At 62.0% G+C, this 93,847-nt stretch carries 102 protein-coding genes, 3 tRNA genes and 1 pseudogene (1 of these 106 running past the window's edge); 65 read left to right on the forward strand and 41 right to left on the reverse strand.

Features of this window, described 5'->3' with window-relative positions; all coding sequences use genetic code 11:
- Together DXK50_RS14180 and DXK50_RS14185 are read right to left on the reverse strand one after the other, a co-directional pair.
- Positions 1-272: the start of a GGDEF domain-containing protein gene (locus DXK50_RS14180; protein WP_178101759.1), read on the reverse strand. Its footprint begins 796 nt before the window's first position; the window shows 272 of its 1,068 coding nt (coding positions 1-272); it begins with the start codon at positions 270-272; the stop codon falls past the left edge of the window.
- A 96-nt stretch (positions 273-368) separates the two neighbouring features.
- On the reverse strand, positions 369-839 hold the full coding sequence (locus DXK50_RS14185; protein ID WP_024307258.1) for a Dps family protein: 471 nt from the start codon (positions 837-839) through the stop codon (positions 369-371).
- Positions 840-1,278: 439 nt separating this feature from the next.
- Here DXK50_RS14185 and aspS point away from each other — a divergent pair, with 439 nt between their 5' ends.
- From aspS to nadA, 16 genes are all read left to right on the forward strand, one after another.
- The gene (gene aspS, locus DXK50_RS14190; protein WP_161864539.1) at positions 1,279-3,054 is read left to right on the forward strand and encodes an aspartate--tRNA ligase; all 1,776 of its coding nucleotides are present in this window, start codon (positions 1,279-1,281) and stop codon (positions 3,052-3,054) included.
- Between the two features lie 94 nt (positions 3,055-3,148).
- Positions 3,149-3,898: a YebC/PmpR family DNA-binding transcriptional regulator gene (locus DXK50_RS14195; RefSeq protein ID WP_161864538.1), complete on the forward strand. Its 750-nt coding sequence runs from the start codon at positions 3,149-3,151 to the stop codon at positions 3,896-3,898.
- A gap of 153 nt (positions 3,899-4,051) precedes the next feature.
- Positions 4,052-4,576 carry a crossover junction endodeoxyribonuclease RuvC gene (gene ruvC, locus DXK50_RS14200; protein WP_161897715.1) on the forward strand — a complete coding sequence of 175 codons (525 nt, stop codon included), beginning with the start codon at positions 4,052-4,054 and terminating at the stop codon, positions 4,574-4,576.
- Between the two features lie 21 nt (positions 4,577-4,597).
- Positions 4,598-5,203 carry a Holliday junction branch migration protein RuvA gene (gene ruvA, locus DXK50_RS14205; protein WP_161864536.1) on the forward strand — a complete coding sequence of 202 codons (606 nt, stop codon included), beginning with the start codon at positions 4,598-4,600 and terminating at the stop codon, positions 5,201-5,203.
- Between the two features lie 13 nt (positions 5,204-5,216).
- A complete protein-coding gene (gene ruvB / locus DXK50_RS14210) occupies positions 5,217-6,269 on the forward strand; it encodes a Holliday junction branch migration DNA helicase RuvB (RefSeq protein ID WP_212630754.1) in 1,053 nt (350 codons plus the stop codon).
- A 53-nt stretch (positions 6,270-6,322) separates the two neighbouring features.
- The gene (gene ybgC, locus DXK50_RS14215; protein WP_161864534.1) at positions 6,323-6,775 is read left to right on the forward strand and encodes a tol-pal system-associated acyl-CoA thioesterase; all 453 of its coding nucleotides are present in this window, start codon (positions 6,323-6,325) and stop codon (positions 6,773-6,775) included.
- A gap of 2 nt (positions 6,776-6,777) precedes the next feature.
- Positions 6,778-7,473: a protein TolQ gene (tolQ, locus tag DXK50_RS14220; RefSeq protein ID WP_012017899.1), complete on the forward strand. Its 696-nt coding sequence runs from the start codon at positions 6,778-6,780 to the stop codon at positions 7,471-7,473.
- Positions 7,474-7,500: 27 nt separating this feature from the next.
- The gene (gene tolR, locus DXK50_RS14225; RefSeq protein WP_003241681.1) at positions 7,501-7,953 is read left to right on the forward strand and encodes a protein TolR; all 453 of its coding nucleotides are present in this window, start codon (positions 7,501-7,503) and stop codon (positions 7,951-7,953) included.
- Positions 7,950-8,933 carry a cell envelope integrity protein TolA gene (gene tolA, locus DXK50_RS14230; RefSeq protein WP_161864621.1) on the forward strand — a complete coding sequence of 328 codons (984 nt, stop codon included), beginning with the start codon at positions 7,950-7,952 and terminating at the stop codon, positions 8,931-8,933. The genes tolR and tolA overlap by 4 nt, the downstream gene beginning before the upstream one ends.
- A gap of 5 nt (positions 8,934-8,938) precedes the next feature.
- Entirely contained in the window at positions 8,939-10,237 is a 1,299-nt protein-coding gene (gene tolB / locus DXK50_RS14235) for a Tol-Pal system beta propeller repeat protein TolB (RefSeq protein WP_212630755.1), read from the forward strand.
- 55 nt (positions 10,238-10,292) lie between these two features.
- Positions 10,293-10,790, forward strand: a complete 498-nt coding sequence (gene pal, locus DXK50_RS14240) for a peptidoglycan-associated lipoprotein Pal (RefSeq protein ID WP_003241687.1) — start codon at positions 10,293-10,295, stop codon at positions 10,788-10,790.
- Between the two features lie 6 nt (positions 10,791-10,796).
- A complete protein-coding gene (gene ybgF, locus DXK50_RS14245; protein ID WP_161897719.1) occupies positions 10,797-11,609 on the forward strand; it encodes a tol-pal system protein YbgF in 813 nt (270 codons plus the stop codon).
- Between the two features lie 290 nt (positions 11,610-11,899).
- Positions 11,900-12,547, forward strand: coding sequence for a 7-carboxy-7-deazaguanine synthase QueE (gene queE, locus DXK50_RS14250; RefSeq protein WP_212630821.1), 648 nt, complete (start codon positions 11,900-11,902; stop codon positions 12,545-12,547).
- A gap of 2 nt (positions 12,548-12,549) precedes the next feature.
- Positions 12,550-13,224, forward strand: a complete 675-nt coding sequence (gene queC, locus DXK50_RS14255; protein WP_161897720.1) for a 7-cyano-7-deazaguanine synthase QueC — start codon at positions 12,550-12,552, stop codon at positions 13,222-13,224.
- 58 nt (positions 13,225-13,282) lie between these two features.
- Positions 13,283-13,358: transfer RNA gene (locus tag DXK50_RS14260), tRNA-Lys, on the forward strand.
- 130 nt (positions 13,359-13,488) lie between these two features.
- Positions 13,489-14,547 carry a quinolinate synthase NadA gene (gene nadA, locus DXK50_RS14265; protein ID WP_003241694.1) on the forward strand — a complete coding sequence of 353 codons (1,059 nt, stop codon included), beginning with the start codon at positions 13,489-13,491 and terminating at the stop codon, positions 14,545-14,547.
- A 124-nt stretch (positions 14,548-14,671) separates the two neighbouring features.
- Here nadA and DXK50_RS14270 read toward each other — a convergent pair whose 3' ends face one another.
- Together DXK50_RS14270 and DXK50_RS14275 are read right to left on the reverse strand one after the other, a co-directional pair.
- Positions 14,672-15,745 (reverse strand): LOG family protein, encoded by a 1,074-nt coding sequence (locus DXK50_RS14270; protein WP_212630756.1) that lies wholly within the window; start codon positions 15,743-15,745, stop codon positions 14,672-14,674.
- A gap of 131 nt (positions 15,746-15,876) precedes the next feature.
- On the reverse strand, positions 15,877-17,280 hold the full coding sequence (locus DXK50_RS14275; protein WP_212630757.1) for an MBL fold metallo-hydrolase RNA specificity domain-containing protein: 1,404 nt from the start codon (positions 17,278-17,280) through the stop codon (positions 15,877-15,879).
- 358 nt (positions 17,281-17,638) lie between these two features.
- Between DXK50_RS14275 and DXK50_RS14280 the strand changes: the two genes are divergently transcribed.
- Positions 17,639-17,833: a hypothetical protein gene (locus DXK50_RS14280; protein WP_161864527.1), complete on the forward strand. Its 195-nt coding sequence runs from the start codon at positions 17,639-17,641 to the stop codon at positions 17,831-17,833.
- Positions 17,834-17,846: 13 nt separating this feature from the next.
- Here DXK50_RS14280 and DXK50_RS14285 read toward each other — a convergent pair whose 3' ends face one another.
- Positions 17,847-18,248, reverse strand: a complete 402-nt coding sequence (locus tag DXK50_RS14285; RefSeq protein ID WP_212630758.1) for a quorum-sensing-regulated virulence factor family protein — start codon at positions 18,246-18,248, stop codon at positions 17,847-17,849.
- Positions 18,249-18,529: 281 nt separating this feature from the next.
- Between DXK50_RS14285 and DXK50_RS14290 the strand changes: the two genes are divergently transcribed.
- Together DXK50_RS14290 and DXK50_RS14295 are read left to right on the forward strand one after the other, a co-directional pair.
- Positions 18,530-20,227 (forward strand): OmpP1/FadL family transporter, encoded by a 1,698-nt coding sequence (locus tag DXK50_RS14290; protein WP_212630759.1) that lies wholly within the window; start codon positions 18,530-18,532, stop codon positions 20,225-20,227.
- A gap of 60 nt (positions 20,228-20,287) precedes the next feature.
- Positions 20,288-21,010: a tRNA-uridine aminocarboxypropyltransferase gene (locus tag DXK50_RS14295; RefSeq protein ID WP_212630760.1), complete on the forward strand. Its 723-nt coding sequence runs from the start codon at positions 20,288-20,290 to the stop codon at positions 21,008-21,010.
- On the opposite strand, the gene DXK50_RS14300 is transcribed toward DXK50_RS14295, so the two are convergent.
- Positions 20,970-21,896: a DMT family transporter gene (locus DXK50_RS14300; protein ID WP_212630761.1), complete on the reverse strand. Its 927-nt coding sequence runs from the start codon at positions 21,894-21,896 to the stop codon at positions 20,970-20,972. The two genes, DXK50_RS14295 and DXK50_RS14300, sit on opposite strands and share 41 nt — an antisense overlap.
- A 198-nt stretch (positions 21,897-22,094) precedes the next feature.
- Here DXK50_RS14300 and erdR point away from each other — a divergent pair, with 198 nt between their 5' ends.
- On the forward strand, positions 22,095-22,742 hold the full coding sequence (gene erdR / locus DXK50_RS14305; protein ID WP_212630762.1) for a response regulator transcription factor ErdR: 648 nt from the start codon (positions 22,095-22,097) through the stop codon (positions 22,740-22,742).
- Between the two features lie 37 nt (positions 22,743-22,779).
- Here erdR and DXK50_RS14310 read toward each other — a convergent pair whose 3' ends face one another.
- The gene (locus DXK50_RS14310) at positions 22,780-23,706 is read right to left on the reverse strand and encodes a LysR family transcriptional regulator (RefSeq protein ID WP_161864521.1); all 927 of its coding nucleotides are present in this window, start codon (positions 23,704-23,706) and stop codon (positions 22,780-22,782) included.
- Positions 23,707-23,820: 114 nt separating this feature from the next.
- On the opposite strand from DXK50_RS14310, the gene fpr reads away from it, so the two are divergent.
- Positions 23,821-24,600, forward strand: a complete 780-nt coding sequence (gene fpr / locus DXK50_RS14315) for a ferredoxin-NADP reductase (protein ID WP_024307277.1) — start codon at positions 23,821-23,823, stop codon at positions 24,598-24,600.
- Positions 24,601-24,733: 133 nt separating this feature from the next.
- On the opposite strand, the gene DXK50_RS14320 is transcribed toward fpr, so the two are convergent.
- Genes DXK50_RS14320 through DXK50_RS14330 form a run of 3 tightly spaced genes read right to left on the reverse strand, consistent with a single transcriptional unit; the run spans position 24,734 to position 27,028 of the window.
- Positions 24,734-25,288, reverse strand: coding sequence for a peptidylprolyl isomerase (locus DXK50_RS14320; RefSeq protein WP_183895966.1), 555 nt, complete (start codon positions 25,286-25,288; stop codon positions 24,734-24,736).
- 5 nt (positions 25,289-25,293) lie between these two features.
- The gene (locus tag DXK50_RS14325) at positions 25,294-26,091 is read right to left on the reverse strand and encodes an alpha/beta fold hydrolase (protein WP_212630763.1); all 798 of its coding nucleotides are present in this window, start codon (positions 26,089-26,091) and stop codon (positions 25,294-25,296) included.
- 10 nt (positions 26,092-26,101) lie between these two features.
- Positions 26,102-27,028, reverse strand: coding sequence for a LysR family transcriptional regulator (locus DXK50_RS14330; RefSeq protein WP_161864518.1), 927 nt, complete (start codon positions 27,026-27,028; stop codon positions 26,102-26,104).
- A gap of 58 nt (positions 27,029-27,086) precedes the next feature.
- On the opposite strand from DXK50_RS14330, the gene DXK50_RS14335 reads away from it, so the two are divergent.
- From DXK50_RS14335 to rarD, 4 genes are all read left to right on the forward strand, one after another.
- Complete coding sequence (locus DXK50_RS14335; RefSeq protein ID WP_161864517.1) at positions 27,087-27,401, forward strand: 3-phosphoglycerate kinase; 315 nt, start codon at positions 27,087-27,089, stop codon at positions 27,399-27,401.
- Between the two features lie 136 nt (positions 27,402-27,537).
- Entirely contained in the window at positions 27,538-28,137 is a 600-nt protein-coding gene (locus tag DXK50_RS14340; protein WP_212630764.1) for an FMN-dependent NADH-azoreductase, read from the forward strand.
- A 163-nt stretch (positions 28,138-28,300) separates the two neighbouring features.
- Complete coding sequence (locus DXK50_RS14345) at positions 28,301-29,173, forward strand: carboxylate/amino acid/amine transporter (protein WP_212630765.1); 873 nt, start codon at positions 28,301-28,303, stop codon at positions 29,171-29,173.
- A complete protein-coding gene (rarD, locus tag DXK50_RS14350) occupies positions 29,173-30,066 on the forward strand; it encodes an EamA family transporter RarD (RefSeq protein WP_161864514.1) in 894 nt (297 codons plus the stop codon). Before DXK50_RS14345 ends, rarD begins: the two co-directional genes overlap by 1 nt.
- On the opposite strand, the gene DXK50_RS14355 is transcribed toward rarD, so the two are convergent.
- Positions 30,067-30,645, reverse strand: coding sequence for a dihydrofolate reductase family protein (locus DXK50_RS14355; protein ID WP_212630766.1), 579 nt, complete (start codon positions 30,643-30,645; stop codon positions 30,067-30,069).
- 85 nt (positions 30,646-30,730) lie between these two features.
- Entirely contained in the window at positions 30,731-31,141 is a 411-nt protein-coding gene (locus DXK50_RS14360) for an anti-virulence regulator CigR family protein (protein WP_161864512.1), read from the reverse strand.
- A gap of 199 nt (positions 31,142-31,340) precedes the next feature.
- On the opposite strand from DXK50_RS14360, the gene DXK50_RS14365 reads away from it, so the two are divergent.
- Complete coding sequence (locus tag DXK50_RS14365; protein ID WP_212630767.1) at positions 31,341-32,666, forward strand: DEAD/DEAH box helicase; 1,326 nt, start codon at positions 31,341-31,343, stop codon at positions 32,664-32,666.
- Between the two features lie 58 nt (positions 32,667-32,724).
- Here DXK50_RS14365 and DXK50_RS14370 read toward each other — a convergent pair whose 3' ends face one another.
- Together DXK50_RS14370 and DXK50_RS14375 are read right to left on the reverse strand one after the other, a co-directional pair.
- Positions 32,725-34,560: an ABC transporter ATP-binding protein gene (locus tag DXK50_RS14370; protein WP_212630768.1), complete on the reverse strand. Its 1,836-nt coding sequence runs from the start codon at positions 34,558-34,560 to the stop codon at positions 32,725-32,727.
- Positions 34,561-34,603: 43 nt separating this feature from the next.
- Positions 34,604-35,668, reverse strand: coding sequence for a metal-dependent hydrolase (locus DXK50_RS14375; protein ID WP_212630769.1), 1,065 nt, complete (start codon positions 35,666-35,668; stop codon positions 34,604-34,606).
- Between the two features lie 130 nt (positions 35,669-35,798).
- On the opposite strand from DXK50_RS14375, the gene arfB reads away from it, so the two are divergent.
- Entirely contained in the window at positions 35,799-36,212 is a 414-nt protein-coding gene (gene arfB, locus DXK50_RS14380; RefSeq protein ID WP_212630770.1) for an alternative ribosome rescue aminoacyl-tRNA hydrolase ArfB, read from the forward strand.
- Between the two features lie 352 nt (positions 36,213-36,564).
- Here the strand turns inward: arfB and DXK50_RS14385 are convergent, their stop codons facing one another.
- Both DXK50_RS14385 and gap read right to left on the reverse strand, forming a co-directional pair.
- Entirely contained in the window at positions 36,565-37,029 is a 465-nt protein-coding gene (locus DXK50_RS14385) for a methylglyoxal synthase (protein WP_161864507.1), read from the reverse strand.
- Positions 37,030-37,041: 12 nt separating this feature from the next.
- Positions 37,042-38,043 carry a type I glyceraldehyde-3-phosphate dehydrogenase gene (gene gap, locus DXK50_RS14390; protein ID WP_024307293.1) on the reverse strand — a complete coding sequence of 334 codons (1,002 nt, stop codon included), beginning with the start codon at positions 38,041-38,043 and terminating at the stop codon, positions 37,042-37,044.
- A gap of 130 nt (positions 38,044-38,173) precedes the next feature.
- Between gap and edd the strand changes: the two genes are divergently transcribed.
- Positions 38,174-39,997: a phosphogluconate dehydratase gene (gene edd, locus DXK50_RS14395; RefSeq protein ID WP_212630771.1), complete on the forward strand. Its 1,824-nt coding sequence runs from the start codon at positions 38,174-38,176 to the stop codon at positions 39,995-39,997.
- Between the two features lie 207 nt (positions 39,998-40,204).
- On the opposite strand, the gene rdgC is transcribed toward edd, so the two are convergent.
- Entirely contained in the window at positions 40,205-41,125 is a 921-nt protein-coding gene (rdgC, locus tag DXK50_RS14400; RefSeq protein ID WP_013714480.1) for a recombination-associated protein RdgC, read from the reverse strand.
- A gap of 305 nt (positions 41,126-41,430) precedes the next feature.
- Between rdgC and DXK50_RS14405 the strand changes: the two genes are divergently transcribed.
- The 7 genes from DXK50_RS14405 (at position 41,431) to DXK50_RS14435 (ending at position 44,652) form a co-directional block, all read left to right on the forward strand.
- A tRNA-Val gene (locus DXK50_RS14405) sits at positions 41,431-41,506 on the forward strand.
- 15 nt (positions 41,507-41,521) lie between these two features.
- Positions 41,522-41,598, forward strand: a tRNA-Asp gene (locus tag DXK50_RS14410).
- Between the two features lie 187 nt (positions 41,599-41,785).
- Positions 41,786-42,502: an FKBP-type peptidyl-prolyl cis-trans isomerase gene (locus DXK50_RS14415; RefSeq protein WP_013714481.1), complete on the forward strand. Its 717-nt coding sequence runs from the start codon at positions 41,786-41,788 to the stop codon at positions 42,500-42,502.
- A 323-nt stretch (positions 42,503-42,825) separates the two neighbouring features.
- On the forward strand, positions 42,826-43,269 hold the full coding sequence (locus DXK50_RS14420) for a YkvA family protein (protein ID WP_161864504.1): 444 nt from the start codon (positions 42,826-42,828) through the stop codon (positions 43,267-43,269).
- Positions 43,270-43,488: 219 nt separating this feature from the next.
- Entirely contained in the window at positions 43,489-43,812 is a 324-nt protein-coding gene (locus DXK50_RS14425; protein WP_212630772.1) for a helix-turn-helix domain-containing protein, read from the forward strand.
- Positions 43,809-44,174, forward strand: a complete 366-nt coding sequence (locus DXK50_RS14430) for a hypothetical protein (RefSeq protein ID WP_013714484.1) — start codon at positions 43,809-43,811, stop codon at positions 44,172-44,174. Before DXK50_RS14425 ends, DXK50_RS14430 begins: the two co-directional genes overlap by 4 nt.
- Positions 44,167-44,652 (forward strand): sel1 repeat family protein, encoded by a 486-nt coding sequence (locus DXK50_RS14435; protein WP_212630773.1) that lies wholly within the window; start codon positions 44,167-44,169, stop codon positions 44,650-44,652. The genes DXK50_RS14430 and DXK50_RS14435 overlap by 8 nt, the downstream gene beginning before the upstream one ends.
- On the opposite strand, the gene DXK50_RS14440 is transcribed toward DXK50_RS14435, so the two are convergent.
- Entirely contained in the window at positions 44,641-46,395 is a 1,755-nt protein-coding gene (locus DXK50_RS14440; RefSeq protein ID WP_212630774.1) for a bifunctional diguanylate cyclase/phosphodiesterase, read from the reverse strand. The genes DXK50_RS14435 and DXK50_RS14440 overlap by 12 nt on opposite strands.
- Before the next feature lie 100 nt (positions 46,396-46,495).
- Complete coding sequence (locus tag DXK50_RS14445; protein ID WP_212630775.1) at positions 46,496-48,577, reverse strand: carboxy terminal-processing peptidase; 2,082 nt, start codon at positions 48,575-48,577, stop codon at positions 46,496-46,498.
- Between the two features lie 128 nt (positions 48,578-48,705).
- Here DXK50_RS14445 and DXK50_RS14450 point away from each other — a divergent pair, with 128 nt between their 5' ends.
- The 3 genes from DXK50_RS14450 to ahpF all read left to right on the forward strand — a co-directional run bounded on the left by DXK50_RS14450 (position 48,706) and on the right by ahpF (position 52,094).
- Positions 48,706-49,668, forward strand: coding sequence for a zinc-binding dehydrogenase (locus DXK50_RS14450; RefSeq protein WP_212630776.1), 963 nt, complete (start codon positions 48,706-48,708; stop codon positions 49,666-49,668).
- Positions 49,669-49,822: 154 nt separating this feature from the next.
- On the forward strand, positions 49,823-50,386 hold the full coding sequence (gene ahpC / locus DXK50_RS14455) for an alkyl hydroperoxide reductase subunit C (RefSeq protein WP_013714489.1): 564 nt from the start codon (positions 49,823-49,825) through the stop codon (positions 50,384-50,386).
- Between the two features lie 151 nt (positions 50,387-50,537).
- Positions 50,538-52,094, forward strand: coding sequence for an alkyl hydroperoxide reductase subunit F (gene ahpF / locus DXK50_RS14460; RefSeq protein WP_212630777.1), 1,557 nt, complete (start codon positions 50,538-50,540; stop codon positions 52,092-52,094).
- Positions 52,095-52,229: 135 nt separating this feature from the next.
- On the opposite strand, the gene DXK50_RS14465 is transcribed toward ahpF, so the two are convergent.
- From DXK50_RS14465 to DXK50_RS14475, 3 genes are read right to left on the reverse strand one after another with little or no spacing between them, the layout of a single operon-like run.
- Positions 52,230-53,456: an MFS transporter gene (locus tag DXK50_RS14465; RefSeq protein WP_212630778.1), complete on the reverse strand. Its 1,227-nt coding sequence runs from the start codon at positions 53,454-53,456 to the stop codon at positions 52,230-52,232.
- Positions 53,453-54,505 (reverse strand): methyltransferase, encoded by a 1,053-nt coding sequence (locus tag DXK50_RS14470; protein WP_212630779.1) that lies wholly within the window; start codon positions 54,503-54,505, stop codon positions 53,453-53,455. Before DXK50_RS14470 ends, DXK50_RS14465 begins: the two co-directional genes overlap by 4 nt.
- A complete protein-coding gene (locus DXK50_RS14475) occupies positions 54,502-56,394 on the reverse strand; it encodes a TonB-dependent receptor (RefSeq protein ID WP_249186836.1) in 1,893 nt (630 codons plus the stop codon). Before DXK50_RS14475 ends, DXK50_RS14470 begins: the two co-directional genes overlap by 4 nt.
- Before the next feature lie 265 nt (positions 56,395-56,659).
- On the opposite strand from DXK50_RS14475, the gene DXK50_RS14480 reads away from it, so the two are divergent.
- Positions 56,660-57,655 carry a helix-turn-helix transcriptional regulator gene (locus DXK50_RS14480; protein ID WP_212630781.1) on the forward strand — a complete coding sequence of 332 codons (996 nt, stop codon included), beginning with the start codon at positions 56,660-56,662 and terminating at the stop codon, positions 57,653-57,655.
- 82 nt (positions 57,656-57,737) lie between these two features.
- On the opposite strand, the gene DXK50_RS14485 is transcribed toward DXK50_RS14480, so the two are convergent.
- Positions 57,738-58,580: a bifunctional allantoicase/(S)-ureidoglycine aminohydrolase gene (locus DXK50_RS14485; protein ID WP_212630782.1), complete on the reverse strand. Its 843-nt coding sequence runs from the start codon at positions 58,578-58,580 to the stop codon at positions 57,738-57,740.
- A 142-nt stretch (positions 58,581-58,722) separates the two neighbouring features.
- Between DXK50_RS14485 and DXK50_RS14490 the strand changes: the two genes are divergently transcribed.
- Positions 58,723-59,592, forward strand: a complete 870-nt coding sequence (locus DXK50_RS14490) for a LysR substrate-binding domain-containing protein (protein WP_212630822.1) — start codon at positions 58,723-58,725, stop codon at positions 59,590-59,592.
- On the opposite strand, the gene DXK50_RS14495 is transcribed toward DXK50_RS14490, so the two are convergent.
- From DXK50_RS14495 to DXK50_RS14520, 6 genes are all read right to left on the reverse strand, one after another.
- A complete protein-coding gene (locus DXK50_RS14495; protein ID WP_161864491.1) occupies positions 59,579-60,232 on the reverse strand; it encodes an HAD family hydrolase in 654 nt (217 codons plus the stop codon). The genes DXK50_RS14490 and DXK50_RS14495 overlap by 14 nt on opposite strands.
- Complete coding sequence (locus tag DXK50_RS14500) at positions 60,232-61,218, reverse strand: ABC transporter ATP-binding protein (RefSeq protein WP_212630783.1); 987 nt, start codon at positions 61,216-61,218, stop codon at positions 60,232-60,234. The genes DXK50_RS14495 and DXK50_RS14500 overlap by 1 nt, the downstream gene beginning before the upstream one ends.
- Entirely contained in the window at positions 61,215-62,009 is a 795-nt protein-coding gene (locus tag DXK50_RS14505) for an ABC transporter permease (RefSeq protein ID WP_161864489.1), read from the reverse strand. The genes DXK50_RS14500 and DXK50_RS14505 overlap by 4 nt, the downstream gene beginning before the upstream one ends.
- Positions 61,996-62,838 carry an ABC transporter permease gene (locus DXK50_RS14510; RefSeq protein ID WP_212630784.1) on the reverse strand — a complete coding sequence of 281 codons (843 nt, stop codon included), beginning with the start codon at positions 62,836-62,838 and terminating at the stop codon, positions 61,996-61,998. Before DXK50_RS14510 ends, DXK50_RS14505 begins: the two co-directional genes overlap by 14 nt.
- Positions 62,835-63,641, reverse strand: a complete 807-nt coding sequence (locus tag DXK50_RS14515; protein ID WP_212630785.1) for an alkaline phosphatase family protein — start codon at positions 63,639-63,641, stop codon at positions 62,835-62,837. Before DXK50_RS14515 ends, DXK50_RS14510 begins: the two co-directional genes overlap by 4 nt.
- A gap of 304 nt (positions 63,642-63,945) precedes the next feature.
- On the reverse strand, positions 63,946-65,004 hold the full coding sequence (locus DXK50_RS14520; protein ID WP_024307313.1) for an ABC transporter substrate-binding protein: 1,059 nt from the start codon (positions 65,002-65,004) through the stop codon (positions 63,946-63,948).
- A gap of 316 nt (positions 65,005-65,320) precedes the next feature.
- Between DXK50_RS14520 and DXK50_RS14525 the strand changes: the two genes are divergently transcribed.
- The 4 genes from DXK50_RS14525 to DXK50_RS14540 all read left to right on the forward strand — a co-directional run bounded on the left by DXK50_RS14525 (position 65,321) and on the right by DXK50_RS14540 (position 67,819).
- Complete coding sequence (locus DXK50_RS14525; RefSeq protein WP_212630786.1) at positions 65,321-66,037, forward strand: UTRA domain-containing protein; 717 nt, start codon at positions 65,321-65,323, stop codon at positions 66,035-66,037.
- 161 nt (positions 66,038-66,198) lie between these two features.
- Positions 66,199-66,561 (forward strand): YciI family protein, encoded by a 363-nt coding sequence (locus DXK50_RS14530; RefSeq protein ID WP_212630787.1) that lies wholly within the window; start codon positions 66,199-66,201, stop codon positions 66,559-66,561.
- Between the two features lie 31 nt (positions 66,562-66,592).
- A complete protein-coding gene (locus tag DXK50_RS14535; protein ID WP_161864484.1) occupies positions 66,593-67,375 on the forward strand; it encodes a DUF899 domain-containing protein in 783 nt (260 codons plus the stop codon).
- A gap of 21 nt (positions 67,376-67,396) precedes the next feature.
- On the forward strand, positions 67,397-67,819 hold the full coding sequence (locus DXK50_RS14540; protein WP_161864483.1) for a YybH family protein: 423 nt from the start codon (positions 67,397-67,399) through the stop codon (positions 67,817-67,819).
- Between the two features lie 9 nt (positions 67,820-67,828).
- Here DXK50_RS14540 and DXK50_RS14545 read toward each other — a convergent pair whose 3' ends face one another.
- Positions 67,829-68,365, reverse strand: a complete 537-nt coding sequence (locus DXK50_RS14545; protein ID WP_161864482.1) for a tetratricopeptide repeat protein — start codon at positions 68,363-68,365, stop codon at positions 67,829-67,831.
- 151 nt (positions 68,366-68,516) lie between these two features.
- On the opposite strand from DXK50_RS14545, the gene DXK50_RS14550 reads away from it, so the two are divergent.
- A complete protein-coding gene (locus DXK50_RS14550; RefSeq protein WP_212630788.1) occupies positions 68,517-69,644 on the forward strand; it encodes a M14 family metallopeptidase in 1,128 nt (375 codons plus the stop codon).
- A gap of 141 nt (positions 69,645-69,785) precedes the next feature.
- On the opposite strand, the gene DXK50_RS14555 is transcribed toward DXK50_RS14550, so the two are convergent.
- Positions 69,786-71,045 carry an OprD family porin gene (locus DXK50_RS14555; protein WP_161864480.1) on the reverse strand — a complete coding sequence of 420 codons (1,260 nt, stop codon included), beginning with the start codon at positions 71,043-71,045 and terminating at the stop codon, positions 69,786-69,788.
- A gap of 527 nt (positions 71,046-71,572) precedes the next feature.
- On the opposite strand from DXK50_RS14555, the gene DXK50_RS14560 reads away from it, so the two are divergent.
- Complete coding sequence (locus DXK50_RS14560) at positions 71,573-71,725, forward strand: hypothetical protein (RefSeq protein WP_212630789.1); 153 nt, start codon at positions 71,573-71,575, stop codon at positions 71,723-71,725.
- Here the strand turns inward: DXK50_RS14560 and soxR are convergent.
- The gene (gene soxR / locus DXK50_RS14565; protein WP_212630790.1) at positions 71,722-72,180 is read right to left on the reverse strand and encodes a redox-sensitive transcriptional activator SoxR; all 459 of its coding nucleotides are present in this window, start codon (positions 72,178-72,180) and stop codon (positions 71,722-71,724) included. The two genes, DXK50_RS14560 and soxR, sit on opposite strands and share 4 nt — an antisense overlap.
- A gap of 77 nt (positions 72,181-72,257) precedes the next feature.
- Here soxR and DXK50_RS14570 point away from each other — a divergent pair, with 77 nt between their 5' ends.
- Entirely contained in the window at positions 72,258-72,836 is a 579-nt protein-coding gene (locus DXK50_RS14570) for an NADPH-dependent FMN reductase (RefSeq protein ID WP_161864478.1), read from the forward strand.
- A gap of 177 nt (positions 72,837-73,013) precedes the next feature.
- Here DXK50_RS14570 and gcvT read toward each other — a convergent pair whose 3' ends face one another.
- From gcvT to gcvH, 3 genes are all read right to left on the reverse strand, one after another.
- A complete protein-coding gene (gene gcvT, locus DXK50_RS14575; protein ID WP_212630791.1) occupies positions 73,014-74,138 on the reverse strand; it encodes a glycine cleavage system aminomethyltransferase GcvT in 1,125 nt (374 codons plus the stop codon).
- Between the two features lie 175 nt (positions 74,139-74,313).
- Positions 74,314-77,166, reverse strand: a complete 2,853-nt coding sequence (gcvP, locus tag DXK50_RS14580) for an aminomethyl-transferring glycine dehydrogenase (protein WP_212630792.1) — start codon at positions 77,164-77,166, stop codon at positions 74,314-74,316.
- Positions 77,167-77,175: 9 nt separating this feature from the next.
- The gene (gene gcvH, locus DXK50_RS14585; protein ID WP_003245719.1) at positions 77,176-77,559 is read right to left on the reverse strand and encodes a glycine cleavage system protein GcvH; all 384 of its coding nucleotides are present in this window, start codon (positions 77,557-77,559) and stop codon (positions 77,176-77,178) included.
- A gap of 331 nt (positions 77,560-77,890) precedes the next feature.
- Here gcvH and sodC point away from each other — a divergent pair, with 331 nt between their 5' ends.
- A complete protein-coding gene (gene sodC, locus DXK50_RS14590; RefSeq protein ID WP_212630793.1) occupies positions 77,891-78,442 on the forward strand; it encodes a superoxide dismutase family protein in 552 nt (183 codons plus the stop codon).
- A gap of 212 nt (positions 78,443-78,654) precedes the next feature.
- Here sodC and DXK50_RS14595 read toward each other — a convergent pair whose 3' ends face one another.
- Complete coding sequence (locus DXK50_RS14595; protein WP_212630794.1) at positions 78,655-80,175, reverse strand: sigma-54-dependent transcriptional regulator; 1,521 nt, start codon at positions 80,173-80,175, stop codon at positions 78,655-78,657.
- A 73-nt stretch (positions 80,176-80,248) separates the two neighbouring features.
- Here DXK50_RS14595 and DXK50_RS14600 point away from each other — a divergent pair, with 73 nt between their 5' ends.
- Positions 80,249-80,446: a hypothetical protein gene (locus DXK50_RS14600; protein WP_024307325.1), complete on the forward strand. Its 198-nt coding sequence runs from the start codon at positions 80,249-80,251 to the stop codon at positions 80,444-80,446.
- A gap of 204 nt (positions 80,447-80,650) precedes the next feature.
- Here DXK50_RS14600 and DXK50_RS14605 read toward each other — a convergent pair whose 3' ends face one another.
- The 4 genes from DXK50_RS14605 to DXK50_RS14620 all read right to left on the reverse strand — a co-directional run bounded on the left by DXK50_RS14605 (position 80,651) and on the right by DXK50_RS14620 (position 85,355).
- Positions 80,651-81,349, reverse strand: a complete 699-nt coding sequence (locus DXK50_RS14605) for an endonuclease (RefSeq protein ID WP_212630795.1) — start codon at positions 81,347-81,349, stop codon at positions 80,651-80,653.
- Positions 81,350-81,460: 111 nt separating this feature from the next.
- On the reverse strand, positions 81,461-82,912 hold the full coding sequence (locus DXK50_RS14610) for a high affinity choline transporter 1 (protein ID WP_212630796.1): 1,452 nt from the start codon (positions 82,910-82,912) through the stop codon (positions 81,461-81,463).
- Between the two features lie 368 nt (positions 82,913-83,280).
- The gene (locus tag DXK50_RS14615; protein ID WP_212630797.1) at positions 83,281-83,982 is read right to left on the reverse strand and encodes a DsbA family protein; all 702 of its coding nucleotides are present in this window, start codon (positions 83,980-83,982) and stop codon (positions 83,281-83,283) included.
- 242 nt (positions 83,983-84,224) lie between these two features.
- Positions 84,225-85,355, reverse strand: a complete 1,131-nt coding sequence (locus tag DXK50_RS14620) for a mechanosensitive ion channel family protein (RefSeq protein ID WP_161864468.1) — start codon at positions 85,353-85,355, stop codon at positions 84,225-84,227.
- Positions 85,356-85,925: 570 nt separating this feature from the next.
- Between DXK50_RS14620 and DXK50_RS14625 the strand changes: the two genes are divergently transcribed.
- The 8 genes from DXK50_RS14625 (at position 85,926) to DXK50_RS14660 (ending at position 90,191) form a co-directional block, all read left to right on the forward strand.
- A complete protein-coding gene (locus DXK50_RS14625) occupies positions 85,926-86,474 on the forward strand; it encodes an Imm42 family immunity protein (protein WP_212630798.1) in 549 nt (182 codons plus the stop codon).
- 3 nt (positions 86,475-86,477) lie between these two features.
- Positions 86,478-86,891, forward strand: coding sequence for a hypothetical protein (locus DXK50_RS14630; RefSeq protein ID WP_212630799.1), 414 nt, complete (start codon positions 86,478-86,480; stop codon positions 86,889-86,891).
- Between the two features lie 112 nt (positions 86,892-87,003).
- A complete protein-coding gene (locus tag DXK50_RS14635) occupies positions 87,004-87,345 on the forward strand; it encodes a hypothetical protein (RefSeq protein ID WP_212630800.1) in 342 nt (113 codons plus the stop codon).
- Between the two features lie 75 nt (positions 87,346-87,420).
- Positions 87,421-87,762, forward strand: coding sequence for a hypothetical protein (locus DXK50_RS14640; protein ID WP_212630801.1), 342 nt, complete (start codon positions 87,421-87,423; stop codon positions 87,760-87,762).
- A gap of 469 nt (positions 87,763-88,231) precedes the next feature.
- Entirely contained in the window at positions 88,232-88,552 is a 321-nt protein-coding gene (locus DXK50_RS14645; RefSeq protein ID WP_212630802.1) for a hypothetical protein, read from the forward strand.
- 474 nt (positions 88,553-89,026) lie between these two features.
- Complete coding sequence (locus DXK50_RS14650; RefSeq protein ID WP_148260825.1) at positions 89,027-89,323, forward strand: hypothetical protein; 297 nt, start codon at positions 89,027-89,029, stop codon at positions 89,321-89,323.
- Positions 89,324-89,418: 95 nt separating this feature from the next.
- The gene (locus DXK50_RS14655; RefSeq protein WP_041769519.1) at positions 89,419-89,757 is read left to right on the forward strand and encodes a DUF1493 family protein; all 339 of its coding nucleotides are present in this window, start codon (positions 89,419-89,421) and stop codon (positions 89,755-89,757) included.
- Between the two features lie 74 nt (positions 89,758-89,831).
- On the forward strand, positions 89,832-90,191 hold the full coding sequence (locus DXK50_RS14660; RefSeq protein ID WP_080558766.1) for a hypothetical protein: 360 nt from the start codon (positions 89,832-89,834) through the stop codon (positions 90,189-90,191).
- Between the two features lie 72 nt (positions 90,192-90,263).
- On the opposite strand, the gene DXK50_RS14665 is transcribed toward DXK50_RS14660, so the two are convergent.
- Positions 90,264-90,815 (reverse strand): hypothetical protein, encoded by a 552-nt coding sequence (locus tag DXK50_RS14665; protein WP_212630803.1) that lies wholly within the window; start codon positions 90,813-90,815, stop codon positions 90,264-90,266.
- Between the two features lie 456 nt (positions 90,816-91,271).
- On the opposite strand from DXK50_RS14665, the gene DXK50_RS14670 reads away from it, so the two are divergent.
- From DXK50_RS14670 to DXK50_RS14700, 8 genes and pseudogenes are all read left to right on the forward strand, one after another.
- Positions 91,272-91,490: a MerR family transcriptional regulator gene (locus DXK50_RS14670; RefSeq protein ID WP_003245701.1), complete on the forward strand. Its 219-nt coding sequence runs from the start codon at positions 91,272-91,274 to the stop codon at positions 91,488-91,490.
- Positions 91,487-91,705 carry a hypothetical protein gene (locus DXK50_RS14675; RefSeq protein ID WP_212630804.1) on the forward strand — a complete coding sequence of 73 codons (219 nt, stop codon included), beginning with the start codon at positions 91,487-91,489 and terminating at the stop codon, positions 91,703-91,705. Before DXK50_RS14670 ends, DXK50_RS14675 begins: the two co-directional genes overlap by 4 nt.
- Positions 91,702-91,824: pseudogene (locus tag DXK50_RS25195) on the forward strand (Arc family DNA-binding protein); the annotation flags it as partial. The gene DXK50_RS14675 and the pseudogene DXK50_RS25195, both read left to right, overlap by 4 nt.
- A gap of 34 nt (positions 91,825-91,858) precedes the next feature.
- Positions 91,859-92,170, forward strand: a complete 312-nt coding sequence (gene pflM / locus DXK50_RS14680; protein ID WP_249186878.1) for a lysogeny maintenance protein PflM — start codon at positions 91,859-91,861, stop codon at positions 92,168-92,170.
- A 4-nt stretch (positions 92,171-92,174) separates the two neighbouring features.
- Positions 92,175-92,486, forward strand: a complete 312-nt coding sequence (locus tag DXK50_RS14685) for a hypothetical protein (RefSeq protein ID WP_212630806.1) — start codon at positions 92,175-92,177, stop codon at positions 92,484-92,486.
- Positions 92,487-92,853: 367 nt separating this feature from the next.
- Entirely contained in the window at positions 92,854-93,222 is a 369-nt protein-coding gene (locus DXK50_RS14690; protein WP_212630807.1) for a hypothetical protein, read from the forward strand.
- Positions 93,223-93,426: 204 nt separating this feature from the next.
- Positions 93,427-93,630: a hypothetical protein gene (locus DXK50_RS14695; protein ID WP_012018527.1), complete on the forward strand. Its 204-nt coding sequence runs from the start codon at positions 93,427-93,429 to the stop codon at positions 93,628-93,630.
- Between the two features lie 11 nt (positions 93,631-93,641).
- On the forward strand, positions 93,642-93,847 hold a 206-nt coding region (locus DXK50_RS14700; protein WP_212630808.1), incomplete at its 3' end, for a major capsid protein.

A 93,847-nucleotide genomic window follows, 5' to 3' on the forward strand; every position in this document is an offset into this window, starting at 1 on the left:
TCCAGTTCGCCGCGGATGATGTAGTCGCGAAACAGCCGGCTGGCGGTCTCAGGAGGAAACAGGTCGAAATCTTCGACCACCTTGTCCATGCGGCGGTTGAGCTCTGGCTCGCTGCCTCGGCTGTAGGTGTACCACAGTGCGTAATGCACGGGATTGGGCGGGATGTCGTGGCGCATCATCAAGGGTACGGCCTGTTTCAGAAGTTCAGCCGCCTTGCGGGTTTCCTCCGGATACAGTTCGATGATGCTGGGCGGTTTGCTAGCTTGGCTCATGGATTTGGGCGACTCGATGGCGAATGGCCAGAGCATAGATCAGAGCACGGTGCCATGCCTAATGAAAAGGCCCGGATAACCGGGCCTCTGAGCGTCTCAAGCAGCAAGCAGGCTGCGCAGCATCCAGGCGGTTTTTTCGTGCACCTGCATGCGTTGGGTCAATAGGTCGGCAGTGGGTTCGTCGCTGACCTTGTCCAGCAGCGGGAAAATGCCCCGAGCGGTACGTACGACGGCCTCCTGGCCCTGCACCAGTTGTTTGATCATCTCATCGGCGCTGGGTACGCCTTCCTCTTCCTTGATCGAGGACAGGCGGGCGTAGGCGGCGTAAGTCCCGGGAGCCGGGAAGCCCAGAGCGCGGATGCGTTCGGCGATTGCGTCAACCGCCAGGGCCAGTTCGGTGTACTGACCTTCGAACATCAGGTGCAGGGTATTGAACATCGGACCGGTAACGTTCCAGTGGAAGTTGTGGGTCTTCAGGTACAGGGTGTAGGTGTCCGCCAGTAGGCGCGACAGGCCTTCGGCGATGGCGGCGCGATCCTGTTCGGCGATTCCGATATTGATTTCCATGGCTTGTCTCCTTTCAGATGGACCCAGGGTTTCTATCCCGCATTGTTGGGCAAAGCCTAACACGCAGGGTGACAGGATGATCTTGGCTTATATCAATCAAAGCGATGTTTAGAGGCTATCGATAACGCGCGGTTCATCCAGTGCGATAAGTAATTGTTTGCGGTGGACAAGCTGCTCGGCTGTGGCGAGGCGAAAGTCTGCGGGCAGATCGTTGGTCGGGTGCTGCGATTGGGTTAGGCGATGGTCTTTCGCCGGGCAGAAGGGCTCTTCCGTAAAGACACCGTATGCCGGGCGGCTGCGTCACGACGATTTACGCTATATAATCCCGCTCTTTATCGAAGCGCGGCGTGCGGCTGGACGTTTGCCGCGGTGTGGCTCCTGCCCAGGGCGTTGGGGGCTGCCTGACCTATCCAAGACCTTAGAGAAGCGAAACACGATCATGATGCGCAGTCACTATTGCGGCCAACTGAACGAGAGCCTGGATGGCCAGGAAATCACCCTTTGCGGCTGGGTTCACCGTCGCCGCGACCATGGAGGGGTGATCTTCCTCGATATTCGTGATCGTGAAGGCCTGGCTCAGGTGGTGTTCGATCCGGATCGCGCCGAGACCTTCGCCAAGGCTGACCGCGTGCGCAGCGAATACGTGGTGAAGATCACCGGTAAGGTGCGCCTGCGCCCTGAAGGCGCGCGCAACGCCAACATGGCGTCCGGCGCCATCGAAGTGCTGGGTTACGAGCTGGACGTGCTCAACGAGGCGGAAACCCCGCCGTTCCCGCTCAATGAGTACACCGATGTCGGCGAGGAAACCCGCCTGCGCTATCGCTTCATCGACCTGCGTCGTCCGGAAATGGCCGAGAAGCTCAAGCTGCGTTCGCGCATCACCTCGAGCATCCGCCGTTACCTGGATGACAACGGCTTTCTCGATGTCGAGACCCCTATCCTGACCCGTGCCACGCCGGAAGGTGCACGCGACTACCTGGTGCCGAGCCGTACCCACGCCGGTAGCTTCTTCGCCCTGCCGCAGTCGCCGCAGCTGTTCAAGCAGCTGTTGATGGTGGCCGGCTTCGACCGCTACTACCAGATCGCCAAGTGCTTCCGCGACGAGGACCTGCGTGCCGACCGTCAGCCGGAATTCACCCAGATCGACATCGAGACCAGCTTCCTCGATGAAAAGGACATCATGGACATCACCGAGACCATGGTGCGCAACCTGTTCAAGGAAGTGTTGGGCGTCGAGTTTGGCGCGCTGCCGCACATGACTTTGGCCGAAGCCATGCGCCGCTTCGGTTCGGACAAGCCGGACCTGCGTATTCCGCTGGAGCTGGTGGACGTGGAAGATCAGCTCAAGGACGTCGAATTCAAGGTGTTCGCGGGTCCGGCCAACGATCCGAAATGTCGTGTCACCGCCCTGCGCGTACCGGGCGGGGCGAGCATGCCGCGCAAGCAGATCGACGACTACACCAAGTTCGTCGGCATCTACGGCGCCAAGGGCCTGGCCTATATCAAGGTCAACGAGCGCGCGGCCGGTGTCGAAGGTCTGCAGTCGCCGATCGTCAAGAACATTCCGCTGGACAACATCAACGTCATCCTCGACCGCGTTGGTGCGGTCGATGGCGATATCGTGTTCTTCGGTGCCGACAAGGCCAAGATCGTCAGCGAAGCCCTGGGCGCGCTGCGCATCAAGCTGGGTCATGACCTGAACCTGTTCACCTGCGAGTGGGCGCCGCTGTGGGTCGTCGATTTCCCGATGTTCGAGGAGAACGACGACGGCAGCCTGACCGCCATGCACCACCCCTTCACCTCGCCCAAGTGCACCCCCGAGGAGCTGGAGGCCAATCCGGCCGCCGCGCTGTCGCGTGCCTACGACATGGTGCTCAACGGCACCGAGCTGGGTGGCGGCTCGATCCGTATCCACGACAAGGCCATGCAGCAGACCGTGTTCCGTGTGCTGGGCATCAGCGAGGACGAGCAGCAGGAGAAGTTCGGCTTCCTGCTCGACGCGCTGAAATACGGCGCGCCGCCCCATGGTGGCCTGGCCTTCGGCCTGGATCGCCTGGTGATGCTGATGACCGGTGCGCAGTCGATCCGCGAAGTGATCGCCTTCCCGAAAACCCAGAGCGCGGCCTGCGTCATGACCCAGGCGCCGGGTGTGGTCGATGGCAAGTCGCTGCGCGAGCTGCACATTCGCCTGCGCGAGCAGCCCAAGGCCGAATAAGCCTGTACAAGAAGCCTGGTTTTCCAGGCTTCTTCGTTATGGGGCGCTGTCCGTGCGCCCCTGCAATTCTCAAGTGGAAAAGATGGAGTGAGTTATGGCTGGTCATTCCAAATGGGCCAATATCAAGCACCGCAAGGGGCGTCAGGACGCCAAGCGGGGCAAGATTTTCACCAAGCTGATTCGTGAGCTGACGGTGGCTGCCAAGCACGGCGGCCCGATCCCGGCGGACAACCCGCGTTTGCGCCTGGCCGTGGACAAGGCGCTGACCAACAACATGTCGCGCGAGGTGATCGATCGCGCCATCGCCCGCGGTGCCGGCAACAACGAAGCCGACAACGTCATCGAGTTCAGCTACGAGGGCTACGCGCCAAGCGGGGTGGCCATCATCGTCGAGGTGATGACCGATAACCGCAACCGCACCGCAGCCGAAGTGCGTCATGCCTTTACCAAGTGCGGCGGTAACCTCGGTACCGATGGTTCGGTCGCCTACATGTTCGACCGCAAGGGTCAGATCAGCTTCGCTCCGGGCGTCGATGAGGATGCCCTGATGGAGGCAGCGCTGGAGGCTGGTGCCGATGATGTGGAAATGGGCGAGGATGGCTCGGCCCTGGTCTCGACCAGCTTCACCGAGTTCCATGCCGTCAACGAAGCCCTGAGTGCGGCCGGCTTCAAGGGCGAGGAAGCGGAAATCGCCATGATCCCCTCGATCAACGCGCCGATTACCGATCTGGAGACCGCGCAAAAGGTGTTCAAGCTGATCGATATGCTTGAGGACCTGGATGACGTGCAGAACGTCTATCACAACGCCGAAGTCGCCGACGAGATCATGGAACAGCTCGGCTGAGGCTGTTCCCCGGATTGCATCCGGGCTGCGAGCGAGGAGGCCGGAAGCGCTGTATGGTGCTTCCGGCTTTTTTCGTCTGGCCGAGCGGTGGCGGATGACGTCGTCGAGGGCGCCCCGTATACTCGCCAACTGGATAAATAGACAGTTGCTGATATGACCCTGATCCTAGGCATCGACCCCGGTTCACGCATCACCGGTTATGGCGTGGTGCGCGATACCGGGCGTGGCTGCGAATACGTGGCCTCTGGCTGCATTCGTACCGGCAACGGTTCTTTGGCTGAGCGTCTGCAGATCGTCTTTCGCGGCGTCAGCGAGGTGATTCGTACCCATGGCCCCGTGACTATGGGCATCGAGCAGGTGTTCATGGCGCGCAATGCCGATTCGGCGCTCAAGCTCGGGCAGGCCCGTGGCGCCGCTATAGTCGCTGCGGTGGAGGCAGGGCTCGAGGTGAGCGAGTACACCGCCACCCAGGTCAAGCAAGCCGTGGTCGGCAGCGGGGCGGCGGACAAGCAGCAGGTGCAGATGATGGTCATGCATCTGCTGGGGCTGGTGCAGAAACCACAGATCGACGCCTCCGATGCGCTGGGTATCGCCCTGTGCCACGCCCACCATCGGCAGAGTCTTATTCCTCACGGACTGGCCGGCGCCAAGCGGCGTGGCGGCCGTCTTCGTTTGTAATCGGATCAAAGGAAAACAGCGGTGATCGGACGTTTGCGCGGCACTCTGGCGGAAAAGCAGCCGCCGCATTTGCTTCTGGATGTGAATGGCGTCGGTTATGAGCTGGAAGTGCCGATGACGACCCTATATCGTCTGCCTGCCGTGGGTGAGCCGGTAACCCTGCACACTCACCTGGTGGTGCGTGAGGATGCGCATCTGCTCTACGGTTTTTTCGAGAAGCGCGAGCGCGAGCTGTTCCGCGAGCTGATCCGCCTCAATGGGGTCGGCCCCAAGCTGGCGCTGGCCCTGATGTCCGGGCTCGAAGTCGATGAGCTGGTGCGTTGCGTGCAGGCACAGGACGCGGGTGCGCTGGTCAAGGTGCCGGGTGTGGGCAAGAAAACCGCCGAGCGCCTGCTGGTCGAGCTCAAGGACCGCTTCAAGGCCTGGGAATCGATACCGTCCATTGCGCCGTTGGTGGTTGAACCTCAACTGGCGCAGGCAGTCTCAAGCGCGGAGAACGACGCCGTCAGTGCATTGATCTCCCTCGGGTACAAGCCGCAGGAGGCCAGCCGAGCCGTTGCCGCCGTCAAGGAGGATGGTATGAGCAGTGAAGATTTGATCCGACGCGCGCTGCGCGGCATGGTTTAGTGGAACCTTATTGATGATCGAAGCCGATCGCCTGATTACCGCCAGTCCACGTGAGCGCGAAGAGCAGCAGGATCGTGCCATTCGCCCGTTACGTCTGGCCGACTATATCGGTCAGCCCGTGGTGCGTGAGCAGATGGCGCTGTTCATCCAGGCTGCGCGGGGCAGGGCCGAAGCGCTCGACCATACGCTGATTTTCGGGCCACCGGGCCTGGGCAAGACCACCCTGGCCAATATCATCGCCGAGGAAATGGGTAGCTCGATCAAGAGCACGTCCGGCCCGGTGCTCGAGCGTCCGGGAGATCTGGCGGCGCTGCTGACCAACCTGGAAAGTGGCGATGTGCTGTTCATCGACGAAATTCATCGTCTTTCTCCGGTGGTCGAGGAAGTGCTGTACCCGGCCATGGAGGATTTTCAGCTCGACATCATGATCGGCGAAGGGCCAGCGGCGCGCTCGATCAAGCTGGATCTGCCGCCCTTCACTCTGGTCGGCGCCACTACCCGTGCCGGCATGCTGACCAATCCGCTGCGCGACCGTTTCGGTATCGTTCAGCGCCTCGAGTTCTACGGTATCGAGGATCTCGCCACCATCGTCTCGCGCTCGGCCGGGATTCTCGGTTTGCCGATCGAGGCCAAGGGCGCCTATGAAATCGCTCGTCGCGCGCGCGGTACGCCGCGTATCGCCAACCGCCTGCTGCGCCGCGTGCGCGATTTCGCCGAGGTGCGCGGCACAGGCCATATCTCCCAGGCCATCGCCGACCAGGCGCTGAACCTGCTGGATGTCGACGAGCGTGGCTTCGATCATTCCGACCGACGTCTGCTGCTGGCCATGATCGAGAAGTTCGACGGCGGGCCGGTGGGGCTCGATAGCCTGGCTGCGGCCATCGGCGAGGAGCGCCATACCATCGAGGACGTGCTCGAGCCGTACCTGATTCAGCAGGGCTACATGATGCGCACTCCACGTGGGCGTGTGGTCACCCGGCATGCCTATCTGCACTTCGGGCTGAACATCCCCAAGCGCTCGGGTGATTCGCCCAGCGGCGATCTTTTCAGTACGGGTGACGAATGACGAAAAAATTGTTACCAGGCCGGATTGGCAAGCAGCAGGCCGGGGACTAGAGTATGCGCGCGCAAAACGGAGTCCAGCCGTTCAGCCACCATTGCCGGGTCTATTACGAAGATACCGATGCGGGCGGCATCGTCTACTACGTCAACTACCTCAAATTCATGGAGCGGGCTCGCACCGAGCGCCTGCGTGAGCTGGGTTATGCCCAGTCGACGCTTGCCGGTGAGGGCCTGTTGTTCGTCGTGCATTCGGCCGAGGCGCGTTATCACGCGCCGGCACGTCTGGATGACGAGCTGGTGATCAGCGCCGATGTAATTGAATTGAACCGTGCCAGCCTGCGCTTTCGTCAACAGGTCAGGCGGGCTGCGGATGATGTGCTGCTCTGCGAAGGGCAGTTTCTGGTGGCCTGTGTGCGCGCCGACAACTTGAAACCCCGGGCTATTCCCGAATCTCTGCGACACGCGTTCGCCGGGACGCAGGCGCCGGGTCCAATTGCAGCAGGAGAGTAAGCGTGGAAGCTAACGCCGTTGACCATATGTCGATGTGGAGTCTGATCAGTAACGCCAGTCTGTTGGTTCAGCTGGTGATGCTGACCCTGGTGGCCGCGTCGGTCATTTCCTGGGTGATGATCTTTCAGCGTAGTAATGCCATCCGCGCCGCCAAGCGTGCTCTGGATAACTTCGAGGATCGTTTCTGGTCCGGTATCGACCTGTCCAAGCTGTATCGCCAGGCCGGCAGCAACCCTGATCCGGATTCCGGTCTGGAGCAGATCTTCCGCGCCGGCTTCAAGGAGTTCTCCCGCCTGCGTCAGCAGCAGGGCGTCGACCCGGACGCGGTGATGGACGGTGTTGCGCGCGCCATGCGCGTAGCCATCTCCCGCGAAGAAGAGAAGCTGGAAACCGCGCTGCCGTTCCTCGCTACCGTAGGTTCCACCAGCCCCTACATCGGCCTGTTCGGTACCGTATGGGGCATCATGAACTCCTTCCGCGGCCTGGCTCAGGTGCAGCAGGCCACCCTGGCCACCGTCGCTCCGGGTATCGCCGAAGCGCTGATCGCTACCGCCATTGGTCTGTTCGCCGCGATTCCGGCGGTCATCGCCTACAACCGCTTCTCCGCCCGCGGCGAAATGCTGATCGGCCGCTACTACACCTTCGCCGACGAGTTCCAGGCCATCCTGCACCGCAAGGTGCATACCTCGGAAGACTAAGACGCGCGCACAGGATAGGTTCTAGCCATGGCGAGAATTCGCAACAGACGCAAACCGGTCGCCGAGATGAACGTGGTGCCCTACATCGACGTGATGCTGGTGCTGCTGGTCATCTTCATGGTCACCGCGCCCATGCTCAACCAGGGCGTCAAGGTCGACCTGCCCAAGGTCAGCAGCGAAGCGCTGCCGCAGGACAACGACGCCCAGGTGCTGACCATTTCCATCAAGGCCGACAAGACCTACTACTGGAACATGGGCAGCGAGGTCGATGTCGACACCGAGCAGGAGCGCGCCTCCACTCTTGAGCAGATGACTCAGGCCGTTTCGGCGATCATCGCCGAGAACCGTCGCCAGGGTAAGCAGGTGCAGGTGTTCGTGCGCGGTGATCGCACCGTCGATTACGGCACCGTGATGGCGGCCATGGGCGGCCTGCAGCAGGCCGACGTGGGCAACGTCGGATTGATTACCGAGGCGCCCTGATGCAGCAGACCGAGCGTTCGCAGTCGGAAAGCTACTTCTGGCCCGTCGTCTGGGCCGTGGGTCTGCATGTCCTGATGTTCGCCATGCTGTTCGTCAGCTTCGCCTTCACGCCGGAGCTGCCACCGGCGCGTCCGGTGGTTCAGGCTACGCTGTACCAGTTGCAGTCGCAGAGCCAGGCCACCACCCAGACCACGCAGAAGGTGGCAGGCGAGGCGCAGAAGACCTCGGCGCCGCAGTTCGAGACCGAACGACTGGAACAGAAGAAAGCCGAAGAGCAGAAGCAGGCGCAGGCCGAGGCGCAGAAGGTAGCCGCAGCGAAGAAAGCCGAGGAACAAAAGAAGGCGGAAGAGGCTCGAAAGGCCGAACAGGCCAAAGCCGAAGCTGCGAAGAAGGCCGAAGCCGAAAAGGCTGCCGAGCAGAAGCGCCAGGCGGACATAGCCAAGAAGCGCGCCGAGGAAGAGGCGAAGAAGAAAGCCGCTGAAGAGGCCAAGAAAAAGGCCGCTGCAGAAGAGGCGAAAAAGAAGGCGGCAGCCGCCGAGGCCGCGAAGAAAAAGGCTGCCGAGGATGCCAAGCGCAAGGCCGAAGAGGCCCGACGCAAGGCGGCCGAGGATCAGAAGGCAGCGGCGCTGGCCGAGCTGCTTTCGGACAACGTGCAGAACCAGCAGGCGCTGGCGGAAACCCATGGTGACCAGGTCGCGGGTAACCTCGACGATCTGATCATCAAGCTGATCACCGAGAACTGGCAGCGACCGATGTCGGCGCGCCGTGGCATGAGCGTCGAGCTGCTGATTCAGATGCTGCCCGACGGCACCGTGACCAATGCCAGCGTATCGCGCTCCAGTGGCGATGCGCCGTTCGACAACTCGGCCGTTGCCGCTGTACGTAACGTCGGGCGTATTCCCGAGATGCAACAATTGGATCGCGCTACCTTCGACCGTATGTACAGGCAGCGCCGCGTGATTTTCAAACCGGAGGATTGAGCTCTGTGAACAACCTGATTCGTATCGCCCTGCTGGGGCTGGTCATGCTGGTCGGTAGCGTCCAGGCGGCCGATCCGCTGGTGATTTCCCAAGGCGCCGACCGCGCCACCCCTATCGCCGTGGTGCCCTTCGGCTGGCAGGGCGGCTCGGTACTGCCCGAAGACATGTCGCAGATCATTGGCAACGACCTGCGCAATTCCGGCTATTTCGAACCCATCCCGCGGCAGAACATGATCAGCCTGCCGACCCAGGCCAGCGAAGTCATCTACCGTGACTGGAAGGCCCTCGGCGCGCAGTATGTGCTGGTCGGCAATATCGTGCCCAATGGTGGCCGGTTGCAGATCCAGTACGCATTGTTCAACGTCAACACCGAGCAGCAGGTAATGACCGGCAATGTAGGTGGCGGCACCGACCAACTGCGCGACATGGCCCACCATATCGCCGACCAGTCGTTCGAGAAGCTCACCGGCGTCAAGGGCGCGTTCTCCACTCGCCTGCTATATGTCACCGCCGAGCGCATGGGCGCCAACAACACCCGTTACACCCTGCAGCGTTCCGACTATGACGGCGCTCGTGCCGTGACGCTGCTGCAGTCGCGCGAGCCAATCCTGTCGCCGTCCTTCGCACCCGATGGCCGCCGCATCGCTTACGTGTCGTTCGAGCAGCGTCGCCCGCGCATCTTCGTGCAGCACATCGACACTGGCCGTCGCGAGCAGATCACCAATTTCGAAGGCCTCAACGGCGCGCCTGCCTGGTCGCCGGACGGCTCGCGCCTGGCTTTCGTATTGTCCAAGGATGGCAATCCGGAAATCTACGTGATGGACATGGGCAGTCGGCAGATGCGCCGCATCACCAACCACTACGCCATCGATACCGAACCCTTCTGGGGCAAGGATGGTCAGACCCTTTACTTCACGTCGGATCGTGCGGGCCGTCCGCAGATCTACAAGACCAACATCAATAGCGGGGCAGTGGAGCGTGTGACCTTCGTCGGTAACTACAACGCCAACCCGAAATTGTCGGCAGATGAAAAGACCCTGGTGATGATTCATCGTCAGGATGGTTTTACCGTGTTCAAGGTGGCCGCACAGGACCTGGAAACCAACCGTTTGCGCATACTTTCAGACACAAGTTTGGATGAGTCGCCCACTGTTGCGCCCAATGGCGCCATGCTAATCTACGCCACCCGCCAGCAGGGCCGGGGAGTCTTGATGTTAGCGTCCACCAACGGACGTGTGAGGCTCCCTCTTCCTACCGCTCAAGGCGAAGTTCGAGAGCCTTCTTGGTCCCCTTACCTGAACTGATGCGGCGTTACACCTATATTGCTTAACACAACTGGGGTTCATTAGGAGTTACATGATGGAAATGCTGAAATTCGGTAAGTTCGCTGCACTGTCCCTGGCTCTCGCCGTTGCCGTAGGTTGCTCCTCCAAAGGCGGCGACGCTGCTGGCGAAGGCGCTGTCGACCCGAACGCTGGCTACGGTGCCAACACTGGCGCTGTTGATGGCAGCCTGAGCGAAGAAGCGGCTCTGCGCGCTATCACCACCTTCTACTTCGAGTACGACAGCTCCGACCTGAAAGCCGAAGCCATGCGCGCTCTGGACGTACACGCCAAGGACCTGAAAGGCAACGGCGCTCGCGTCGTTCTGGAAGGCCACGCTGACGAGCGCGGTACCCGTGAGTACAACATGGCTCTGGGCGAGCGTCGTGCCAAGGCCGTTCAGCGCTACCTGGTTCTGCAGGGCGTTTCCCCGGCTCAGCTGGAACTGGTTTCCTACGGCGAAGAGCGTCCGGTTGCCACTGGCAACGACGAGCAGTCCTGGGCCCAGAACCGTCGCGTAGAGCTGCGTAAGTAAGCTGCCATGCGAGATTGCCGCCGTATCCTGACCCTTCTGACACTCGCCTTGCCGCTCGCGGCGATGGCGGAGGTTCCCGTACTGGAAAGCAGCTCCATGCAACAGGGCAGCAGCTATCCACCGGCGGGTTATGGTACGGCCGGCGCCTCCGCCGGAGCGGGTGCGCAAGCGCCCGCTTCTGCGCAGGGTATGCTGTTCAACCAGCTCGAGCAGATGCAGCAGGAAATTGCGCAACTGCGTGGCATGGTCGAAGAGCAGCAGAACGAAATTCAGCGCCTCAAGCAGGAAGGCCTGGAGCGTTACCAGGATCTGGATCAACGTATTTCCTCCGGTGCCGCTGCCGGTGGAGCTCCCGCACAGAATTCAGCTGATGGCGCGGTAAACGCCAACGGCACGCCAACGCCACCTGCCGCACAGCAGCAGGCCAGCGCCGAGCCGGGTGATCCGGCCAAGGAAAAGCTCTATTACGATGCCGCCTTCGACCTGATCAAGGCCAAGGACTTCGACAAGGCGTCGCAGGCATTCGCTGCCTTTCTCAATCGTTATCCCAACAGTCAGTACGCCGGTAACGCCCAGTACTGGCTGGGCGAAGTGAATCTGGCCAAGGGTGATCTGCAGGCAGCCGGTCAGGCCTTTGCCAAGGTCAGTCAGGCCTATCCAAGCCATGCCAAGGTGCCGGATTCGCTGTTCAAGCTTGCCGACGTCGAGCGTCGTTTGGGGCACAACGACAAGGCGCGCGGTATCCTGCAGCAGGTGATCGCTCAGTATCCGGGCAGCTCGGCCGCCCAACTGGCCCAGCGCGACCTGCAGCGGCTGTAAGTCAAGAATCGAGAACGAACCCGCGCTTGACGCGGGTTTTTCTTGTGGCATGCCATCCCGGGCGGCCACCTTACGGGCCGTGGCGGAGCGCCGTGAGAATCACTTCCGATGATTTCCTATCTGCCATTCGGCCACTTCCATTAGAATGCGCGCTCGCGTGGCTCGCGGGGTTTCAGCTCGGCTGATGTCCCTGTCGCCATGCATCGTCGAATGTCTGCTGCTGCCGACGTTCCTGTCTTTTCACGCAACGGAGGCGGATGACCTGTTTCGTCATCACGCCCGTGGCTACCATGCAAGAAACCCTGCGCATTACCGAGATTTTCTACTCGTTGCAGGGGGAGACGCGTACCGCCGGCCTGCCGACGGTATTCGTGCGCCTGACCGGCTGCCCCCTGCGCTGTCAGTACTGTGACACCGCCTACGCCTTCAGCGGCGGCGAGATCGTCGCGCTGGACAGTATCCTCGACCAGGTGGCCGCCTATCGGCCGCGTTACGTCTGCGTCACCGGCGGCGAGCCGCTGGCCCAGCCCAATTGCATCCCCTTGCTCTCGCGTTTGTGCGACGCCGGTTACGAGGTGTCGCTGGAAACCAGTGGCGCGCTCGACGTCTCGGCCGTCGATCCACGGGTGAGCAAGGTGCTCGACCTGAAGACGCCTGGTTCGGCCGAGGTGCAGCGCAACCGTTACGAGAACATCGAGTGGCTCACCACCAATGATCAGGTCAAGTTCGTCATCTGCTCGCGCGAGGATTACGACTGGGCCGTGTCCAGGCTGATCCAGTACGACCTGGCGGCCCGGGCCGGCGAGGTGCTGTTCTCGCCCAGCCATAAACAGGTGGATGCGCGGGCGTTGGCCGACTGGATCGTGGCGGACAACCTGCCGGTGCGCCTGCAACTGCAACTGCACAAGATTCTCTGGAACGACGAGCCGGGACATTGATCATGAACGACAAGAAAGCGGTCATTCTCCTTTCCGGCGGCCTGGATTCGGCCACCGTGGTGGCCATGGCCAGAGCCGAGGGCTACGCCTGCTACAGCATGAGCTTCGATTACGGGCAGCGTCATCGCGCCGAACTGCAGGCGGCCGAGCGCGTCGCCCGGCAACTGGGTGTGGTCGAGCACAAGGTGATCGGCCTGAATCTCAACGGCATCGGTGGCTCGGCGCTGACAGACAGCAGCATCGCGGTTCCGGAAACACCGGGCGAAGGTATTCCGGTGACCTACGTGCCGGCTCGCAACACGGTGTTCCTCTCCCTGGCGCTGGGCTGGGCCGAGGTGCTGGGGGCGCGCGACATCTTCATCGGCGTCAATGCGGTGGACTACTCAGGTTATCCCGATTGCCGCCCGGAATTCGTCGAGGCTTTCGAGCGCATGGCCAACCTGGCGACCAAAGCCGGTGTGGAGGGTGAGGGTTTTGCCATCCGTGCGCCGCTGCAGCAGATGAGCAAGGGCGAAATCATCCAGGCCGGTATGCGCCTGGGCGTGGACTATGCGCTGACCGTCTCCTGCTACCAGGCCGACGATGATGGCCGTGCCTGTGGCAAGTGCGACAGCTGCCGCCTGCGCGCGGCGGGTTTCGTCGCCGCTGGCGTGCCCGATGCCACGCGTTACTTCTGAAAAAGTTTTCGCGAAGTGTTGATTTCCTGAATTAAATCAGTATCATGCGCCTCGCGTTGGGTCGTTAGCTCAGTTGGTAGAGCAGTTGGCTTTTAACCAATTGGTCGTAGGTTCGAATCCTACACGACCCACCAGATCGCAAAAGCCAGTCGTGAGACTGGCTTTTTTTTGCTCTCGGAAAAGCCCCTGGCTGGCCCGCCTGTGGCGATGGGCAGCCAGGGGGTATACTCGCAGCTCGCTCAAGAGCGCCGCAGGTTCGATGATATGACGCAGATTTCCGAACGCCTTCTGGTCCAAGCCCACCTCGATGCCAAGCAGCCCAAGCCGCTGACCGCTGAGGAAGAGGCTTTCTATCGCCGCGAAATCGCCGCCGAGCTGAAGAAGCAGAACGCGGTGCTGGTGGCGCACTATTACTGCGATCCGGTCATCCAGGCGCTGGCCGAGGAAACCGGCGGCTGCGTTTCCGACTCTCTGGAAATGGCCCGCTTCGGCAACCAGCACCCAGCGCAGACCGTGGTGGTGGCTGGGGTCAAGTTCATGGGCGAGACGGCGAAGATTCTCAATCCGGAAAAGCGCGTGCTGATGCCGACGCTGGAGGCGACCTGCTCGCTGGATCTGGGCTGCCCGGTAGACGAGTTCTCGGCCTTCTGCGATCAGCATCCCGAGCGCACCGTGGTGGTGTATGCCAATACCTCGGCGGCGGTCAAGGCGCGTGCCGACTGGGTGGTGACCTCCAGCTGCGCGCTGGAGATCGTCGAGAGCCTGATGGATAACGGCGAGACCATCATCTGGGCGCCGGACAAACATCTGGGCAACTACATCCAGCGCGAGACTGGCGCCGACATGCTGCTGTGGGACGGCGCCTGCATCGTGCACGAGGAGTTCAAGTCCAAGCAGCTGCTGGACATGAAGGCGCTGTACCCAGACGCCGCCATTCTGGTACACCCGGAATCGCCGCAGAACGTGGTGGAGCTGGCCGATGCCGTGGGCTCCACCAGCCAGCTGATCAAGGCCGCGCAGACCCTGCCGAATTCCACCTTCATCGTCGCCACCGACCGTGGCATCTTCTACAAGATGCAGCAGCTGTGCCCGGACAAGACCTTCATCGAGGCGCCGACCGCCGGCAACGGCGCGGCATGCCGCAGCTGCGCGCACTGCCCGTGGATGGCGATGAATACCTTGGAACGTGTGCTGACCGGCCTGCGTCAGGGCTCCGGTGAGATTCATGTCGACCCGGCGCTGATTCCCAAGGCGATCAAGCCGCTCAAGCGCATGCTCGATTTCACCCAGGCGGCGCGGATGAAGGTCGCCGGCAACGCCTGATAGGCATGTAGTAAAAAGAAGCCCAGCCAATGCTGGGCTTCTTGCTTTGCGTAGCCCGGATGCAATCCGGGAATGGCGAGAGGCCAATACCCCGGATTGCATCCGGCTACGGCAACTCGTCAGCTCAGGTTGTCCAGTTATCCGGTTCGTTGACCACATTGAGCAGGGCGCGCAGACGGCCATAGTCGCGCCCGTTGAAGGCAAAGGCCAGGCGGGTGAGGTCGCAAAGTTCCGGTTCGTCGCGCTCCTGCTCGCAATAGGGCTGTTGGGTAAAACCGCCTTCCTTGCACAAGCCGGCGAAGTCGGTATGCAGTTTGTCCATCGCTGCCTCGTTGAGCGGATGATTGAGGCGAATCACGAAGCGATCCTTGAGCCAGCGGCTGGAGTGGAAGTTGCGATAGAACCGGGCGATTTCATCCACTGCTTCTTCGGCGCTGTAGACCAGGTGCATCAGGTTGAGGTCGGTCTGCAGGATATAGCCGTTGTCGCCGAGCTGCCGGCGGATGAAGCCCAGAGCGTCTTCCCAGTAGCTGCCACCCGGCTGATCGAGCAGCACCACCGGCACCAACGGGCTCTTGCCGGTCTGGATCAGGGTCAGCACCTCCAGGGCTTCATCGAGGGTGCCGAAACCGCCGGGGCAGAGCACCAGGCCATCGGCTTCCTTGACGAAGAACAGCTTGCGCAGGAAGAAGAAGTGAAAGGACAGCAAGTGGTGGCTGCCGCGCATCGTGGCGTTGGCGGCCTGCTCGAAGGGCAGGGTGATATTGAACCCCAGGCTGTTTTCCGTGCCGGCGCCTTCATGAGCCGCCGCCATGATGCCGCCACCGGCTCCCGTAACCACCATCAGGTCGCGGTGTGCCAGCAGTGCGCCAAGTTCGCGAGCCTGTCGGTATAGCGGATGATCCACCGGCGTGCGTGCCGAACCGAATACCGTGACCTTGCGCCGCCGCTTGAGCTGCTCCAGCACACCGAAGGCATGCTCCATCTCGCGCAGGGTCTGCATCATGATCTTGGCGTCCCAGCGGTTGCGATCAGCCTGGGCCATATGGATCACCGTAGTGAGCATCTCGCGGTACAGCGCCAGGTTGGGACTGTTGCTCGGGGCTGCCAGTGCCACCAGTTCCTCCACCTTGCTGCTCAGGTCGACCTCGCTGGTTTGCACGTGGCGCGACAGATAGTCGTCCGATTCAAAGGGCATGGAAACTCTCCTCTTCTTGGCCAGTGGCAGGCGCGCAGCCTCCCACCTTGGCCGGTTCCCTGATTATGGAGGGTTAAGCAGCTTGCCACAGGGAGGCTGCCGTTTCGTTGCCACCTTTTCGTAAGCGCCGATTACAGGGCGATCTGCTCGCCGGGTTCTGGAATGTTGGCGGTCCAGTTCAACCGCTCGCGCAGGGCCTGCTGCAGCGCCTGCATCTTTTCCAGCTCGCCATGGACCAGATGCAGCTCCGGGTGATGTTCGAACCGACTGGCCCAGTCGATCAGCTGCGACTGACCGGCATGTGCGGAGAAACCGCCCAGGGTGTGCACCCTGGCTTTCACCGCGATGCGCTGGTGCAGCACCTTGACCGTTGCGGCACCGTCGACGATCAGGCGGCCCAGCGTGCCCTTGGCCTGGAAACCGGGGAACACCAGATGGCAGTTTTCGCGCCATAGATTGTGCTTGAAGTGATGGACGATACGCCCGCCGTTGCACATGCCGGCCCCGGCGATGATGATCGCCCCGCTCTTGATCCGGTTGATTGCCATCGACTCTTCTGCTGTCGGCGTGCAGCGCAGAATCGGCAGCCAGTCCTCGATGCGTTTCACGCCTTTGGCCGCCAGCGCTGCGCGGTCCTCGCTCGCGAACTGGTCATGAAAGCGGCTGTAAATGGCATTGGCGCGGATCGCCATGGGGCTGTCGAGGAACACCGCCTGCTGGGGCAGACGGCCCTCCTGATAGAAGCGGCCGAGGTAGTAGATCAGATCCTGGGTGCGACCGACGGCGAAGGAGGGAATCAGCACATTGCCGCCATCACGATGGGCCTGCTGCAGGATGTCGGCCAGCTCCTCCAGGGTGGCTTCGCTGTCTCGGTGGTCGCGGTCGCCATAGGTGGACTCCATCAGCAGCACATCGGCCTGGTTCAACTGTGCCGGGGCCTGCATCAGTGGCGAGCAGGTGTTGCCCAGGTCGCCCGAGAACACCAGGTGGCGGTGCAGGTGATGGTCTTCCACCCGCATCTCGACGATGGCCGAGCCGAGGATATGGCCGGCATTGTGGAAGGTCACCTGCACGCCCTTGGCCACCTCGACTTGTACGCCATAGGCGTGAGCACGGCGCTGGCTGAGCGCCTGCTCGGCATTGGCGACCGTATACAGCGGTTTTATCGGCGGCTTGCCCTGACGGGCGCGCCAGCGATTTTCCCACTCGGCGTCCTTTTCCTGAAGAAAAGCCGAATCCAGCAGCATCAGCTCGAGCAGTTCGCAGCTCGCCTCGGTGGCATGGATCGGGCCGCGGTAGCCTTCTGCGACCAGTCTTGGCAGCAGCCCACTGTGATCGAGATGGGCGTGCGAAATCACTACCGCGTCCAGGCTGCGCGGGTCGAATGGAAAGCCGCTGCGGTTCTGATCTTCTTCCTGGCGACGCCCCTGGTGCATGCCGCATTCAAGTAGAACCTTGGCGCCGTCACGGCTTTGCACCAGATAGCATGAGCCCGTGACTTGCTGGATCGCGCCGATGAAAGTGAGCAGGGCCATGAGCCTGTCCTTATCGTGATGATGAGGCGAGTGTGCCGGCTCAACCCGGTGCGGGCCTTGATGCAGATCAGCCGGGGCTTCTCATGTTTTCCAAGCATAGCCGGCGCTCCCTCCCGCCGTTGGTCTGGGCGAGCGAGCACCGGTTTCGTGTCTGATTAATCGTGCAGAGCTGCGCCTGCAGTGCCTTGCTGCCAAACTGGGGCATGCAGCTGTTGGGGGCTGCACCGGTCAGCAATGGAGCGCTGCTGACGTTTGCCTTGCGAGGCTCTGGACGGCGAGCCGCTGGCCCGACGAGCAGGCGGAACCTCGCCTGCTGCGCCGAGTCTTCTGTTTGGTCAACCGGAAGGGAGGGGCAGGTATGCCCAAGTTGATTCTGGAGATCGAAACGGACCTCTACAGCAAGCTGCAGCAGGCAGCGCGAAGCAGCCAACTGAGTCTCGAGGACGAGTGCAGACGGCGCCTCGAGGGTGGAAGACGGCGTTCACGCTACATGGAAGCGTTGCTCGCCGAATTGCGCGCCGATGAAGCGCAACGCCGAACGCAAAGGGGCTGACGCCAGCTCTTGATCAGAGGCCGCAGTCGCCCTTGTCGAAGACTTCGACGGTCACCGGGCGATTACTGCGGTATTCGCTGAACTGGTAACGCAGTTGTGCGCCCTGAGCCAAGAGGCTGCGATAGCCCGGGTTGCGGCAGACGCTTGCCGCGAGTTGCGAACGCACGGTATCAGGGTTTCCACGCATTTGTGCAGCATGCGCCTCACGCACGCTGAGGTGGTTGATCAGCGTATGCCCTTCCACCGTATAGCCCTGATCAAGAATGTCCTCATTGATCGCTCGTGGGGTGCCTTCACTGCTTTGCCGGGCAACCTGCTCCAGGGTACGAGTCAGCTCCATCTCCTTCAGCGAGGCTGCCTGGGCAGTGGGAAGCATCAGGCTGAGCGCGAGAGCGGGGAAGATGTAACGCAGCATGGGGAGACTCCTGAAAGCGTGGACGAGGGTTGGACAGGGCCTCGCAGCGAATGTTCGCGGCCATGGCCTTTTGCCCGGATGAAACAAAGTGTTACCGATAGAGACATGATGGCCTCTTGCTGCTCTTCGTCACCACGACCAAAGGCCGGGGATCGTTGCGCAAGCCTGCACGTCACACAGATGAGCCGCCGTCGCAGCCAAGCGGCGCCAGCGCAGACGTAAGTCTGTCGAGGGTGATCGCCGCGCTGCACGGTGTCCAAGCAGCGTGCAGGAGAATAATAATGACAATGCTCTTTCGGCGCTGGCCATCACGTGTGGTGGTCGGCAGTTTACTGGTTTTGCCCGTCGCGCAGGCGCAGGCGTCCGGTTATCACTTTGGTTCGCAATCGGTAGCGGCGCAGGGTTCGGCACATGCCAATGGCGCCGAGGCGGCCGACCCCTCGACCATTTTCTACAATCCCGCTGGGCTGGCCCGGCTCAAAGGCACCCAGTTGACCTCGGGCCTGACTATTCTGTTGCCGGACGGCGACTACGAGGACAAGGGAAGCCGTGATGTATTCGGTAATCCCGTCTCGGGTGATGCGGGCGAGTTCCTGCCCGATGCCGCCGCCGCGCCCAATTTCTACTTCTCCCACGAGATCAATGATCGGGTGACGATTGGCCTGGGGATCTTCACCCCGTTCGGCGCCAAGCTCGATTACAAGGAGGACTGGGCCGGGCGCTACGGCATCCAGTCAGCCAGCCTGGAGACGGTGACCTTCAATCCGAGCATTTCCTACCGCTTCAACGAACATCACAGCGTCGGTTTTGGTGTGTCGGCGCAGTACATCAAATCGGTGCAGCGTGGTGCGGCGGACGTCAAAGGCGCGTCGCGGCAGTTGGCCGGCCAGTTCGTCGATGCGAACTACGAGAGTGCCCGCAACGCAGCTGACCCCCTCCTCGGACCTATCGTCGGGATCATCGCCGGTGTGCCGGTGCCGGAGGAAATCACCTCCTGTCGCGGCGTCGCTGACAGGGATGGCTTCGTCGACTGCGTTGCAGGCAACTTCGCCGACAACGTTCAGGGCGACGGCTACTTCCGGGTCAAGGGCGATGATTGGGGCTTCGGCTGGAACATCGGCTACATGTGGGAGCCGACCGAGTCGACGCGCTTTGGCGTGTCCTATCGCTCCAACATTCGCCACACCCTGGAGGGGGAAACGAAATGGAGTTTCGCCGGAGTGCAGGGCAGCGTTCCTTCCCCGGATACGTCACTCGAGGGCGGTATTACCATCCCCATTCTGGATATTTACCTACCGCCGACCGATGCCCTGCAGGAGCTGTTCGATGAAGGCAACTGGGTCAACCCAGGTGACTTCGCCGCCACGCGCCTGCACCCCAATTCCAAGGCCAAGACCTCTATCGATACCCCGGAAATGCTTTCCTTCAACGCCTTCCATCAGCTCAACGACAAGGTGGCGTTGATGGCGGACCTGACCTTCACCCGCCACTCGCGGCTCGACGAGGTGCGTATCGGCATCGATCAGGTCGCCGGATATCCCTACTTCAATGGCGTTACCGAGGGCGATCTGAGCGTCAGGCAGGACTGGAAGGATACCTACAAGATCTCTCTGGGCATGAACTACCAGTACAGCGACGACCTCTTGTTGCGCACCGGGGTGGCGTACGACAAGTCACCCGTCAATTCGACCCAGTTGCGTCATCCGGCCTTCCCCGATGCGGATCGCTACTGGTTGTCCTTCGGCGCCAACTACAAGGTGACGCGCGATACCTCGCTGGACTTCGCCTACAGCTACGTGCAGTTCTCAAGCGGCAAGATGGACTACCGAGATGGCTGCTCGCCGGCCGGCTGGGTGCCGGGCGCCGGCGGTCCGTACCAGGACAGCGGCGTACGCTGCACCGGTAATGGTGGCAATTACACCGGTGAGTACAACACCCACATCCACTTCATCGGTCTGGCGTTGAACCACACCTTCTGATCCGTCTGGGCGGCGAACGGGGGTGGTAGAATTCCGCCCCCGTTCGCAGTTGCTCCCGCCATGACCCATCCAGCCCCACATGCCGTTGCCCGTTTGCGCGCAGAGCGCCTGGCGCGCAGCGTCAAACCCTTCATTGCCCGCGGCTCGCGTGCCGAGCGTTGCCCTCATTGCCGGGTGCAGCCGACGCATTGCCTGTGTGCCTGGCGCCCGCAGGTCCAGGCCAATGCCGGCATGTGCCTGGTGATGCACGATATCGAGGCGCTGAAACCGAGCAATACCGGTTGGCTGATCGCCGACGTCGTGCCTGAAACTCATGCCTTCGGTTGGACCCGCACCGCGGTCGACCCGGCGCTGCTGCAGCTGTTGGCCGATCCGCAGTGGCAGCCCTATCTGGTCTTCCCCGGTGAATACGTGGCACCGCAACGCGTGGTGGAAGAGGTGCAACTTGCCCCCGGCAAGCGGCCGCTGTTCGTGCTGCTCGATGCAACCTGGACCGAGGCACGCAAGATGTTTCGCAAGAGCCCCTATCTGGATGCACTACCGGTGCTCAGCCTGACCCCGGCGCAACTGTCGCGCTATCGCCTGCGTCGCTCCACCCGCGGCGAGCACCTGTGCACTGCCGAGGTCGCCGCGATGTGCCTGGAGTTGGCGGGTGACCTGCGCGCCGGCGAGGCACTGGACGATTACCTGGACGCTTTCAGTCAGCACTACCTGGCGGCCAAACGACGCCTGCCACTGGATATCAACGACGCTCTGCACCAGCGTCTGCAGTCGTACCGCTGAGTTCGCTCGGCCAGGGCTTGGGCCACAGCTGAGCCAGCAGCATGCCGCCGAACATCAACGCGCAACCCAGATAACCGCGCAGGGCCAGTACTTCACCCAGCAGCAGGGCGCCGGCAATGGCGGCGAACACGGCTTCCAGCGAGAGGATGATCGCCGCGTGCGAGGCGATGGCGTGCTGCTGCGCCACCACCTGCAGGGTAAAGCCGACCGCTACGCCGAACAGGCCGCCATAGAGAATGGCGGGTGCGGCTTGGACTATGCCGTCCAGCGTCGCGGTTTCGAAGATAATCGCCAGTAGCAGGCTGATCACCGCGCAGGTGGTGAACTGGATGAAGGCCAGACGCAGCGGGTCGTGGCGGCTGGCGAAGAAACCCACCAGCAACACGTGAATCCCCCAGACGAAGGCGCCGGCCAGTTGCAGCCAGTCGCCGGAGGCTACGGTGAAGCCTTCTCCGACACTGAGCAGGAACATGCCGACCACCGCCAGGCTGGCGCCCAGCCAGATACCGGCGCTGCTGCGCTGGCCGATCAGCAGTCCGAGAATCGGTACGACGATCACGTACAGCCCGGTGATGAAGCCGGAGTTGGTAACGGTGGTAAACAGAAGACCGACCTGCTGCAGGTTGATCCCGATCGACAGCGCCAGGCCCATGACCACACCGCCGATCAGCAGGTTGCGGTTCAGCGGCGCGACGGGACCTCGCTGACGGCGCTGTAGCAGGGCCAGCAGTGGTAGCAGCAGCACACAGGCCAGGGCGAAGCGCAAGCCGGTATAAAGGAAGGGGCCGATACTATCCATGCCCAGGCGCTGGGCCACGAAGGCGCTGCCCCAGATCATCGCGGTAATCAGCATCAGCAGGTCGGCGCGCAGGGCTTGGCTTCGCATTCGGGCGTCTCGGCAGGAAAGCTGCGCATCCTGCCGCAAAGCATTGAGCTTGACCACCCCGCCACAGCTCGGCATGCTGAGCGCCGCCCTCGGTCCGAGTGGGGAGTCTGTGGATGAGCAGGCTTGAGCGGGTCGTCAGGCGAACTAGCACTGCCATACTCACCTCGGTGCCACTCATAAGAAGAACAGGATCTGCCAATGGCCGCCTACGAAATCCTGATTGCCGACGACCACCCGCTGTTTCGCAGCGCGTTGCAGCAAGCACTGACCCTGGGGCTGGGGCCTGAAGTCCGCCTGGTAGAAGCCGCCAGCATCGCCGAACTCGAGGGTCACCTGGCCGCCAAGAGCGATTGGGACCTGGTCCTGCTCGATCTGAACATGCCGGGTGCCTACGGTTTTTCCGGCCTGGTGCTACTGCGTGGTCAGTACCCGCAGATTCCTGTGGTGATGATCTCCGCTCAGGAAGAAGCTTCCATCGTCAACCGCTCCCGTGAGTTCGGCGCAAGCGGTTTCATTCCCAAATCCAGCCCGCTGGAAACCTTGCAGCAAGCTGTGCGTCAGGTGCTCGATGGCGACACCTGGTGGCCCCCGCTGGCCGAAGAAAGCGCGCCGCTATCCGAAGAAGCCAAGGCCGCCAGTGCCGGTCTCGCCAGCCTGACACCGCAGCAGTTCCGTGTTCTGACCATGGTGTGCGAAGGCCTGTTGAACAAGCAGATCGCCTATGAACTGAGTGTGTCCGAGGCGACGGTCAAGGCGCATGTCACGGCGATTTTCCGCAAGCTCGGCGTGCGCACTCGCACCCAGGCGGCGTTGCTGCTGCAGCAGATGGAGTCGATTCCGGGCTGATCGCGGCGCCGCGTGACGCCGGATCAATGCTGACCGCTCAGACGATCGGCGGCAGGACGATTTGATCGCTGCGGCTGACTCCGGCGGTCAGCGCACGACACTGCTCGAGAAACTCGCGCATCGCCGCCGTCTGGTACTTCTGCTTGTGCCAGATGAAGTAGAACTGCCGGCGCAGGTCCAGCTCCGGGGTTTCCACCGGCATCAGGCTGCCGCGGCGAAAGGCATCACGCAGTGCCAGGCGAGAAATGCAGCCGATGCCCAGGCCGGATTCCACCGCACGCTTGATCGCCTCGGTGTGTTCCAGCTCCAGGCGAATGTTGAGATTGCGCGGATGATGACGCATGGCCTGATCGAAGGTCAGTCGCGTGCCCGAGCCCTGTTCGCGCAGAATCCAGGCCTCGTGCGTCAGCTCTTCCAGGCTGGCATTGCCACGCCGGGCCAGCGGGTGCTGCGGTGCGCAGAACACCACCAGTTCATCCTCGACCCAGGGGTGTACCTCGATGTCCGGGTGCTGGCAGTCGCCTTCGATCAGGCCCAGATCCAGCTCGTAATGCGCGATTTGCTGCACCACATGGGCGGTGTTGTGCACCTGCAGTTTCACCCGGCATTCAGGGTGGTGCTGCATGAAGCTGCCAATCAGCAGGGTCGCCAGATAGTTGCCCACGGTCAGGGTGGCGCCGACATTCAGCGAGCCATACCCGCTCTTGCCGCTCAGCAGGCGCTCGATCTCGCGCGCCTGGTCGATCAGCGCTACCGCTTCGGGCAGCAATTGCCGGCCCAGCGCGTTGAGCGCCAGGCGTTTGCCGGCGCGATCGAACAGCTGGCAGTCGGATTGCCGCTCCAGTTCGGTCAGTGAGGTGCTGGTGGCCGACTGCGACAATGCGAGCGATTGCGCTGCGCGCGATACGCTCTCATGCTGCGCCACGGCGACGAATACCTGAAGTTGCCTGAGGGTAAATCGCATATCGATATAACCGATAACCTATATCTTGATAATCCACTTAACAGATATTGTTGCCGCGAATAGAATGCCGCGCAATCGCGCCTTTTGGTGCTGAAGTTCTTCGAGGAAATCATCATGAGCAATATGAACGTCGAGCGCGTGCTCAGCGTCCACCACTGGAACGATACGCTGTTCAGCTTCAAGTGCACCCGTGATCCGGGGCTGCGCTTCGAGAATGGCCAGTTCGTGATGATCGGCCTGCAGCAGGACAATGGGCGCCCGCTGATGCGCGCGTACTCCATCGCCAGCCCGAACTGGGAAGAGCATCTGGAGTTCTTCAGCATCAAGGTGCCGGACGGCCCGCTGACCTCGCAGCTGCAGCACCTGAAGGAAGGCGACGAGATCATCATCAGCAAGAAGCCCACCGGCACCCTGGTGCTCGATGACCTCAACCCCGGCAAGCACCTGTACCTGCTGTCCACCGGTACCGGCCTGGCGCCGTTCATGAGCGTGATCCAGGACCCGGAAACCTACGAGCGTTTCGAGAAGGTGATTCTGGTGCACGGCGTGCGTTATGTGAACGAAGTCGCCTACCGCGAGTTCATCACCGAGCACCTGCCGCGCAACGAGTTCTTCGGCGATGCGCTGAAGGAAAAGCTGATCTACTACCCGACCGTGACCCGCGAACCGTTCGAGAATCAGGGCCGTCTGACCGACCTGATGCGCAGCGGCAAGCTGTTTGCCGACATCGGCCTGCCACCGATCAACCCGCAGGACGACCGCGCCATGATCTGTGGCAGCCCGAGCATGCTCGATGAGACCAGCGAAGTGCTCGACAGCTTCGGCCTGAAGATTTCCCCACGTATGCGTGAGCCGGGGGATTACCTGATCGAGCGTGCCTTCGTCGAGAAATAAGCGCTGCGTTAAACGACGAAGCCGCCCAATGGGCGGCTTTGTCGTTCATGGTGCTCTCGTAGCCCGGATGCAATCCGGGGAGGAGGTGTTGCAATCTCCCGGATTGCATCCGGCTACGAATGACTGCTGTGCCTTACAGACGCTTGGCGTCGATGATCAGCACCGGCTCACGTGGCACGTTCTGGTGCATGCCGCGGTTGCTGGTGGGGACCTGGGCGATCTTGTCCACTACGTCCATGCCGCGGGTGACCTTGCCGAACACGGCATAGCCGAAGTCGCGCGAGCTGTGGTCGAGGAAGGCGTTGTCCTTGTGGTTGATGAAGAACTGGCTGGTGGCCGAGTCGCGTACCTGAGTCCGGGCCATGGCCAGGGTGCCGCGCACATTGTGCAGGCCATTGTCGGCCTCGTTCTTGATCGGTGCGTCGGTGTCCTTCTGGCGCATGTCGGCATCGAAACCGCCGCCCTGAATCATGAAGCCCGGAATCACCCGGTGGAACTGGGTGCCGTTGTAGAAACCGCTGTCGACGTACTTGAGAAAGTTCTGCGTGCTGACCGGCGCCTTGTCGGCGGCCAGCTCCACTTCCACTTCACCCATACTGGTGGTCAGCAGCACCTTGGGGTTTTCCGCAGCCAGCAGGCTGGACGACAGCAGCAGTGCGCCGGTGGCGAGAACGAGTTGCTTGAGCATGATGGTCAGTTTTCCTTGTTGGCAGCCTCGCCGAGGAAGGCGAGTAGGGCGCTATTAAAGCGTTCGGGTTGATCCAGTGGTGTGGCGTGGCGCGAATTTTCGATCACCAGCAAGCGCGCGTTGGGCATTTCTGCCACGTATTCACGTTTGCGTTCAACTGGCGTGTAGTCGCGGTCGGCTGTGATCACCAGGGTAGGACAGGTGATGCGCTTCAGCCGTTCCCGCACGCCCCAGCCGATGATGGCATCCAGGCTGGCGAGATAGGCGCGCTTGTCGTTCTGCGGCCAGCGTTCTTCGACCTTGCGCCGCAGTTCTGCCTGCTCGGGTCTGGGAAACAGCAGCTTGGCCAATGCCTTGGCGATGGTCTCCAGGCTGAGCAGGCGCGAGAGCGTCCAGCGCCTGGCAATTTCCAGCCAGTCACGCGGGCTTTTGGCCTTGACCTCGGGACCGCTGTTGACGATGGTCAGGCTGCGCAGCAGTTCGGGGCGGTCGACGCCGAGCTGAAAACCGATCATGCCGCCCATGGAGATGCCCACCAGATGTACGGATGGCAGTTGCAGGTATTGGATCAGCGCGGCCACGTCATCGGCGAAGTCTGCGATGCGATAGGCGCCGCGTGGCTTGTCCGATCGGCCGTGGCCGCGCACGTCGAGGGCGATCACCCGATAGTGCTGGGCGAGCACGGGAATCTGGTATTCCCAGTCTCGCGTACTCGAGCCCAGGCCATGCACCAGCAGCAGCGGCTCGCCGCGGCCGTAATCCTCGTAGTGCAGCTGACAGCCGCCATTGTCGAAGTAGGGCATGCGGAGGTTCTCAGCGATTCGACTGCGGGGCGGCGAAGGCGGCGTCCAGTGGGGCCGCGTCGAAATTCTTGATCAGCTCGATGAGAATCTGCGTGGCCGGGCCGAGCACGCGTTCCTTGTTGCTGTAAAGGAAGAAGCGTGGCTTGCGGATTCCGCCTTGAGCCAGCGGCAGCGGTTTCAGCAGGCCTTCCTGCATCTCCCTGGCGATCAGGTGACGCGGCAGCCAGGCGAAGCCCAGGCCGCTGCTGACGAAGGTGCGGGCGGTGGGCAGGCTGCCGACCGTCCAGCGTTGCTCCGCGCCCAGCCAGCCTGCATCACGCGGTTGCAGACGGCCGCTGTCACGAGTGACCACCTGCATCTGGCCTTCCAGATCCTGGAAGCTCAGCTCGCGCTGCATGCGGTGTAGCGGGTGCTCCGGATTGGCGACGGCGACGAATTCCACTTCGTTCAGCTCGATACCCAGGTGACCGGTGATGTTCAGTGCACTGATGGCCAGGTCGGCGGTGCCTTCGAGCAGTACCTCCTCGACTCCGGACAGCACTTCCTCGCGCAGGCGTACGCGGCAACCGCGGCTCTGCGGCATGAAGGCGGTCAGGGCGCGAACGAGATTGGCGGTGGGGTAGGCGGCGTCCACCACAAGGCGTACTTCGGCTTCCCAACCCTGCTCCATGTGGTGGGCCAGATCTTCCAGCTGGCTGGCCTGCTTGACCAGTTGCCGCGAGCGGCGCAGCAACACGTCACCGGCCTCGGTGAGTACGGCCTTGCGTCCGTCGATGCGCAGCAGCGGTACACCGAGCTGTTCCTGCATGCGCGCCACGGTATAGCTGACCGAGGACTGCGAGCGGTGCAGCACTTCGGCGGCCTGGGCGAAGCCGCCCTGATCCACCACGGCTTGTAGCGTGCGCCATTGATCCAGGGTTACGCGAGGAGCTTTCATCACATCATCCTGTCTGAGTCGGCCTGTTACACTGGCTCTTCAACGTTGGAGAGCACCGATGAAAAAAATAATCTGCTTGCTGTTCGCCTTTGTGCCGCTGGCCGCCCATGCCTACCCCATCGAAGTGGAAAAACAGCTCAACGGCGCAGAGATCTCGGCCACCACCCAGGATATCGACCACAACATGGCGGCGTTGATGCTCTACAACTACGGCCAGAGCGAGGCCGAATGCAGTGCGGTGTTCCGTAACGGCCCCGAGGCGCCGCGCACCCGTCGTACCGTCCTGGCCCCGGGTGCCAGCAACAACATGACGGTCAAGTTCAGCCGTAGCGTGATTCGCCTGCGCATCAGCCTGACCTGCGGCCTCAAGTGATGAAAAGCCTAAACGCGGCTTGCAGATAAATCAAATTAATCGATATATGTAGGCGGATATTTACGCTTTTTAATCGAATACTGCATCTCTACTCTGTGCTCCATCGACTCTCAACCCACTCGATGGAGCCTCAGACATGTCCCGTGTTCTCGTAATCGAAAGCAGCGCCCGCCAGCAAGGTTCGGTCTCCCGCGAGCTGACTCAGCAATTCATCGCCAAGTGGCAGGCTGCGCATCCGGCTGACCATGTTCAGGTTCGCGACCTGGCGGCCGAGCCGGTGCCGCACCTCGACGCCACGCTACTGGGTGGCTGGATGACTCCGAACGAACAGCAGAGCGAGGCGGAAAAAGCCGCGCTGGCGCGTTCCAATCAACTGACCGACGAACTGCTGGCCGCCGATGTGCTGGTGCTGGCGGCGCCGATGTACAACTTCGCCATTCCCAGCACCCTGAAGGCCTGGCTGGACCATGTGCTGCGCGCTGGCGTTACCTTCAAGTACACCGAAACCGGCCCGCAGGGGCTGCTGACCGGCAAGCGCGCTTTCGTGCTGACCGCTCGCGGCGGCATCTACGCCGGTAGCGGCCTGGATCACCAGGAGCCCTACCTGCGTCAGGCGCTGGCCTTTATCGGTATTCACGACGTGCAGTTCATCCACGCCGAAGGCCTCAACCTGGGGGCCGAGTTCAGCGAAAAGGGTCTGGCTCAGGCCAAGGCCAAGCTGGCAGAGGTGGCCTGATACCGATCCTGCTCTCCTGAGCGCCCGCTAGCGGGTGCGCTATGCCGGTCGCTTCGCATGGAAGTGACCGGCTTTTTTATTTGGCCGACCAGCAGACACTGAAGCACGGATTGTCCGCGGCAGGGGAACGCGCTAAGGTCGCCGCCTTCCTTCGGAGGTGGCTGTGCGATATCTGCTGATAGTGACCGTGCTGTGGGCTTTTTCCTTCAGCCTGATCGGTGAATACCTGGCCGGCAGGGTGGACAGTTACTTCGCGGTGCTGACGCGTATCGTCATCGCCGGCCTGCTGTTCGTACCGCTGACCCGCTGGCGCGGCCACGCCCCGGCGTTCGTGCGCGGCATGCTGCTGATCGGCGCGTTGCAGTTCGGCATCACCTACGTCTGCCTGTACCTGAGCTTCTCGGTACTGACAGTGCCGGAAGTCCTGCTGTTCACCATCCTTACGCCACTGCACGTGACGTTGATCGAGGATGCGCTGAACCGCAGGTTCAACCCCTGGGCACTGGCCGCTGCACTGGTGGCGGTGTTGGGCGCCGGGATCATCCGCTACGACGGTATCAGCAGCGGCTTCTTGCTCGGTTTTCTGTTGCTGCAGGTAGCCAACTTCACCTTCGCGGCCGGACAGGTGCTGTACAAGCATCTGCTGCTCAGGCACCCCTCGAGCGAGCCGCAATACAAGCGTTTCGGTTTCTTCTACCTGGGCGCGCTGCTGATTGCGTTGCCGGCCTTCCTGCTGCTGGGCAACGGCGAGCGTCTGCCAGGCTCAGCGCTGCAATGGGGCGTGCTGGTGTGGCTCGGCGTGATCGCATCGGGTCTCGGCCTGTACTGGTGGAACAAGGGCGCCAGCCTGGTCGATGGCGGTACGCTGGCGGTGATGAACAATGCGCTGGTGCCTGCCGGTCTGCTGGTCAACCTGCTGATCTGGAACCACGACGCCGATCTGCAGCGCCTGGCTCTGGGCGGAGCGGTGATCGCCGCGTCCCTGCCGCTGGCCAACCTGGGCGGTAAAGGTTGTAGGCCGGCCGAGGCGCATTGATGGGGCTGTCAGGGCGTGGTGTTGCGTTGTCAATTGGCGCCTCGATGCTGTTCGCCTTGCTGCCGGGCTATGTGCAGTGGCTGAGCCCGCTCGATGGTGTGCAGATATTCGCGCAGCGCGTGCTCTGGTCGATTCCTCTTGTCCTGCTGTTGGTGGTGCTGGCGCGACAGACCGCTTCGCTGCGCGAGACCTTTGCCCGCCTGCGACGCGAGCCGTTGTTGCTGGCCGCCTGCCCGCTGGCGGCAACGCTGATCGGCGTGCAGTGGGGGTTGTTTCTTTGGGCGCCACTGGCCGGGCACATGCTGGAAGTGTCGATGGGCTATTTTCTCCTGCCGCTCGCGTTGGTGCTGACCGGGCGATTGTTTTATGGCGAGCGGTTGCGTCCATTGCAGCGGTTGGCCGTGGCTTGCGCCATGCTCGGCGTGTTGCACGAACTCTGGCGTACCCAGGCGTTCTCCTGGCTTACCCTGGTCACCGCCTTGGGCTATCCGCCGTACATGATGCTGCGCCGATGGATGCGCCTGGATGCGCTATCGGGCTTCGTATTGGAAATGCTGATGCTGGCGCCTTTGGCGATCTGGCTGATCGTCGCCCACGGCCCTGTCGGCGCGTTCGCCGATCGCCCGCTGCTATGGTTGCTGGTGCCGGTGATGGCCCTGATCGGCACCTTGGCGTTTGCCGCATACATGGCCTCGAGCAGACTGCTGCCTCTCGGGCTTTTCGGCATTCTCAGCTATGTCGAGCCGGTGCTCCTGTTCGGCGTGGCACTACTGGTGCTGGGCGAGACCTTCGATGCGGGACAATGGCTGACCTACCTGCCGATCTGGGCGGCAGTGCTGTTGGTCGGTTGGGATAGTGCCCGTCTGCTGCGCAAGCAGCAGCTCGGACGCTGATCAGGCTGCAGTGCTGCGCGCTGCGGGAATCTGAGAGGACTTGCTGGCCTGCTTCTGTACCTGGTAATGCACCTGCAGGGTGCCACTGTTGAAGCGTCGCTGCTCGCTCAGCGTCAGGCTGCGCTCCATACCGGTGGCCAGTAGCGGAACGCCGGCGCCAAGCAGATGCGGCACCAGGTTGATCATTACTTCGTCGATCAGCCCGGCGGTGTAGCAGTTGCCGGCCAGCAGGCTGCCGCCGACCAGCCAGATGCGCTGGAATCCCGCTTCATTCAAGGCCGCGACTGCCTGGGCTGGGGTGCAATGGGTCAGCTGAACTTCATCCGTCGCACGCGGCAGGGCCAGGCGAGTCAGCACCACACAGGGCTTGCCGGGGTATGGCCAGGGACCGCCGCGCTGCAGTAGCGCTTCGTAGGTGACCCGACCCATCAGCAGGGCATCGATACCTGAGTAAAAGTACTGGAAGCTGTACTCCTCGTCGGCCTGACGCAACGAATCGAACCAGTCGATGCGGCCATCGGGACGCGCGATGTAGCCATCGAGACTGGAGGTGACGTGGTAGATCAGGGACGGGTTCATCATGCACCTCGAAGGGCTATCTGAGAGTTGGATTGGCGCTGCTGAAACAAGTTCGTCGTGCGCCGCACCGCTTGTCGGAAGCCGCTCAGTCCAGAACGTTGCGCAGGATTTCGTAGACGATGCCGGTCGCGATGGCGACCAGTACAACGTCGCGGCCGATCTGCTTCCACTCGTAGCCCTCGTAGTGGGGCAGGCGTGATACCAGGCGGCTGTCGAAGTTCTTGGCGATACCCGGAGGCAGTGGCTTGCCGCGTGCCAGGTTCTTGGCGATTCCCGGCGGCAGGGACGAGGTCGGGCCGATCAACTGGCGATTTTCGCCGAGGATGATGCGCACCTGGCCGATATCCACGCTCGGGCCGCGCAAGTCGATCTGCACGCCGCCATCATGCTGATGGCCCGGTTTGCCTTTGCCGGGCGGCGGGCTGGCCAGAGCCGGCGATGCGGCCAGCAGGATGCACAGGCCGATGCTGAGGGTTGCCTGGGGTTTGGTGAGCATGGCTCTGCACTCCTTGGTCAGTGATGCCTATTGGATATCAGGCGAGCCGTCTCGGTTCCTCCGCGCCGCTGCCGGATGGCGTCTGCAGGCGGCCGTCCGTCGGCGTGCGAATGTGTGGCTCGTGCAAAGAAATTCGGCCCCGGCGCCGGAAACCGTTAGGCTATGCACCGTTTTGTCGATCTTTCGAGGTAGTGCCCCCGTGTTTGCCCAATTCGCCCTGCATGAACGCCTGCTTAAAGCCGTGGCCGAGCTTAACTTCGTCGAGCCGACGCCAGTGCAGGCGGCGGCGATTCCGCCTGCACTGGAGGGCAAGGACCTGCGGGTGATCGCCCAGACCGGCAGCGGCAAGACCGCCGCCTTCGTCCTGCCGCTGCTCAATCGCCTGCTCGGTGATGGCAACTCCAGGCAGCGCCTGAGCATTCGCGCGCTGATCCTGCTGCCGACCCGTGAGCTGGCACAGCAAACGCTCAAGGAAGTCGAGCGCTTCGCCCAGTTCACCTTCCTCAAGGCCGGCCTGGTCACCGGTGGCGAGGACTTCAAGGTGCAGGCGGCGATGATGCGCAAGATCGACATTCTGATCGGCACGCCGGGGCGCCTGATCGAGCACGCCAACGCCGGCAATCTGCCGCTCGATGAGGTGGAGGTGCTGGTATTCGACGAGGCCGACCGCATGCTCGACATGGGCTTCGCCGAATACGCCCAGCGCCTGGCCGAAGCCTGTGGCCCGCACCAGACCCTGCTGTTCTCTGCCACCACGGGTGGCAACGGCCTGCGCGAGATGGTCGCCAAGGTGCTCAAGGAGCCGCAGCACCTGATGCTCAACAGCGTCAGCCAGCTCAACGAGGGCACGCGGCAGCAGATCATCACCGCCGATCACAACCATCACAAGGAGCAGCTGGTTGACTGGCTGCTGGCCAACGAAAGCTATGACAAGGCCATCGTCTTCACCAATACCCGGGTGCAGGCCGACCGACTGTACGGCAAGTTGGTCGCCGCCGGGGTCAAGACCTTCGTGCTGCACGGCGAGAAGGACCAGAAGGACCGCAAACTTGCCATCGAGCGTCTGCGTCAGGGCGCGGTTCGCGTGCTGGTCGCCACCGACGTGGCCGCGCGCGGTCTGGATGTCGAGGGGCTGGATCTGGTGATCAACTTCGACATGCCGCGCTCAGGCGACGAATACGTGCACCGCATCGGCCGTACCGGCCGCGCCGGTGGCGAAGGCCTGGCGGTGTCGCTGATCTGCCATACCGACTGGAATCTGATGTCGAGCATCGAGCGTTACCTCAAGCAGCGTTTCGAGCGCCGCACCATCAAGGAGCTCAAGGGCGCCTACCAGGGGCCGAAGAACCTCAAGGCGTCCGGCAAGGCCGCTGGCAGCAAGAAGAAAAAGGCCGAGAAGAAAGACCCTAAGAACGCCGCTGCGCCCAAGCGCAAGACCGGCCCGCGTCCGGCTGGCAAGCCTTCCACGTTGGTCAGCGCCGACGGCAGCGCGCCGCTCAAGCGCAAGAAGCCGGCGGCGGAGTAAGCAGCTGTTGTGGGAGGCGCTTTAGCGGCGAGTCGCGGCTGAAGCCCCTCCCACAGTTTCACTCCATCCCGACGAAACCACCAGTCTGATGCTGCCACAGGCGTGCATACAGGCCGCCGCGGGCAATCAGTTCGGCGTGGGTGCCGGTTTCGATGACCTGGCCCTTGTCGATCACCACCAGGCGATCCATCCGTGCGATGGTCGACAGGCGGTGAGCGATGGCGATTACCGTCTTGCCTTCCATCAGACTGTCCAGGCTTTCTTGGATGGCCGCTTCGACTTCCGAATCCAGTGCCGAGGTGGCTTCGTCCAGCACCAGGATCGGCGCATTCTTGAGCAGCACGCGGGCGATGGCGATGCGCTGACGCTGACCACCGGACAGCTTCACGCCGCGCTCGCCGACCTGGGCATCCAGGCCGCGACCGCCCTGGCTGTCATCGAGGGTGGGAATGAACGCATCGGCGCGGGCCTTGCGCACCGCTTCCCAGAGTTCCTCGTCACTGGCACCGGGTTTGCCGTAGCGCAGGTTGTCGCGGATCGAACGGTGCAGCAGCGAGGTGTCTTGGGTCACTACGCCAATGTTGGCGCGCAGGCTTTCCTGAGTCACCGTGGTGATGTCCTGATCGTCGATGAGGATGCGGCCGCTCTCCAGGTCGTACAGGCGCAGCAGCAGATTGACCAGGGTCGATTTGCCGGCACCGGAGGGGCCGACCAGGCCAATTCTTTCGCCCGGCGCGATGGCGATATTCAGGCCACCGATCACGCCGCCCTTCTTGCCATAGTGGAAATGAATGTCCTCGAAACGCACACCGCCCTCAGGTACCCGGAGCGGACGGGCATCTGCGCGGTCGAGCACCTGGCGTGGCTGGACGATGGTCTGCATGCCGTCCTGCACGGTGCCGACGTTCTCGAAGATGCCGTTGACCACCCACATGATCCATTCGGCCATGTTGTTGATGCGGATCACCAGTCCCAGGGACAGGGCGATGGCGCCCGTGGTGATCAGCGATTGGCTCCACAGCCACAGCGCCAGGGCGCCGGTGCCGACTATCAGTACGCCGTTCAGGCAGGTGATGAGGAAGTCCAGGGCGGTGATGGTGCGAGACTGCAGGCGAAACTTGTCGAGCAGGTCCTGCATGGCTTCGCGGGCGTAGCTTTCCTCTTCCTGCGAATGGGCGAACAGCTTGAGTGTGGCGATGTTGCTGTAGCCGTCCACCACCCGGCCCATCACCTTGGAGCGCGCCGAGGAGGCGGCTGCCGAGCGTGCCTTGATGCGTGGCACGAAGTACCACAGCGCCGCGCTGTAGCCGACGATCCACAGGGCCAGCGGCACCACCAGGCGCAGATCGGCCGCAGCGAACAGATACAGCGCGCTGCCGGCATAGACCACCACGTGCCACAACGCGTCGATCACCTGCATGGCCGAGTCGCGCAGGGAGGGGCCGGTCTGCATCACGCGCTGGGCAACGCGGCCGGCGAAGTCGTTCTGGAAGAAGCTCAGGCTCTGCTTGAGCACGTAACGGTGGTTCTGCCAGCGAATCAGGTTGGTCAGGCCGGGGTTCACCGCCTGATGGGTGAGCAGGTTGTGCAGGCCGAACACCACAGGGCGGATGACGAGTGCTACCAGCAGCATCCATAACAGTTCACGCTGGTGCTCATGGAAGAAGGTGCTGGCGTCCGTGCTGGCCTGGGCCATGTCGATCAATTGGCCAAGGAAGCTGAACAGCGCCACTTCGATCAGGGCGGCGAAGAAACCAATGATCAGCACGGCCAGCATCAGTGGCCACACCTGTTTCAGGTAGTGGCCGTAGAAACGCAGCATGCCGGCTGGCGGGGCGACGTCGGGACTGGGTTTGAAAACGTCGATCAGGGATTCGAAGCGGCGAAACAGCATTGCAGGCGTCCTGCCCAGATGAGTGGACGCCGATATTAACCTCTCAGTGCGAGCGAGTCTCAGTCAAAAGCGGTTTCTGCAACTCGCTGGCCCAAGCCAGCAGTGGAACCTTTAGCTCAGGCTGCCAGATGCGCTTGAACAGCAGGGTCAGGTGTTCGACTTCTCCACGTGCGAAAGGTAGGCGATCGATACGCTCATGGATTCGCCACTGGCCGTCCTGCCGGTGAGCAAAGTCGAAACGGAAGGGATGAAAGCCAGTCATGCCCAGACGCAGGTCGGTGACGATCAGGTGCTCGCCGGCCAGGTCGTAACGCAGCACGCCACCGGTGAACCACTCCAGGCGCTGGTGCATGGCTGAATCCGCCAGCAGTTCGCGCAGGTGCGTACCGCGTGGCAGGCGCTGCAGTTGCGGCGGCTCGTCATCGAACCAGCCGATCAGGGCTTCGTGATAGTCCTCGCCGTCCAGCACGACGACCCGCCACAGCAGGGTATTGAAAGGCGTCGGCGTGACGAACAGTTGTTCGGCCTGGATGCCCTGACGGGCCAGTTCGCGCTCCACGCGCTGTTCGGCCATGAACTTGCCGGCCAGGCTGAAGCCGATGTACAGGGTCGAAACAGCCAGAGCGACGGCTGGGACTCGCCAGCTCTGCTCGCGCAGCCCGGTGAACAGGCTGATCACCACCGCGGCGATCAGTGGCACGGTGTACAGCGGGTCGATGATGAACAGGCTGGACCAGGCCGTGGGCGTCGGCATCAGCGGCCAGAACAGCTGGGTGCCGTAACTGGTGAAGGCGTCCAGCAAGGGATGGGTGATCAGCACCAGCCATAGCGTCAGCAACAGGCGGTTGGTTGAGTAGCCCGGATGTCGGCGAAAGCGCCTGATCAGCCAGGTCAGCAGCAGGGCCAGGCCGCTTAGAACGAACAGCGAATGGCTGAAGCCGCGGTGGTAGGTCATGTTCGCCACGGCATCGCCGTAATCCATGACCACGTCCAGGTCGGGAAGGGTGGCCAGCGTGGCGCCATAGAGCAGGGCTTTGCGCCCCTGCCAGCGGCCGAGCAGCGCGCCCTGGATGCTGGCGCCGAGTACCGCCTGGGTTATGGAGTCCATCGAGTGCGTCCGAAAAAATACAGGCCGTTACGTTAGCCGAGGGGTTCGGCAAATGCCGTGGGAAATTTCAAGCAAAGATTACAGCTGTGGCGGGTATCCTGATGACCATGAGCCTCAAGAAATCCTGTCCATGCTGATCGTCTCCAACAGTGTTCATATTCCCGATGAGGAAATCGAGCTGACCGCCATCCGCGCCCAGGGCGCTGGCGGGCAGAACGTCAACAAGGTGTCCAGCGCCGTGCACCTGCGCTTCGACAGCCAGGCCTCGTCGTTGCCGCCGTTCTACAAGGAGCGTTTGCTGGCGCTTGCCGACAGTCGTATCACCGCAGGCGGCGTGGTGGTGATCAAGGCGCAGCAGTATCGCACCCAGGAGCAGAATCGCGCCGATGCCCTTGAGCGTCTTGCCGAGTTGATCCGCAGCGCCGGCAAGGTGGAAAAGAAGCGCCGCCCGACCAAGCCGACCCTGGGTTCGAAAAAGCTCCGACTGGATGGCAAGAGCAAACGCGGGGCGATCAAGGCGGGGCGGGGCAAGGTGGATTTCTAGAAATGTCGCTGTTTCGACGAAGGGGCCGCTTCAGAGGTAGGTTTATTATTGTGGGTACAGTGCGTTCTGGTTTCGCCCCTTACGGGCGAGTCACTTTCTCTTGCTTGCCCAAGAGAAAGTAACCAAAGAGAAGGGCACCCAACATCCGGCCCCGGCTGCGCCGGGGTTCCCTCGCTCCATCACCACTCCAGGGGCACGCTGCGAAGGGCCATCCCTGGCCCATCGCAGCTCATGCGACATCCATGTCGCTCAACCCCTTACGCGGCGATTCCACTCGGCCTCCTGAAGGGGATCGGGTGTCGCTCTTGAGGACTTGATTCACGCCTGGCCTGCAGCCCGAGTGCGGCAGCCATTAGCCGCGTGCTGCCAGATAAGCCTGATAGTCGGGGATGCGATATTCGTGCTGCTGTTCCAGCAGGCTGCTGCTGAGCAGGTAATCGGCGCTGCTTTCGTTGCAGGCCACCGGTATGTTCCATACCGCAGCCACGCGCAGCAGCGCCTTGATATCGGGATCGTGTGGCTGCGGTTCGAACGGGTCCCAGAAGAACACCAGCATGTCCACGCGTTGTTCGGCGATGCGTGCACCGATCTGCTGGTCGCCGCCCAGCGGGCCGCTGATCATGCTCTCCACCGGTAAATCCAGGCGTTTGCTCAGAAGCAGGCCGGTGGTGCCGGTGGCCACCAGCTCGTGGCGTGCCAGCTTGTCACGTTGGCGTTCGCACCAGTCCAGCAGAAAGCCCTTGCAGTGATCGTGCGCCACCAGGGCGATGCGCTTGCGCGCCGGCAGCTCGGCGCGGGTGAAGCTGATACGGCTCATCGAGCCTCCTGTTCAGTGCAGGCGGGCCAGGACCAAACAGTTGTCCAGCATGCGGTTGGAGAAGCCCCACTCGTTGTCATACCAGGCCATGACCTTGAGCAGCTTGCCGCTGACCTTGGTGTGGTTGGCGTCGAAGATCGATGACAGCGGATTGTGGTTGAAATCACAGGACACCAGCGGCAGAGCGTTGTAACCGAGAACCGGGGATTGCTCGCTGGCAGCCTTGAGCAGGGCGTTAACTTCCTCTGCGGTGGTTTCGCGCTTGACCTGCACGGTCAGATCGACCAGCGACACGTTGATCACCGGTACGCGCACGGCCATGCCGGTAAGCTTGCCGGCCAGCTCCGGCAGTACCAGGCCGACCGCTTCGGCGGCGCCGGTTTTGGTCGGGATCATCGATTGGGTTGCCGAGCGCGCGCGGTACAGGTCGCTGTGGTACACATCGGACAGGTTCTGGTCGTTGGTGTAGGCGTGGATGGTGGTCATCAGTCCCTGTTCGATACCCAGCTCGCGCTGCAGCACCTGCGCCACAGGCGCCAGGCAGTTGGTGGTGCAGGAGGCGTTGGAGATGATCTGCATGTCCGGCGTCAGCACCTGTTCGTTGACGCCGTACACCACGGTGGCGTCGGCGCCTTTGGCAGGTGCGGAGATCAATACCTTGCGCGCGCCGGCTGCGAGATGCGCGGCTGCCTTGTCTCGTTCGGTGAACAGCCCGGTGCATTCGAGCACCACATCGACCTGATGGGTTTTCCAGGGCAGCTCGGCCGGGTTGCGAATGGCGCTGACGGCGATGCGATCACCCTTTATCCACAGGCTTTCGCCGTCGACTTTCACTTCTTCGGGGAAATGGCCGTGGACGCTGTCATATTGCAGGAGGTGCGCGTTGATCGTGCTGTCGCCCAGATCGTTGATCGCCACGACCTGCAGATGCTGACGATAATTCTGGGTATAGAGTGCGCGTAGCACGTTGCGGCCGATACGGCCGAAGCCGTTGATGGCGATTCGTAGTGTCATGGTGAGGGTCTCGTGAATTTGTTGTTGTAATTACAAGATTATTCCCATCGCTATAGAAATCAAGCCCGTTGGGTGGCAGTATTTTGTTGTAAATACAAACAGAAGCTAGAAGCTAGCCTGGAGATTTCCCATGCATCCCCGCGTTGTCGAAGTTACCGAACGTCTTGTCGAGCGCAGTCGTGCCACGCGTCAGCGCTACCTTCAGATGATCCGTGCAGCTGCCAGCGAAGGTCCGCAGCGGGGCAAGCTGCAATGCGCCAACTTCGCTCATGGCGTGGCCGGCTGCAGTGGTCACGACAAGCAGACCCTGCGCCTGATGGATGCCGCCAATGTGGCCATCGTTTCCGCCTACAACGATATGTTGTCGGCGCACCAGCCCTATGAGGCCTTTCCCGAGCAGATCAAGCAGGCGTTGCGCGAGCTGGGCTCGGTCGGGCAGTTCGCCGGTGGCGTGCCGGCCATGTGTGACGGCGTCACTCAGGGCGAACCGGGCATGGAGCTGGGCATCGCCAGCCGTGAGGTGATCGCCATGTCCACCGCCGTGGCGCTGTCGCACAACATGTTCGATGCCGCGCTGTACCTGGGGGTGTGCGACAAGATCGTGCCGGGCCTGGTGATGGGCGCGTTGCGCTTCGGCCATCTGCCATCGCTGTTCGTGCCGGCCGGGCCGATGACCTCGGGGTTGTCCAACAAGGAAAAAGCCGACGTGCGCCAGCGCTACGCGGAAGGCAAGGCGACCCGAGACGAGCTGCTGGCGGCGGAAATGGCGGCCTACCACGGGCCGGGCACCTGCACCTTCTATGGCACCGCCAATACCAATCAGTTGCTGATGGAGGTGATGGGGTTGCACCTTCCTGGCGCTTCCTTCATCAATCCCGGCACGCCGCTGCGCGAGGCGCTGACCCGTGAAGCCGCGCAGCAGGTGACGCGGTTGACCAAGCAAAGCGGGAATTTCATGCCCATCGGCGAGATCGTCGACGAGCGCTGTCTGGTCAACTCCATCGTCGCCCTGCACGCCACTGGCGGCTCGACCAACCATACCCTGCACATGCCGGCCATCGCCCGCGCTGCCGGCATCCTGCTGACCTGGCAGGACATGGCCGACCTGTCCGAGGTGGTGCCGACCCTGGCCCATGTCTATCCCAACGGCAAGGCCGACATCAACCACTTCCAGGCTGCCGGCGGCATGGCCTTCCTGATCCGTCAGCTGCTCGAGGCGGGCTTGCTGCACGAAGAGGTCAATACCGTGGCCGGCCGAGGGCTCTCGCGTTATACCCGAGAGCCCTTCCTCGAGAATGGCGAGCTGGTCTGGCGCGATGGACCGACCGAGAGCCTGGAGCAAAGCGTGCTGCGTCCGATAGCGCAGCCGTTCTCGGCAGAAGGCGGACTGCGCCTGATGCAGGGCAATCTCGGTCGTGGCGTGATGAAGGTGTCCGCCGTGGCGCCCGAGCATCAGGTGGTTGAGGCGCCGGCGCTGGTGTTCGAGGATCAGCTGGAGCTGGTCGAGGCGTTCAAGGCCGGCAAGCTGGAGCGCGATTTCGTTGCCGTGGTGCGTTTCCAGGGGCCACGCAGCAACGGCATGCCCGAACTACACAAGATGACGCCTTATCTGGGCGTGTTGCAGGATCGCGGTTTCAAGGTGGCGCTGGTCACCGACGGGCGCATGTCCGGTGCCTCGGGCAAGATCCCGGCGGCCATTCACGTCTGCCCGGAGGCCTTCGATGGCGGGCCGCTGGCACGGGTGCGCGACGGCGACCTGATTCGTGTCGATGGTCAGAGCGGGCAGCTGACGCTGCAGGTCGACGAGGCTGAGTTCGCCGCACGTGAGACGGCGGCCAGGCCGGCTCCGGCAATGGGCTGCGGGCGCGAGTTGTTCGCTTTCATGCGTCACAACTTCAGCACGGCGGAGCAGGGCGCCAGTGCCTTTACCGAGAGCCTCGAGTCGCTGGTCTGAGGCAGGCGCCAGTAGCCCGGATGAAATCCGGGAATCGCTGGTGCAAGAGCCCGGATTGCATCCGGGCTACTCGCCGGGCGCCGACGAGGCCCGCAAAGCCGCTCTTTGTAGAGCCCCGCCTCGGGGCGAAGCTTCATCTAAGCGTGTCCCGCCCTGATTCGCGACGGGGCGCCGCTCCTACTGAACTGCGTCCTGCTTTCGACCGTTTCAGATACCCTGCGGAATCTCTTCTCCGCCCAGTGCGGTGAACAGCTCCGGCAGGAACTCCACCAGGGTCATCATCATCAGGATGAAGCTGGCGTCCTGCTGAGCCAGGGCGTCATCGCCGCCGTCCTGTTCGGCCTGCTCCTGCAGCACGTCTTCGAAACGCAGGCGCTTGATGGTCAGCTTGTCGTCGAGCACGAAGGACAGCTTGTCCTGCCAGGCCAGCGACAGCTGGGTGACCTGCTTGCCGGTGGAAAGATGCAGCTGGATTTCCTCGCTGGTCAGGTCCTGTCGCTTGCAACGCACCACGCCGCCATCTTCATGGGTGTCACGCAGCTCGCACTCATCGAGTACGAAGAAACCTTCGGCGGCGCTCTGATTCTTCAGCCAGTCGGTCAGAGTCGCGGTCGGAGCGATCTTCACCGACAACGGGCGTACCGGCAGCGAGCCGATGGCCTCACGCAGGGTGGACAGCAGGTCTTCGGCCTTCTTGGCGCTGGCGCTGTCGACCAGGATCAGGCCCTGCTTCGGCGCGATGGCGGCGAAGGTGCCGGATTTGCGGATGAAGGCGCGCGGCAGGAAGGCCTGGACGATCTCATCCTTGATCTGGTCGCGCTCCTTCTTGTAGACCTTGCGCATCTGCGTGTTTTCAATCTCGTCGACCTTTTCCTTCAGTGCGTCGCGCACCACCGAGCCGGGCAGGATGCGTTCTTCCTTGCGTGCACCGATCAGCAGGAAGTCGCCGCTGACGTGCACCAGCGGCGCATCGGCGCCCTTGCCGAAGGGGGCGGTGAAACCGTAGGTGGTCAGTTCCTGGCTGGCGCAGGGGCGTGCCGGTTTGCTGGCCAGTGCGGTCTCCAGCGCTTCGGCGTCGAAAGGGATGTCCTGGGTGAGGCGGTAGACCAGCAGGTTACGAAACCACATGAGCGGGTGACTCTCCATTGATGAGGTAAGTCGCGGGGTGGCGCCATCGATGGGCTTCCACCTTGGGAAAGCCGGCGCGTAGCGACGGATGAAGGGGGCGGGCGAGCAACGGTGAGCTGATCGGTCCGCCGACACAGAGCGCGCATTATTCTCTGCTGACGAGCTCAGGCCAACCCTGACCACGGTGTGTCGCGAAAATTCGCAGGTATCACCTAAGTTCTTGCTGCTGCGGTATATTTTTTTGCAAAGGGGGCTTGCCAAGGTAAGGAACGCTCTCTAGAATGCGCCCCACTTCGAGAGCGAATGGGTGGTTAGCTCAGCCGGGAGAGCATCTGCCTTACAAGCAGAGGGTCGGCGGTTCGATCCCGTCACCACCCACCAATCTCGCAGTTACGCGCAGCGGTAGTTCAGTCGGTTAGAATACCGGCCTGTCACGCCGGGGGTCGCGGGTTCGAGTCCCGTCCGCTGCGCCATTCTTCTCCTCGCTTCATCCCCTCCTGTGACAACGCCTCGGCATTCGCCGAAATTTTCGAAAAAATCCTTTGCTCGCCTGAACTTATGCGCATTGCTCGGCTCCTATGCCGTAGCCAGTGATCGCGGCGTACTGCTAAGCTCGCGCTTTCACTCGACGGCCTTCGGGCGCATCTACAAGGAACAAGCATGAAACAGCATCGTTTGGCGGCGGCGGTTGCCTTGGTAGGCCTGGTGCTTGCCGGTTGCGATTCGCAAACCAGCGAAGTCGAACTCAAGAGCCCGGCGCAGAAAGCCTCCTACGGCATCGGCCTGAACATGGGTCGCAGCCTCTCCGAAGAGGGCATGGACGATCTGGATTCCAAGGCTGTCGCCCAGGGCATCGAGGACGCGCTGGCGAAGAAGGAGCCGCGCATCAAGGACGAAGACATGATCGAAGCCTTCTCCTTCCTGCAGAACCGTGCCGAAGAGCGCATGACTGCGCTGAACAAGGAAGCTGCCGAAGCCGGCAAGAAATTCCTCGAAGAGAACGGCAAGCGTGAAGGTGTGGTCACCACCGCTTCCGGTCTGCAATACGAAGTGATCAAGAAGACCGACGGCGCACAGCCCAAGGAAAGCGACGTGGTGACCGTTCACTACGAAGGCAAGCTGACCGATGGCAGCGTGTTCGACAGCTCCGTCGCACGCGGCAGCCCCATCGATCTGCCGGTTGGCGGCGTGATTCCGGGTTGGGTCGAGGGCCTGCAATTGATGCACGTGGGTGAGAAGTACAAGCTGTACATCCCCAGCGAGCTGGCTTACGGCGAGCAGAGCCCGTCTCCGGCCATTCCGGCCAACTCGGTGCTGGTGTTCGATCTGGAGCTGATCGGCATCAAGGATCAGGCTGCCGAGCCGACCGAAGAGTAACACCTGGTACTTGCGTACAACGCCCCGTCTTGACGGGGCGTTGTCGTTTCTGAGGACTGCCGGGGGTGGAGTGTTACGCTTATGCACATCCTGGGAAACATTCCTAACAACCCCTCGCTACAGCTGCGCTGCGTTTGTGTCAATCAGCAACTTGTTGATTTTCATGGATTTTATATGCTGTATAAAAAATATCCGATCTAAGCCGAGGCCCCATGGCACGGGGCTTTGATAAGCTTGTCGAAAGACTTTGCACAGATTTATCCACAGCTTCGGTGGATAAGCGAGACAAGCCCAGAAAGTACCTGGCTTGCCGAGGAGGCCGAATGAGAATTCCGTGGAGACTGACGCGTTACCTGCCGCTGGCTGCCCGCTTTCTCCGTGACGGCAGGTTGCCCGAGCTGATGCGAGCACTGCGCGACAAGCGTACGCCACAGGGGCAGCGCTTCGCTGCATTCAAGGAGGATGTGCAACTGCTACGCGCGCTCAGCCTGGCCTGGTTCAAGGGTGAGTACCGGCAGATCAGCAGCCAGGCCCTGCTGATGGTGGTGGCCGCGCTGCTGTACTTCATCGCACCGCTCGATGCCATTCCGGACTGGCTGGTAGGCGTTGGTTTCGTTGACGACCTGGCCGTGCTGGCCTGGGTCATGCGCACCTGGCATGGCGAACTGGAGGCCTTCAGGGCCTGGCGTGACCGGCAGAGCCCCGAGCGCATGGCGCTCATCGAACAGCTGCCGGCAGCGGAGCGGGTCGATCCGCTGCATTCCTGAAGCCTTCTTCTGTCATTACCAATCCCGTGCGCATCGGCCGGGCAGCCGGGGTTCCTGCGCTAGTCGCTGATAGGGTTGCCGATTCGCTCGGATGGACGAACCCCTCATCCTGCGACCTTGGCCGCATGGATCACGCCCCAGGCGGCACACGCCTGTTAAGATGGCCGTATGCAAGGAAGGGGTCGAGGCTATCGGCCCTGCTTTCCAACGGAGAGACTCATGAGTGTGCAAATCATTGCCCGTGACGGCGAACCGGAATACGCGGTGCTGCCCTGGGCCGATTATCAGGCCTTGTTGCTGGCCGCGGGGCGTCAGGAGGTTGCCACGACCGTTGCGCCCACACCGGCGCCTGAAGCCAATCGCGCGCCGCTTGCGCAGTTGCGAGCGCTGCGCGAAGCCAAGGGCCTGAGCCCGGAGGCGCTGGCTCGCAGCGTGGGCATCAGCCCCCATTATTTGGCCATGATCGAAACCGGTGAGCGTCAACCCGATGCGGCCATCCTGCGCTCGCTAGCCTGGGAGTTGGGGCTGGAGGGCTGGTCTTGAGCGTACGCATCAGTCGCCAACACTGGCAGGCGTTGCTAACCGAGCTGGACGACGCCCGCCGTCAGCGCCATCTGCTTACCTATCGTGCATTGATCGAGCGGCTCGATCTGCCAACACCGGCCATGCAAACCCTGACTGCCGCGTTGGAGCACCTCGCTGCGCTGGATGCACGTGCCGAGCGACCGCTGCGCAGCGCACTGGTCATCAGTCAGGGCGCCAGTCGCCTGCCGCGCACCGGGTTCTTCGACTGCGTGACGCGTCTGGGGCGGTTCAGCGGCGCTTCCGACGGCGTGGCGGCAGCATCCTGGCATGCGGCAGAGGTGGTGCGGGTGTTCGAATTCGAGTATCCCGCCGATGTCTAGATGGCTCTGGCAGGCCCGAGCGCAGCTGGGGTACTGGCTGGCACGGCGCCTGTTTCACTGGCCAGCGGCATTGCGTCAGCCGCGTCTGTGGCAGTGGATGCAGGGGCAGTACGGGCGTATGGCCAACCTGGGTGACACTTCGGCACAGAGTTTCTATGGCCATATCCTGCTGTTTCGCGGTCATGGCCTTGGCGCGCGCGAGGAAGGGCTGAGGCTGTTGCGTCTGGCCGCCAATGGCGGTGATGGCAAGGCTGCCTACCAGTTGGGTGTGCAGGCGCTGAAGGGCGATACCCGGCTAGCGCCGGATGCCGTGCAGGCCGTGCGCTGGTGGGAAATGGCCGTGGCTGCCGGCCACCCGCTGGCAGCTGGCCGTCTGAGCCAGCTCTATCGTGAGGGCGCTCCGGGTTTGCAAGCTGACCCTCAGGCTGCCGAGCGCTACGCCGCCATGGCGGACGGGGCAGGCCGCTCAGGCCGCTGAGCCCTCCAGAATATGCAGGCTGTAGCCAGGCACTGCCTTTGCGTGGCGCTTGGCCTCGGAAGCCAGTTCTGCCAGGCGTGATGCATCGAGCTGCGCGCAGTCTGCCGTTCTCACGTGTACGACGCCGATCGAAAGTGACAGCAGCGCATATTCCTGGCGCTGGCCATGGCGGTTGTGGGCGATGAAACAGCCAGCCTGAAGGTGTTCCTCGCGGTAGAAGCGCCGGCACTGATTCTGGAAATCCTCGATCAGCTTGCCGAGCTTGTCGCGCCAGTCTGGCGAACCAAGCACCAGCATGAAATCGTCCCCGCCGATATGCCCCACGAAGTCACGCGCCGGATCGACCCGTTCGTTCAGGCACTGCGCCAGACACAACAGCACCTCGTCGCCCTTGGCATAGCCGTAGAGATCGTTGAAGGGCTTGAAACTGTCGATATCGACATAGCACACCGCCGCTTCGCGCTGCTGCTGCAACAAGCGGCTCAGGCACTGCTGGATCGGCACGTTGCCTGGCAGCAGGGTGAGCGGGTTGGCGTGACGCGCCTGCTGCAGCTTCTGCTCGGTGATCAGCTTGAGCACGTCGATCACCCGTCCCAGGCCAAGATAGCGGCCGTTCTGGATGATGATGAAGTCTTCCTCGATACGCTGGCGTGCGCGGCTGGTGAGCAGGCGGCTGACCTTTTGCAGCGATTGCGTCAGCTCCACGGCGAGAAAGTCCTGGCTCATCAGGCGGCTTATGGGTTTACGTGCGAACAGATCGGTGGCGAAGGGCTTGAGCAGCGCTTCGGACAGCGAGTGACGGTGGACGATGCCGACCGGTTGTCGCTGGGCGTCCAGTACCGCCAGGGAGTTGAGGTTGGCCTGGGCGCGAAATACGTCCAGTACCTCGGCGATGGGCGTGTGCTGGTCGACTGCAAGCTGGTCGTTGAGCAGGGCGCTGAGGTCATGGCTGTCTTCGCTGAGGCTGGCCTGGTTGCTCTGTACTTGGGGGAGCAACTGACGCGCCTCGCGCGGGGGCTTTTCCTGCGGTCTGCTGAGCAAGTAGCCCTGTACCAGGTCGACGCCCATTTCCGTCAGTACGGCCAGTTCTTCGGGCAGCTCGATGCCCTCGGCGATCACTTGTGCACGTGAGGCTTCGGCCATTTTCAGGATGGAGCCGACGAACTCGCGTTTGACCGCGTCCAGGTGGATGCCATCAATGAAGTGGCGGTCGATCTTCACGTAGTCCGGGCGCAGCTCCGACCACAGGCGCAGGCTGGAATAGCCGGCGCCCAGATCATCCAGGGCGATGGAAAAACCCATGGCGCGGTAATGGTGCAGCGCGTTGTCGAGGAGGGTGAAGTCTTCGGTGGGCGACTGCTCGGTGAGTTCGATTACCACCTGGCTGGGTGGGATGCCGAATGCCTGCAGCAGTTTCAGGGTGCGCCCGGGCTGGTGACTGGGGTCGAGCAGCGATTCCGGTGAAACGTTGAGAAACAGCTTGCCTTCCAGGCCCAGGGCGCTGAAGCCTTTGCAGGCGCTTTTGCGGCAGGCCATTTCCAGCTCGCTCAGGCGGCCGGCATGGCGGGCCACGGCGAACAGGGTCAATGGCGAATGCAAGGGACTGTTGGATGGGCCGCGAGTCAGTGCCTCGTAGCCGAGGATACGCTGTTCGGACAGCGAGACGATGGGTTGGAACAGGCTGCTGAGGTCGCCGTGAGCGAGGATTTTGCCCAGTGCGCTCAACTGCTCGGTGACGGTCATGGTGTTCTCGATCTGCCGGAAAACGAAGGGGCCGGTTCTTAACCGGCCCCTGCATTTCACGACAGTTCGATGACGATTTGATGACGATCCTTGAATCGCCTCAATGCAGCGCGAGCGACGGGTTCAGCCCCAGGTAGTCGAGCAGGATGCGTCCGCTTTCTGCGAGGTAGGCGTCATCTTCCGGTGTGCTTTTGTCGTCGGCCAGTGGCAGCGCGTCTTCGTCTTCCTTGGCCAGCTCCTTGAGCGGCTCTTCGCCCTTGGCCTGACGACGGTTGTTTTCCAGAGCCAGCTGCTTGGCTTCGACTTCGGCCTGGCGCGCACGACGGGTCTGCTCGTTGAGGCTGACGGTTTTTTCCTCCATCAGCTTCTTCGCCAGGGTCAGACGGTCGCGGGTGAAGACGAAGTCAGGGTCCTTGGCCGTGCGCTTGTCATGGCGAGCCTTGAGCTCGGTCAGGAACGGCTTGATCGGATCCAGCTCGGGCTTGATCGCCGGACGGATGCTGTCCCAGGGGAGGGCGGCGGGCAGAGCGCTCTCGCCGATGTCCTTGGTGTCCATGACGTCCGGATAGGTGATGTCGGGAATCACGCCCTGATGCTGGGTGCTCTGGCCGGAAACGCGATAGAACTTGGCCAGGGTCAGTTTCAGTTCGCCATGGTTGAGCGGCTGAATGGTCTGCACCGTGCCCTTGCCGAAGGTCTGGCCGCCGAGAATCAGCGCGCGGTGATAATCCTGCATGGCGCCGGCGAAGATTTCCGAGGCAGAGGCGGACAGGCGGTTGACCAGCACGGCCAGCGGGCCGCTGTAGTAGACGCCCTTGTTCTCGTCGGCAAGCACGTCAACGCGGCCGTCGGCGTTGCGTACCAATACGGTGGGGCCCTGTTCGATGAACAGACTGGTCAGCTCGGTGGCTTCCTGCAGCGAACCACCGCCGTTGTTGCGCAGGTCGATCACCACGCCGTCGACCTTCTCTGCCTGCAGCTCATCGAGCAGGCGTTTGACGTCACGGGTGGTGCTCTTGTAGTTCGGATCGCCGGCGCGGAAGGCCTTGAAGTCGAGATAGAAGGCCGGCAGCTCGATGACGCCGAGTTTGTAGTCACGGCCGTCGTGCTTGAGTTCCAGAACCTTTTTCTTGGCGGCCTGTTCTTCCAGCTTGACCGCTTCGCGGGTGATGGTGACCACCTTGCTGCTTTGGTCGCTGGGCGGATTGCTGGCCGGAATCACTTCCAGGCGCACGGTGGAGCCTTTCGGGCCACGAATCAGCTTGACCACTTCGTCCAGGCGCCAGCCGATCACATCGACCATTTCATCGTTGCCCTGGGCGACGCCGACGATCTTGTCGGCCGGCGCGATCTGCTTGCTTTTCTCGGCCGGACCGGCAGGCACCAGACGTACGACCTTGACGTGCTCGTTGTCGCTCTGCAGGACGGCACCGATGCCTTCGAGCGAGAGACTCATGTTGATGTCGAAGTTTTCCGCGTTATCCGGCGACAGATAGGTGGTGTGCGGATCGTAGGTGGTGGCGAAGGCATTGATGTAGGCCTGGAACACGTCCTCGCCACGAGTCTGCTTGAGACGCGCCAGCTGGTTCTTGTAGCGCTTGGTCAGCAGCTCCTGAATGTCCTTGGTTTCCTTGCCGGCGATTTTCAGGCGCAGCACTTCGTCCTTGACGCGTTTGCGCCACAGCTCGTCGAGCTCGGCACGATTCTTGGCCCAGGGGGCTTTCTCGCGGTCAACCTGCAACTCTTCATCGACGGTGAAGTCAATCTTGTCGACGCCCTTGCCCAGCTCGGCCAGGGCGAAGTTCAGGCGCTCCTCCAGGCGGGTCAGGTGGCGGCGATAGATGGTGAAGCCCGGCTCGAGGTCGCCGCTCTTGAGCAGATCATCGAACTTGGTGCGCCACTGGTTGAATTCGGCAATGTCGGCCGCAGTGAAATAGCTGCGGGACGGATCGAGCAACTTCAGGTAGTTGTCATAGATCTGAACCGAACGCTCATCGTTGAGTGGCGGCTTGTTGTAGTGGTGGCGGCGCAGCAGCTCCACTACGTTGAGACTGGCGATCACCTGGTCGCGATCCGGCTGCAGGTAGTCCCAACTGGTCGCTGTGGTGGTCTTGGCCGCCAGCGGCAGGGCACTGAGGCCGAGAACGAGGGCGAGGGCGGTGCTTGCAAGGGAGCGCTTCATGCTGATTCGACGTAGTGGCAGGTGATAACGCATATTAGGCCGTATTTGAGGGCGCCAGGTTCCGTTGGCGCTAGGCGAAAGCCCGGCGGTCAGCGCTGGGCTCGGTTCACTTGCACTATGGAGGCAGCATGAAGGCATTGCAAGGCGTCGAAGGGCGTGCAGAGTGGCTGGAGCAACCGGCGCAGAGCTGTGATGCAGGGCAGATTCGCGTGAAGGTGGCGGCCGCTGGGCTTAACCGGGCCGATCTGTTGCAGCGTGCCGGGCTCTATCCGCCGCCGCCAGGTGCCAGCCAGGCGCTGGGCCTGGAGTGTTCCGGGGTGATTGTCGAAGTCGGTGCTGGCAGCGCCTGGCAGGTGGACGATCGCGTCTGTTGTTTGCTCGCTGGCGGCGGCATGGCCGAGGAGGTGGTGCTCGACGCCCGCCACGCGATGCCGGTGCCCGAGGGCCTGAGTCTGGTCGAGGCAGCGGTGGTGCCGGAGGTGTACGCCACGGCCTGGCTCAATCTGTTTCAGCTCGGCGCTTTGCGCCCCGGCGAGAAAGTCCTGCTGCATGCCGGCGCCAGCGGCGTCGGTTCGGCTGCCATCCAGCTGTGCAAGGCATTTGGCAGTCCGTGCTGGGTCAGCGTCGGCTCTGCCGAGCGCCTGGCATACTGCGAAGCGCTCGGTGCGCAGGGTGGTGCCTTGCGTGGCGAAGATCTGCAGGCCTTGCATGATTTCGGGCCGTTCGATGTGATTCTCGATCCGGTCGGCGGGAGCTACGCAGCGCTGAATCTGGAGCTGCTGGCGCGTGACGGACGCTGGATCAATATCGGCCTGATGGGCGGGCGCGAAGCTACTCTGGACCTGGCTCAGGTACTGGGCAAGCGCATCCAGCTGACCGGCTCGACCCTGCGCAACCGCGATGATCAGTTCAAAGCCGATCTTCTGCGTGATCTGCAGCAACAGGTATGGCCGCTGTTCGGCGAGGGACGATTAAAGCCGCAACTGGAGGGCAGTTTTGCGATCCAAGATAATGAGGCGGCGTTCGAGACACTCGCCGGTAACCAAGTCGCCGGTAAACTTGCGCTGCTGATAGATTCCAGCCTGGTCTGAAGCAGGGCTACTGATAGCCTGTGGCGCGGGCTGCGTCATCGATTGGTGCACTCAATCGATATCATGGTCGTAATCAATAAGCTTTTTTCCGTTAGGTGGCTAATATAGCGACCGTAGATTTCAACCCTCACAGAAACCTCAGAAGGAGTCAGAGATGTCCCTCATCAATACTCAAGTTCAGCCGTTCAAGGTCAACGCTTTTCACAACGGTGAGTTCATCGAAGTCACCGAGCAGAGCCTGCAGGGCAAGTGGTCCGTGCTGATCTTCATGCCGGCTGCCTTCACCTTCAACTGCCCGACCGAAATCGAAGACGCTGCCAACAACTACGCCGAGTTCCAGAAGGCCGGTGCCGAGGTCTACATCGTGACCACCGACACCCACTTCTCGCACAAGGTATGGCACGAAACTTCGCCGGCCGTTGGCAAGGCTCAGTTCCCGCTGATCGGTGACCCGACTCACCAGCTGACCAACGCTTTCGGCGTACACATTCCGGAAGAAGGCCTGGCCCTGCGCGGTACCTTCATCATCAACCCGGAAGGTCAGATCAAGACTCTGGAAATCCACTCCAACGAGATCGCTCGTGACGTTTCCGAAACTCTGCGCAAGCTGAAGGCTGCTCAGTACACCGCCGCCAACCCGGGTCAGGTTTGCCCGGCCAAGTGGAAGGAAGGCGAGAAGACTCTGGCTCCTTCGCTGGACCTGGTTGGCAAGATCTAAATTGCCGACTTCCTTTCCGGCCGGCCTCGGGCGGAAAGGACCAACTCTGCGCTGTTTGGGCCATTAACCGGCCCTTGTGGTGCCCGATGCCCGGGCGCGATCCGTCCGGGCATTTTATTGCCCGAATTTTCGTATTTGAGGAATTTCCGCCATGTTGGACGCCAATCTTAAAGCCCAGTTGAAGGCCTACCTGGAAAAGGTCACCCAGCCGTTCGAGATCGTCGCGTCCCTCGATGACGGCGAAAAATCCCAGGAATTGCTCGGGCTCCTGCAAGACATCGTCAGCCTGACTGACAAGATCACCCTGAAAACCGATGGCGGTGATGCCCGTCGTCCGTCTTTCTCGCTGGTGCGCCCCGGTGCGGATATCGGCCTGACCTTCGCCGGTATCCCCATGGGTCACGAGTTCACCTCGCTGGTGCTGGCACTGCTGCAGGTGGGCGGCCATCCGTCCAAGCTGGACGCCGACACCATTGCGCAGATCAAGAGCATCGAAGGCAGGTTCGAGTTCGAGACCTACTTCTCGCTCTCCTGCCAGAACTGCCCGGACGTGGTTCAGGCGCTGAACCTGATGGCCGTGCTCAACCCCAACATCCGCAACGTCTCCATCGACGGTGCGCTGTTCCAGGAAGAGGTCGAGCGTCGCCAGATCATGGCCGTGCCGAGCATCTACCTGAACGGTGAGGTCTTCGCTTCCGGCCGCATGGACGTGAAGGAAATCCTTGCCAAGATCGATACCGGTGCCGCCAACCGCGATGCCGAGAAGATGAGTGCCAAGGAAGCCTTTGACGTGCTGGTGGTTGGCGGTGGCCCGGCCGGCGCCGCAGCCGCCATTTACGCTGCGCGCAAGGGCATCCGCACCGCGATTGCCGCCGAGCGTTTCGGTGGCCAGGTGCTGGACACCATGGCCATCGAGAACTTCATCTCGGTCAAGGAGACCGAAGGCCCGAAGCTGGTGCGTGCGCTTGAAGAACACGTCAAGGAATACGAAGTCGACGTGATGAACCTGCAGCGTGCCTCGGCCCTGGTGCCGGCCAGCAGCGAAGGCGGCCTGCACGAAGTCAAGTTCGAGAACGGCGCCTCGCTCAAGGCCAAGACCGTGATCCTCTCCACCGGCGCGCGCTGGCGTGAAATGGGCGTGCCCGGTGAGCAGGAATACAAGGCCAAGGGCGTGTGCTTCTGCCCGCACTGCGACGGCCCGCTGTTCAAGGGCAAGCGCGTGGCGGTGATCGGCGGCGGTAACTCCGGCGTCGAGGCGGCCATCGACCTGGCCGGCCTGGTCGCCCGCGTCACCCTGCTGGAGTTCGCCGACACCCTGCGTGCCGACGCCGTGCTGCAGAAGAAGCTCTACAGCCTGCCCAACGTCACCGTGATCAAGAGCGCACAGACCACCGAGGTCACCGGCGACGGACAGAAGGTCACCGGCCTGGTGTACAAAGATCGCACCACCGAGGAGCTGCACAACGTCGAGCTGGAGGGCATCTTCGTGCAGATCGGCCTGTTGCCCAACAGCGACTGGCTCAAGGGCACCGTGGAGCTCAGCCGCTTCGGCGAGATCGTCGTCGATGCCAAGGGCGCGACCAACATCCCCGGCGTGTTCGCTGCCGGCGACGTGACCACCGTGCCGTACAAGCAGATCGTCATCGCCATGGGTGAGGGTTCGAAGGCTTCGCTGTCCGCCTTCGACCACCTGATCCGCCATAGCTGATCGGTTGTTGCGGAAACGAAAAGGCCGCCCCTAGGGGCGGCCTTTTTCCGTTTGGCGGACCTGCGAGCTCTGCAAAGAAAATTGCCTGTTTATCTGGCGCAACAGCCGCTGGTGACCTCCTCTCGAATGTACAGGCTAGGTCGTTTCTGATTCGCCTTTGGTTATGCGTGCCAACGGTTGGCCGGCGAGCATAGCTAGGACATGGACGCCGAGCATCGCCGAGGTCAGGCCGAGCAGCATGCCGGTGTAGCCCAGGCGATCCAGGAGCACGCCGGCGGCCACCGGCACCGCCAGGCGCGAGACGACGAACAGGCTGGCCTGCAGGCCGTAATCGACGGCTTGGCGCTGGTGGCGGGTGAAATACATCATCAGGCCGAAGACCATGGCGGAGATCGCGCCCATGGCCGCGGCCACCAGCGTTGCGCCGATGATCAGCCCGAGCGTGCCGGCCTGGCTCCAGAGCACGGCGGTCAGGCCGGCCAGGGCGAAGAGGGCGAAACCGGTGAACAGCGGCATGGCCCGGGCCACCCCGAGCCGGCGCAACAGGCGCCCGCCCAGCACGCTGGCCAGGGCACCGACCACGCCGCCGCCGACCCCGGCCACCCAGGCCACCTGGGTGGCCGGCATACCCTGATCGAGCAGCAGGGGCTTGAGGTACAGCCAACTGGCGCCAATGAAGGGAAAGCAGGACAGCAGCAGGCAGGTCCACAGTGCTGCCCCGGGTTGCTCGAAGTAGCCGCGCCAGTTCGGCTCGTGCCTGCTCTGCGCAGCGTCTGCCTGGCCTTGCGGCGCACCTTCGCCCAGCAACGGCAGCAACAGCGCGCCCAGCAGCAGGGCGCCGGCCATCAGCACGAAGGGCGCCTGCCAGCCCCAGTGCGCGTGCACCAGCAGCATCAGGCCGCCACCGACGATGGCGGCCAGAAACAGCGCCGCCGAGCGGATCGCCCCGGCGCGCACGCGTTGGCTTTCCGGCAGAAGCTTGATCGCCAGGGCGTTGACCGGAATGTCAGCCCAGGTCGCCAGCACCCCGGCCAGCAGTGTCAGGGCGAAGAACAGGCCATGCCTGTCGAGCAGTGCCTCGCGGCCTGCCAGCAGCAGAACCGCCGCCAGCCCCAGGCTCAGCAGCAGTGCCCAGCTTCTGTAATGCGCGCCGGCGAAGCGCCAGCGCTCCACCGGCAGCGCCAGCAGGAACTTGAACACCGCCGGCAGCCCGGCCAGCTGGAACAGGCCGATCTCGGTGCCCGACCAACCGTGCTGGCGCATCACCAGCGGCATGCCGAGCAACAGGTAGATGCTCGGCACCGCCAGGACGAAGTTGAGCCAGCCGAACAGCGCCTGGCGCCCGAGCAGGTGCATGTTCATTGCAGGCTCCTGCGGCCGATCACGGCGGTGACCGGGGTTACCGGGAAGGGCACCTCGCGCTGCGTCTGCAAGGCGCTGAAACCGGCCCGCTGCATGGCCTGGCGCAGGCCTCCGGTGTGGGTCAACTGGCGCCCGAGCATGCGCATGGACAGGTAGTAGGAGAGCATCTGCCGCGCCGCGTCCTGGCTGTCGGGAATTTCCGCCTGGGCGCAGACCAGCACGCCGCCTGGGCGCAACGCGGCGTGGATCTTGCCCAGGGCCTGGTCGATATCGGGCACGAAATGCAGCACGGAGGAGCACCAGATCAGGTCATAGCCCTCGCCGATCGGGTCGCGGATCAGGTCGCCGCTGCGGCCCCGCAGACGCCCGCCGAGGCCGGCCGCGTGGATGTTCTCTTCGGCCACGCTGATGGTCTCTGGCAGGTCGAACACCTCGCCGCGCAAGTTCGGGTTGGCCTTGGCCAGGGCGATGGCCACCAGCCCGGGGCCGCCGCCCAGGTCGAGCAGGCGTTGGGCGCGGTGGAATTCGGGCAGTTGCGAGAACACCGCCAGCGCCGCCTCGGCCGTTGCCGCCCGTTGCTCCTGGGCGATCTGCAGGCGCGCTGCCGCCTGCCAGTTGGCCGCGGTGCCGGCGAGTCGGGGGGCGGTGCTCGCTTCGCCGGTGCGTAGCTGTTCGTCCAGATTCTTGCCGAAGTGGCGCAGCGCCTGCAGGCGCAGGCTCCAGGCGTCGCCGCAATGCTGCTTCGACTCGTGATCCAGGTAGCGGCTCGCCAGCCAGGAGGCCTGGTAGCGCCAGCATTGCGCAGGCGTTGCGGCTTCCTGACGATCCAGCAGGCGCATGCTCCAGAGTATTTCCAGCAGATGCTCGGTGTTGCTCGGGTGCAGGCGCAGGCGCTCGGCCACGATGCCGGCCGGCATGGGTTCGGCGAGCAGGCGGAACAGCTTCAGTTCCAGAGCCACGCGCATGGCGTCGGCCTGGACCGAGGCCAGGGCCAGGTCCCAGTAGGGTTGCAGCGGGTGGCCACCGGTGGCGTTGGTGTGTGGGGTCATAGTCGATAGCTCAGGCGTAGGCCGATCTCGCGTGGCTCGCTGTACACGCGTGCCATGCCGTTGAGGTAACCGACCGCGTCGTAGCGCTTGTCGGTGGCGTTTTCTACGTAGGCGCTCAGGCCCAGGTGCTCGAACTCATAGCCGGCGCTCAGGTCGAGCAGGGCGTAGCCGGCGCGGCCGTAACGGTTGGCCGAATCGAGATAGGTGCGACCCACGCCGCTTATCCCGGCCTGGGCGAACCAGCCGGCGTCGGCGTCGTAGCGCAGGCCCAGGTAGCTGGTCAGGTCGGGCGCGAAGGGGGCGTGGTTGCCTTGGTAGTCGGCGCTGCCGTCCTGAAAGCGCTCGAAGCGCGTGCGGTTGATGCCAAGCGAGGCCTGGAGCTGCCAGTGCTCGCCGAGCAGGTAGTCGGCCTCTAGTTCCAGGCCGCTGCTGCGAGCCTCGGCGGCATTGGTGATGTAGACCATGCCGGGCTGCACGATCTGCTGCACCTGCATGTCGCTGATCTGCATCCAGTAGAGGGCGGCCGAATAGCGCAGGCGACGTTCCGCGGCCCAGCCCTTGATGCCGAGTTCATAGGCGTCGACCTGCTCCGGGTCGTACGCCGGGTAGCCGGCCGAGGCGGAGAAGGCATTGAAGCCGCCAGCACGGAAGCCTTGCGAATAGCTGGCATAGGCCTGGGTGTCATCGCTCCAAGCGTATTGCAGGGCCAGCTTGGGGGTGAAGCGCTGCCACTGGTCGCTGCGGTTGCCGCTGTCACGGGGCGACAGGCTGACCTCGTTGCGCTCCAGCCGCGCGCCCAGGGTCAGGGACCAGTGCGAGGTCAGCGCCTGCGTCCACTGGCCGAACAGGGCGGCGGTGTTGCCGCCCAGATCCACCTGGGTGCGGGTCATGGCCATGGGCAGCTTCTGGCGATAATCCAGCGAGTGGTCGTCGCGATCGGCATAGAGGCCGACGAGCCACTGACTCTCGGCCCCTTCGCCTTCCAGGCGCAGTTCCTGGGACAGGGTACTCAGGTGGTAGTCGCGTTCGAGGTGCAGGGTGTCGATCGGCAGGAAGTCGGTGTCCTGGCGCACGCGATCATAGAAGTCGTTGCGTGCCGTGATCGAGCGCAGGCGCAGGCCGGAATCCAGCTCATGCTCGATATCCAGCGACAGGCTACGGCCGCTGGAATGGTTCCAGCTGCGGGTGCCGGAGCGCACCTCGCGGTGCGACGAGCCGGCCGCGCCCCACTGCGAGCCGCCATCGCGGTAGTCCTGGCGGCTGTAGCGCAAGGTGGCGCTGGTCGCTGATGCGGGTGTCCAGCGCAGCACGGCGCGGCCGTTGTGGCGCTCGCGATCATCCTCGTCGCGGCCACGGTAGGCGTTGTCGATGAAGCCGTCCTGTTCGAGCCATTCGCCGGCGATGCCGCCGTACAGCGTATCGGCCACCAGCGCCTGGCTCAGGTCGAAGCGCAGCACGCGCTTGTCGCGGTTGCCCAGGGTGGCATCGACCCGCGCGTAGGGCGCGTCGTCGATGGGGCGGGTGTGCAGGTGCATCACGCCGGCCTCTGCGTTGCGCCCGTACAGGGTCGATTGCGGGCCACGGAGGATTTCCACTCGCTCCAGCGCCAGCAGGTTGTGGTCGAAGCCCTGGCCCATCAGGGAGGGTACGCCATCGACCAGCATCAGCACGGAGGAGGAGAACGCTGTGGCACTGGAGCTGATGCCGCGCATCACCGGTACGTTGGTACCGGACTGGCCGAATGGCTGGAAGACGAAGTTCGGCGTGCGCCGGGCCAGCGCCTGCAGGTCGTCGGCCCCGGCGTCGCGCAAGGCTTCGCCCTGCACCACCGACACGCTGGCCGGTACGTCCTGCAGATCCTGTTCGATCTTGTTGGCGGTAACGGTCATATCTGGCAGTCGTTGTTGTTCTGTAGCCAGCGCCAGCGTTGGCATCAGTAAGCCCCCCAGTATGACGCCCCCCCAGCGGATACTCATTTCCCGCATTTCTCCCTCTCGAACGAAAAGATGGCAAGCGCGCCTGCGGGCAGGGCGGATACCTGCCGCAAAGGCGTGCTTTTGATGTAATACGAATGCTACAGATAGATAGGAATGCGTATCATCTAGATTGATATGATTTCAGAATTTTCCCGTATGCGAACCGGAGGAAGGACCCATGACTGCTGTTCAACGGATATCCCAGCCGCATCGATTAGCGATGAGTCAGGCACGGCTTGTGCGCCGGGAAACCTCCGGCTGGGAGCGTCAGCAACTGCCGGAGGAGTTGGGCGACTGCTACTCGGAGCGTTTCGTGCTGGATCACGACTTGTTGGTGGTTCGCTCGCGCTACCATCCGACCCGCGACCTGATCGAGGAAACGGTCGACCCTCATGACCGCCACATGCTGGTGATCACCCTGGGCTTGCAGGGGCAGTCCGGCTACAAGGCACGCAATGGCGATACGCTGTGTTTCCGTGCCGGCTTCACCACCGTCACCGCTTTCCATGGCAGCCAGGGGGAACGCTGCTACGAAGCCGGCACGACGGTTTCCCAACTACGGCTGCTGGTGGGCGAGAACACCCTGATCAGGTATCTGGGCGCGGAGCGTGCCGGGACGTTGCTGGGCTCGGGGCATATCCGCCAGCTGGCCTTTCGCAAGACCAGCGGGGCCAGCAGCGCCCATGCCGGAGCCCTGCAGCGGTATCTCAACGACCCTCAGCGCATCGCAGCGCTGGACATGCATATCCACACGCTCAGCCTGCTTTCCGAGCAGCTCAATCTGCTCTGTCCGGCAACGCCTAAGGCGCTGCAATTCAGTACCCAGGACATCGAGAAGCTGGAGCGCGCCCGCGATCTGATGATCGAGCAGATCGACCAGCCACTGACCATCGCCTACCTGTGCGCGGCGGTGGGGCTGAACGAATTCAAGCTCAAGGAAGGTTTCCACTACCGCTTCAACACCACGCCCCACCGCATGCTCCACGAAATGCGCATGCGCAAGGCCCATGTCCTGCTGGAGAGCGGACACCAGGTGGCGCAGGTGGCATACCGCGTTGGCTATCGCTACCCGAACAACTTCAGTGCGGCATTTTCCGCATTCTTCGGCCAGGCGCCGAAGTCGGTGTTCGGTGCGCATCGGCGCCATAGCAAGGATCTGGCATCGGGCGAGTAACCTTGGTGCGAGGTTCGCCGCGTTGAAACGAAAAACGCCGCGCTCTGCGAAGAGCACGGCGTTAGAGTTTTGGCGGGCTACCTCAGCGCTTCAGACCTCCCAGGGTCAGCGGCATCTGGCGGTTCACATCCTTGTACAGCAGGTAGCGGAAGCGGCCCGGGCCGCCGGCGTAGCAGGCCTGCGGGCAGAAGGCGCGCAGCCACATAAAGTCGCCGGCTTCGACTTCGACCCAGTCCTGATTCAGGCGATACACCGCCTTGCCTTCGAGCACGTACAGGCCGTGTTCCATGACATGGGTTTCGGCGAAGGGGATCACGCCGCCCGGCTCGAAGTTGACGATGTTGACGTGCATGTCATGGCGCATGTCGCTGATCTCGACGAAGCGCGTGGTGCTCCAGCGGCCTTCGGTGCCGGGCATGACGATCGGCTCGATGTCCTGCTCGTGGGTGACGAAGGCTTCCGGATAGGGCACACCCTCAACCGGTTGATAGGCCTTGCGCAGCCAGTGGAAGCGCACGGCATCGCTGCTGTTGTTGCGCAGCGACCAGTCGCTTTCTGGCGGGATGAAGGCGTAGCTGCCCGGACGCAGGGCGTGCTGTGTGCCGTTCAGGGTCAGGTCGCAGGTGCCTTCGACGACGAAGATCACGCCTTCGGCGCTCGGGTCCAGTTCGGGCTTGTCGCTGCCACCGTTCGGGCCGACTTCGACGATGTATTGCGAGAAGGTTTCGGCGAAGCCGGTCAGCGGGCGGGCGATGACCCACATGCGCATGTTGTCCCAGAACGGCAGGTGGCTGGTGACGATGTCACGCATCACGCCTTTGGGGATCACGGCATAGGCTTCGGTGAACATGGCGCGATCGGTCAGCAGTTGCTCCTGACCGGGATGGCCGCCATGCGGGGCGTAGTAGTAGGGCGATTTGCTCATCGAGAGATTGCCTCGGCGGGTGAAAGGCACCGGGATCGACCCGGCGCGGAAAACTGTCTCCCATGAACTATAGGAATTTGCGGCTTGATTCGGAAATTAAATAGTAGAATCCCTGCCAGTGGATTTCATGATGGGTGCCGGTATGCTCGATCCCGTGCTGTTACGCAGTTTTCTCGCCGTGGTGCAGACCGGCGGCTTCACCCGCGCTGCGGCCAGCCTGCACCTGACCCAGTCCACCGTCAGCCAGCAGGTGCGGCGTCTGGAGGAGCAGCTTGGCGCCGAGCTGCTCGACCGCAGCGGCCGCTACGTGGTGACCACCACCGAGGGCGAGCGCCTGCTGGGTTACGCCAATCGCATCGTCGCGCTGATGGACGAAGCCATGCTGGCACTGGGGCAAAGTGCGGTGGAGGGCGAGGTGCGCCTGGGCGTGCCGGACGATTTCGCCGCCAACAGCCTGACTCCCTATCTGGCCGATTTCGCCGATGCCCATCCGGGTATCCGCCTGGAGATCACCAGTGGCCTCAGTCACGACGTGTGGCGTGCGTTCAACGCCGGCGAGCTGGATCTGGCGCTGATCAAGCAGCGCGCCGGCAGTGCCAAGGGCCTGGCCAGCTGGGCCGAGCCGCTGGCCTGGCTCGACAGTCGTGCGCGACCGGTGCTGGCGCGCAATCCGGTGCCGCTGGCGGTGTTTCCGCCCAACGGCCTGTATCGCCTGGAGATGACCCATGCGCTGGATGCCATGGGCAAACCCTGGCGCATCGCCTATGTCAGCAGCAGTCTGCCCGGGGTCAGCGCCGCGGCCGAGGGTGGCCTGGGTCTGACCCTGCTGCCGCGTCGATTGATCACCTCCGCGCACCGCGAACTGGGCGAGGCCGAGGGCTTCGCCCCGGTGACACCGGTGGAGGTGGCGCTGCATGCGCGCAACCAGTTGCCCGGTTACGCGCGCGAATTGGCGGCAGCGCTGATCGAGGCTTGCGAAGGCATCATGAGCCCTACGCTTAGCTCCAGCTGAGGATCGGCCAGCCGGCTTGTTCGGCGTGGGCGCGCAGGGTCGGGTCGGGATTGACGGTGAACGGCTTGTCCACCAGTTGCAGCAGCGGCAGATCGTTGCGCGAGTCGGAATAGAAGCTGGCGCCGGCCAGGCTTTCGTCCTGTTCGATCAACCAGCTTTCCAGGCGAATCACTTTGCCCTCGCGGTAGGTCAGCACGCCCTGGGTGCGCCCGCTGTAGAAGCCGTGCTGCAGCTCCAGGTCGATGGCCAAGACCTCGTCGATACCGAAGCGCTCGGCGATGGCGCTGACCAGGAAATGCGCCGAGGCGGAGATCACCAGCAGGCGGTCGCCAGCGGCGCGGTGCGCGGCCAGGGTGCGGCTGGCGTCGCTGTAGAAGATCGGCTCGATCACGTCCTCGACGAAGGGCTCGACCACATGGGCGACCTCTTCGGGCGTGCGGCCGACCAGCGGCGACAGGGTGAAGGTCATGTAGTCCTCCATGGCCAGGATGCCGGCGGCGTATCGGCGCATCAGCTCCTGCTCGTGGGCGATGAAGGATTCGCCATCGGCCCAGCCGAGCTTGACCATTTCCTGGGTCCAGAGGCTGGCGCAATCGCCGTTGATCAGGGTTTCGTCGAGATCGAAGATCGCCAGAGCCATCACGCCACCTCCCGGATCGCGTCGGCGCCGATGGCCAGGCTGACGCTCTGGCCATCCCGATGCAGGTCGGCGGCAGAGCGATTGAGCACGTCCACCAGCAGCTCCACACCGCGGGCCTCGACCCGGTAGCGCACCACGTTGCCGAGCAGGCTGTGGCTGAGGATGGTGGCGTCGATACCCGGGCCACCGATCTGGATCGCTTCCGGGCGAATCGCCACGCGGCTGCCGATCGGCTGACCGAGCAGGCGGCTGGCGGCATCGGCATCGAGCAGGTTGTAGTTGCCGATAAAACCGGCAGCGAAGGCATCGGCCGGGGCGGTGTAGAGGGTTTCGGCATCGCCACTCTGGACGATCTGCCCGCCGTTCATCAGCACGATGCGGTCGGACAAGACCAGCGCCTCTTCCTGATCATGGGTGACGAAGATGGTGGTCAGGCCCAGCTCGCGCTGGATGGCGCGGATCTGTTCGCGCAGGTGTTTGCGGATGCGTGCATCCAGAGCCGACAGCGGTTCGTCGAGCAGCAGCAGGCGCGGGCGGGTGACCAGCGAGCGGGCCAGTGCCACGCGCTGGCACTGGCCGCCGGAGAGCTGCTGCGGATAGCGCCCGGCGTAATCGCTGAGCTCCACCAGTTCCAGCACTTCGGCGACGCGCTTGCTGGCCTCGGCAGCAGGGACCTTCTGCATGCGCAGGCCGAAGGCGACGTTCTGCGCCACGGTCATATTGGGGAACAGCGCATAGCTCTGGAACACCATGCCGATACCGCGTTTCTGTGGCGGCATCGGCACCAGGTCCTGGCCGTCCAGCAGGATCTGCCCGCCATCGACTGCGGTCAGGCCGGCGATGCAGCGCAGCAGGGTGGACTTGCCGCAGCCGGAGGGGCCGAGCAGGGTGATGAACTGGCCCTGGCCGATCTCGATATTGATGTCGGTGAAGATGGGCGTTGCGCCGTAGCTTTTATGCAGGCCGCGGATATTCAGGTAACTCATGACTTGTCCTTGTTCAGACGGTTGGCCGCCCAGGTCATCAGCAGCACGAACATGAAATAGGAAATCACCAGAGCGCTGGTGAAATGGCCGCTGTCGTTGCGCATGTTGTACAGGTACACCTGCAGCGTTTCGTAGCGGCTGCCCACCAGCAGGTTGGCGAAGACGAACTCGCCGAACAGGAAGCTGAAGGACAGGAAGACCGAGACCATCAGGCCCTTGCGCAGATTCGGCAGCACCACCAGGAAGGCCGCGCGCCAGGTGCTGGCGCCGAGCAGGTGGGCGGCGTCCATCAGGTCGCGCAGGTTGATCGCCTGCAGGTTGTTGGTGATGGCGCGGTACATGAAGGGCAGGGCGATGGTGAAGTAGCAGCCGATCAGGATCCACGGCGTACCGAGGATCGGCAGCGGACCTGCCGCGAACAGCTGCATCAGGCCCACCGAGGACACCACCGGCGGAATGGCGAACGGCAGCAGGATCAGCACGTTCATCAGCGCGTCGAGCTTGGGGAAGTGGTAGTTGACCACGAACAGCAGCGGCAGGATCAGCAGCAGCGACAACGCCAGGGCGCCGAAGCACACCAGCAGCGAGCGGCCGAAGGCAGCGAGAAAGCGCGCATCGCTCCACAGCGCCACGTACCACTTGAAGGTGAAGCCGTTGGGCAGGATGGTCGCCGACCAGCTGGTGGACAGCGAGTAGACCAGCGTGCCGAGCAACGGCAACAGCAGGATCAGAAACAGCAGGTAGACCACCAGTTGGTGGAACAGCGGCGAGCGTTTTTCAGCGGGCGACATGGTAGCTCCGGCGCAGCAGCCATTGGTGGACGATGGTGATCAGGGTCATCATGCCGACCAGCACCATCGCCAGCGCGCTGGCCATGTTCGGGTCAAGGAAGATGTCGCCGGAAACCATCGACGCGATACGGATCGGCAGGATGTTGAAGTTGCCGGTGGTCAGCGCGTACACCGTGGCGTAGGCGCCCAGGGCATTGGCCAGGAGGATGACGAAGGTGCCGAGCAGCGCCGGGGTCAGCACCGGCAGGCCGATATGCCGCCAGAACTGCCAGGTATTGGCGCCAAGCAGTTCGGCCGACTCGCGCCAGTCCTCACGCAGGGCGTCGAAGGCCGGGTACAGCAGCAGCACGCCGAGGGGAATCTGGAAGTAGGTGTAGAGCACGATCAGGCCGGTCTTGGAGTAGAGGTTGAAGTCCTCGATCACCCCCATCTGCTTGAGCAGGATGGTCAGCGCGCCGTTGAAGCCGAGCAGGATGATGAAGGCGAAGGCCAGCGGCACCCCGGAGAAGTTGCTGGTCATGTTGGAAAACGCCATGACGAAATCGCGCAGGCGGCTGCTGACCTGGCGCAGCGAATAACTGCCGATGATGGCGACGACGATGCCGAACAGGCTCGACCAGAAGGCGACCTCCAGACTGTGGCGCATGGCCTGGCGGTAGAACGCCGAGGAAAACGCCTGCTGGAAATTGCCCAGACCCCAGCCTTCGGCGGTGTTCAGGCTGTTGCTCGCCACCCAGGCCAGTGGCGCGATCTGGAAGGCGAAGAAGAACAGGGCGAAGGGTACCAGGCACAGCAGTGCCCAACCCTTGCTGGAGATGGTGGACTTCATGCGAGCAGCTCCCTGCACCAGGGTTTGTCGTGGGCCGCGCCGAGCAGCTGGCAGAGGGTGCCGCACAGCTCGGTCTGCTGCGGGCGGGCCGCCGGGTCGAGGCTGAAGGCGCTGCCGAGGACGATCAGCGGTACCTCGCGTTCTTCCGGCAGCAGGCCGTTGTGGCTGCGGTCGGTGTTCATACCGTGATCGGCGGTCACCAGGATCTGGTAACCGGCGTCGAGCCAGGTCTGGATGTACTCGGCCAGCAGCACGTCGGCCATGCGCGCAGCGTTGCGGTATTGCGGGCTGTCGAGGCCGTGCTTGTGGCCGGCATCGTCGATGTTCATCGGGTGCACCAGCAGCAGGTTCGGCGCGTGAAGCCGGCGCAGGCTTTCGGCATCGGCGAACAGGTGCGAGTCCGGGTAATGGTCGGCGTAATAGAAGTGGCCGTGCTGGATCGGCAGCGACGGTTCAAAGGTATGGCGGTCGCGGGCGGCGACGAAGGGCGCGCGGTTGTACAGCTCGCTGACCCAATGATAGGCCGCGGCGGCGGTCGTCAGGCCGGCGTCACGGGCGTAGTGGAAGACGCTGCGCTGATTCGACAGGCGTACCACATCGTTGTGCACGATGCCGCTGTCGATGGGCGCCACGCCGGTGAGGATGCATTCGTAGAGCGGGCGGGACAGTGCCGGCAGTGCGCAGTCGAGCTTGTACAGCGCGGCGCGCCCGGCCTGGCAGTAAGCCAACAGGTGGCCCAGCGCATGCTGGGCCACCTGATAGCTCAGGCCATCCAGTACCACCAGGATGACGTTGTGTTTCATGGGTTTCTCTCGTTCGGTCGTAGCCCGGATGCAATCCGGGGCATTTTCTGCAATTGCCCCTGACGCTACTCACTTAACCTGTGCGCGATCAGCTCCCCTCTCCCATTTATTGGGGGCACGCCTAGTGGAGAGGGCCTGGGGAGAGGGCAGAACATAGCGAGGTCGCCCGTTTTCCCCTCTCCGAACGCGGCCCGCCCTAACCCTCTCCCCTGAGGGGCGAGGGGACTGATCGTGGTCAGTCACTCTTATCTGAACACGCCCTCGGATTTCATCCGGGCTACGGATCAATGGTGTCGCGGCTGCATCAATTCATATTGATGATCACGTGCTCCTGCCACAGACGCGGCAGGGCCTTGGAAGTGGCTTCCCAGGCGGCGGCATCCTTGATCGGCTGGACCTTGGCGTACTGCTCTTGCGGCAGCAGCTTGGCCTGCACCTCGGCCGGCATGTCGATATGCTCGGCGCGAATCGGGCGGGCGTGGCCCTTGGCGAGATTGATCTGCCCCGCATCGCTCAAGATGTATTCGCGGGTCAGCTTGGCGGCGTTGGGGTTCTTCGCCCACTTGTTGATGATGGTGCTGTAGCCGGAGATCACCGAACCGTCGGACGGGATCAGCACCTCGAAGCGCTCGGGGTCGATCTGGTCGCGGTAGGACAGGCCGTTGAAGTCCCAGACCACGCCGACTTCCACTTCACCTTTTTCCAATGTCTGGATGGTCGGGTTGGCCAGCGACAGGCGGCGCTGCTTGGCCAGGTCGGCGTACAGGTCCAGTGCCGGCTGGATGTTGCTCTCGTTGCCGCCCAGGGCGATGGCCGCGGCCAGCACGCCGTTGGTGGCCTGTGCGGCGGTGCTGACGTCACCGGCGGCGACCTTGTAGGTACCGGTTTTCAGATCGGCCCAGGAACGTGGAATATCCTTGACCAGCTGCTTGTTGACGATGAAGGCGATGGAACCGGTGTAGGCCAGCATCCAGTGGCCGTCCTTGTCCTTGGCCCAGTCCGGAATCTGCTCCCAAGTGCTCGGCTTGTAAGGCTGGGTCACGCCCTGCTGCACGGCGATGGGGCCGAAGGCGGCGCCGACGTCACCGATATCGGCGGTGGCGTTTTCCTTCTCGGCGGCGAACTTGGCGATTTCCTGCGCCGAGCTCATGTCGGTGTCCTGGTGCTTGAGGCCGTATAGTTTGGCCAGATCGGCCCAGGTGTCTTTCCAGTTGGCCCAGCTGTCGGGCATCCCCACGCTATTCACCGCGCCCTCGGCGCGTGCGGCCTTTTCCAGGGCCTGCAAGTCGGTGCCTTCGGCCATGGCGGAGGTCGCCAGAGCGATGGCCGAGCCCATCAGTGAAGCCAGCAGCAGTTGTTTCATTGGAAACTCCTTTGCAGTGAGAGTGTTGGTCTAGATCAGCAATACCCGAGCCAATCTAGGCGCCTTCGATGACAGTTTTATGTCCGGCCACCAGTGGCAGATGTCCAGGTGCAGAGGGCCGGTGCGCTTCACAAGCGTAGACCATGGATAAGTGGCTGATTTGCTGGGCTGTGAGTAAGCATGGCGGTGGCATGCGGCGTGCTTGCAGCAGAGTTGTCATCTATCAGTCATCTAGACTGCCTAGTCTTGTAACCCGTCTTAGCGAAAGGCTTTTGCCCTGTCATGGGGCTGGACTAGTCCAAAAGGGGAGATATTGATGCGCGAAGAAGCGCCGCGGGCCGTCACCATCATCTGTCGTGCCCTGCAGGAGCAGATAGACCGGGGCCTGTTGCCCTCCGGCAGCAAGTTGCCGGCCGAGCGCAAGCTCAGCGAGTTGTTCGATACCACGCGCATCACCCTGCGCGAGGCACTTGGCCAGCTGGAAGCCCAGGGGCTGGTCTATCGGGAGGAGCGCCGCGGCTGGTTCGTTTCACCGACGCGGGTCGCCTACAACCCGCTGGTTCGTACTCACTTTCACGCCATGGTCGCGGAACAGGGGCGGGTGCCGGCTACCGAAGTGCTGAGCGCCAGGCTGATGCCGGCCAGCGCGCAAATCTGCCAGGTGCTGGAGTTGCCGGCGCTGTCGAGTGTCTATCAGGTATGCCGCGCGCGGCGCATCGACGGACGCCTGGTGCTGTATGTCGAGCACTATCTCAACCCGGCCTATTTCCCCGGTATCCTCGAGTTCGACCTGACCCGCTCGCTGACCGATCTCTACGCCAGCGAGTACGGCATTCACTACGGACGCGTGCGCTTCGACATGGTGCCCACCGCGCTGCATGCCGAAGCTGCGGCCAGCCTCAAGGTGGCGCCGGGCAGCCCGGCGCTGCGCATCACCCGGGTCAACCGCGATCAGCACGGACGCATCATCGATTGCGATCTGGAGTTCTGGCGCCATGACGCCATTCACGTCAGCGTCGAAGTGCCTGAGTAGATCGTGCCGCGAGGCGCGCGGCTTGCCGCATAGAACAGACTTCGATGGGCAGGGCGCACCTTACCATTCGTCGGCTTGATCGATATTTTTCCCGCCGATGTCGAAAGCCCCCCGCCGCATTCGACTATCCAGTACCCACTGCACAGGAACTGGAGCGCGCCATGAAATACCTCTGCCTCGTCTACGCCAACGAACAGGAGCTGCACAGCTCCCCCGACAGCCCGCATGACAGCGAATGCTTCGCCTACGCCCAGCGTGTGCAGGAGAGCGGGCGCATGCTCGCTGCCGAGGCGCTGCAGTCGGTGCAGACCGCCACCACCGTGCGCATGCGCGGCGGCAAGCTGGCGATCACCGACGGCCCCTTCGCCGAGACCAAGGAGCAACTGGCAGGCTTCTACCTGATCGAGGCGCGTGACCTCAACGAAGCGATTCAACTTGCCGGTCACATACCAGGCGCCCGGGTTGGCTGCGTGGAGGTGCGTCCGGTTCGTCAACTGGATATCGACCCGGCCGCTCAGCACTGAACCGTCATCGCCCTGTTTCAGGAGAATCGTCATGGACCGTCGCTATATCCCCGAGGTTGCCACACGTGAGCAATGGCTTGCCGCACGCAAGGCCCTGCTCGAACAGGAAAAGGCGCTGACCCGTCAGCGCGATGCGCTGAACCGCGCCCGCCGTGCCCTGCCCATGGTGCTGGTGGAAGAGGATTACCGCTTCGATGGCCCGCAGGGCGAAGTCGGTCTGCAAGCGCTATTCCACGGGCGCAGCCAGTTGATCGTCTACCACTTCATGTACCACATGGATCGCGGTGAGGGCTGCGATGGCTGTTCCTGCCTGGTGGACAACATCGGCCATCAGGCCCATCTGCATGCCCGTGACACCAACCTGGTGCTGGTCTCGCGCGCGCCGTTGGCCGACCTCGAAGCGTTCAAGCGGCGCATGGGCTGGACCCTGCCCTGGTACAGCTCCTACGGCAGCCGCTTCAACTACGACTACCACGCCACCACCGACGAGCAGGTCGCGCCGGTCGAGTACAACTACCGCGACAAGGACGAGCTGCAGCGCCTGGGCCTGACCTATCACATCCAGGGCGAGCAGCCCGGCGTGAGCGTGTTCCTGCGTGAGGGCGGGCGCATCTATCACACCTACTCAACCTATGGTCGAGGCGTGGAGATCTTGATGAGCAGTTTTCATTTCCTCGATTTCACGCCCTTCGGCCGTGGCGAAGGCTGGGACGGCATGCCCGACCTGGACGGCAAGGGGCGCAACTGGACGCGCCTGCATGACGAATACGAGCACGCTGCGCCCACCCACGACTGCTGCGGCCACAAGGCCTGAACTTAGCTAAGGAGAACCCCCATGAGTCAGCACGAACTGCAAGACGCACTGAACAGCTGGACCGAAGCCTGCCGCAGCAAGGACGTGGCGCGCATCATGAGTCACTACGTCGAGGACCTGGTGTCCTATGACGCCGTAGGTCCCTTGCGCTTTCAGGGACGCCCGGCGTACCAGGCGCATTGGCAGGCCTGCATGGAGATGTGCAGCGGCCCGGGGATGTTCGAGCCGCATGAGCCGACGTTCAACGCCAGCGGTGATCTGGGCGTGACCCACTACCTGCTGCACTGCGGCGGCAGCAATGACAAGGGCGAGCTGGAAACCTGCTGGATGCGCGTCACCCAGTGCCTGCGCCGCCAGGGCGGCCGCTGGCTCATCTTCCACGAGCATTTCTCGGCGCCCTGCGACATGGAAAGCGGCAAGGCGCTGTTTGACCTTCAACCTTGACCGTTCGACCTACTGACGACCCAGCGCCATGCAGGACGGCTCGTAATTCTGCTGGCAGGCGCTCTGGTACAGGCGCTGGGCCTGGTCCGGGTCACGCGAAACACCGCCCTCGCCGCGACGGTAGAGATTGCCCAGCACATGCTGAGCCATGGGGTTGCCTGCAGCGGCCGACTGGTTGAGGTACTTGAGCATGCCCTGCTGGTTGGCGAACTCCGGCGCATCACGCCCGGTATAGAGGTAAGCCAGGCTCACCGCGGCCATGGCGTGGCCCTTGTCGGCGGCCTGCTTCCACCAGTACTCGGCCTGCTTGAGATTCTTCTCCGGCTGGCCGACGAAGTAGCTGCTGCCGAGCTGGAACTGGCTGTCCAGATCGCCGCGCTGGGCCTGCTGGCGCAGCTGATCCTGCTCGGTCTGAGTGATGGGCTGTTCTGCCTGCGGCTGCTCGTCAGGCTTGGCGGCATCAGGCTCACGTCCGGCGCAGCCTGCCAATAGCATGAAGGCGAGCAGGGCGGTGGCGGTGTGCAATCGGTTGAATGGACTGGGCATGACGGTGGCTCCCTGAGCGAGAAAACGAGGCAAGTCGCTGTTAGGCCTGCCTCGCACACCTTAGTTCGCTCAAGTGCATCTGTGCAGTGACGACTTCACACCCGCGCCATGAACTGCAATCCTGAGCGCCGACTTCGCTCACGAGGCAGCCATGAAGATCAGTGCGGATTTCGACAGCGGCAATATCCAGGTCATCGACGCCAGTGACCCGCAGCGTGTGCTGCTGGCCATGCGGCCGGACCTCAACAGCCATCATTTCCAGTGGTTTCACTTTCAGGTCGATGGCCTGCAGCCTGGCCAGCGTTATGGCTTCAGCCTGACCAATGCCGGGCAGTCGGCTTATAACCGCGCCTGGGACGGCTACCAGGCGTTGGCCAGTTACGACCAGCAGGACTGGTTTCGCGTGCCGACCCGTTTCGAAGACGGTCAGCTGCGATTCGAGCTGCAGGCCGAGCACGCGAGCGTGCGCTTTGCCTACTTCGAACCTTACCCGCGAGCGCGGCATGAAGGCTTGATCGCCAAGGCGCTGGAGCGCGGTGCCGAGCTGGTGGCCAGCGGCAGAAGCCTGGAAGGGCGCGATATCCAGCTGCTGCGCATCGGCGGCCAGGCAGGCGCCGCGCGCAAGCTATGGATCATCGCCCAGCAGCACCCCGGCGAGCACATGGCCGAGTGGTTCATGGAGGGGCTGATCGAACGCTTGCAGGACCCACATGACGCCGAGGTCCAGGGGCTGCTGGCCGAGGCCGAATTCTACCTGGTGCCGAACATGAACCCGGATGGCGCCTATCGCGGTCACCTGCGCACCAATTACGCCGGACAGGACCTCAATCGCGCCTGGCAGTCGGCCAGCTCCGAGCGCAGCCCGGAAGTGCTGTTCGTGCTGCAGCATATGCAGCGCATCGGCGTCGATCTGTTCCTCGATATCCACGGCGACGAGGAAATTCCTCACGTGTTCACCGCCGGCTGCGAAGGCAACCCCGGCTACACCCCGCGCCTGGCTGCGCTGGAGGAGGACTTCCGCAGCCGCCTGGTCGGCATCGGCGCTGAGTTTCAGACCCGTTTCGGCTACCCGCGCGACGAGCCGGGCCAGGCCAACCTGACCCTGGCCTGCAACGCGGTGGGCGAGGCCTTCGATTGTTTGTCGTTCACTATCGAGATGCCGTTCAAGGATCACGACGACAACCCGCAGCCGCGCACCGGCTGGAATGGCGCGCGTTCGCAGAAGCTGGGGCGGGAGGTTCTGACGGTGCTGGCGCAGATGGTCGGGCGCTTGCGCTGAAACGGCCTGTCCAGGCTCGGCCGCTCTGCGTACAGTCTCGGCTGGCGGCCAAACTGATAAACAAAAAAAGCCCGTCACGAAGACGGGCATAAAGTGCCGTTAACACACAGGAGTCAATTGGACGTAGTGAAACGTCCGGTATTACAGAATCGAAAGCGGATAGTTGATGATCAGGCGGTTCTCATGCAGATCCTGGCCAACGTCGCGGCGGACGTCGGAGTTACGCCAGCGCACGTTGAGGTTCTTCAGGGTGCCTTCCTGAATGGTGTACGCCAGCTCGGTCTCCCGGCTCCACTCTTCGGCGTCGGTGCGACCGCCGGCATGGATATTGGAGCCGCTGGTATAGCGGTTCATCAGGGTCAGGCCCGGGATGCCGAGGCCTGCGAAGTTGTAGTCATGACGTAGCTGCCAGGAGCGTTCCTCGGGGTTGTCGAAGGCCGACAGGAAGCCGTCGTTGACCAGCATGCCACCACTGGCGCCATCGATACGCAGGAACTTGGTATCACCGCTCAGGCGCTGGTAGGTGACCTGAAAGGTATTGTTGCCTCTCTTGGCCGACAGCGCGCCCTGATACACCTTGTTGTCCAGATCGCCGGCTTTGGCCGCGCCTTCGTCCTTGCCGTTGAAGTAGCCCAGGTTGGCGCCCAGTACCCAGTCACCGACCGGTTGGCTGTGGGTCAGCTGCACGAAGCTCTGCTTGTACACATCTTCCAGGCGCGCGTGCCAGACGCCGACCATGGTGCTGTTGCCGTTGAAGCGGTACTCACCACCGCCGAAGTTGAAATCATCACCCTCAACACCGCTGAACGACATGTCTTCACGGCTGGCATCGTGACGCTGGCTGTTCTTCCAGAACTGACCACCGTACAGGGTCAGGCCGTCGATTTCGTTGGAAGTGATCTGTGCACCCTGGAAGGTTTGCGGCAGCGAGCGACCGTCGTCAGCACGCAGGATCGGCAGCACGGCGAACCACTCACCGACTTTCAGTTCGGTCTTGGAGATTTTCGCCTTGGCGGCCACGGCAGTACGGCCGTATTGATCGGCTGCTTCACCGTCATCGTGAATCGGCATCAGTTGGGTGTTGGCGGCGCCACGGTTGCCATCCAGCTTGATGCTGTACAGGCCGAGTACGTCGAGGCCGAAGCCAACGGTGCCCTGGGTGTAGCCGGAGCGTGCATCGAGGATGAAGCTCTGGGTCCAGCCTTCGGCCTGGCCCTGGCGCTCACCGCGGATAAGGGGATCGGTACCATTGAGGTAATTGCGATTGAAGTAGTAGTTGCGCAAGCCGAGGGTGACTTTGGCGTCTTCGACGAAGCCGGCAGCGTGCGTGGCAGTCGGCATAACCAGGGCCAGAGCCGTGCTGCCGAGCAGGGCCAATGGGATGATGTTGCGTGCGGTCATTGTTGTTGTGCTCCCAGTTTTTGAACGAACCATCCCCTGCTGGCCTGCTCAGGGCCTGCATGAAGGGAATGTGTGTTTGCCCTGTCGAGGGCGAGCGGCCGGCCGAAGGTGGCCGGTCATTGCTGGAGGGCTGGCGTCAGCCTCCGGCGAATCCGGGTCTATGGCGTGCGGTGGCGATGAAGGCCGGGCAGGCGAGGCGCTGCTGTGCTGAGGGAGAGGCGAGGGTAGTCATGTTCTGGCCCTTATTCTTGTTGTTATCGTTGTCATATGTCGTCATACAACTGATCGGATTATCGACAGCATTTTTATCGCTTGTCAACGTGTGACTAGACGAAAGTCTGAGTGGCAAAAACAGATGACGCTTGGTTGTAACCGGGGAAGTGAGCGGTTATGGCGCGACGTGATCGCTTTAGACAGGGCTGCAAGTCGCGCGGTTGTTGTGTGATGACGTATGACGGCAGGGGCGCGTAGCAAGGGCTACATCACTGTCTCGGTGGTGAGTCAGGGTTGTTCGGGCCTGATCTTTTATGTACTGGGCGCAGCGATGGCGATACGGGCGCTGTCGCTACGTCGTGCATGCCCTGGCGCAACGCCTGCCGCAGGTGCCGGCGATCTCCCTGGATGTGCGCGACATTCGGCGCGAGTCGTTCAGCAGTCGGCGCAACTGCCTGGAGGATTAATCCGTCTCCAGCAGACGTGCCCCGACGCCCTGTTCGCTGAGTTCGTCCTTGGGGTTGCGTAATGGGCAGTTCTGCATCGACAGGCAACCGCAACCGATGCAGCCGGTGAGCTGGTCACGCAGTCGCGTCATCTGCTCGATGCGGGCATCCAGATCGCGTTGCCACTGCTCCGATAGTTGCTGCCAGTCCGCTGCCGTGGGGATGTGATCGCAGGGGAGGGTGGCGAGCGCCGCACCGATATCTGCCAGCGGAATGCCCAGTCGCTGCGCCACTTTGATGATCGCCACGCGGCGCAGTACATCACGCCGATAGCGCCGTTGATTGCCGGCATTGCGCTGGCTCTGAATCAGCCCCTTGGCTTCGTAAAAGTGCAGTGTGGAAACCGCCACGCCACTGCGCTCGGCGACCTGGCCGACGCTAAGTGGGCGCTTGTGGAAGGGACGGTGCGTGTCCATGCAAATTCCTGTTGACCTCAAGTTAAGTTGAGGTTTTACCCTCGCAGGCCTTGATAGACAACCCCGAGGGCATTTCCATGCAGGACCGCATTCGACTGGTACTGATTTACGGCAGCGTGCGCGAAGAGCGCTTCTGCGACCAGGTGGTGGCCTGGGCGCGTGAGCAGATTGAACAGCGCAGCGAATTCGAGCTGAGCCTGGTCGATCCCGCGGTGATGTTCCGCCAGTCGGGTGAGGACCCGGCGATCGCCGTGCAGCGCCATCAGTCGTTGCAGAATCTGCTGCGTGCCGACGCCTTTCTGATCGTCACGCCGGAGTACAACCACGGCTATCCGGCGGCGCTCAAGCAGTTCATCGATGAGGTACCGGCCTCCTGGGAGGCGCGGCCGGTGGGGTTCGTCAGCTATGGCGGGGTATCCGGCGGGCTGCGTGCGGTGGAGCAGTTGCGCCAGGTGCTGGCAGAGCTGCATGCCATGACGGTGCGTAGCTCGGTGAGCTTCACCAATGCCTGGGAGCAGTTCGATGAACAGGGACGATTGAGCGAGCCGCGACATGCCAACTCGGCGCTGGCACATACGCTGGTGCAGCTGAACTGGTGGGCGCAGACGCTGCGCGCCGGGCGTGAGCGCGTCCCTTACGAGCGGATCAGGGGGTAGAAACGACGTAGCCCGGGCGCAATCCGGGAGCTTTTCAGGCATCCCAGCATTGCATCCGGGCTACGGAGCAGAGCGCGCGCAATGAGTGTAGGAGCCTCGCCCCGAGGCGAAGCTTTTGCGTCTTTCGATGTATTCGCCGCGAGGCGCGGCTCCTACAGCGCAGGGCAACGTGGCGGATCAGCCGCGATAGTAGCGCTGCGGTACGAACGGCGTCTTGGCCACTTTCATCGCCACGCGCTTGCCGCGCACCACGGCCCAGACATCGCTGTCGACGGCGGTGTGGCTGGCATTGACGTAACCCATGGCCACCGGTGCGCCGAGGGTCGGACCGAAGCCGCCGCTGCATACCTGGCCGATCACGGTACCGTCGGCGTCGACGATTTCCGCGCCCTCACGCACCGGCACACGCTCCTGCGGCAGCAGGCCGACGCGCTTGCGCGCCACGCCTTTTTGCTGCTGCTCGAACACGCGCTCGGCGCCCGGGAAGTTGCCGGCACGCTCGCCACCTTCGCGACGTACCTTGGAGATCGCCCACAGCAGGCTGGCCTCGATCGGCGTGGTGGCGCTGCTCATATCGTGGCCATACAGGCACAGGCCGGCTTCCAGACGCAGCGAGTCGCGCGCGCCCAGGCCGATGGCCTCGACTTCCGCTTCGGCCAGCAGGCTGCGCGCCAGGGCTTCGGCCTGGTCGACGGCGACGGAAATCTCGAAGCCGTCTTCGCCGGTGTAACCGCTGCGGCTGACGATGCATTCGCCGCCCAGCAGGCGCACGCGGGCAACCTGCATGAAGGTCATCTTGCTCACCTCAGGCGCCAGGCGGGCGAGCACGTCGACCGCTTTCGGGCCCTGCAGGGCGAGCAGGGCGCGCTCCTCGAACAGGCACTCGATCTGGCATTGCTCGCCGATGTGCTTGTTCAGGTGGGCCAGGTCCTGATCCTTGCAGGCGGCGTTGACCACCAGATACAGGGTGTCGTCACCCAGGTTGGCGACCATCAGGTCGTCGAGGATGCCGCCCTGGGCATCGGTGAACATGGCGTAGCGCTGCAGGCCCACCGGCAGGTCGATGATGTCCACCGGCACCAGGCTTTCCAGGGCACGCGCGGCGTTTTCGCCACGCAGCAGAATCTGGCCCATGTGCGACACGTCGAACAGGCCGGCGGCGTCGCGGGTGTGCAGATGTTCCTTCATCACGCCCAGCGGGTACTGCACGGGCATGTCATAGCCGGCGAAGGGCACCATGCGCGCGCCGAGTTCGATGTGCAGGGCGTGCAGCGGAGTCTTGGCGAGGGTTTCAGTGGTCATCGGGAAATTCCTTCAGAAGGCCCGGCGCTGTTAGCGGCGGGCGTTTCGTGAAACGGCTTGAGGTAGCCCGGATGCAATCCGGGAGCTTTTCACGGCTTCCCCGGATTGCTTCCGGGCTACGGCTGGAAACGGAACGGTCCCCTCTCCCGTAAGCGGAAGAGGGGAGGCAAGCGCATTACGCGTCCTGATACGCCTCGATGGACGGGCAGGCGCAGACCAGGTTGCGGTCGCCGTAGACGTTGTCGACGCGGCCAACCGGCGGCCAGTACTTGGCCTCGATCAGGCTCGCCAGCGGGTACACGGCCTGCTCGCGGCTGTAGGCGTGGTTCCACTCGCCGACCAGTTCCAGGGCGGTGTGCGGGGCGTTCTTCAGCGGATTGTCGTCTTTATCCAGACGGCCCTGCTCGACCGCACGGATTTCCTCGCGGATGGCGATCATGGCGTCGCAGAAGCGATCCAGCTCTTCCTTGGACTCGCTCTCGGTCGGCTCGATCATCAGGGTGCCGGCCACCGGGAAGGACATGGTCGGGGCGTGGAAGCCGAAGTCGATCAGGCGCTTGGCCACGTCGTCGACGCTAATGCCGCTGCTGTCCTTGAGCGGACGGATGTCGAGGATGCACTCGTGCGCCACCAGGCCGCCTTCGCCGGAGTACAGCACCGGGTAGTGCTCTTCCAGACGACGGGCGATGTAGTTGGCGTTGAGAATGGCCATCTGCGACGCGCGCTTGAGGCCGTTGCCGCCCATCATGGTGATGTACATCCAGGTGATCGGCAGGATGCTGGCGCTGCCGAACGGCGCGGCGCTCACCGCACCTTCCTTGCGTGCCATGTGGCCATGGCCCGGCAGGAACGGCGCCAGGTGCGACTTGACGCCAATCGGGCCGACGCCCGGGCCGCCACCGCCGTGCGGGATGCAGAAGGTCTTGTGCAGGTTCAGGTGCGAGACATCGCCGCCGAACTGACCCGGTGCGCACAGGCCGACCATGGCGTTCATGTTGGCGCCGTCGATGTAAACCTGGCCGCCGTTGGCGTGGATGATCTGGCAGATCTCGCGGATGCCTTCCTCGAACACACCGTGGGTGGACGGGTAGGTGATCATGATCGCAGCCAGGCGATCCTTGTGCTCTTCGGCCTTGGCCTTCAGATCGGCGATGTCGACGTTGCCGCGCGCATCACAGGCGGTCACCACCACGCGCATACCGGCCATGGAGGCGGTCGCCGGGTTGGTACCGTGGGCCGATTGCGGGATCAGGCAGATGTCGCGCTGATCGTCGCCACGGCTCAGGTGGTAGGCGCGGATGGCCAGCAGACCAGCGTACTCGCCCTGGGAACCGGCGTTGGGCTGCAGCGACACGGCGTCGTAGCCGGTGGCGGCGCAGAGCATGGCTTCCAGTTCGCTGGTCAGCTGGGTGTAACCCGCGGCCTGCTCGACCGGAGCGAAGGGGTGCAGATTGCCGAATTCCGGCCAGGTGACCGGGATCATCTCGCTGGCGGCGTTGAGCTTCATGGTGCAGGAGCCCAGCGGGATCATGCTGCGATCCAGGGCCAGGTCCTTGTCGGCCAGCTTGCGCAGGTAGCGCATCAGCTCGGTTTCGCTGTGGTAGCGGTTGAACACTTCGTGCTGCAGGATCGCCGACTGGCGCAGCAGGCCGTGGGGCAGGCGGCTGGCGACCTGTGCGGCCAGCTCGCTGACGGCCGGGGCGGCCTGATCGCCGGCGAACAGCGCCAGCAGGGCTTCCACGGCGGCCTGGTCGGTGGTTTCGTCCAGCGACAGACCCAGACGCTCGGCGTCGATCTCGCGCAGGTTGATGCCGGCGGCACGGGCCTTGGCATGCAGCTCGGCGGTCTTGGCGCCGGTCTTGATGCTCAGGGTGTCGAAGAAGTGCTGCTGCTCGACGCTGTGGCCCAGCTTGGTCAGGCCCAGGGCGAGGATGGCGGTGAAGCTGTGCAGGCGCTGCGCGATGGCGGTCAGGCCTTTCGGGCCGTGGTACACGGCGTACATGCTGGCGATGTTGGCCAGCAGTACCTGGGCGGTACAGATGTTACTGGTGGCCTTCTCGCGGCGGATGTGCTGCTCGCGGGTCTGCATGGCCAGGCGCAGGGCCGGCTTGCCGAAACGGTCCACCGACATGCCCACCAGACGGCCCGGCATGTCGCGCTTGAACGCGTCGCGGGTGGCGAAGTACGCAGCGTGCGGGCCACCGAAGCCCAGCGGCACACCGAAGCGCTGGGCGCTGCCCAGGGCGACGTCGGCGCCGAACTCGCCCGGCGGGGTGAGCAGGGTCAGGGCCAGCAGGTCAGCGGCCACGGCGACCAGGGCATTGGCGGCGTGGAAGCGCTCGACCAGGGCGCGGTAGTCGAAGATGTCGCCGTTGCTCGCCGGGTACTGCAGCAGCGCGCCGAAGTAGGCGCTGGCGTCGGTAATAGTGGCTTCGTCGCCGACTTCGATGTCGATGCCCAGCGGCTCGGCACGGGTGCGCAGCACATCGAGGGTCTGCGGGTGGCAGTGCTGGGAAACGAAGAAGGTGTTGGCGGCCTTGTTCTTCGACAGACGCTTGCAGAAGGTCATGGCTTCGGCGGCAGCGGTGGCTTCGTCGAGCAAGGATGCGTTGGCGATCTGCATGCCGGTGAGGTCGCTGATCAGGGTCTGGAAGTTCAGCAGCGCTTCCAGGCGGCCCTGGGAAATCTCCGGCTGGTACGGGGTGTAGGCGGTGTACCAGGCCGGGTTTTCCAGCAGGTTGCGCAGGATCGGGCTCGGCGTGTGGGTGCCGTAGTAACCCTGGCCGATGTAGTTCTTGAACTGCAGGTTCTTCGCGGCGATGGCCTTGATCCTGGCCAGGGCGTCGGCTTCCGACAGGCCCGGCTGCTCACCGAGGATGCTGGTGCCCTTGATGCTCTCGGGGATCACGGCATTGGTCAGCGCGTCCACCGAGTCATAGCCGAGCAGTTCGAGCATGGCGGCGGTGTCGGCATCGCGCGGGCCGATGTGGCGGGCGATGAATTCGTTCTGGGTATCGAGCTTGGTCATGGCGGTCACTCAGGCGTCGGCGTTGGCGTTCAACAGACGATCATAGCCGGCCTTGTCCAGCAGGTCGGCCAGCACGGCGTTGTCGGCCAGGCGCATACGGAAGAACCAGGCCTTGTCCAGCGGCGACTCGTTGACCAGTTCCGGGCTGCCTTCCAGGTCGGCGTTGATTTCGACGATCTCGCCATCCAGCGGCATGACGATGTTGCTGGCGGCCTTCACCGACTCCAGCACCGCCACCTCTTCGCCCTGGGCGTAGGCCTTCACTTCCGGCAGCTGTACGTACACCACGTCGCCGAGCGCGTCCTGGGCGTAATGGGTGATGCCGACGGTAACCAGACCATCGTTGTCCAGACGCAGCCATTCGTGATCGGCGGTGAAACGCAACTCGCTCATGTCAACTCCTCAGGGGTAAAGATGTCCGCTTCTTGGGTGGCGGGCAGGTGGGTGGGCGTTTGCAATGCCAGTGCCAATGGTAAAAAACTCAATAAAAACAAATACTTATATAAATTTTCAGCGACGGCAAGCAATGCTCTGGAACGATATCGATACGAAACCATGCGTCGCAAATGGAAAAGTTTGCGTCGCACGAGCCGCGGCGCGGCCTGCAGGTCTTTGTTGCTGAATCGTTACGGTGGATCGATATCGATACAGCATATGGCTGGAACCGCTTAGAGGATCGAAGGTCGGTAACTGGGAGGCTTCATCGACAAGGAGATAGATCGACATGAAACCCCTGATCCCCCTGGCATTCGCGCTGCTTGGCGCCACCAGTCTGCAGGCCAACGAGACGGTTACCGTGACGCTGGAGCAGGCCACCGAGAAAGGTACCGGCGCGTCCATCGGCACCGTGACCATCAGCCAGTCGGCCTACGGGCTGGTATTCACCCCTGATCTGCAGGGGCTGGAACCTGGCGTGCATGGCTTTCACGTGCACACCGAGCCCAACTGCAACGCCGCGGAGGTGGATGGCAAGCTGACGCCGGCCGGCGCAGCAGGTGGCCACTGGGACCCGCAGAACGCCGGCCGCCATGGCTTCCCCTGGGAAGACAATGCCCACATGGGCGACCTGCCCGCACTGCTGGTGACCGAGGACGGCAAGGCCAGCCAGCCGGTGCTGGCGCCGCGGCTCAAGAGCCTGCAGGACCTGCACAATCGCTCGCTGATGATTCACGCAGGCGGCGACAACCACGCCGATCATCCGCAGCCGCTGGGCGGCGGCGGGGCGCGTGTGGCCTGTGGGCTGATCAAGGTGCCGACCAGCACCACGCCGATCTGACTCAACGCCGAGAATCGTAGGGTGGGTTAGCGGCGCCAATAGGTGAGTTCTCAGGCACTGCGGTCGTGGTGCGCCGCGTAACCCACCGGGCGATCTTCCGCGTTGCGCCGATGGTGGGTTACGGCGCATCGGGACCTTCGGGGGCCTCAGTATTTGCGACAGGCGCCTAACCCACCCTACAAGGGCGAGTGGTCCGCTTGTTAAGCCTGGCCTTAATGCTTGCCCGGAATCCCGTACTTGCGCAGGCGCTTGGCGATGGCCGTGTGCGAGGTGCCCAGGCGTGCGGCCAGCTGGCGGCTGGAGGGGTGGCTGTCGTAGAGCTTTTCCAGCAGCGCCTTCTCGTATTCGTCCATGGCCTGTTCCAGGCTGGCGACTTCCCCTGCGACCTTCGGCGCCACTTCGGTGCCGGCAATATCCAGATCGTCCATCTCCACCCAGTTGCTGTCGCAGATCGCGGCGGCGCGGAAGATCACGTTCTGCAACTGGCGCACGTTGCCCGGCCAACGCCCGGCCAGCAGTGCCGGGAAGGTGGTCGGCGCCAGGCGGCAGGGCAGGCGCTGGATCTGCGCGCAGGCCTGGGCCATGAAGTGCTGGGCCAGCAGCAGGATGTCCTGGCCGCGCTCGCGCAGCGGCGGCACTTCCAGATTGAGCACGTTGAGGCGGTAGAACAGGTCTTCGCGGAAGCTGCCTTCGGCCACCATCTTTTCCAGATCACGGTGGGTGGCGCTGAGGATGCGCACGTCCACCTTCACCTCGCGGTCGCCACCGACGCGGCGGAAGCTGCCGTCGCTGAGAAAGCGCAGCAACTTGGCCTGCAGATAGGGCGACATTTCGCCGATTTCGTCGAGAAACACCGTGCCCTGGTTGGCCAGCTCCAGCAGCCCCGGCTTGCCGCCGCGCTGGGCGCCGGTAAAGGCGCCGGGGGCGTAGCCGAACAGTTCGCTCTCGGCCAGGTTCTCCGGCAGGGCGGCGCAGTTCAGGGCCAGGAAGGGCGCATTGCGGCGCACGCTGACGGTATGACAGGCGCGTGCCACCAGCTCCTTGCCGGTACCGGTTTCGCCGTGGATCAAGAGCGGCGCGTCCAGCGACGCCACGCGCAGGGCGCGGGCCTTGAGCGCGCGAATCGGCGCCGATTCGCCGAGCAGCGAATCGAAGCCCTCGGCATGATCATGATGCAGCGCGGCCAGGCGCTGGCCCATGCGGCTCGGGGCGTAAAGGGTGAGCAGGCCACCGGTCAGGCGACCGTCTTCGGTGATCGGCTGGGCGTCGAGCAGCAGCGGCTGGCCGGCGAAATGCACCTCACGCAGCGGCTGATGGAAACCGGCGGCAAGCAGCGATTGCTGCAGCTCGTCATCGGCGAACAGCGCAGCGATGCTCAGGCCTTCGGGCGTGCGGCCGCACAAGTCCACCAGCGCCGGGTTGGCCAGCAGTACGGTGGCGCGATCGTCCACCGCCAGCACCGGGTCGGGCATGGCCGCCAGCAGGGCGTCGAGCTGCAGGCGGCGACGCTGGCCGGGCAGAATGTCCACCACCTCCACGCTCCGCACACCGTGCACCTGCAGCAGCGCGCCGCGCAGCTCCTCGAGCACCGCGGCGCTCAGGGTCGGTGCATCGATATAGACGTTTGGCGGTACCATCTCCACCGCATCGAGGTTCAGATTGCGCCCGCCGAGCAGTGCCAGGACTTCCTGGGTGATGCCGACGCGGTCGATGAAACTGACGTGGATACGCATTGATGACAGTCGAAATGGGCGAACAGGCGGCGATTATGCCTGCTCTGCCGCGCATGAGGAAAAGGGCAACACCGTGAGCACAGAAAAACCGAGCCGCGCCGACTACCACCGCGAGCACCAGGCACGCGCCGAAGCCGAGGCCCAGCGCCTGCTGGCGCGCAGGGCCGAGCTGCAGGGGCGCTGGTTACCCTGGGTGGCCCAGGAGCTGTACCAGCTCAGCCCGCCGGAGTTCGCCAACATGGTGCGCCGGGAGTTGCAGCGCCTGGCGTAGCCCGCCACGCTGCAACGCCCCCCGTAGGAGCGGCTTCAGCCGCGATGCTGTGAGCGTCCCGGATTGCATCTGAACGATGTGCCGGACAAAAGCATCAGGGCGGTTTGGGCAGCGGTAGAAGTTCTAATCGCGGCTGAAGCCCCTCCCACAAATCTCCCGCATCTGCGGGAGGGGCTTCAGTCGCGACCCTTCGTATCCAGCGACCTACGCACGCTTGCGCACACAGCGGCTCATATCCACCTTGCCTACATAAGGGTTGCCCCAGCCCATCACGCAAGCCACCTGCTGGTTGCGCTGCTGTTCCCAGGGTTTGACCGGGTAAGCCTTGCTCCAGGCCTCATAGAGCTGGCGATCCTGCTTCGACAGGCGCAGCTTGTAGCGGTCGGACATATAGAGGTAGGTGCGTGCGATCATTCCGCGGATCGCCGCGCGCGGCATCACCTTGCGCGCCTTGAAATCCACCACCGTCTCGCATTGCCCGTACTGATGCGGTTTCTGCGGCAGCCAGGCGAAGCTGTAGTTGCTGCGGTCGCCATTCACCTCGCCGATGCTCGGCACCAGGTTGTGCAGGTCGGCTTCGGCCTTGCGAAACTGCGCATCGTTGGCCGCGCAGTTCTTGCGGCCGCCTTTCTGCCAGCACTGGCGCTGATGGCCGATCACCCAGGCCGGGACGATATGCTCCCACTCGATGCGCTGGGCGCGACCCGCGTTCTTGCGCGGCGTATAGCCGCAGGAGCGCAGATCGACCCGATTGCCGCTGTACTTGCAGCCGCAATAGAACTCGGTGGACTGCTTGGCATACAGCCGCCAGGCCAGGCGCTTGGCCTCGGCGAAAGTGGCGGGTGCCGCGTGCAGGGAAAGGGTTGTGAAACAGCAGAGCAGGGGTAGTAGGTATCGAATCATGGGGCGGCAGAGTAGCCGTCACCGCTGTCGATGTGAAGATAGAAAAATTATGTTTTTCAAAGACTTATATGATGGCAAAGCGCCCTCCTCGAGCGAGGAGGGCGCCAGGCTTCAGGCATTGGCCGAGGCGGTGATGGCCTGCACGCTCGCGCCGCGGTCGCGGCTGAACTGCGGCATCAGCGAGCCGACCAGCATGCCCGCCAGGCTGATCAGCAGACCGGCCAGCTGCGGCGGCCAGAAATCGCCTTCCTGATAGGTCAGCTCCAGGGCAATCCAGCTCGACAGGCCCATAGTGATTGCCAGCAGCGCGCCCTGAGTGGTCGCACGCTTCCAGAACAGGCCGGCGAACAGCGGCACTACGGCGGCCACCAGCGTCACCTTGTAGGCGTTGCCGACCATCTCGTAGATGCTCGCCGTGGAGTGCAGAGCGAATACCGAAGTCGCGATGGTCATCGCCACCACGCTCACGCGCATGGCCAGCAGGAACTGGCGGTCGCTCATCGCCGGTACGAAGTTCTTCAGGATGTTCTCGGTGAAGGTCACCGAAGGCGCCAGCAGCGTGCCCGAGGCGGTGGACATGATCGCCGACAGCAGCGCACCGAAGAACATCACCTGAGCGAACAGCGGCGTACGCTCCATGATCAGGTGCGGAAGGATCATCTGGGCGTCCTCGGCCAGCCACTTCTGCACCATCGCCGGATCGATCAGCGAGGCGGCGTAGGTGAGGAAGATCGGCAGCATGCAGAACGACAGATAGAACACAGCGCCAGCCATCGAGGCACGTGCGGCGATGTTCTCGGTCTTGGCCGACATCACCCGGGCATACACGTCCTGCTGCGGGATGGAGCCGAGCATCAGGGTCACCGCCGCGGCGATGAAGGCGACGATATCCCGTGGTTCGAAGGCATGCATGAAGGTGAACTTGCCCTCCGCTGCGGCATGGCTGATCACCACGTCGGCGCCGCCGGCCATGTCGCCGATCAGCCACGTCAGGTACACCAGGCCGAGGACGATGATGATCATCTGCACGAAGTCGGTCAGCGCCACCGACCACATGCCGCCGAACAGGGTGTAGAGCAGCACGATGGCCGTGCCGATCAGCATGCCCTGGGTGGTGCTGATGGAGCCGTCGGAGAGCACGTTGAACACCACGCCCAGCGCAGTCAGCTGCGCCGCCACCCAGCCCAGGTAAGAGCCGATGATCACCAGGCTGGTGAAGATCTCCACGTGCGGCCCAAAGCGCTTGCGGAAGAAGTCGCCGATGGTCAGCAGGTTCATGCGATACAGCGGACGGGCGAAGATCAGGCCCACCAGCATCAGGCAGCCGAAGGAGCCGAACGGGTCCTCGACGATACCGGCGAAGCCTTCCTCGATGAAGGTAGCGGGAATGCCCAGCAGCGCTTCGGAACCGAACCAGGTGGCGAACACCATGGCTGCGACCAGAGGGAAGGACATGCTCCTGCCGCCGGCGGCGAAATCCTTGGAGTTCTTGACGCGAGTGGATGCATAGAAGCCGACACCGACGGTGAACAGCAGGTAGATCGCAACAAACCAGATCAGCATTGGATGAATACCAGTGGCTCGCCCGTCGTCCGGCGTCAGCGATGCCCGCTAGGCCGCCTGGACAGACAGAATTGTTGTTTTCATGGCGCGTCACGACTGGCGAGCGACACCCCGCTGGCGTGCGCCGAACCGGGCTCGCGGTCATTGCCGCAACGGGCGAGCAGTCTGCCAAAGCCGTAAAATATGTCAAACGCTTATGGCGAGTTCGCTGAAAAAAACGACAAGCGATACGAAGCAGAACTAATCAAGCGTCTGATTAATAATGCATTGTCGGGAGGCGGGAGTATTAAGCGTTTCGGATATTTTACGGAGAGCCTGTCGGGCTGACTGGTAGCTGATGCCTGCTAGGACAGCTACCGTCGTGGCGACTATTCATCGCGGGCTGGATACCGGAGGCCGCCTCTCACAGGCTGCAGTGACTGCAGATGTTCCAGCAGCCGTTGCGGGCCACCATACAGGTGCTGCCCGGCGATCACCTGGGGCTCGCCATCGATCCGGGCCAGCAACTGCGGCACGCCAGCGGCGGGTAATGCCCGCATGGCCTGCTGGGCCAGGGCGACACGGCGAGCGGTGGCTACGGCTAGAGCATGATCGTCTTGCAGGCAAGCGGCGAACTCATGAGTATCCAGATTCAACCCTGCGCGGTGCGCGACCTCCACCGCAATCCGCGCGACGGCTTCTGCGCGGCAGGTGTCCACGCCATCGACATAGCGGGCAAGCTGGGCGGCGTGCAAAAAGCGCGGCTCCAACGCTGCGTCCTGCTCCCCCAGTGCAGTCAGCGCCCGGGTCAGCGGCGTTGAATCGAACACCCCATCGGCTGCTTCCAGCACCTGAAGTCGATAAGCCTCGCTGAAGCGTTGGCCGGTGAGCGCGGTGATGCGCTGGTCGTTTTGCCAGGCGTGCTCGGCAATGGTCGCCATGGGGCGAGGATGCATGAACAGACCTATCGGCATCATGCGCAGCGCGCTGCCATGACGCTCGGCCAATCCTGCCAGCGCGGGCGCGCTGGCATAGCACCAGCCACAGAGCGGATCGAAGAAGTACTGCAACTCGAGGTTTGGCGAAGTCATGGGCATAGTCTCCTGTACGCCCACTCTATCGCTGCGTCATGTGCAGATATACCCGTTGGCAGTTACGGCTTTGTTGCGCGAAGCGCGCAAGTCCTGCGTTCAAGGGCGTTCCAGACCAACGATTTGGTGTCGCTCCCACCAAGGCGGGAGCCCATGCAATTCGCAGGTTCCGGATTGACCAGCACTGTTCCGTGGTCGAGCCGCTATCCCGCATATCCGTTGTGACGGCCTTTTCAGGGGGCTTAGTTAAACCTCGGCAAATGTTGATCCTGCTCGCCTTCCTCTGGCAGGGCCTGCTGCGGCTGGCCGGCGACCTTGATGGTCGGCATGCTCTCGCCCATCAGACGCAGATCGCGACGCGGCAGGGCGAAGCGCACATCCAGGTCGCGCAGGGCATCGAGCAGTTGCAGATTGATCTCCTGCTGGATGTCCATGTACTGGTTGTAGTCCGAACTCTGCACGATATACACCACTTCGAAGGTCAGCTGGCTTTCGTCGAAACCGAGAAAATGCGCGCGGTCGAAGCGGGTCTTAGGCGTGGCGCGGATGATGTCGCCGACCCGCTCCGACACCTGGCGAACCTTGTCGCTCGGTGTGTCGTAACTGATGCCGAACTTGAAGACAATGCGGCGGGTATTCATGCGCTTGTAGTTGTGCACGATCTGCTTGAGCAGGTCGGCATTGGCGCACACCACCTGTTCGCCGCTGAGGCTGCGGATGCGTGTGGTCTTCAGGCCGATATGCTCGATGGTGCCGGCTACCGCGCCGAACACCACGAAATCGCCGATTTCGAAGGGCTTGTCGACGCCGATGGACAGTGAGGCGAAGACATCGCTGAGCACCGTCTGCACCGCCAGCGCCACGGCGATACCGCCGACCCCCAGGCTGGCCACCAGCGCGGTGATGTCCACCCCCAGGTTGGCCAGGATCGACAACAGCATCACCGACCACACCACGATCAGGATCATGATGCTGATGATGGTGGTCATCACCGGGTTGTAGGCGCCGCTCTTTTTCATCACCAGACTGCGCGACCACAAGCGCACGCCAGTATCGACCCACAACGCGACCTGCAAGGCCAGCGCAACGAACCAGGTATGACTCAACGCGCTCTGCCAGCTGCCAGGCAGCTCCGGCAGGCGCAGCGCGAGCAACAGGGAAAAGGCCAGCAGCAACACGCGGCTGGTACGGCCCACCACCACGGCGATGAAGTGCGGCCAACTACCATCCTGATCCTTCGACCAGGCCATCAACCGCTTGTGCAGCGTGCTGACCACGGCACGCAGCACGCTGTAGATCAGCGCCGTGGCGACGACGACGATCGCCACGTTGAGCCAGAGCTCACGTTCAAGCCAGATGTTCCACTGTTCCATCGCCAAGGGCCTCCAGGAAAGGATGTATAGATTTCTGGTGGCATTGGGGGGCAGAAGTTCCGGGGAATAATTGGTCTCGGTTGGTTCAGCTGACGTAATCCATTTCTGCGAGAGCCCTTGCGGTCAAACCTTTCAAACGCTCAGAAACGAAAAAGCCCCGTCAGTGATGACGGGGCTTTTGCTTGACTGTCTGGAGCGGGTGATGGGAATCGAACCCATTTGAAGCGCTGCCCGTTACTGCCCTTCCCTGCCCAAAGCTAGCAAAATCGGGGCTTTCGCCCCTCCCTTCCTGCCCATTGCGGCACTCTGTCGCCCGTTGATTTCGACACTTTTTCGACACTCAGCTAGACAGTATTAGGGGCTCCGGGTAGCGTCTAGCCATCACAACGCCCTGGATCGTCTGAAATCTGGATGCTTTGCGTGTCGCTTTTCCTTCTGCCCAAGTCGCTTTTCTCATTTTGACCTTAATTAAAATCAAGGGCTTAGCGAAATTCTAGGCAGATTATCAGACACCAGCGGGTATTTTATGCGACAGCAATGTCGCCTAATTAATAGTTAGGCAATCCACGGATGATCTTCGGCAACAAGTCAGACTTCGCAATTGAGGCGATGATCGAGCCACATTTAGAACCGCCTTCTGAACCATGGGGCCGGCTATGCATATGGGTATCGGGCACACAAATCGGCGATTTTGATGACCCACACTGCGGCTTATACAATTGCCACGCAAGTTTCCAAGAAACATCTAAAAGACTAGATGCACTATGGACGAAAGAGCTAGAAAGCCTAAGCGACATAGAAATTTGGAATTTCCTTGATGGCACGCTTTATGGGCATCATGGAAATATAGAAATCGACGACCTCAGAACATTAGAAGAAACAATCAGAGATGCTGAAAAATATTCAAAATTTGATTTTCTTACTAACTGGGGTGAAATGTTCGACCGAGGCGGAAAGTCTTTTATTCTAAAGCCACCAAGTGAGCACATCAAAATACTCAACTACGACTACAAGCAAGAAGTTGTCAGAACCTACAGATGCACAGAGTTCTCTTTCTATCGAGCATCTAGAGAATTTTCCAACTGGTATTCTGAGCAGGTAAGAAGACTAAAGGCCTAACAAATGGTTCAAGTCGTTCGCTTCGCTCACTCGGGACCGGCTAAAGCCGGCCCCTTAACCAAACGTTATGTGAAATCAAGTATGAAAAATGAAGAAATACAAATAGAACTTGATGAGCGAAATGCTCACCAGAAGGCTTTGCTTTTGCTTAGCTATGGGCATCAACTAACGGTAATGTCTAGAGAGTCGTATGAATTTCAGGGCGCGGGCGTCACCAATCCCAGATTATTGAGAGATGCCAATGAAATATTACATCGTGTATTTCAAGCGCTAACTGAGCTGCAATTGCAATCTGAAAAGAGCTTTTCTCTATCAGGCATTTCGCACTGGATTTCATGCGAGGAAAAGACTGGAAGTATTGTGCAAGCAAGCAATCAGGCTTTTTCAATGGCTCTTCAAAAATGTAAAATCACATAACAATGCATTGCACCTGACGCATTGTAAGTAGCGCTTTTGCAATATCGCTGCGCTAAGTTTATCGCAACGCGCTACTTACAATCCGCAGGTGAACGCAACGTTATGCACCACTATGAAATATCGCATTTCTAAAGAGAATATCGAGTTTTTAGCTGAGGCTGCCGAGCAGCCTGCGCTGGTTAAAGCAATAGTGGAGACCGTGGTGCCAAAACTAGCAGACAAGCTATATTTCTATTCTCCTGAGAGCAGCGTCCGAGAAGCAGTATCGGACGCAGTTGGTGTAGGTTTGGTTGTAGTGAATGATTCGTGCATTGAAACTTTTCATAGATACAAACGCATTCATTACTACCGAGGCTGTACTTCTTTGGTGCCTGTTCTATCTGGGATCGTGAAGAAAAACGAGTGGGCGACAGTTTGTGAAAAAATTGCGGCGCTTTACCACCACTATGCATAACAATTGGTTCAAGTCGTTCGCTTCGCTCACTGAGAGACCGGCTAAAGCCGGCCCCTTAACCAAACGTTAGCAGCCATGAGCAATAAATTGGAACTCCTCAGCTTTATCGAGTTTTTTGAATCCGAGCCTGGATGGATACATGAAATGGGCTGGCTCTATGGCGCACGCTTTATTACAACGCGAGGCCCAGACACCGTCATAGCTACAGTTGCACCAGATGAAGCTGAGTTTTTCATTGAGTGGCATCAAGCAGACCGAACTCTTATAAAACTCAAGCTAGTCATGGTTACTGAGTGGATATTTCAGACCATCAACGGGAAAGAGCAGTTATTCCTCAAGGCCACCTCTGACCGGGAAACGCTTTGTGTTATTACTCTCAAACCAGAAGTGGCAGTAAACGTGGAGACGCTTTGGTGAGCATGGCCGCTAACAATGCGCTCAAAGCGCTCACTCCGTTCGCTGGGACCGGCGAAGCCGGCCCCTTAGCTTAATCGTTAGGCTAACTCCTCTATGACGCAGACCTCTCAACTTGATGCATTACCCCTACTAGAAAAAATCATTGCAGCGAACTCTCCAGTTAGTTTGGCTATTTTAGTATTTGCTGCAGTCATATGGATCGTGGGTGGAAATCTTCTGATTAGCTACCATTTCCGAAGGGTTGGAAATAAACGGCCAGGGCTATTTCCATTCCCGTTTAAGAATTTCAATCGCTTTGAATGGGTTACTTTATTAGTGCTTTTGCTTACAATATTTGCCTCATTTTTTATTGCGCTATCAATCAATGATAAGTAGCGGTAGCCTAACAAGTGGTTCAAATCGTTCGCTTCGCTCACTGGGACGGGCTAAAGCCCGCCCCTTAACCAAACGTTAGAGGCTTATTCAGTTCATGCGTATTGACATAGATTTTTCGATATTCACATCTGCTCCATCTGCCGAAGGGGTGATATCAGGAAAAGTTGAACTCAACGCACTGCCTCGAATCGGAGAAATCGTTTCGTTCCTTGCTTCACCGAACGGGCATAAATTCCCGGCAGCTTCGGAATTTAATCCGCTGTTGAAAGTTAAAAATGTAATTCATCAAGTAAATAGCCAAGCGGTAACACTTCAGCTACAAGACGTAGTTCTTCCAAATAAAACAAGCGTTGCCGAAGTCACTGCATTCCTGGAGCAAGGTTTTGGCCTATTCTTTGACCCAACCGGTGAGTAAGCCTCTAACAAGTGGTTCAAACCGTTCGCTTCGCTCACTGGGACGGGCTAAAGCCCGCCCCTTAACCAAACGTTATAAGACTATGGAGACTAGGCAGTGTGGCTAAAAATTGTTAATGCTATAGCTGTAAGCAGTTTGGCTGCTGCCATATTTTTCTATGCTGGTGTCTTTTCAAATTCATTTAGCCAGAACATGTGCTATTCAGAGGTCTTGTCAAAGCTAGGCTCTGACGCCGAACTGGTTGCACACTCTGAAAACAAAGAACACTTTAAGAATTGGGCAAAATTTATTAACCAACTACCTAACCATGGCTACGAGTCCGACTGCCAAGAAATACTTAGATATTTAGGCTCTAAACAATCATATGCGAAATAGCCGTATAACAATGCGCTCAAATTGCTCACTTCGTTCGCTGGGACGGGCTAAAGCCCGCCCCTTAGCTTAATCGTTATGTATAAGTAGTGAGATCGTGCTATGGATAGGCCTCCTAAAAAAATAGACGAAGCAACGGTTATCGAGTGGGTGGTACTGGATGAAACTGTTGTGAAAACAGGGAAGATCACCATGTATCATAATTACATAGAAATCGATAATCCGGCTGCATTCGCCATGTGCCGGTATGAAGACGATCCTGATGATATCTTGGTGTTTTACTGCGATAAACATTGGCGAGTCTTGGCAGCAGCTGGTTACTCAACAATTGAAACTGCAAAGGCAAAAATTGAGCGTGGTTATTCTGGCACGTTAGCCAAGTGGTGCAGAAATGCATAACAAAGTTGTCAAGTTCACTTCGGCCCTTCGGGCCTGCGCGGGACAGCCAAACCGTTGGTTTGTCTGCCCCTTACAACGGCGTTAGACGTAGAGCCATGGATAGCAACGACGAATTTCTTGAACTAGTACAGAAGCACAAATCCGCTCACGCAAGTGTCAGCCTAAGCAGCAGAGTCGTTGATGATTTAGGTATCGATGGCGACGACGCAGAAGAGCTAATTGAAGAGCTTAATACAAAGTTTAAACCTCAAGCACCTGAGGAAAACTGGTCAAAATACTTTCACACCGAAGCTGAGCTTCTATCATGGAGCTACTACCTGAGGCTACTCATGTATAAAGCAGGCATCAGAAAGAGCCCACCGCTAAGAAACATTGAGCCGCTGACAGTTAAAAAGCTCATGGAGCTATACAATGCACACCTGTGTAACGTCTAACAATGCGCTCAAAGCGCTCACTCCGTTCGCAGGGACCGGCGAAGCCGGCCCCTTAGCTTAATCGTTAGGCAATTATGTACCGCATTCCCAAAGACATAGATCTATCAGGAATCGTTGGTGAGTTCACGACGCAAGTGTTGGTTGGTCAATTCGATATCCAATTTTGTTTTGGGAAATATCATTTTGCGGTTCAGTCAGATATTCATCTTATTAAGCACGGGCAAACCATTGGGGTTTGGCAAGCAGGTGCTTGGCCGCCACAGCAGTTTTTTGAAATAATGAATATAAACGTAGTTGCATGCCAAATACCAGATGAAAGAACAGTAACCATCTATCTGGATAACGGTATTGAAATACACCTCAGCGATAACTCAGACCATTTTGAATGCATGCAAATTTACGTCGATGGAGAGCAAGGCCCATGGATAATCTAAAAGCCTAACTAGTGGTTCAAACCGTTCGCTTCGCTCACTGGGACGGACTAAAGCCCGCCCCTTAATCAAACGCTAATCCCTGTGATTCAGTCCGATTTGTGACCTACAATTTCGCCGCTCAATGCTTCCTTCCTTTCCCCAGCAAAAATCTTTCAACTTTCTCTCTTCCTTGATTCCAGTAACTCGCAACGTCTCTTGGGATTGTTCTTGAGCTACAGGCTTTGGAATTTCTCGAGAGCTGAGCACGTTGTCAGCCCCTCTCGGAGTGTAATTCTGATCGTTGAACACAGTTTGTTTGACTGCATGGCCACCTGAGCCAGTGGGCTGTTCAGATCGTTGCTGAGACATTGCGTCTCGCCTTGCCTGCTCTTCCACGATCTTGTCCCAGTCGTTCCTGGGCGTTGGCTCTGCTCGGGTGATCTCTGCAATCGGCTTGGGCTTCGGTTGCTGCCTGTTCTCGGCTAGGTTTTTTACGGTGGTCTGCAGGAAGGCTTGGCCGGCCACATTGAGTGCACCAAGGGTAACTACCGTGCCAAGCACGCCTGCGAGTATCACCCCAGCATTGCCGCGTTTGCGTGGTCGGCTGGTTAGCCATTCCGGTGCATCGTTTCTATCAGCCTTCATCCTTGAATCTCCTCTCCTTGCGGGCGTACCAGCGCCTAGCTACTTCCTGGGTGATCGCTATCCCGCGTCTTGATCGGTCAAGTTTCGGTTGGCCTCGTCGTAATCCGGGCTTCTATGTCCGCCCTCTGGCTCAACCCTACCGCTCACTAGCCAAAGCGCGTACTCAGGAAAGGCATCTGCAAGGATGCCGATTTCCTCTGTACCGATACGAATCTTCTCGCTGCTGATGTTCCGCCAGCGGTCGTAGTTCTTCCCGCCCTTCTCGCTTAGGCGTTTCGGTCCTACGGCCCTAATCAATTGAAGCGCCCTATCTCGAACAGAGTCCATATAGACACAAATCATTGTGCGTAACCTTTACGCAGGCACGATGCCGTGTAAATATTACGCAGGAGTAAATTTTACGCAAAGCTCGGCTTTGCCAACAAAGACCAACATAGTGCAACAAAGGCCACTCCGATGGAAGGAATCCCCCTGACGCTGAAAGACCTTGTGAACCCGCCGCCGATGATGCCGTGGCGCGAGTTCGCAAACTGGATTCGCATGAGTGAAGACCACGACACCGTTCGCGGCTGGATGCGCAACGGCTACCTGCCCCACCTCAAGGTAGGCCGCCACGTAATGGTCAACGTCGCCCTGCTGACCAAGAAGCTTATGGAAGAGGAGTGGGTTGAATGACTACTCAATACGTCGTCGAGACCTGCACCCTGCACGGCGCCACCAAGCAACGCCGCTGGCACCGCGTCCACACCGGCCCGAACAAGGCCGACTGCGCTGCCTATATAGAGCGCGTAATCGCTGACTTGCCGTCCGGCCCTGGTCGTCACTGGGGGCTGACCCAGGAACGCGCCCGCGATTTCTACCGCGTCCGTGGTGTGAGGGCTGCCGCATGAGCCGCACTGACCCGCAATTCAAGTTACGCATGCCGCCAGCCCTCCGCGCCCAGCTAGAGCAAGCCGCCGAACAGGCCAACCGCTCCCTGAACGCCGAAATCGTCACCCGCCTGCAAGCCAGCTTCACCCAGGTAAAGCCCGAGGTGTCGGCCAATGAAAAGCCTGAGCCAGTACCTGCACCAGCCGCACCTCGCGAATTGCGACTGCTCTGTGTGCTACGTCAATCGAAACTGGTCGACGCTCCCAGCATCGTCTCCATCGGCTACCTGCCGATCCACACCATGCACCGAGTGCCGCCCCGTGCAATGGTCCAAGGTAAATGGTCGGACCCACGTTACGCCGGCCTATACCTGCGAGAAACACACGCCACCGAGCCGACCGCCGAAGTACTGGAGCGTTGTGCTCGACACTGGCAAACCAACGCCCTTCGTGCCCCTGCGCGAACCGTTCGAACTGGTGGGGTGATCGCATGACAGTCTCTTTCCGTGTTGGCCGCTATCTGGTCGCCCTGCTCTGGCACTGGATCACACCGTTTCTCTTTGGTGCGGCTGCAGCCATGAGCGTCACGCTGGTAAGCCTGCAAACGAGTGTCAACGCTGTCGGCCTTCACTTCCAAAACGCCATCGCTAATGCGATCGAACAGTGCGCCCCCAGCGATCCGGCCAACGCCGCCGATGCTGAACAGGTCAAGGGCCGCGCTCCCGGCTCGTCGGATCATGCTTCACCGATCCGGCGAACGGAAGCACGGGCGGAGCGCACCCTTGAACGCCCACCACCCTGAATAGCCTCCGCTCGTGAGTGTGGGGCAGCTCCACCGCCCCGCGCTCCCGAGCTCTCGGCGGCAAGAGTGGGATGACAAGGGCAAGGCCCTTGGTGTTGAACATGATCAGACTTGAATAAAACTCACAACTGGCAACTAACGAAATGCTCTTTATTGCACTTTATTGCCCATTGTCAGAGTTGACACGTTAATTATTCAAGAATGGTTTTTCTGAATTTTAATAGCGTATAACTAGGTACACAAACCCGTTGCAAGCCTCGTAATTCCTGGCAGTGAAGAACTACAGCAAGTTCCTCTGCCTGGACTAACTCGGCCTGCAAAAGGTAAATCCGCGCACTAACGCGCAACTTAAATGAGGAAACACAACATGGCACGCACCACTATGGAATTGGCATTCATCAGCGCTGAGCGCGTCCAGTTCGACAACGTAAAGCTCGTCAAACTGTTCTTCGGTGACGAACCCGATGGCGAAAAAGACCTCGGCGTTTCGCTCATGTCCATGAATGTTGCCGAAGACGTCTTGGACGAAGTGTGGGAGGCCTGCAAAGGCTTCGATGTGCTCGAAACCATCCGCGTAACCGCCGAGATCGAACGCGGCTCCAAGAACGCCGGCAAGTTCATCGTCCTGCACGTCGAGTCGGCCAAGCCTGCTCAGGCCGGCAAGCCTGCCGCCCCGCAAGCCACCCAACAACAGCCCAAGCCGACCGGCACCCAGCCGGACGCGGCCAAGGCCTAACGGGAGGGCGCCGCCGTGCTGATCGTTGATCGCGTGCTGTGCGACTGCTGTGGGCAGCCCATGGGCCAGCTCTACAACCAGTCCGCCCCTCAGCCCGACCGGCTGCCCGATCTGCATACGGCGCCCCACCAAACCATCTGCCCCGACTGCCAGGACATGGCTGAGGTCCTCCGCGACCCTAGCCAGGCCGAGTAAGGGGGCGCCATGAATTTCATTGTGTGCGACGGCGTATGGGAGAGCGCAGGCCAAACCCCGGTTTGTGTCGGCACCCTCTCTACCGTCGCGCTCAGTGAGATAAGCCCGACCGGGCTAACTGCTGAAGACCATGCACAGATCCGCGAACACGCCCTGGTGCTGTTCGCCATCGTCTTCGGCGCTCTCGTGCTGAAAAAGGCACTCAACCTGTAGGAGACACCCCCATGCAACACCTGAAAGTCCTGCGCCGCTCGCTCGGTGCTTCCGCCGCTGTTGGCCTGCTGGCCGTACAGCAAGCCCAAGCCGCCCTGCCTGAAGGCGTCGAAGCCGCTCTGACCGCTGCCAAGACCGATGGCGTCGAGGTCGCGGGCATCGTCCTCGGCGTGATCATCGCCATCGCTGCATTCAAGTTCATCCGCCGCGCGCTGTA

The sequence above is a fragment of the Pseudomonas sp. KB-10 genome, assembly GCF_018221585.1.
Taxonomy (GTDB): domain Bacteria; phylum Pseudomonadota; class Gammaproteobacteria; order Pseudomonadales; family Pseudomonadaceae; genus Aquipseudomonas; species Aquipseudomonas yangonensis.

Excerpts from the sequence above, each read along its gene's own strand:
- DXK50_RS14185 (WP_024307258.1), bottom strand. The coding sequence starts at position 839 with ATGGAAATCAATATCGGAATCGCCGAACAGGATCGCGCCGCCATCGCC.
- aspS (WP_161864539.1), top strand. The coding sequence starts at position 1,279 with ATGATGCGCAGTCACTATTGCGGCCAACTGAACGAGAGCCTGGATGGC.
- DXK50_RS14195 (WP_161864538.1), top strand. The coding sequence starts at position 3,149 with ATGGCTGGTCATTCCAAATGGGCCAATATCAAGCACCGCAAGGGGCGT.
- ruvC (WP_161897715.1), top strand. The coding sequence starts at position 4,052 with ATGACCCTGATCCTAGGCATCGACCCCGGTTCACGCATCACCGGTTAT.
- ruvB (WP_212630754.1), top strand. The coding sequence starts at position 5,217 with ATGATCGAAGCCGATCGCCTGATTACCGCCAGTCCACGTGAGCGCGAA.
- ybgC (WP_161864534.1), top strand. The coding sequence starts at position 6,323 with ATGCGCGCGCAAAACGGAGTCCAGCCGTTCAGCCACCATTGCCGGGTC.
- tolR (WP_003241681.1), top strand. The coding sequence starts at position 7,501 with ATGGCGAGAATTCGCAACAGACGCAAACCGGTCGCCGAGATGAACGTG.
- pal (WP_003241687.1), top strand. The coding sequence starts at position 10,293 with ATGGAAATGCTGAAATTCGGTAAGTTCGCTGCACTGTCCCTGGCTCTC.
- ybgF (WP_161897719.1), top strand. The coding sequence starts at position 10,797 with ATGCGAGATTGCCGCCGTATCCTGACCCTTCTGACACTCGCCTTGCCG.
- queE (WP_212630821.1), top strand. The coding sequence starts at position 11,900 with ATGCAAGAAACCCTGCGCATTACCGAGATTTTCTACTCGTTGCAGGGG.
- queC (WP_161897720.1), top strand. The coding sequence starts at position 12,550 with ATGAACGACAAGAAAGCGGTCATTCTCCTTTCCGGCGGCCTGGATTCG.
- nadA (WP_003241694.1), top strand. The coding sequence starts at position 13,489 with ATGACGCAGATTTCCGAACGCCTTCTGGTCCAAGCCCACCTCGATGCC.
- DXK50_RS14270 (WP_212630756.1), bottom strand. The coding sequence starts at position 15,745 with ATGCCCTTTGAATCGGACGACTATCTGTCGCGCCACGTGCAAACCAGC.
- DXK50_RS14275 (WP_212630757.1), bottom strand. The coding sequence starts at position 17,280 with ATGGCCCTGCTCACTTTCATCGGCGCGATCCAGCAAGTCACGGGCTCA.
- DXK50_RS14280 (WP_161864527.1), top strand. The coding sequence starts at position 17,639 with ATGCCCAAGTTGATTCTGGAGATCGAAACGGACCTCTACAGCAAGCTG.
- DXK50_RS14285 (WP_212630758.1), bottom strand. The coding sequence starts at position 18,248 with ATGCTGCGTTACATCTTCCCCGCTCTCGCGCTCAGCCTGATGCTTCCC.
- DXK50_RS14290 (WP_212630759.1), top strand. The coding sequence starts at position 18,530 with ATGACAATGCTCTTTCGGCGCTGGCCATCACGTGTGGTGGTCGGCAGT.
- DXK50_RS14295 (WP_212630760.1), top strand. The coding sequence starts at position 20,288 with ATGACCCATCCAGCCCCACATGCCGTTGCCCGTTTGCGCGCAGAGCGC.
- DXK50_RS14300 (WP_212630761.1), bottom strand. The coding sequence starts at position 21,896 with ATGCGAAGCCAAGCCCTGCGCGCCGACCTGCTGATGCTGATTACCGCG.
- erdR (WP_212630762.1), top strand. The coding sequence starts at position 22,095 with ATGGCCGCCTACGAAATCCTGATTGCCGACGACCACCCGCTGTTTCGC.
- DXK50_RS14310 (WP_161864521.1), bottom strand. The coding sequence starts at position 23,706 with ATGCGATTTACCCTCAGGCAACTTCAGGTATTCGTCGCCGTGGCGCAG.
- fpr (WP_024307277.1), top strand. The coding sequence starts at position 23,821 with ATGAGCAATATGAACGTCGAGCGCGTGCTCAGCGTCCACCACTGGAAC.
- DXK50_RS14320 (WP_183895966.1), bottom strand. The coding sequence starts at position 25,288 with ATGCTCAAGCAACTCGTTCTCGCCACCGGCGCACTGCTGCTGTCGTCC.
- DXK50_RS14325 (WP_212630763.1), bottom strand. The coding sequence starts at position 26,091 with ATGCCCTACTTCGACAATGGCGGCTGTCAGCTGCACTACGAGGATTAC.
- DXK50_RS14330 (WP_161864518.1), bottom strand. The coding sequence starts at position 27,028 with ATGAAAGCTCCTCGCGTAACCCTGGATCAATGGCGCACGCTACAAGCC.
- DXK50_RS14335 (WP_161864517.1), top strand. The coding sequence starts at position 27,087 with ATGAAAAAAATAATCTGCTTGCTGTTCGCCTTTGTGCCGCTGGCCGCC.
- DXK50_RS14340 (WP_212630764.1), top strand. The coding sequence starts at position 27,538 with ATGTCCCGTGTTCTCGTAATCGAAAGCAGCGCCCGCCAGCAAGGTTCG.
- rarD (WP_161864514.1), top strand. The coding sequence starts at position 29,173 with ATGGGGCTGTCAGGGCGTGGTGTTGCGTTGTCAATTGGCGCCTCGATG.
- DXK50_RS14355 (WP_212630766.1), bottom strand. The coding sequence starts at position 30,645 with ATGAACCCGTCCCTGATCTACCACGTCACCTCCAGTCTCGATGGCTAC.
- DXK50_RS14360 (WP_161864512.1), bottom strand. The coding sequence starts at position 31,141 with ATGCTCACCAAACCCCAGGCAACCCTCAGCATCGGCCTGTGCATCCTG.
- DXK50_RS14370 (WP_212630768.1), bottom strand. The coding sequence starts at position 34,560 with ATGCTGTTTCGCCGCTTCGAATCCCTGATCGACGTTTTCAAACCCAGT.
- DXK50_RS14375 (WP_212630769.1), bottom strand. The coding sequence starts at position 35,668 with ATGGACTCCATAACCCAGGCGGTACTCGGCGCCAGCATCCAGGGCGCG.
- arfB (WP_212630770.1), top strand. The coding sequence starts at position 35,799 with ATGCTGATCGTCTCCAACAGTGTTCATATTCCCGATGAGGAAATCGAG.
- DXK50_RS14385 (WP_161864507.1), bottom strand. The coding sequence starts at position 37,029 with ATGAGCCGTATCAGCTTCACCCGCGCCGAGCTGCCGGCGCGCAAGCGC.
- gap (WP_024307293.1), bottom strand. The coding sequence starts at position 38,043 with ATGACACTACGAATCGCCATCAACGGCTTCGGCCGTATCGGCCGCAAC.
- edd (WP_212630771.1), top strand. The coding sequence starts at position 38,174 with ATGCATCCCCGCGTTGTCGAAGTTACCGAACGTCTTGTCGAGCGCAGT.
- rdgC (WP_013714480.1), bottom strand. The coding sequence starts at position 41,125 with ATGTGGTTTCGTAACCTGCTGGTCTACCGCCTCACCCAGGACATCCCT.
- DXK50_RS14415 (WP_013714481.1), top strand. The coding sequence starts at position 41,786 with ATGAAACAGCATCGTTTGGCGGCGGCGGTTGCCTTGGTAGGCCTGGTG.
- DXK50_RS14420 (WP_161864504.1), top strand. The coding sequence starts at position 42,826 with ATGAGAATTCCGTGGAGACTGACGCGTTACCTGCCGCTGGCTGCCCGC.
- DXK50_RS14425 (WP_212630772.1), top strand. The coding sequence starts at position 43,489 with ATGAGTGTGCAAATCATTGCCCGTGACGGCGAACCGGAATACGCGGTG.
- DXK50_RS14435 (WP_212630773.1), top strand. The coding sequence starts at position 44,167 with ATGTCTAGATGGCTCTGGCAGGCCCGAGCGCAGCTGGGGTACTGGCTG.
- DXK50_RS14440 (WP_212630774.1), bottom strand. The coding sequence starts at position 46,395 with ATGACCGTCACCGAGCAGTTGAGCGCACTGGGCAAAATCCTCGCTCAC.
- DXK50_RS14445 (WP_212630775.1), bottom strand. The coding sequence starts at position 48,577 with ATGAAGCGCTCCCTTGCAAGCACCGCCCTCGCCCTCGTTCTCGGCCTC.
- DXK50_RS14450 (WP_212630776.1), top strand. The coding sequence starts at position 48,706 with ATGAAGGCATTGCAAGGCGTCGAAGGGCGTGCAGAGTGGCTGGAGCAA.
- ahpC (WP_013714489.1), top strand. The coding sequence starts at position 49,823 with ATGTCCCTCATCAATACTCAAGTTCAGCCGTTCAAGGTCAACGCTTTT.
- ahpF (WP_212630777.1), top strand. The coding sequence starts at position 50,538 with ATGTTGGACGCCAATCTTAAAGCCCAGTTGAAGGCCTACCTGGAAAAG.
- DXK50_RS14465 (WP_212630778.1), bottom strand. The coding sequence starts at position 53,456 with ATGAACATGCACCTGCTCGGGCGCCAGGCGCTGTTCGGCTGGCTCAAC.
- DXK50_RS14470 (WP_212630779.1), bottom strand. The coding sequence starts at position 54,505 with ATGACCCCACACACCAACGCCACCGGTGGCCACCCGCTGCAACCCTAC.
- DXK50_RS14475 (WP_249186836.1), bottom strand. The coding sequence starts at position 56,394 with ATGACCGTTACCGCCAACAAGATCGAACAGGATCTGCAGGACGTACCG.
- DXK50_RS14480 (WP_212630781.1), top strand. The coding sequence starts at position 56,660 with ATGACTGCTGTTCAACGGATATCCCAGCCGCATCGATTAGCGATGAGT.
- DXK50_RS14485 (WP_212630782.1), bottom strand. The coding sequence starts at position 58,580 with ATGAGCAAATCGCCCTACTACTACGCCCCGCATGGCGGCCATCCCGGT.
- DXK50_RS14490 (WP_212630822.1), top strand. The coding sequence starts at position 58,723 with ATGCTCGATCCCGTGCTGTTACGCAGTTTTCTCGCCGTGGTGCAGACC.
- DXK50_RS14495 (WP_161864491.1), bottom strand. The coding sequence starts at position 60,232 with ATGGCTCTGGCGATCTTCGATCTCGACGAAACCCTGATCAACGGCGAT.
- DXK50_RS14500 (WP_212630783.1), bottom strand. The coding sequence starts at position 61,218 with ATGAGTTACCTGAATATCCGCGGCCTGCATAAAAGCTACGGCGCAACG.
- DXK50_RS14505 (WP_161864489.1), bottom strand. The coding sequence starts at position 62,009 with ATGTCGCCCGCTGAAAAACGCTCGCCGCTGTTCCACCAACTGGTGGTC.
- DXK50_RS14510 (WP_212630784.1), bottom strand. The coding sequence starts at position 62,838 with ATGAAGTCCACCATCTCCAGCAAGGGTTGGGCACTGCTGTGCCTGGTA.
- DXK50_RS14515 (WP_212630785.1), bottom strand. The coding sequence starts at position 63,641 with ATGAAACACAACGTCATCCTGGTGGTACTGGATGGCCTGAGCTATCAG.
- DXK50_RS14520 (WP_024307313.1), bottom strand. The coding sequence starts at position 65,004 with ATGAAACAACTGCTGCTGGCTTCACTGATGGGCTCGGCCATCGCTCTG.
- DXK50_RS14525 (WP_212630786.1), top strand. The coding sequence starts at position 65,321 with ATGCGCGAAGAAGCGCCGCGGGCCGTCACCATCATCTGTCGTGCCCTG.
- DXK50_RS14530 (WP_212630787.1), top strand. The coding sequence starts at position 66,199 with ATGAAATACCTCTGCCTCGTCTACGCCAACGAACAGGAGCTGCACAGC.
- DXK50_RS14535 (WP_161864484.1), top strand. The coding sequence starts at position 66,593 with ATGGACCGTCGCTATATCCCCGAGGTTGCCACACGTGAGCAATGGCTT.
- DXK50_RS14540 (WP_161864483.1), top strand. The coding sequence starts at position 67,397 with ATGAGTCAGCACGAACTGCAAGACGCACTGAACAGCTGGACCGAAGCC.
- DXK50_RS14545 (WP_161864482.1), bottom strand. The coding sequence starts at position 68,365 with ATGCCCAGTCCATTCAACCGATTGCACACCGCCACCGCCCTGCTCGCC.
- DXK50_RS14550 (WP_212630788.1), top strand. The coding sequence starts at position 68,517 with ATGAAGATCAGTGCGGATTTCGACAGCGGCAATATCCAGGTCATCGAC.
- DXK50_RS14555 (WP_161864480.1), bottom strand. The coding sequence starts at position 71,045 with ATGACCGCACGCAACATCATCCCATTGGCCCTGCTCGGCAGCACGGCT.
- DXK50_RS14560 (WP_212630789.1), top strand. The coding sequence starts at position 71,573 with ATGTACTGGGCGCAGCGATGGCGATACGGGCGCTGTCGCTACGTCGTG.
- soxR (WP_212630790.1), bottom strand. The coding sequence starts at position 72,180 with ATGGACACGCACCGTCCCTTCCACAAGCGCCCACTTAGCGTCGGCCAG.
- DXK50_RS14570 (WP_161864478.1), top strand. The coding sequence starts at position 72,258 with ATGCAGGACCGCATTCGACTGGTACTGATTTACGGCAGCGTGCGCGAA.
- gcvT (WP_212630791.1), bottom strand. The coding sequence starts at position 74,138 with ATGACCACTGAAACCCTCGCCAAGACTCCGCTGCACGCCCTGCACATC.
- gcvP (WP_212630792.1), bottom strand. The coding sequence starts at position 77,166 with ATGACCAAGCTCGATACCCAGAACGAATTCATCGCCCGCCACATCGGC.
- gcvH (WP_003245719.1), bottom strand. The coding sequence starts at position 77,559 with ATGAGCGAGTTGCGTTTCACCGCCGATCACGAATGGCTGCGTCTGGAC.
- sodC (WP_212630793.1), top strand. The coding sequence starts at position 77,891 with ATGAAACCCCTGATCCCCCTGGCATTCGCGCTGCTTGGCGCCACCAGT.
- DXK50_RS14595 (WP_212630794.1), bottom strand. The coding sequence starts at position 80,175 with ATGCGTATCCACGTCAGTTTCATCGACCGCGTCGGCATCACCCAGGAA.
- DXK50_RS14605 (WP_212630795.1), bottom strand. The coding sequence starts at position 81,349 with ATGATTCGATACCTACTACCCCTGCTCTGCTGTTTCACAACCCTTTCC.
- DXK50_RS14610 (WP_212630796.1), bottom strand. The coding sequence starts at position 82,912 with ATGCTGATCTGGTTTGTTGCGATCTACCTGCTGTTCACCGTCGGTGTC.
- DXK50_RS14615 (WP_212630797.1), bottom strand. The coding sequence starts at position 83,982 with ATGACTTCGCCAAACCTCGAGTTGCAGTACTTCTTCGATCCGCTCTGT.
- DXK50_RS14620 (WP_161864468.1), bottom strand. The coding sequence starts at position 85,355 with ATGGAACAGTGGAACATCTGGCTTGAACGTGAGCTCTGGCTCAACGTG.
- DXK50_RS14625 (WP_212630798.1), top strand. The coding sequence starts at position 85,926 with ATGATCTTCGGCAACAAGTCAGACTTCGCAATTGAGGCGATGATCGAG.
- DXK50_RS14630 (WP_212630799.1), top strand. The coding sequence starts at position 86,478 with ATGGTTCAAGTCGTTCGCTTCGCTCACTCGGGACCGGCTAAAGCCGGC.
- DXK50_RS14635 (WP_212630800.1), top strand. The coding sequence starts at position 87,004 with ATGAAATATCGCATTTCTAAAGAGAATATCGAGTTTTTAGCTGAGGCT.
- DXK50_RS14640 (WP_212630801.1), top strand. The coding sequence starts at position 87,421 with ATGAGCAATAAATTGGAACTCCTCAGCTTTATCGAGTTTTTTGAATCC.
- DXK50_RS14645 (WP_212630802.1), top strand. The coding sequence starts at position 88,232 with ATGCGTATTGACATAGATTTTTCGATATTCACATCTGCTCCATCTGCC.
- DXK50_RS14650 (WP_148260825.1), top strand. The coding sequence starts at position 89,027 with ATGGATAGGCCTCCTAAAAAAATAGACGAAGCAACGGTTATCGAGTGG.
- DXK50_RS14655 (WP_041769519.1), top strand. The coding sequence starts at position 89,419 with ATGGATAGCAACGACGAATTTCTTGAACTAGTACAGAAGCACAAATCC.
- DXK50_RS14660 (WP_080558766.1), top strand. The coding sequence starts at position 89,832 with ATGTACCGCATTCCCAAAGACATAGATCTATCAGGAATCGTTGGTGAG.
- DXK50_RS14665 (WP_212630803.1), bottom strand. The coding sequence starts at position 90,815 with ATGAAGGCTGATAGAAACGATGCACCGGAATGGCTAACCAGCCGACCA.
- DXK50_RS14670 (WP_003245701.1), top strand. The coding sequence starts at position 91,272 with ATGGAAGGAATCCCCCTGACGCTGAAAGACCTTGTGAACCCGCCGCCG.
- DXK50_RS14675 (WP_212630804.1), top strand. The coding sequence starts at position 91,487 with ATGACTACTCAATACGTCGTCGAGACCTGCACCCTGCACGGCGCCACC.
- pflM (WP_249186878.1), top strand. The coding sequence starts at position 91,859 with ATGAAAAGCCTGAGCCAGTACCTGCACCAGCCGCACCTCGCGAATTGC.
- DXK50_RS14685 (WP_212630806.1), top strand. The coding sequence starts at position 92,175 with ATGACAGTCTCTTTCCGTGTTGGCCGCTATCTGGTCGCCCTGCTCTGG.
- DXK50_RS14690 (WP_212630807.1), top strand. The coding sequence starts at position 92,854 with ATGGCACGCACCACTATGGAATTGGCATTCATCAGCGCTGAGCGCGTC.
- DXK50_RS14695 (WP_012018527.1), top strand. The coding sequence starts at position 93,427 with ATGAATTTCATTGTGTGCGACGGCGTATGGGAGAGCGCAGGCCAAACC.